The 115,343-nt window shown below is 41.6% G+C and carries 94 protein-coding genes and 1 tRNA gene (1 of these 95 running past the window's edge); 47 read left to right on the forward strand and 48 right to left on the reverse strand.

Translation table 11 applies throughout. The features are described 5' to 3' along the window. The first annotated feature begins 160 nt into the window (after positions 1–160). On the forward strand, positions 161–1,549 hold the full coding sequence (gene mnmE, locus Q0590_RS21730) for a tRNA uridine-5-carboxymethylaminomethyl(34) synthesis GTPase MnmE (RefSeq protein WP_302039716.1): 1,389 nt from the start codon (positions 161–163) through the stop codon (positions 1,547–1,549). 109 nt (positions 1,550–1,658) lie between these two features. Here the strand turns inward: mnmE and Q0590_RS21735 are convergent, their stop codons facing one another. Then, positions 1,659–2,780 carry a glycosyltransferase family 4 protein gene (locus tag Q0590_RS21735; protein ID WP_302039717.1) on the reverse strand — a complete coding sequence of 374 codons (1,122 nt, stop codon included), beginning with the start codon at positions 2,778–2,780 and terminating at the stop codon, positions 1,659–1,661. Positions 2,781–3,103: 323 nt separating this feature from the next. Between Q0590_RS21735 and Q0590_RS21740 the strand changes: the two genes are divergently transcribed. Then, the gene (locus Q0590_RS21740; RefSeq protein ID WP_302039718.1) at positions 3,104–4,393 is read left to right on the forward strand and encodes a citrate synthase; all 1,290 of its coding nucleotides are present in this window, start codon (positions 3,104–3,106) and stop codon (positions 4,391–4,393) included. Between the two features lie 82 nt (positions 4,394–4,475). Here the strand turns inward: Q0590_RS21740 and Q0590_RS21745 are convergent, their stop codons facing one another. Continuing rightward, positions 4,476–5,843 carry an NAD(P)/FAD-dependent oxidoreductase gene (locus Q0590_RS21745; protein ID WP_302039719.1) on the reverse strand — a complete coding sequence of 456 codons (1,368 nt, stop codon included), beginning with the start codon at positions 5,841–5,843 and terminating at the stop codon, positions 4,476–4,478. Positions 5,844–6,507: 664 nt separating this feature from the next. Here Q0590_RS21745 and Q0590_RS21750 point away from each other — a divergent pair. The 5 genes from Q0590_RS21750 to Q0590_RS21770 all read left to right on the forward strand — a co-directional run bounded on the left by Q0590_RS21750 (position 6,508) and on the right by Q0590_RS21770 (position 12,333). Continuing rightward, positions 6,508–6,834, forward strand: coding sequence for a hypothetical protein (locus Q0590_RS21750; protein ID WP_302039720.1), 327 nt, complete (start codon positions 6,508–6,510; stop codon positions 6,832–6,834). A gap of 165 nt (positions 6,835–6,999) precedes the next feature. Then, positions 7,000–7,647, forward strand: coding sequence for a DUF2238 domain-containing protein (locus tag Q0590_RS21755; protein ID WP_302039721.1), 648 nt, complete (start codon positions 7,000–7,002; stop codon positions 7,645–7,647). A gap of 73 nt (positions 7,648–7,720) precedes the next feature. Continuing rightward, positions 7,721–10,966, forward strand: a complete 3,246-nt coding sequence (locus Q0590_RS21760; protein ID WP_302039722.1) for a sensor histidine kinase — start codon at positions 7,721–7,723, stop codon at positions 10,964–10,966. Positions 10,967–11,031: 65 nt separating this feature from the next. Beyond that, positions 11,032–11,664, forward strand: coding sequence for a response regulator transcription factor (locus Q0590_RS21765; protein ID WP_302039723.1), 633 nt, complete (start codon positions 11,032–11,034; stop codon positions 11,662–11,664). Between the two features lie 171 nt (positions 11,665–11,835). Further along, a complete protein-coding gene (locus tag Q0590_RS21770; RefSeq protein ID WP_302039724.1) occupies positions 11,836–12,333 on the forward strand; it encodes a hypothetical protein in 498 nt (165 codons plus the stop codon). 139 nt (positions 12,334–12,472) lie between these two features. Here Q0590_RS21770 and glgP read toward each other — a convergent pair whose 3' ends face one another. Continuing rightward, a complete protein-coding gene (gene glgP / locus Q0590_RS21775; RefSeq protein WP_302039725.1) occupies positions 12,473–14,125 on the reverse strand; it encodes an alpha-glucan family phosphorylase in 1,653 nt (550 codons plus the stop codon). A 543-nt stretch (positions 14,126–14,668) separates the two neighbouring features. Between glgP and Q0590_RS21780 the strand changes: the two genes are divergently transcribed. Further along, a complete protein-coding gene (locus Q0590_RS21780) occupies positions 14,669–15,307 on the forward strand; it encodes a CAP domain-containing protein (RefSeq protein ID WP_302039726.1) in 639 nt (212 codons plus the stop codon). Between the two features lie 58 nt (positions 15,308–15,365). On the opposite strand, the gene Q0590_RS21785 is transcribed toward Q0590_RS21780, so the two are convergent. Then, on the reverse strand, positions 15,366–18,485 hold the full coding sequence (locus Q0590_RS21785) for a class I tRNA ligase family protein (RefSeq protein WP_302039727.1): 3,120 nt from the start codon (positions 18,483–18,485) through the stop codon (positions 15,366–15,368). Between the two features lie 174 nt (positions 18,486–18,659). After that, a complete protein-coding gene (locus Q0590_RS21790) occupies positions 18,660–19,367 on the reverse strand; it encodes a Nif3-like dinuclear metal center hexameric protein (RefSeq protein WP_302039728.1) in 708 nt (235 codons plus the stop codon). 126 nt (positions 19,368–19,493) lie between these two features. Between Q0590_RS21790 and Q0590_RS21795 the strand changes: the two genes are divergently transcribed. Then, positions 19,494–19,577, forward strand: a tRNA-Leu gene (locus Q0590_RS21795). A 115-nt stretch (positions 19,578–19,692) separates the two neighbouring features. Further along, complete coding sequence (locus Q0590_RS21800) at positions 19,693–20,472, forward strand: Cthe_2314 family HEPN domain-containing protein (protein ID WP_302039729.1); 780 nt, start codon at positions 19,693–19,695, stop codon at positions 20,470–20,472. A 231-nt stretch (positions 20,473–20,703) separates the two neighbouring features. Here Q0590_RS21800 and Q0590_RS21805 read toward each other — a convergent pair whose 3' ends face one another. Both Q0590_RS21805 and Q0590_RS21810 read right to left on the reverse strand, forming a co-directional pair. Next, positions 20,704–20,901 (reverse strand): hypothetical protein, encoded by a 198-nt coding sequence (locus tag Q0590_RS21805; RefSeq protein WP_302039730.1) that lies wholly within the window; start codon positions 20,899–20,901, stop codon positions 20,704–20,706. A 1,052-nt stretch (positions 20,902–21,953) separates the two neighbouring features. Continuing rightward, entirely contained in the window at positions 21,954–22,211 is a 258-nt protein-coding gene (locus Q0590_RS21810) for a hypothetical protein (protein ID WP_302039731.1), read from the reverse strand. Between the two features lie 1,636 nt (positions 22,212–23,847). On the opposite strand from Q0590_RS21810, the gene Q0590_RS21815 reads away from it, so the two are divergent. Then, on the forward strand, positions 23,848–24,453 hold the full coding sequence (locus tag Q0590_RS21815; RefSeq protein ID WP_302039732.1) for a hypothetical protein: 606 nt from the start codon (positions 23,848–23,850) through the stop codon (positions 24,451–24,453). A gap of 85 nt (positions 24,454–24,538) precedes the next feature. On the opposite strand, the gene Q0590_RS21820 is transcribed toward Q0590_RS21815, so the two are convergent. The 4 genes from Q0590_RS21820 to Q0590_RS21835 all read right to left on the reverse strand — a co-directional run bounded on the left by Q0590_RS21820 (position 24,539) and on the right by Q0590_RS21835 (position 28,038). Continuing rightward, entirely contained in the window at positions 24,539–26,248 is a 1,710-nt protein-coding gene (locus Q0590_RS21820; protein ID WP_302039733.1) for a flavin monoamine oxidase family protein, read from the reverse strand. A 208-nt stretch (positions 26,249–26,456) separates the two neighbouring features. Continuing rightward, positions 26,457–26,666, reverse strand: coding sequence for a hypothetical protein (locus Q0590_RS21825; RefSeq protein ID WP_302039734.1), 210 nt, complete (start codon positions 26,664–26,666; stop codon positions 26,457–26,459). 189 nt (positions 26,667–26,855) lie between these two features. Further along, positions 26,856–27,074: a hypothetical protein gene (locus tag Q0590_RS21830; RefSeq protein WP_302039735.1), complete on the reverse strand. Its 219-nt coding sequence runs from the start codon at positions 27,072–27,074 to the stop codon at positions 26,856–26,858. 115 nt (positions 27,075–27,189) lie between these two features. Beyond that, on the reverse strand, positions 27,190–28,038 hold the full coding sequence (locus tag Q0590_RS21835; protein WP_302039736.1) for a universal stress protein: 849 nt from the start codon (positions 28,036–28,038) through the stop codon (positions 27,190–27,192). Between the two features lie 96 nt (positions 28,039–28,134). On the opposite strand from Q0590_RS21835, the gene Q0590_RS21840 reads away from it, so the two are divergent. Beyond that, positions 28,135–28,413: an Rdx family protein gene (locus tag Q0590_RS21840; protein WP_302039737.1), complete on the forward strand. Its 279-nt coding sequence runs from the start codon at positions 28,135–28,137 to the stop codon at positions 28,411–28,413. 114 nt (positions 28,414–28,527) lie between these two features. Here the strand turns inward: Q0590_RS21840 and Q0590_RS21845 are convergent, their stop codons facing one another. The 3 genes from Q0590_RS21845 to Q0590_RS21855 all read right to left on the reverse strand — a co-directional run bounded on the left by Q0590_RS21845 (position 28,528) and on the right by Q0590_RS21855 (position 31,221). Next, positions 28,528–29,556, reverse strand: a complete 1,029-nt coding sequence (locus tag Q0590_RS21845) for an MlaD family protein (RefSeq protein WP_302039738.1) — start codon at positions 29,554–29,556, stop codon at positions 28,528–28,530. Next, the gene (locus tag Q0590_RS21850; RefSeq protein ID WP_302039739.1) at positions 29,557–30,330 is read right to left on the reverse strand and encodes an ABC transporter ATP-binding protein; all 774 of its coding nucleotides are present in this window, start codon (positions 30,328–30,330) and stop codon (positions 29,557–29,559) included. A gap of 75 nt (positions 30,331–30,405) precedes the next feature. Continuing rightward, positions 30,406–31,221, reverse strand: coding sequence for an MlaE family ABC transporter permease (locus tag Q0590_RS21855; protein WP_302039740.1), 816 nt, complete (start codon positions 31,219–31,221; stop codon positions 30,406–30,408). A 736-nt stretch (positions 31,222–31,957) separates the two neighbouring features. Here Q0590_RS21855 and Q0590_RS21860 point away from each other — a divergent pair. After that, positions 31,958–32,350, forward strand: a complete 393-nt coding sequence (locus Q0590_RS21860) for a TerB family tellurite resistance protein (RefSeq protein WP_302039741.1) — start codon at positions 31,958–31,960, stop codon at positions 32,348–32,350. Between the two features lie 79 nt (positions 32,351–32,429). Here Q0590_RS21860 and Q0590_RS21865 read toward each other — a convergent pair whose 3' ends face one another. Then, complete coding sequence (locus Q0590_RS21865) at positions 32,430–32,780, reverse strand: hypothetical protein (RefSeq protein ID WP_302039742.1); 351 nt, start codon at positions 32,778–32,780, stop codon at positions 32,430–32,432. Between the two features lie 104 nt (positions 32,781–32,884). After that, positions 32,885–33,637 carry a ParA family protein gene (locus tag Q0590_RS21870; RefSeq protein ID WP_302039743.1) on the reverse strand — a complete coding sequence of 251 codons (753 nt, stop codon included), beginning with the start codon at positions 33,635–33,637 and terminating at the stop codon, positions 32,885–32,887. A gap of 302 nt (positions 33,638–33,939) precedes the next feature. On the opposite strand from Q0590_RS21870, the gene Q0590_RS21875 reads away from it, so the two are divergent. From Q0590_RS21875 to Q0590_RS21890, 4 genes are all read left to right on the forward strand, one after another. Continuing rightward, on the forward strand, positions 33,940–34,176 hold the full coding sequence (locus tag Q0590_RS21875; protein ID WP_302039744.1) for a hypothetical protein: 237 nt from the start codon (positions 33,940–33,942) through the stop codon (positions 34,174–34,176). Positions 34,177–34,553: 377 nt separating this feature from the next. Next, complete coding sequence (locus Q0590_RS21880; protein WP_302039745.1) at positions 34,554–35,975, forward strand: Gfo/Idh/MocA family protein; 1,422 nt, start codon at positions 34,554–34,556, stop codon at positions 35,973–35,975. A gap of 142 nt (positions 35,976–36,117) precedes the next feature. Next, the gene (locus Q0590_RS21885; RefSeq protein ID WP_302039746.1) at positions 36,118–37,650 is read left to right on the forward strand and encodes a sensor histidine kinase; all 1,533 of its coding nucleotides are present in this window, start codon (positions 36,118–36,120) and stop codon (positions 37,648–37,650) included. A gap of 29 nt (positions 37,651–37,679) precedes the next feature. Next, positions 37,680–38,357, forward strand: a complete 678-nt coding sequence (locus Q0590_RS21890) for a LytR/AlgR family response regulator transcription factor (RefSeq protein ID WP_302039747.1) — start codon at positions 37,680–37,682, stop codon at positions 38,355–38,357. A 769-nt stretch (positions 38,358–39,126) separates the two neighbouring features. On the opposite strand, the gene Q0590_RS21895 is transcribed toward Q0590_RS21890, so the two are convergent. Beyond that, positions 39,127–39,339 (reverse strand): hypothetical protein, encoded by a 213-nt coding sequence (locus Q0590_RS21895; protein ID WP_302039748.1) that lies wholly within the window; start codon positions 39,337–39,339, stop codon positions 39,127–39,129. A 420-nt stretch (positions 39,340–39,759) separates the two neighbouring features. Here Q0590_RS21895 and Q0590_RS21900 point away from each other — a divergent pair, with 420 nt between their 5' ends. Continuing rightward, positions 39,760–41,013, forward strand: coding sequence for a cytochrome-c peroxidase (locus tag Q0590_RS21900; RefSeq protein ID WP_302039749.1), 1,254 nt, complete (start codon positions 39,760–39,762; stop codon positions 41,011–41,013). A 240-nt stretch (positions 41,014–41,253) separates the two neighbouring features. Further along, positions 41,254–44,139 (forward strand): PVC-type heme-binding CxxCH protein, encoded by a 2,886-nt coding sequence (locus Q0590_RS21905; protein ID WP_302039750.1) that lies wholly within the window; start codon positions 41,254–41,256, stop codon positions 44,137–44,139. 105 nt (positions 44,140–44,244) lie between these two features. On the opposite strand, the gene Q0590_RS21910 is transcribed toward Q0590_RS21905, so the two are convergent. The 3 genes from Q0590_RS21910 to Q0590_RS21920 all read right to left on the reverse strand — a co-directional run bounded on the left by Q0590_RS21910 (position 44,245) and on the right by Q0590_RS21920 (position 46,640). Then, on the reverse strand, positions 44,245–45,270 hold the full coding sequence (locus Q0590_RS21910; RefSeq protein ID WP_302039751.1) for a glycosyl hydrolase family 18 protein: 1,026 nt from the start codon (positions 45,268–45,270) through the stop codon (positions 44,245–44,247). 96 nt (positions 45,271–45,366) lie between these two features. Continuing rightward, positions 45,367–45,681, reverse strand: a complete 315-nt coding sequence (locus tag Q0590_RS21915) for a Dabb family protein (RefSeq protein WP_302039752.1) — start codon at positions 45,679–45,681, stop codon at positions 45,367–45,369. Between the two features lie 80 nt (positions 45,682–45,761). Then, positions 45,762–46,640, reverse strand: coding sequence for a sugar phosphate isomerase/epimerase family protein (locus Q0590_RS21920; RefSeq protein ID WP_302039753.1), 879 nt, complete (start codon positions 46,638–46,640; stop codon positions 45,762–45,764). A 229-nt stretch (positions 46,641–46,869) separates the two neighbouring features. On the opposite strand from Q0590_RS21920, the gene Q0590_RS21925 reads away from it, so the two are divergent. From Q0590_RS21925 to Q0590_RS21935, 3 genes are all read left to right on the forward strand, one after another. Continuing rightward, the gene (locus Q0590_RS21925) at positions 46,870–48,864 is read left to right on the forward strand and encodes a tetratricopeptide repeat protein (protein ID WP_302039754.1); all 1,995 of its coding nucleotides are present in this window, start codon (positions 46,870–46,872) and stop codon (positions 48,862–48,864) included. 1 nt (position 48,865) lies between these two features. Further along, a complete protein-coding gene (locus Q0590_RS21930; RefSeq protein ID WP_302039755.1) occupies positions 48,866–49,615 on the forward strand; it encodes a LytR/AlgR family response regulator transcription factor in 750 nt (249 codons plus the stop codon). A 244-nt stretch (positions 49,616–49,859) separates the two neighbouring features. Further along, complete coding sequence (locus Q0590_RS21935; protein ID WP_302039756.1) at positions 49,860–50,978, forward strand: hypothetical protein; 1,119 nt, start codon at positions 49,860–49,862, stop codon at positions 50,976–50,978. Positions 50,979–50,993: 15 nt separating this feature from the next. On the opposite strand, the gene Q0590_RS21940 is transcribed toward Q0590_RS21935, so the two are convergent. After that, a complete protein-coding gene (locus tag Q0590_RS21940; protein WP_302039757.1) occupies positions 50,994–52,103 on the reverse strand; it encodes a zinc-binding metallopeptidase family protein in 1,110 nt (369 codons plus the stop codon). Positions 52,104–52,269: 166 nt separating this feature from the next. Between Q0590_RS21940 and Q0590_RS21945 the strand changes: the two genes are divergently transcribed. Then, positions 52,270–52,971: a DUF2243 domain-containing protein gene (locus Q0590_RS21945; RefSeq protein WP_302039758.1), complete on the forward strand. Its 702-nt coding sequence runs from the start codon at positions 52,270–52,272 to the stop codon at positions 52,969–52,971. A 24-nt stretch (positions 52,972–52,995) separates the two neighbouring features. Here the strand turns inward: Q0590_RS21945 and Q0590_RS21950 are convergent, their stop codons facing one another. The 5 genes from Q0590_RS21950 to Q0590_RS21970 form a co-directional block, all read right to left on the reverse strand. Continuing rightward, positions 52,996–53,700, reverse strand: a complete 705-nt coding sequence (locus Q0590_RS21950; RefSeq protein ID WP_302039759.1) for a hypothetical protein — start codon at positions 53,698–53,700, stop codon at positions 52,996–52,998. Between the two features lie 62 nt (positions 53,701–53,762). Then, on the reverse strand, positions 53,763–53,918 hold the full coding sequence (locus Q0590_RS21955) for a hypothetical protein (RefSeq protein WP_302039760.1): 156 nt from the start codon (positions 53,916–53,918) through the stop codon (positions 53,763–53,765). 62 nt (positions 53,919–53,980) lie between these two features. Continuing rightward, positions 53,981–54,358: a SpoIIAA family protein gene (locus Q0590_RS21960; RefSeq protein ID WP_302039761.1), complete on the reverse strand. Its 378-nt coding sequence runs from the start codon at positions 54,356–54,358 to the stop codon at positions 53,981–53,983. Between the two features lie 138 nt (positions 54,359–54,496). After that, on the reverse strand, positions 54,497–54,991 hold the full coding sequence (locus tag Q0590_RS21965; protein WP_302039762.1) for a hypothetical protein: 495 nt from the start codon (positions 54,989–54,991) through the stop codon (positions 54,497–54,499). A gap of 49 nt (positions 54,992–55,040) precedes the next feature. Continuing rightward, positions 55,041–55,922, reverse strand: coding sequence for a DUF3078 domain-containing protein (locus tag Q0590_RS21970; protein ID WP_302039763.1), 882 nt, complete (start codon positions 55,920–55,922; stop codon positions 55,041–55,043). 370 nt (positions 55,923–56,292) lie between these two features. Between Q0590_RS21970 and Q0590_RS21975 the strand changes: the two genes are divergently transcribed. Next, the gene (locus Q0590_RS21975; protein WP_302039764.1) at positions 56,293–56,613 is read left to right on the forward strand and encodes a hypothetical protein; all 321 of its coding nucleotides are present in this window, start codon (positions 56,293–56,295) and stop codon (positions 56,611–56,613) included. Between the two features lie 153 nt (positions 56,614–56,766). Then, positions 56,767–59,049, forward strand: a complete 2,283-nt coding sequence (locus Q0590_RS21980) for a ligand-binding sensor domain-containing protein (protein ID WP_302039765.1) — start codon at positions 56,767–56,769, stop codon at positions 59,047–59,049. A 182-nt stretch (positions 59,050–59,231) separates the two neighbouring features. Here Q0590_RS21980 and Q0590_RS21985 read toward each other — a convergent pair whose 3' ends face one another. Both Q0590_RS21985 and Q0590_RS21990 read right to left on the reverse strand, forming a co-directional pair. Beyond that, positions 59,232–60,731, reverse strand: coding sequence for a sodium:solute symporter family protein (locus Q0590_RS21985; RefSeq protein ID WP_366970488.1), 1,500 nt, complete (start codon positions 60,729–60,731; stop codon positions 59,232–59,234). Between the two features lie 11 nt (positions 60,732–60,742). Then, a complete protein-coding gene (locus tag Q0590_RS21990; protein ID WP_302039766.1) occupies positions 60,743–61,711 on the reverse strand; it encodes a dihydrodipicolinate synthase family protein in 969 nt (322 codons plus the stop codon). A gap of 571 nt (positions 61,712–62,282) precedes the next feature. On the opposite strand from Q0590_RS21990, the gene Q0590_RS21995 reads away from it, so the two are divergent. The 3 genes from Q0590_RS21995 to Q0590_RS22005 all read left to right on the forward strand — a co-directional run bounded on the left by Q0590_RS21995 (position 62,283) and on the right by Q0590_RS22005 (position 65,786). Further along, positions 62,283–62,978 (forward strand): hypothetical protein, encoded by a 696-nt coding sequence (locus Q0590_RS21995; RefSeq protein ID WP_302039767.1) that lies wholly within the window; start codon positions 62,283–62,285, stop codon positions 62,976–62,978. 340 nt (positions 62,979–63,318) lie between these two features. Then, positions 63,319–64,581, forward strand: a complete 1,263-nt coding sequence (locus Q0590_RS22000) for an MFS transporter (RefSeq protein WP_302039768.1) — start codon at positions 63,319–63,321, stop codon at positions 64,579–64,581. A 41-nt stretch (positions 64,582–64,622) separates the two neighbouring features. Next, entirely contained in the window at positions 64,623–65,786 is a 1,164-nt protein-coding gene (locus Q0590_RS22005) for a DNA-binding transcriptional regulator (RefSeq protein ID WP_302039769.1), read from the forward strand. 25 nt (positions 65,787–65,811) lie between these two features. On the opposite strand, the gene Q0590_RS22010 is transcribed toward Q0590_RS22005, so the two are convergent. The 5 genes from Q0590_RS22010 to Q0590_RS22030 form a co-directional block, all read right to left on the reverse strand. Further along, positions 65,812–67,176 carry a sialidase family protein gene (locus Q0590_RS22010; protein WP_302039770.1) on the reverse strand — a complete coding sequence of 455 codons (1,365 nt, stop codon included), beginning with the start codon at positions 67,174–67,176 and terminating at the stop codon, positions 65,812–65,814. A gap of 134 nt (positions 67,177–67,310) precedes the next feature. Next, the gene (locus tag Q0590_RS22015; RefSeq protein ID WP_302039771.1) at positions 67,311–68,993 is read right to left on the reverse strand and encodes a SusD/RagB family nutrient-binding outer membrane lipoprotein; all 1,683 of its coding nucleotides are present in this window, start codon (positions 68,991–68,993) and stop codon (positions 67,311–67,313) included. Positions 68,994–69,032: 39 nt separating this feature from the next. After that, complete coding sequence (locus Q0590_RS22020; protein ID WP_302039772.1) at positions 69,033–72,359, reverse strand: SusC/RagA family TonB-linked outer membrane protein; 3,327 nt, start codon at positions 72,357–72,359, stop codon at positions 69,033–69,035. A gap of 940 nt (positions 72,360–73,299) precedes the next feature. Continuing rightward, entirely contained in the window at positions 73,300–74,778 is a 1,479-nt protein-coding gene (locus Q0590_RS22025) for a SusD/RagB family nutrient-binding outer membrane lipoprotein (protein WP_302039773.1), read from the reverse strand. A 33-nt stretch (positions 74,779–74,811) separates the two neighbouring features. Further along, positions 74,812–78,153, reverse strand: coding sequence for a SusC/RagA family TonB-linked outer membrane protein (locus Q0590_RS22030; protein WP_302039774.1), 3,342 nt, complete (start codon positions 78,151–78,153; stop codon positions 74,812–74,814). A gap of 589 nt (positions 78,154–78,742) precedes the next feature. Between Q0590_RS22030 and Q0590_RS22035 the strand changes: the two genes are divergently transcribed. Further along, positions 78,743–79,318 (forward strand): helix-turn-helix domain-containing protein, encoded by a 576-nt coding sequence (locus Q0590_RS22035; RefSeq protein WP_302039775.1) that lies wholly within the window; start codon positions 78,743–78,745, stop codon positions 79,316–79,318. Between the two features lie 15 nt (positions 79,319–79,333). After that, complete coding sequence (locus tag Q0590_RS22040; RefSeq protein WP_302039776.1) at positions 79,334–79,915, forward strand: phosphonate degradation HD-domain oxygenase; 582 nt, start codon at positions 79,334–79,336, stop codon at positions 79,913–79,915. 68 nt (positions 79,916–79,983) lie between these two features. Here Q0590_RS22040 and Q0590_RS22045 read toward each other — a convergent pair whose 3' ends face one another. From Q0590_RS22045 to Q0590_RS22055, 3 genes are all read right to left on the reverse strand, one after another. Next, positions 79,984–81,153, reverse strand: a complete 1,170-nt coding sequence (locus tag Q0590_RS22045; protein WP_302039777.1) for a TIGR03364 family FAD-dependent oxidoreductase — start codon at positions 81,151–81,153, stop codon at positions 79,984–79,986. Positions 81,154–81,232: 79 nt separating this feature from the next. After that, positions 81,233–82,126: an alkaline phosphatase family protein gene (locus Q0590_RS22050; protein ID WP_302039778.1), complete on the reverse strand. Its 894-nt coding sequence runs from the start codon at positions 82,124–82,126 to the stop codon at positions 81,233–81,235. 170 nt (positions 82,127–82,296) lie between these two features. Then, positions 82,297–82,995 (reverse strand): phosphonatase-like hydrolase, encoded by a 699-nt coding sequence (locus Q0590_RS22055; RefSeq protein ID WP_302039779.1) that lies wholly within the window; start codon positions 82,993–82,995, stop codon positions 82,297–82,299. A gap of 290 nt (positions 82,996–83,285) precedes the next feature. On the opposite strand from Q0590_RS22055, the gene Q0590_RS22060 reads away from it, so the two are divergent. The 4 genes from Q0590_RS22060 to Q0590_RS22075 all read left to right on the forward strand — a co-directional run bounded on the left by Q0590_RS22060 (position 83,286) and on the right by Q0590_RS22075 (position 89,442). Continuing rightward, positions 83,286–84,662, forward strand: coding sequence for a Gfo/Idh/MocA family oxidoreductase (locus Q0590_RS22060; RefSeq protein ID WP_302039780.1), 1,377 nt, complete (start codon positions 83,286–83,288; stop codon positions 84,660–84,662). Positions 84,663–84,796: 134 nt separating this feature from the next. Next, positions 84,797–87,385: a DUF7133 domain-containing protein gene (locus Q0590_RS22065; protein ID WP_302039781.1), complete on the forward strand. Its 2,589-nt coding sequence runs from the start codon at positions 84,797–84,799 to the stop codon at positions 87,383–87,385. 77 nt (positions 87,386–87,462) lie between these two features. Then, entirely contained in the window at positions 87,463–88,521 is a 1,059-nt protein-coding gene (locus Q0590_RS22070; RefSeq protein ID WP_302039782.1) for a sugar phosphate isomerase/epimerase family protein, read from the forward strand. Positions 88,522–88,656: 135 nt separating this feature from the next. Then, positions 88,657–89,442, forward strand: coding sequence for an SDR family NAD(P)-dependent oxidoreductase (locus tag Q0590_RS22075; RefSeq protein ID WP_302039783.1), 786 nt, complete (start codon positions 88,657–88,659; stop codon positions 89,440–89,442). Between the two features lie 74 nt (positions 89,443–89,516). Here Q0590_RS22075 and Q0590_RS22080 read toward each other — a convergent pair whose 3' ends face one another. Both Q0590_RS22080 and araD1 read right to left on the reverse strand, forming a co-directional pair. Continuing rightward, positions 89,517–90,845: a GntP family permease gene (locus tag Q0590_RS22080; protein WP_302039784.1), complete on the reverse strand. Its 1,329-nt coding sequence runs from the start codon at positions 90,843–90,845 to the stop codon at positions 89,517–89,519. Positions 90,846–91,075: 230 nt separating this feature from the next. After that, complete coding sequence (araD1, locus tag Q0590_RS22085) at positions 91,076–92,041, reverse strand: AraD1 family protein (protein WP_302039785.1); 966 nt, start codon at positions 92,039–92,041, stop codon at positions 91,076–91,078. Between the two features lie 227 nt (positions 92,042–92,268). Between araD1 and Q0590_RS22090 the strand changes: the two genes are divergently transcribed. From Q0590_RS22090 to Q0590_RS22110, 5 genes are all read left to right on the forward strand, one after another. Continuing rightward, complete coding sequence (locus Q0590_RS22090) at positions 92,269–92,982, forward strand: orotidine 5'-phosphate decarboxylase / HUMPS family protein (protein WP_302039786.1); 714 nt, start codon at positions 92,269–92,271, stop codon at positions 92,980–92,982. A 138-nt stretch (positions 92,983–93,120) separates the two neighbouring features. Further along, positions 93,121–94,146, forward strand: a complete 1,026-nt coding sequence (locus Q0590_RS22095; RefSeq protein ID WP_302039787.1) for a zinc-binding dehydrogenase — start codon at positions 93,121–93,123, stop codon at positions 94,144–94,146. Positions 94,147–94,149: 3 nt separating this feature from the next. After that, entirely contained in the window at positions 94,150–94,953 is an 804-nt protein-coding gene (locus Q0590_RS22100; RefSeq protein ID WP_302039788.1) for an SDR family NAD(P)-dependent oxidoreductase, read from the forward strand. Positions 94,954–94,987: 34 nt separating this feature from the next. Then, on the forward strand, positions 94,988–95,491 hold the full coding sequence (locus tag Q0590_RS22105; protein ID WP_302039789.1) for a DUF6624 domain-containing protein: 504 nt from the start codon (positions 94,988–94,990) through the stop codon (positions 95,489–95,491). A 261-nt stretch (positions 95,492–95,752) separates the two neighbouring features. Next, positions 95,753–96,640, forward strand: a complete 888-nt coding sequence (locus tag Q0590_RS22110) for a sugar phosphate isomerase/epimerase family protein (RefSeq protein ID WP_302039790.1) — start codon at positions 95,753–95,755, stop codon at positions 96,638–96,640. Positions 96,641–96,681: 41 nt separating this feature from the next. Here the strand turns inward: Q0590_RS22110 and Q0590_RS22115 are convergent, their stop codons facing one another. The 4 genes from Q0590_RS22115 to Q0590_RS22130 all read right to left on the reverse strand — a co-directional run bounded on the left by Q0590_RS22115 (position 96,682) and on the right by Q0590_RS22130 (position 98,387). Further along, positions 96,682–96,972, reverse strand: coding sequence for a hypothetical protein (locus tag Q0590_RS22115; protein WP_302039791.1), 291 nt, complete (start codon positions 96,970–96,972; stop codon positions 96,682–96,684). A 96-nt stretch (positions 96,973–97,068) separates the two neighbouring features. After that, entirely contained in the window at positions 97,069–97,521 is a 453-nt protein-coding gene (locus tag Q0590_RS22120) for an SRPBCC family protein (RefSeq protein WP_302039792.1), read from the reverse strand. Between the two features lie 12 nt (positions 97,522–97,533). Beyond that, positions 97,534–97,959 carry a VOC family protein gene (locus Q0590_RS22125; protein WP_302039793.1) on the reverse strand — a complete coding sequence of 142 codons (426 nt, stop codon included), beginning with the start codon at positions 97,957–97,959 and terminating at the stop codon, positions 97,534–97,536. 26 nt (positions 97,960–97,985) lie between these two features. Beyond that, positions 97,986–98,387, reverse strand: coding sequence for a VOC family protein (locus Q0590_RS22130; protein WP_302039794.1), 402 nt, complete (start codon positions 98,385–98,387; stop codon positions 97,986–97,988). Between the two features lie 234 nt (positions 98,388–98,621). Here Q0590_RS22130 and Q0590_RS22135 point away from each other — a divergent pair, with 234 nt between their 5' ends. Continuing rightward, positions 98,622–99,599, forward strand: a complete 978-nt coding sequence (locus tag Q0590_RS22135) for a GlxA family transcriptional regulator (RefSeq protein ID WP_302039795.1) — start codon at positions 98,622–98,624, stop codon at positions 99,597–99,599. 51 nt (positions 99,600–99,650) lie between these two features. After that, complete coding sequence (locus Q0590_RS22140) at positions 99,651–100,154, forward strand: SixA phosphatase family protein (protein WP_302039796.1); 504 nt, start codon at positions 99,651–99,653, stop codon at positions 100,152–100,154. A gap of 215 nt (positions 100,155–100,369) precedes the next feature. Here the strand turns inward: Q0590_RS22140 and Q0590_RS22145 are convergent, their stop codons facing one another. Continuing rightward, positions 100,370–102,466, reverse strand: coding sequence for a PAS domain S-box protein (locus Q0590_RS22145; RefSeq protein WP_302039797.1), 2,097 nt, complete (start codon positions 102,464–102,466; stop codon positions 100,370–100,372). A gap of 264 nt (positions 102,467–102,730) precedes the next feature. Beyond that, positions 102,731–103,342, reverse strand: a complete 612-nt coding sequence (locus tag Q0590_RS22150; protein WP_302039798.1) for an RNA polymerase sigma factor — start codon at positions 103,340–103,342, stop codon at positions 102,731–102,733. A gap of 358 nt (positions 103,343–103,700) precedes the next feature. Between Q0590_RS22150 and Q0590_RS22155 the strand changes: the two genes are divergently transcribed. The 3 genes from Q0590_RS22155 (at position 103,701) to Q0590_RS22165 (ending at position 106,775) form a co-directional block, all read left to right on the forward strand. Continuing rightward, on the forward strand, positions 103,701–104,999 hold the full coding sequence (locus Q0590_RS22155; RefSeq protein ID WP_302039799.1) for a DUF2851 family protein: 1,299 nt from the start codon (positions 103,701–103,703) through the stop codon (positions 104,997–104,999). Beyond that, positions 104,996–106,288: a hypothetical protein gene (locus tag Q0590_RS22160; RefSeq protein ID WP_302039800.1), complete on the forward strand. Its 1,293-nt coding sequence runs from the start codon at positions 104,996–104,998 to the stop codon at positions 106,286–106,288. Before Q0590_RS22155 ends, Q0590_RS22160 begins: the two co-directional genes overlap by 4 nt. A 151-nt stretch (positions 106,289–106,439) precedes the next feature. Next, positions 106,440–106,775 (forward strand): hypothetical protein, encoded by a 336-nt coding sequence (locus Q0590_RS22165; RefSeq protein WP_302039801.1) that lies wholly within the window; start codon positions 106,440–106,442, stop codon positions 106,773–106,775. Positions 106,776–106,885: 110 nt separating this feature from the next. Here the strand turns inward: Q0590_RS22165 and Q0590_RS22170 are convergent, their stop codons facing one another. The 4 genes from Q0590_RS22170 to Q0590_RS22185 form a co-directional block, all read right to left on the reverse strand. Further along, positions 106,886–109,195 (reverse strand): DUF5682 family protein, encoded by a 2,310-nt coding sequence (locus Q0590_RS22170; protein ID WP_302039802.1) that lies wholly within the window; start codon positions 109,193–109,195, stop codon positions 106,886–106,888. 86 nt (positions 109,196–109,281) lie between these two features. Continuing rightward, positions 109,282–110,364, reverse strand: coding sequence for an ATP-binding protein (locus Q0590_RS22175; RefSeq protein WP_302039803.1), 1,083 nt, complete (start codon positions 110,362–110,364; stop codon positions 109,282–109,284). An 85-nt stretch (positions 110,365–110,449) separates the two neighbouring features. Continuing rightward, complete coding sequence (locus Q0590_RS22180) at positions 110,450–112,036, reverse strand: DUF5691 domain-containing protein (RefSeq protein ID WP_302039804.1); 1,587 nt, start codon at positions 112,034–112,036, stop codon at positions 110,450–110,452. A 65-nt stretch (positions 112,037–112,101) separates the two neighbouring features. Further along, positions 112,102–113,406, reverse strand: a complete 1,305-nt coding sequence (locus Q0590_RS22185) for an SWIM zinc finger family protein (RefSeq protein ID WP_302039805.1) — start codon at positions 113,404–113,406, stop codon at positions 112,102–112,104. Between the two features lie 308 nt (positions 113,407–113,714). Between Q0590_RS22185 and Q0590_RS22190 the strand changes: the two genes are divergently transcribed. The 3 genes from Q0590_RS22190 to Q0590_RS22200 form a co-directional block, all read left to right on the forward strand. Beyond that, positions 113,715–114,356, forward strand: a complete 642-nt coding sequence (locus tag Q0590_RS22190; RefSeq protein ID WP_302039806.1) for a hypothetical protein — start codon at positions 113,715–113,717, stop codon at positions 114,354–114,356. A 153-nt stretch (positions 114,357–114,509) separates the two neighbouring features. Continuing rightward, on the forward strand, positions 114,510–114,809 hold the full coding sequence (locus Q0590_RS22195) for a winged helix-turn-helix domain-containing protein (protein ID WP_302039807.1): 300 nt from the start codon (positions 114,510–114,512) through the stop codon (positions 114,807–114,809). A 55-nt stretch (positions 114,810–114,864) separates the two neighbouring features. Further along, a protein-coding gene (locus Q0590_RS22200; protein ID WP_302039808.1) for a hypothetical protein crosses the window boundary here: on the forward strand, positions 114,865–115,343 show its 5' portion. Its footprint extends 310 nt past the window's final position; the window shows 479 of its 789 coding nt (coding positions 1–479); it begins with the start codon at positions 114,865–114,867; the stop codon falls past the right edge of the window.

The raw sequence follows: 115,343 nt of genomic DNA on the forward strand, positions 1-115,343 counted from the left end.
AAGTACTACTTCTTAACCAGTGCTTCCTTTTTAGATAATAACTTTAAACAGCTTCTATGAATCACCTACGAAAATGGAAAGGAAAAGTAAAGTTTTTCATTATTAATGTTTAATAAATTACAACTCATATTTCAGTAATTTTATGGAGTTACTTATGTATATGGCTGATTCTATTTATATAACTCCTACAGACGATACCATTGTTGCACCTGCCACCACACCTGGTACAAGTGCCATTGCGGTAATACGCATTTCCGGAAAGGAAACGTTTAACATGGTTAATACGCTTTTTAAAGCAAAAGATCTTACAAAACAAGCTACACATACCATCCATTTTGGTACATTACGGGAGGGGAATACAATACTCGATGAAGTACTTGTTTCAATATTCAAAGCTCCAAACTCATTTACTAAAGAAGATGTGATCGAAATATCATGTCATGGCTCAGATTTTATTGTAAGAAAAATAATCCAAGCATTGCTTAAACAAGGAGCACGATTAGCCAGGCCCGGAGAATTTACAAAAAGAGCATTTTTAAATGGGCGGTTTGATTTGACACAAGCAGAAGCAGTTGCAGACTTAATTCACTCAGATTCAGAAGCTTCACATATAGCTGCGATCCATCAAATGCGAGGGGGTATCTCGAATGAAATTAAAAATCTGCGTGAAAAACTAATCCATTTTGCTTCTATGATTGAACTTGAGCTAGACTTTGGTGAAGAAGATGTAGAATTTGCCGATCGTGCTGATCTACAAAAACTGATTACTGAAATTCAAAAAGTATTGAGTTCCTTAATTGAATCTTTTGATGTAGGCAATGCTATAAAAAATGGGGTGCCTACAGTAATTGCCGGTAAACCAAATGCTGGTAAATCGACCTTATTGAATGTATTATTAAATGAAGACAAAGCAATAGTCTCTGCGATACCAGGAACGACACGGGATGCCATAGAAGATGAGGTAATGATTGAGGGAGTCCGTTTCAGAATTATAGATACAGCAGGTTTGCGTGAAACCACCGATACAGTTGAAGCAATAGGTGTATCCCGGACACGAGATAAAATGAAACAAGCCTCACTCATTATCTATCTTTTTGATGCGGCTACTACGAATCCATATGATCTTGAAAAAGAGCTGCAAGAGATAGCTCAATTAAATATACCCTTCATAGTTGTAGCTAATAAAAGCGATCAACTTCTCCCCTCTTCTGCTATTTACCAATGGCCAGAGTCAAGCCAGCTTATCTATATTTCAGCGGCCAATAAATTGAATATAGAAGAGTTAAAATCTAGAATGCTAAAAGAGGTAAAAGCTGAAAAGTTTGTCACAGGAAATACGCTGATCACCAATATCAGACATTATGAAAGCTTACGGCAAACCTACCAGGCGCTGCAAACTGTTTTAACATCCATTAATACAGGGCTCTCAGGTGATCTGCTGGCCTTAGATATCCGGAGTGCTCTATATCATTTAGGAGAAATAACCGGAGAGATTACCACGGATGATCTGCTAGCTACAATTTTCTCTAAATTCTGTATTGGAAAGTAATAGATCATTGAGTTGAATTAGGCCTACCTTTCATTCAAGACTTTTGCTAAGTCTGGCTTAAGAAATTAAAAGCCCGGAAGTCCGGGATTTTAATTTCTTAAGATAACCCCTATACATTATCTTTATATAATGTGATCATGTTTTTGGTAATTGATTCAGGCCTAAAATTTTGTTGATAACACTGCAAAGCATTTTCAGCCACTTGTCTGTATTCTGCAACAGACAAAGTAAACAGATGCTGTAAGCATGAAATAGCTTTAGGAACCGTAGACACGACATAGCCAGCCTTATAAGCCAATACCGTATCTGCAATGGGTATTTTGTCAGAGATAATGATGGGTTTCTTCATAGATAGGGCTTCTACAACACTTAAACCAAAACCTTCAAACCTCGACAACTGAAAATAAGCATACGATTCTTGCAGAATTCTGTATTTTTCCTCCTCTGATACTCGCCCTGTTAAAATTACTTGATTTGTAGTAAGGGTATAATGCTTTAGCAATTGAGTAAACCTCTCTGCTTGATTTGGAGAATAATGTCCTATGAGAACAAATTTCACCTCCGGAAATGTCTTAAGCAATTCAGAGAAAGAAGCTAACATCAGATCTATGCCTTTCTGGTATACATCCATTCTTCCAATAAAGCAAATTTGCTTTTTTAACAAGACAGGCAAGGCGAAAGGATAAGGGGAAACGAAATTAGTAACCAGTTTTATATTGGTATTAGCCGTATATTTTGAAATAGTTAATGCGCCGGAAGGAGTAATCGCGTGTACGGCTCGGGCACCATCCATCACCTGCTTATCAAAAAAAGCCAGGTACAGTTTTTTAAATACGCGTTTACTTACCATACTTTCTTCACTGTACGAATCGTGGGGAGTATGTATATAAGGAATACCCCGTTTCTGAAAATATCTGGCTAAAGCAAAATTAGGCACATAAAATACACTATGCAGGTGAAATAGAAATTCCTGATCTGTTCGCTTCAATTTATTTACCCATTGCTTAAAGCAATATGGTAAATGTAGGCCTAACAACTTGTGTTTAGGAAAATGTAATATTTGTATTCCATTGATTAGTTCTTCTGTATAGCCGGATTCATTTCTATCAAATTGGACAAACACTACATCTACTCCCTCTTTGGTTAACTGATTCGACAATTGGTAGAGATATTCAAGTACACCCAATCCGGAATTAGATTTATAGGCATGGCCGATTTGAAATATCTTCATAAAAAACTAAAATGTGCTATTTCATTAATTAAGTTACTCAAGTAATTGTAAATGAAAACAGAAAAATTAACATTTCCTTAGTGTATTGGTATGGAATGGTCACTATTTCATGCAAATTATTTTATAATTACAATTTGAAACTTAACCCTGGGTATTTAGTTAGAATAATAACCAGGTTCCGGAGAAGGACTTAGTTCAAAATTCTTTGTAGGTATTAGTTTTTTACCTAATTTGGCTTGCCAAAATACAAGTACCAACATGTATTTTGTTTTTTGTATGTATATGTATTCATTCTCAAACAGTAAACCAATATAACCAACCTTATGGCAGATTTTGCAGAATTACATCTAGAAGGTAAAACATATAAGTTGCCTGTAACCATTGGCACTCAAAATGAAAAAGCAATTGATATAAGTGATCTAAGAGACCAGAGTGGATATGTTACCCTTGACAGAGGTTTCAAAAATACAGGCTCAACAAAAAGTGCTATTACCTATCTGGATGGAGAAAATGGCATTCTTCATTACCGGGGTTACCCGATTGAACAACTGGCAGAAAAATCGAATTTCCTTGAAGTGGCCTATTTACTAATTTATGGGGAATTACCTACTCAGCCGCAATTAGATTCGTTTGCCAGAGAAATCTCAATTCATACGTTAGTGAATGAAGATATGCGCAAAATTTTTGATGGCTTCCCTTACAATGGTCATCCGATGGGAATATTATCAGCATTGGTATGTTCCTTAACGGCCTTTTATCCTGAATCGCAAGACCCTAATAAGTATGAGGAAACCCTAGATGCAACCATTATCCGGTTGCTTGCTAAAATGCCGACCATTGCCGCATGGGCTTACAAAAACTCACAAGGCCATCCACTAAATTACCCTAAAAACAATCTGGATTACTGCTCAAACTTCTTATACATGATGTTTGCTTTGCCGGTGGAAGAATACCAGATTGACCCCGTAATTGTGGATGCATTGAACAAGCTGCTGATACTTCATGCAGATCATGAGCAAAATTGCTCCACCTCCACTGTCCGCCTGGTTGGCTCATCCAGAGCAAGCCTGTATTCATCTGTGTCTGCTGGAATTAATGCTTTATGGGGACCTTTACATGGCGGTGCTAATCAGGAAGTTATAGAAATGTTAGAGGCGATTAAAAAAGATGGTGGGGATACAACTAAATTCATCAATAAGGCAAAGGACAAAAATGACAACTTCCGCCTGATGGGTTTTGGTCACCGGGTATATAAGAACTTTGATCCACGGGCGAAAATCATTAAAAAAGCTGCTGACCAGGTTCTTCAACAGTTAGGCATTAATGACCCAGTACTAGAAATAGCTAAAAAATTAGAAGAAGCCGCATTAAGCGATCAATATTTTGTAGAAAGAAGATTATATCCTAATGTAGATTTCTATTCAGGCATTATCTATAGAGCTTTGGGAATTCCTACAAATATGTTTACCGTTATGTTTGCCCTTGGCCGCTTACCTGGTTGGATTGCTCAATGGAAAGAAATGCGTGACCAGAAAGAACCTATCGGAAGACCACGTCAGATTTATACCGGCTATACAGAGAGAAACTATGTTGGTATAAATGAAAGAAAATAGATTCTTATACAAGAACAACAAAAAAGCCATAATCAGATTATGGCTTTTTTTGTTTGCTACGATAATGAAATTAACATAAGTATTATACCGGTGTATCGTATCCGGTAACAATTTTTTCCAGTTCCGGATTTTTAATTACAGGATTGTTTGGTTTTACATATGGCCGTATAATTAACCTGGTATTCTTGTCAAAAGTAAAGTAGCTGTACATCCAGTTCAATAGCACCACAATTTTACTTCGGAAACCGATTAAATACATCAAGTGAATAAGCATCCAGACAACCCAGGCAAAAAGTCCTTTAAAATGTATTTTTCCAGGCATATCAACTACTGCTCTGTTTCTACCCACAGTTGCCATACTTCCTTTATCAACATACTTGAATGGCTTAAGCGACTTCCCTCCTTTTCCAAACATGGTATTTAAATTTCTTGCTAAGTGGCGTCCTTGCTGCATTGCCACAGGAGCAAGCATAGGATGGCCATTAGGGTAATCCTGAGTAGCCATAGATGCGATGTCTCCTATCGCATAAACATTGTCATATCCTACTACTTTGTTAAATTCATCCACTTTAATACGGTTTCCTCGCACAATTGAGTCAGGTTTAAAACCTGGAATCATGTTGCCGGTAACCCCTGCCGCCCATATTAACGTATTAGACGTAATGGTACTCTGATCTTTCAAAAAGACGGTGCGACCATCGTAAGTTTCTACAATCGTGTTTAGCTTGACATTTACCCCAAGTTCCTGTAGATATTTTATCGCATGGTCAGAAGATTTGGTAGACATCCCACCCAGGAGTTTGGAAGATCCTTCGAGTAAATAAATATTCATCTCCTTAAAATTAAGCTCCGGATAATCTCTGGGAAGGATATGATTTTTTAATTCCGCTAAGGCTCCGGCTAACTCCACTCCTGTGGGTCCGCCACCAACAATAACAAAATTCATTAATGCCCTCAGATTTTCCGGTTGATTGACCAGTACTGCTTTTTCAAAATTTTGAAGAATGTTGCTTCGTAAATCTAATGCTTGAGGTATTTGCTTTAGAGGAAAGCACTTCTTCATCAGGTCTTGATTGCCAAAATAATTGGTTTTAGAACCTACACTCACAACCAGTATATCGTAAGATAATTTTCCTATAGAAGTCAGAATCATGTTCTTCTCCGGAATGATTTCATTAACAAGCGCCATTCTGAAATAGAAATTCTTCTTGTTATCAAAAACTTTTCGCAATGGGCTGGCAATAGAGTCTGGCTCTAAAGCGGCCATTGCTACCTGGTATAACAGAGGCTGAAACGTATGATAATTATGCCTGTCAAACATCACCAGCTGTACGTCTTTATCAGATAATGCTTTAGCAAACTCAAGCCCACCAAACCCTCCGCCAATGAGGACTATCCTGGGAAGGTTTGAAGATGGAATTTGGATGGAGAAATCAGTGGATTCTGCCATAATATGAAAATTTAATTTATAAATGATACTTTTTAAACAATGTATTCTTTTAAATGTAGCTAGCTCGGAAGAACGTCACTATTGAACTATTGCTACATAAGGTAAACACCATTAACAAATCGAATGTTCTTTATCTATTGAAAATGCTAGGCAATATTCTTTTATTTAATAAAATTATTGTATAAGACAAAAGGAGATTGCATAGCAAGCCCCTTTTGCAACAATCTATGATACTTTTGAGCATGAAGCTTACCCATAAATTCTAAAGCAATTTTGAAGTACTAAATATCTATACTTTTTAAGACTTAATTCTTAGTGAAAGCAAGTAATGTATTTTAATGGAATAGTAATAATTCTAATTACAGGGCACACGTAAGAATTATACGGTAAAGAACCCGCCATCGTATAGTAAGTTTACCGCATTTCGTGGATTTCTTTAATTATTCCATTTTTAACCCTTTGTCTTTATATATATACACATACCTGCCAACAGAATACACTTGTAGGGCAGTATAAGAAAAAGACAAAGTTTACAAATATATTTTGTCTGCTTACCCCTTCGCTTTTAACTTACACCTCATCAGGTGCATGGCTGGTTTCATTTGTAGCTACTAAAAAATAAAGGGTATATATTCATCTCAACGAAATGTATTGAACAGTATTTATGAAAACAGAATATATACACGCGAACGAACAGGTTATTTTTATTACCAATGATACTTCCATGATGCCTCAATTGATGCCTGGAAGTATGTTATCAGGTCACTATATTGAAACATACTTATGGAGTAAGCAGACTAACGGGGTTTTTGCCATTCTATTGGATGGAGGTATAGTACTGATACGCCGGGTAAAAGAAAATGAGTTAGAGACGAAAGGTATACTAACCCTTTACAGCGATTATAGAAAGAATACCAGCGAAGTAGTAACGGCAGACCAGATTCATAGCATGTATATGATCGATGAAATAATGAAACAAGCAGTGTATTAACAAAAAAAATACACTATCAAAATGAGGGAACGTTGCGATGTTCCCTCATTTTTGATTATACCCCTTTTTATCCTCTCGAGTAATTCCCATTGTTTTTTACACCTACGTATAGTATTTTGAAACAAATTTCGATGAATCTACTTATTAAGTAATAAAAAGTAATTCATGGAAATAGATTCGTCACACGTAAGCAGAACATACTCATTCAAGCAATTCCTTTTACCCGGTTATATTTTCTTATTTTTCTGCATCTGGATATGGACTTTTGTAGAAGCATATGACCTGTATGTATGGATCATGGAAAATATATTGCTTTTCCTAATGGTTGTTGGTGCCGTATTCACCTACAAGAAGTATCCCTTTAGCCATTTAAGCTACAGCTTATTAATAACTTTTTTATTGCTTCATTTATACGGCGCCAGGTACACCTACGAAAATAATCCGCTGGGCTTATGGTTTCAATCAATTGCCGGCACTGAACGAAATTCCTATGACCGGGTAGTGCATTTTTCATTTGGTGCGTTATGGACCTATCCGGTTTATGAACTGATCAGAAAATATGGCAAAATTCCGCTCGTCTTTGCTAGCATAGGTACATTTACCATTCTTACCACATTAGCTTCTTTGTATGAGTTAGTAGAATGGATCGTAGGCGAGGTGTTTTTTCCAGAACAAGGCACCGCCTTTATTGGATTACAAGGAGACGTATGGGATACACAAAAAGATATAGCTCTGGCACTTGTTGGATCACTATTCACCCTAGCACTTATCCTATTTGCAAGAAAACCTACAATTTCCGCTTCAAATGCCTAGAAACTCTGGTACATAATTTCACTCTTAGTAAAGAAAAGTGTAAATTAGTATTTTAAGGTATGATGACGTTTTCATGGTAAACTCACATTGGTATATATTTTTTTTTAGTTTTATACTTTTTTGTAGCGGCCTCACCTGTAACATTAATTCTGTTTTTGCTCAACCTAAAGATATTGCCTTTGACCACATAACCATTGACAAAGGGCTTTCCAGTACCTCTATCTATGCTTTAGCACAAACAGAAGATGGTTTTTTATGGATAGGCACGCAAAATGGGTTAAACCGGTACGATGGATATAGTTTTAAAGTTTTTAACTATATACCAGGTACAAAAACATCTTTATCCAATAACTGGGTCAAGGCTATATGTAAAGATAAGCACGGCCATTTATGGGTTGGCACAAGTTCCGGCCTTAACCGCTTCAACCGCGAAACAGAAGAGTTTACCACCTATTTTAATCACCGGTACCGAAAAAATTCCCTGGCAGACAATAACATTTGGTCCATGTTTGTAGACCGGGAAGGTACCTTATGGATAGGTACCAATAATGGATTGAGCAAATATGACGAGGCTAACGATCAGTTTGTTAACTATTATACCAATAATGGTACTATTGAAGAAACAAGCAGTGCGATCAATACAATCATTGAAGACAATTTCGGTAATCTGTGGGTTGGTACATGGGGAAGCGGTATGTTTTTGTTTAACAAAAAGACTGGCATCTTTACCAATTTTGTTGCCATCACACAGCAACAGCTAGCTGCCAATCAACTAGTTAAAGTGCTTAAATTTGATTCTAAAGGGCTTTTATGGATTGGTACGCAAGATAACGGTTTGCATTGTTATGATAGTACAAGCAGGAAATATACAATTTATAAATATGATAAAAACAACTCACTGAGTATTAACGATAACTCGGTGCTTTCCATCAAGGAAGATAGCCGGAATAACCTTTGGTTTGGAACCTACTCAGGTGGGATCAACTTATATAACCGGAATAAAAAAACCTTCACGCGTTATCAACATGATCTTTTCTCCCCTCAGTCTTTGCAAGGTGAATGGATAACTTCTTTTCTGGAGGATATGGCAGGCAATATCTGGGTTGGCCATGAAAACGGGTTAAGTAAATTCAATCCGCAGGGTCCTAAATTTCTTCACTATAAGCACAATCCGTTCGAGCCAAACAGTATACCGAATAATAATATCAATGTTGTTTTTGAAGATAGAGAAGGTGATGTATGGTTTGGTACCTGGGGAGGCGGGCTTTCGAAATTTAACCTAGAAAAAAATACCTTTACCCATTTTACTCATTCACCGGAAGACCCATCCTCTATTGCTGACAACCGGATCTGGGGAATTACTGAAGATAGTTTTGGTACCCTGTGGATCGCTACCTCCTATGGACTGGATAAAATAGATAAGAAAACAGGCAGGTTTTTACATTTCAATCAATTGAAGGTAGCCAGTAAAATCAACTATATGGCGTTGTCTTCGATGACGGTCGATCAACAAGACAGACTCTGGATTGGTACCTGGGGCAATGGTGTGTATGTGTATGATATCAGAAAGGATACTATTTTTCACCTGTTGCATAATGAAGACGACAACAATTCACTTTCCAACGACAGAATCAAGCATATTTTTGTAGATAGCAGGCAAAACATATGGATTTCAACCTCAGAGGGAGGACTTGACAAAATTACGTTAGATGCAAAGCAAAAGCCTCATTTTCTCCACTACCGGTATGATGTTTCCAAAACACATGGAATCGGTAGTGATAGTCCCTGGATTGTATACGAAGATAGGAAGGGTAAAATCTGGGTAGGAACCGAAGGAGGCGGCCTTAGTTATATGGAACCTTCCGGAAATACCTTCCGGCGTATTCAAACAAAAGGAGCTGTTACTTTTCCCACCAGTATATATGGAATTCTAGAGGATAATGCAGGCAATTTATGGTTAAGCTCCAATAATGGAATCATCCATTACAATCCTGCTACCGGTCAGGTTAAAGGCTATGATGTTACCGACGGCTTGCAAAGCAATGTCTTTTTTTATGGGCACTGCAAAACTAAGAGCGGTGCTATGATTTTTGGAGGCCATAATGGCTTTAACCTTTTTTATCCAGTAAAGATCACAGAAAGCAACTTTACGCCGAAAGTATATTTTGATGAATTACGGGTTTTTAACGAATTGATTGAAGTAGGCAAAACACACAAAAGTGCAAATAGTGGCCAAAAACCCCTTCTTAGCAAACCCTTGTACTTATGTAAAGAAATTAGGTTATCCTACAAAGATTATATTCTTTCTTTTGGTTTTACTTCGCTTGATTTTACCTCTCCAAACAAAAATAAATATGCCTATATGCTGGAGAACTTTGAAGATGAATGGAACTATACGGATGGCAAGAAAAGATATGCTACCTATACTAACCTGCCTCCTGGCGAGTACTTTTTAAAGGTAAAGGGGACCAATAGCGATGGTGTATGGAATACGGAAGCCAATACACTGAAGATTATTATTACGCCACCTTTCTGGCAAACCTGGTGGTTTAAAACACTTGCAGGAAGCATTCTACTACTTATTGCCTATACCATCCACAAAGTATGGGTACAGGTAAAACTGGAAAATCTTTTAGCGCTCGAACGTGTAAAAGCGCAAGAAGCGGAAGCTATCAGAAAAAAAGTGGCCATGGATTTTCATGATGAAATGGGCAACCAATTAGCCAGTATTACAGCTATTATTAACATGATCAACATCCGGCAGAGTAAAAAAGAATTCTATATAGAAGATTTACTTTCCCGATTGAATCAGCATGCACAGACTTTATTTTATGGTACGAAAGACTTTATCTGGTCTATTGACCCTAAAAGTGACAAACTGGAAGTAATACTGCTTAATATAAAAGATTTCGGTGAGGATCTTTTTGATAAAACCGGTATATCGTTTACATTCCAAAATGAATTAGACAATCAGGATTTTATTTTCGCCGGTGGATCTAGCAGGCACATTACACTCATTTGCAAAGAAATTTTTACGAATGTAGTTAAACATGCCCACTGCCAGAATGTACAAGTAAAAGTAACCAGCCCAAATCAACATTTGAATATCTCAATAAAAGATGATGGCTGTGGTTTTGAAATGAAAGGGTCGAAAAAGCATGGGTTTGGACTTGAAAACATGCGTTCCAGGGCTAAGAAAATTAATGGGTATATAGATATTGAATCCAAGCCAGGCCTGGGTACAGAAATCACTTTACGCGTGCTAATCCCGAAAAAGGGGGAGGACAAAAAAAAGATACTTTTGGACATAAGCAATTAATAAAAAAACGATTAAATTTCTGTAGCTGCGTACTTATACCAAAAATAATTTGCTGATTTACCTTTATGAAAAAAGAAACTGGCCTGCGAATCATTATTGTTGAAGATAATATTGTGGTAAAAGAGGCTTTCACAGTATATATTAATGATTTAAGTAACCATTCTGTGGTTAATTCTTATACAAATTGTGAAGATGCTTTAAAAAATCTGTTAGAAGACCATCCAGATATTATCTTAATGGATGTGGATCTTCCTGGGATGAATGGCATACAGGGTATAAAAGAAGCTAGAAAAGTATTACCAACGGTAAATGCCATCGTAATTACTGTACATGATAATACCGAAACTGTATTCGAAGCTCTCTGTGCTGGTGCATCCGGGTATATTACCAAAACGTCAAATCACTTTAAAATTTTGGATGCCATAAATGAAGTTGCTGCCGGTGGAGCACCCATGAGTGGCAATATAGCAAAGATGGTTGTGGAATCGTTTAGAAAAACAACTGAATCTCCCCTAACTAGCAGAGAAACAGAGGTTTTGCATTTGATAGCCAAAGGAAAAAGTTATAAAGATATAGCAGATATCCTATTTGTACACGTTGAAACAATCAAAAGTCATATCAAAAATATATACTTTAAACTTGAGGTAAATAACAAAGCAGCAGCTATAGAAAAAGGCTTAAAAAATAAATTAATTTAGCCAAAGCTCCCTCCTTTTGTCCAAAAATAACATTTAAAAATCCCTATTTCAGGTGATTTACAAAGCTTCAACCTTATAGTATCTTTGTATTGTCGGAATAAAAAAAGATTTTCAACGAGTGCTTGATATCTGATTCTGCCTTTGATAAACATACCCTATAAAGTTGAAATTATGATTCTCCCAAATGCTTCTAAACTAGTTATGCTCTTGTTGAATATTTATTTTAATCTGGCTATGGTGAACCCGTACCTGAATAAAGTGGAGCTATGGAATGTAAAAATGTTAAATTCAGAAGTAGTTGGATTTCCAAGTCAAGCGGGAAATTCTCCGGAAGCTAAAATAGATTTATTGATGCAAGATTATATAAAAAGCCTAACTCAGCTAAAAAATATACAAAATGAAAAAATAGCTTCTTCCATTATGATCTCGACTCGTGAGAGTTTTCTTAAAAGAGCAACAGAAATACAGCCTCAACTTAACATCTGGCTCTCAACGGTAGATGCGAAACAAACCGCTATTTACAAAGAGCAACTATTGATAAAATCGTATTTTAAAATAATCAATGATTTAACAATGGAATGCAGTATAAAACTTAATCTTGAGCAAAATCCTGTTCTAAAAAAGAATTTTAATTCTATGAATGATTTTATGAATGTATTGTATAAGTAAGCAATTATTTACATTTACCAACTATTTACATTATTAATTAATATCTTATATAATATTTACGATAGCATAATACACAAAAGTAAACAACAAAAAGCCTGATGAAATTTCATCAGGCTTTTTGTTGTTTACAATATTAACTTTAAATATATAATTTTGAATAATATTCGTCTACCATTCGATCAGAATCGAACATAGGATAAACATCAAGCATGCTGTTCTTCACCAGTTGCTTCCATCTGTCCGGCTTATTATAATACGTTGGCAGAATTTCATTTTCTAAGATATACATCATGCTGTAAAAATCCTCATTATCCTGCTGATCAATCGGCTGCGTAGGATCAGTAGTTGGAATGACAAAAGCATTTTCACCATGACGGGCGAACTCAATAACCCATCCATCACTAATAGAAAAATTAATTGCCCCATTCATGGCAGCTGTCATCCCACTTGTTCCGGAGGCTTCTCTTGGCCGGCGTGGAGTATTCAACCATATATCCGCACCTTTTTTAAGTAGGGCTGATAAGGCAAGTTCATAACCAACTAATACTGCGCAATTCTTTACTTTTCTGTTGGATGTAACCAAATGGTTGAACACACTTACCGCGTTGGCATCGAGGGGATAGGGTTTTCCTGCCCATATAATTTGTACAGGTCGGTCTTTGTTAGAGATTAATCTGTTAAACCGCATGATATCTCTCTTAATAAGGTCTGGGCGCTTGTATTCAGCAAACCTTCTTGCCCAGACAATGGTCAATACTTCCGGATCAAATATTTTTCCTGTCTGATCACCAACATAGTTCAGTAGGCGTTTTTTCAGGTGCATTTTTCTGTCGAACAACCTTGCATCGTCTCCTTCAGCCAACGATTTATCCAAAATTCCATCTGCCCAATATTTTTTATTTTGCGCATTGGTTATAGCTATAATAGGACATACTCCTTGTTGATCGGCCCACATATCGCGGGAAACTTCGCCATGCAGTTGAGATACACCATTTGCTCGCCGGGAAAGACGTAAACCTACTAGAGTATGGCTGAACATTTCCTCTTCAACCATGGTAATTTTTCTTACTTCTTCCAGAGGAATAGAACTAAAAAAGCCCATATTATCCAGCATTTGAATAGGATGTTCTTCATTTCCGGCTTTCTCTGGCGTGTGCGTAGTAAAACGTACTCTATTTTTTACTTCCTCAACATCACGATTGAACTGGGTGTATAAATGAAAAGCCAGGGGTAAAGCATGACCTTCATTCATATGATAAATATCTGCCCCACCTAAGGCATCCACTACTTTCGCCCCGCCTATGCCCAGAACAATACTTTGTGCGATACGGGTGTAGGTGTTATTATCGTAGAGCTTGTGAGTGATTGTCTGTGCCAGGTGGTCGTTTTCTGCAATATCAGTTGTCAACAGATACATAGGTACTGTACCAAATACCTCAGGACGCAGGTAGTAAGCTTTTACATAAATCTGGTGCTTGTTTACATATACAGGTACAATAATTCCCGGATCTTCTAAAAAATTATAAAACTTTTCAGCAAACAACACATTCATTGTATTGTCACTATTCCTGGTCTGATCATAATATCCATACTTCCACAGTATGCCGATACCGAACAGATTTTGCTTTGTATCATAGGCGCTTCGCATATGTGAACCTGCCAAAAATCCCAGGCCTCCGGAATAAATTTTAAGTGCCGGATGAATGGCAAATTCCATACTAAAATAAGCTACCCGTTTCTTATAGGAGGGGTTATATTCGTAGGGATGTCGTAATGTATGTGGTTGACTCATTGAAAAATAACGTTAGTTTGTTCCAAATATATAGTATTTTTTTTAAAACTGTTTTTTTTTATTAGCGGTTGGTGTTTTCCTTTAAAGTATGATATAAATTAATAAAACAGTTGTATTGCTAGTATGGCTATAAGCTAAGCAGACAGTAGTTAAGAAAATCTGCGGTTACCTTTCCTTACATTGAAATTAAAGTAACTTTCAGAGTATGAGGGCATAAACCAATTATTTGATATAATTTTGCGCTACAATATCTGTTTTTGTAGGTGATTTATTACAGATGCAATTTTATGCATCAATAACCTAATTTTCTCTTTTAATTAGGTTATTTGATTCTAATGGGCAGGAATTAGCTTGTTATATTTACAGATCAAATTGCATTTTACCAATACAGCGATTGCAGTATGTTTGTCCTTTTAAGGAAACTTTAGTTTTTGGCATGACGTTTTCAGAATATATTTTTTCGCCCATGATAGTATGAAAAGCATTAAATTAACATGTATATTCCTTATTTTTTTTACAGTCATCTTAGCATCATTTGTCGAGTTGAAGAATACACAATTTCCGGATTCACAATACGCCCAGTATTCCTATGAAAGTTTTGCTAAGCTACCAGCTGCCAATGAAGAAATTGATATAGCTGCTATAGATTATGATTTGCTCAATGCTTCCATCTTTTATGCTACTAATAAACAAAGAAAAAAGTTTAACAAACCGGTTTTCACCTTCTATCCCCTATTGCGGGATGCAGCCGTTGTACAATCTTCCCAAATGGTTAAGTTTAATTTCTTTGATCATGTGAATGAGAAAAACGCAAAACTTAAAACTCTAAAAGATAGACTGGAAAGTGTGGGAGGTTCTGGCAACTATGTTGCCGCAGGAGAGAATATTTCTGAGTATTTCTTAATGGACTATCAGCCAAAAGAATATTTCCGGGTTGAAAAAGTAGGCAACAGAAATGTTTATTATAATAGTAAGACTAATAAACAAATTAAACCTCATACGTATCGTACCTTTGGAGAAGCAATAGTTGAAGATTGGATGACTTCCCCTGGCCATCGAGCAAATATCCTGGATGACCGGTTTACGCATCTTGGTTGTGGCACATTATATAGTACCAAGCCCAATGAATTTCCAAAAGCTAAAGCCACGCAGGTTTTTGGTAAACTAAGACCGAGCAAGTAAAAACAACAAAGGGCCGTAAACTCACGGCCCTTTGTTGTTTTTACTTCATCTTCGTATGTTATATCACTACGTTGACAATTTTCTTTGGCACAACAATAATTTTCTTAGGTGCTTTACCATCCAGCCATTTTTGGACCTGCTCAGAAGATAAAACGGTCTTTTCAATATCTGAAGGCGTTGTATCCAAAGAGAAAGACATTTTAGCCCGTAATTTTCCATTCACTGAAATTGGATATTCAAACACATCTTCCACCAGATATTCGGCATTAAAGGCCGGATAGGCGGCTTTAAAAATGCTTTCATTCTGACCAAGTATATGCCATAATTCTTCTGCTATATGAGGAGCATACGGCGCAAGTACGATTACCAGATCTTGTAAGATGGATCTTTTATTGCATTTTAGTGCCGAAAGTTCATTCACACAGATCATAAAGGTACTTACAGAGGTATTAAATGAAAACCGGTTAATGTCTTCCTCCACTTTTTTTATGGTTTTGTGCAGAGACTTAAGCTCTTCTTTCGTAGGTAAATCATCGGATAATTTAATATTACCTGCTTCATCATGGAACAAACGCCACAACTTTTTCAGAAAATTATGCACTCCGCTAATGCCATTCGTATTCCAGGGTTTAGATTGCTCCAGCGGCCCTAAAAACATTTCATATAACCGCAAGGTATCTGCACCATATTTTTCCACCACATCATCAGGGTTTACCACATTGCCAAACCGTTTCGACATTTTTTCTACTTCAGCTCCGCATATGTATTTCCCATCTTCCAGCAAGAAAGTAGCTTCTGCAAAATCCGGCCGCTGTTTCCGTAAAGCATCTATGTCTAAAATATCATTTTCAACAATATTTACATCTACATGCAAGGGGGTTACCGGTGTAGAGCGAATTAGATTTTTGGAAACGAATAATGAACCGATAGCTATCTTTTCTTCGAAAGCAGGACTTGCGATTTTACCTTGCAACGCATCTTTAATTTTCTCTACAACACTATCCGTGTGAAGAATCGCTTCTTCATGCGACACAAGCAACATGTGATAATTGCTTTGTTTTAAGTATTGATTATTAGCTTCATAAAACTCTTTCAGCAATTTATGAGGCTTTATTTCTATCACCAGTCTTTTAGCAACAGACAAGAAATCGAATTTATGTTTACCATCGGAACATTTCTGGGTAAACTCCTCCCCTAGCTGTTTGTCCTTGATTTTTTCCCAAATCAATTCCTCCGCATACCCTTCCAGATCATTTAACCGGTAAACGAAATTGGAACGGCCTTGTATCATGCCCTGATTAATGAGTTTTTTGAAAGGTTCCTGAACGGTTACATAGCCCAGGTCATAGAGGAATTTAGTCCAGAAACGTGAATACAACAAATGCCCGGTGGCATGTTCAGACCCTCCAATATATAAATCTACATTTTCCCAATAAGCCTGTGCTTCTTTGCTACAAAATGCATCCGGGTTGTGAGCATCCATATACCGGAAAAAATACCAGCTTGAACCCGCCCATCCTGGCATTGTACTCAGTTCGTATTCGTACCTGCCTTGATACTTCCAGTTAGCTGCACGTCCTAAAGGGGGTTCACCCGTTTCAGTGGGTAAATAGGCATCTATTTCAGGCAATACTAAAGGAAGGTCTTGTTCACTGATCAGATAGGGCATGTGAGTGGCTTCATCACCTGTAACCGGCTTAAAATATACAGGTACAGGTTCTCCCCAATACCGCTGGCGGCTGAAAATGGCATCCCGCATCCGGTAATTGATCTTGCCTTTGCCTACGCCTATTTCTTCCAGTTTTTTTATGGCAGCAGGCAGCGCTTCGTATACTGGCAATCCGTTCAAGAAATCTGAATTAATCATCGTGCCTGCTTTGGGATCAAAATTCTCAGACAAAATATCACTGTGCTCGCCTTCCATTACCGGAATAATGGGAAGATGGAAATGTGTAGCAAACCGATAATCGCGTTCATCGTTGGAAGGTACGCCCATGACGGCTCCTGTTCCATAACCGGCTAACACATAATCTGCCGTCCATATAGGAATCTGTACTTGGTTAATTGGATTAACTGCATAGGCTCCTGTAAACACGCCAGATACTCTTTTTACATCTGTCATACGATCGCGTTCTGATCGGTTGCGGGCCTCGTTTACATATGTATCAACAATGGATTTTTGTTCAGGCGTAGTTAATGCAGCCACTAGATCTGACTCTGGGGCAATTACTAAAAAGCTTACTCCAAAAATAGTATCAGGCCTGGTAGTGAATACTTTGATAGAAATATCATGGTTTACAACAGTAAAATCTACTTCTGCTCCAAGCGATTTGCCAATCCAGTTGCGTTGCATTTCTTTTAATGGATCCGGCCAGTCAATCTCATCTAACCCCTGCAACAATCGCTCTGCATAGGCAGAAATTCGCATACTCCATTGTTGCATTTTTTTTCGTACCACCGGATATCCCCCTCTTTCCGAAAGACCATCTTTCACTTCTTCATTTGCCAACACGGTACCTAGCTGCGGACACCAGTTTACAACAGTATCAGCTAAATAAGTCAGGCGGTATTTCAGCAGAACTTCTAATTTTTGTATTTCAGAGTAGGAATGCCATTCTACAGATGTAAATGAATGAGTATCTTCATCACATACCGCATTTACATCTGTATTGCCCGATTTTTCAAATGTCTTGATTAATATCTCTATTGATTCTGCTTTATCCAAATCCTTATTGTACCAGTAATTAAACAAGTGCATAAAGATCCATTGGGTCCATTTGTAGTAATCCGGAGATGAAGTACGTACTTCTTTACTCCAATCGTAAGCAAATCCAATATTTTTTAACTGCGCTATATACCGGCTAATGTTTTGCTCTGTTGTGATGGCAGGGTGTTGTCCCGTCTGAATAGCATATTGTTCTGCTGGCAGGCCGAAAGAATCGAATCCCATTGGGTGAAGTACATTATAACCGGCAAGCCATTTGTAGCGGGCTACAATATCGGATGCTATGTAACCAAGTGGATGCCCCACATGTAAGCCTGCTCCGGATGGGTACGGAAACATATCCAACACGTAATATTTTGGTTTATCAGGTATAACCTCTGCCTGATATACCTTTGTTTCTTCCCAAAATTGCTGCCATTTTTTCTCGATTTCTCTGAAATTGTACTGACCCATACGAAGCTATTTTTCTCTTATACTGGATGATGAATGCTGTAGAATAAACCTAATAATTCTGCAAAGGTAATAAATTTGTGGTATTGTTTGACCACCTATTCATATCCCAAATGAGCAATAGATTCTACCGGTTGCCCTGAGTAAGTTTGGCCCATTATATTACCCTCATCGATTTCAGATAGCTGGTATTCTTGGAATAATTGTTAACTCCGGCCACTTAGTGGACAGCAAATCGGCTAGCAGACTCAGGCCAAAAAGTTCGCTCCGCTTATGTCCGACCGCTACTATGCTCATGCTTGTAGCCAAGGCTGCACGTCTAGCAGGTTCTCTGAATTGGCCGGTACAATATAGTTCTACCCCTTGGTTGGCTGCATTTTCTATCAATTGTGCGGTCATGGCGCCAACAAAAGCTACCTTGTGTATAGTCTTTCCGGTGAGTTGAAAGGAACTTTCTAAACCTTGAAATAACTCATCAAGAATTTTGCAAAAGGCTGCATCCATTTGTACAGGGATAGTGCCAGACATTCCTACCGGTCTCCCCTCCTTTGTACCTAATACCTTTATGTCCGTCAGTTTTAGCCTGTTGGCAAGAATTCTATTAAACCCTACTGTTAATTGTTCATCGAAAGGTAAATGCGAGGAAAAGAATGTGATATCATCAGGAACAGGATATGTAGCTAATTTCCAAGGCCTATGCAAAAACACGGCATCCATTGCTTCTTGTTTAATCCATTCTGCCAGATATGAATCTGGCTCCAATGCTAAGCCTAGCCGTTTGATTGGCCTTGGGGATTCTTTCCATATAGCAGGTATTTCCTCTGGATACAAATGCCTGGAGAGCACACTATCCAGGAAGGTAGCAATTTCTATACAAGTGAGCATATGGGAATTTAACCATGAAATAAGATCTTCAACTATTTTAAGAATAGCATTAGCGGTCTATTTGTTTTTATTTTTTTGATTTGTAAGTTTGTAAACCTTATAAATACCTAGGTATTTCTATCCTCAGGCCACGTGGTGAAACTGGTAGACACGCCATCTTGAGGGGGTGGTGCCTTCACTGGCATGGGAGTTCGAGTCTCCCCGTGGTCACATAAATTAGCTTAAAAAGCCTTTAATTTAAACAATTAGGGGCTTTTTTCTTAATAGGGCAAGTTATAGGGCAAGTGTATAGACTTTCATTTAAACAACCTTAAATTAATCAAGTATGCAAGAAGACTCAAGACATGATTTGATTAGGAATTATAACAAAGAAATTATTAAGATCTATCAAGAGGAGAATCTTAATAATTTAGCTGGTCTTCAAGGCAATTTTGAATTAAATGGAAGAGATATTTTGTCATGGTACTTCGATACAATTAGAAAAGGTCAAATAAAATTCAATGATTTTGATTTTAACAAACTATTTGATGATCTGTTATTTTGTTCTGATGAAATTATTTATACTGTAGCACATCTCTTTCTTTATAGACCTTATATAAATAATCCATTAACTACCGGATCTTTTTTTTATGGAAATGAAGTTTTCGCTAACTATCAAAATCTTGAAGGAAAAAGGTACGATATGTACTTAGATATAGTTTCTCAACAATTTTATAATTATTGGGATAGAATAGGTGATCTATTAGCTGTTTATTTTCCAAACATATTCCTGAAAAAGAAAATATATTTTTCCACTACTATTGAAAGCATTCCAAGTCTTTTCCATGGTTCTGAAAATTACAAATGGTTGAAGGAATTTGCAGATAACCAATACAAAGCCTTAAATAGAATACGCAAAGACATAGTTCACTATGTCACTTCAAGCACCAATTTTAAATGGACTCACTTGCAACATGCACATGATAGATCCGAAATGGAAAATTGGTTTAATAACCGTATAGGATTAGCTGACTTTTATAAAAAGCATAATGTGTATACTTTAGAAGGATTTGAGAAAACAATATTGCTTATTGAGGAAATTACAGCTCTTAAAAGATATTCCTGATTTACCTCAATCCAACACTTGAGTATCAAACTATAGTTAATTGAGTTGGTTTCATTTTTTTTTACATCTTTACAAGAAACCGAATCAAGGTACATGAAATGGCTAAAAATGCACCCCTCAGAATATCATTCGGTCATACAGTTACAGTACTTTTTTTCTTGATGGATTTAGCAGAATAAATAATACCTAGGGATTATTAAATTCTTCACAACAAAGCAATATACCTTTCCTTTAGTCTTCCATTTCGTTAATTTCTTTTCCTGTTTGAAATAACTCATCTAGTAATACGGCTCTTTTCTGAGCAGACAAATACTGCCCTTCGCAGTAGTCATTAAGAATGGTTGCGCATTGATTGTACTTCTTTTTAAGTTTAACCAATGTCCGGCCATCGGTAGCCAGTATTTCTCTAAGCGGGACAAACTGTTTCATAACAAGCAAAAATGACTAATTTCTGAACACTGCCTCAGTCAGAAATAATTAGAAAATAATTTTACACCTTGCCATACTTACGATTCAGATATTAATCCAGTTTTTTTTAACCTCAAAAACATGCATATTTTTATTACCTCGTTTAATGAGAGCATTATTAAGCTTTCATTTAGAATATAACCTCCTGTTTTTAAAGTATTTTGACTCTAGTAACAATACAAGATCATCTTACAGTAAAAATGGGAAAGCTTAGTTTTACAGAAGATACTGAACAGAGCAAAATCAGTTCTCAGTGAATTCATTGAATGACCTACTGTCAAAAGCATTGATAGTTCGTGTTTCAGGTATTTAACCTGATTCAGGATACCATAATTTTTAATGTTCTCAGGTAGTGTTACAACTTTGCTGCTTATTGGATCTAATGATATGGAATGGAATACTATACACCCTTCAAATTATCATCCAATCATTCAAGTAATCATAGGCATCGTTGCCATAAGTCTGGCTATGTGGTTACATCAGTGGGTATGGGAAAAGAAAACGGAATACTGGAGAGGATACAAGTATAAGAAAATTAAAAAGCGCAGAATACCCAAATAAAAAATCTATTTACCCTTTGAGTTTTGTATATACAAAAGTGTATCTGCTATAAAAAATGTTCTTTTACCCACCTGATTATCTTAAAATTACTTTTTCCGTATTTCCGCTATTAAGAAGTAACTCTTAGATCTTATTATTATGATCCTAATCTTACTTCTGACATTCGTAGGCATGTTTATTTTAGGGGTGTATGAATTGAAAAAAAACCTTAGCGACGTCAAATCCTTTGTGGAAAAGACAAACCAAATTCCTACACATGGAATTCAAAAAGATGTTCAAAAGAATAGGTATAGTGAAAATGTCTCTCCAAAAAATAAAATCAAACTGAAGAAACGTAAAGAGATAAGCTCACCAAGAATGCTACATAAGCATAATCAATAACGCATCCTCAGGTTAGCTTTATTTTGGATGCTTCTCTTACTAAGGCTTTCGACTATGCCTGTAGCATTCTGCTAGCCGTCAAGTTTTTCTACTGTGAAGCCTGCATTTTTAATCCTGTCCTTAATTTCCTTATAATTCAGATTACTTCCAGTTACGGTTAATAGATGATCTTCTTTCAGGATATCTACGTGCCAGTATTGAATATTGTCGTCATCATCTAAAAGTTGGCGGATTTTAGCTACCGAATCACTGCTATCTATATTACTCTTAAAAGTTACCGTTTCCATATCCAATTCTTTATACCCCACATACGAGACTTCAACAACCATGTTTCATTACATGCACGTTTGTTTGGAAAAAACAAATTCAGCAGATGAAACAATTGATCAATCGACCCATCAGAAGCAATCAACTTCTATACTAATCAAAATTTCAACTTACCTCTGGTAGAAATAGCGAATAAATAAGAAAAACATTACATCCTATGCACTCAGTTGAATACTTCTCTTTAGGCTATGTCTTATTAGGAATCGCTTTTTTACTGTTTGGCAGGAAAACAGAAAACCAGTTCTCATCTAATCAGAAAAAAAATAGTTAAGCACACCAACAAAGGGTATACTATTTCCTGTATGAGCCGGCATACTGTTTATGATGTTTGTAAAGTATGGCATTTTTTGGCTTCCGGCATCCAACACCTCCATGTTCATTTACTGTAATACAGGAACTCAGCCAAATACTAATACAAAAAATGATTACACAGATTAGTTTATTCATGGTGATTTGTGACATGGGATTATGTGTATACAATTTAAAATACTTCCTTTAATTTAATCAATGGAAACTGTAGGATGTAATTCCTATACCTTTACTTCTAAACAAGCTTAATCCGGTAGACTTTATCAATAGAACCTAAACAATTACTTCATATTTTATTTTCACTGCATTTTAATTTACTGGCTGTAGGAAATTTCAGGTTAGTTCATAAAATTTTAACAAAAATGAACCCTACAAAGTTTTTTAGAACAGATACCTGGTCAATAAATAAATTTTTAAGTTACTTATTTTGGGTAATATTATTCGGGCTGATGTAGTTCTATCCACTGGTGTTTTATTGGAATTTACCCTTTTTTACAGCAATCATCCTTAATGAAAGTAATTTTTTTAGCTTTTTACAAATCATGGGTGTATCCCATAATAGAATCCATACTGGAGTGTCTCAAAAAGATTTCTCCGCTAAAAGCTCATCAACTATGTATTTTCTTTTGTGGATATAATTCAGGTAATATTGTTTGCATATAACAATTTCACCTAATTCTTCCCTCTATTACCTTTGTAATGTAGACTTTTTCTTCATGAATAAGTTTTGGTTTAGGTTTAGGTTTAAAAGGTAAAGAAAGGATGTGATGCATCCTTTTTTTATTTCTATATATTGCTTCTAATTGATAATTTATCCCTCATATCATCACTTCCTCTCGCTTCGATTCTTTCAGGTTTTAGAAGCATGTTTATCCTAGTTCCCTGTTCAAATTTCCTACTGAAGAGAATTCTGTTTTTATCTAGTAAAAATCAATTCACTTTGATCAGGTTAAACAATTTAGGATAAAATTAGTAATACTATTAATACCAAGTAAGATTAATCTTAGTTAGCCAACGTTGGTATGGGTTTAGGTTCAACTTATAATCAATACAGTATGTATAAATGATAGGATACTACAAGCATAATACGGGCATAGTATGGTATTTTTGATAATTTCCTATCCATTGCATCCAAGTTGTATATATAGGACTTTATTTAGTTATAAGTGTACAGTAGTGATAGGATGAGATACGCATTGCTTTTTCCATCCCATAAAAACGTTGGCATAGGAAAGTCGCTTGGATGGAAATTAACGTTTTGCATACTTTTAATGAAGGGTAAAAATGAAAAGGATACGTGTACACCTAATTTTAACCATTTTGATAGCTATGAGCATGCATTCTTTTGCTCAAGAGTTAGATAAAGAATGGTTTAGTGGGAAAATTTATTTAGTAAATGGCGGGATGATTGAAGGGTTATTGCAGGTTGATTTGCAAAAAGACTTTATCCTTGTGAAAAAAGCTAACCGGTTACAAACATTTAATGCTCAACAAGTGGAGTACGTTGACTACGTAGATCATGTGGAGAGCCGCATTCGCTCGTATTATTCGTTAATTCATCGAGTGAAGCACCGGGAGAAACATATGTTTTTTGAGTTGTTAAAGCAGGGTGATGTATCATTACTCTCCAGAGAAAAATACGTAACAGACTATGGAAATTTAAACAGATCGTTCTATTCTTCAAGCCGTTCCAGAAATGAACCGGTACCTAAGGAAGAATATTATATCCTTGATAAAAATAATAGACTACAGCTATTCACCGGTGAAAAAAATCAATTGCTGACTATAATGCAAGACAACCACAAAGCCATGGAAAAATTCATCAGCTCGGAAAAACTACAAATGGATAGGCGTGTGGACTTACTAAAAATATTCTATTACTACCACCATTTAAAAGAGCTTCAGGTCAAGGAAGCAGATTCAGAAGAATCTTAACTGTACTTTCTAAATAGGTTAATTATTAATCTCAAGAATTCCTTGGTCCTCTTACCTTCATTAAGAGAACCAAGGAATTTGTTTTTTATGCAACTAATGACGGCGCAGAATGAGTTACTTTCATTGCCAGTTTTTTACCTCCAATGGTTGTTATAATCTCTTCTGCTACCTTTTTTCCTGTTTCGGCTGCTCCGTTCATATACCCCTGAAAGTTAATGCTGCAATGTTCTCCTGCAAAAAATAACCCGTCTACAGGTTTTCGTTCAGCGCCTGCAATAGTAGTATATTGCCCTACTTTATAACAAGCATAACTAGCCTGGGTGTATGGTTGGCTTGGCCAATGCATCCGGGCAACTAAAGATGGTTTAAAACTATCCTTCATACCTGGCCAAATAGTATTCAGGTGAGGTAAATAAGCAACCGCTTGTGTTAATGAAGTACCCTGGCCTAAGTCTACGCCTGCTTTTCCTCCTAAATAAACGGTGTATCCGCCGCTTGTTCCTTGTTGTAGTTGAGTATTATCCCAACCGGTTTGCACGCCATTATCTGTAAATAAATACCCGGTATATCCTTTTGTACGCCAGATTTTTGTATGAAATCCAAGCATCAATTTAGCATTTGTGCCATACCCCAGATTGTTAATGGCATTTAGTTTCCAGCCGGGTAACGGCACATGTATTTTCACGTTCCGTAACATAGTAAAAGGCAAGGTAAGGACAACCATATTGGCAAACACGTCGGCGGTGGCGCCATTTGAGCTCTCAAAACTTAACTTATAGCCTTTTTCGTGAGAAGTGATAGCTACAAGTTTACGGTCAACGATTACCTGGTTTTGTACTTGTTTATAGAGAGCATCTGTAAGTTGAGAATTGCCACCTTTGATCTTATACCGCTCATCGCTATCACCAAAAATATCAAATCCCCCTTTAGAGGTATCCGGTGAAAAAAGCCAAAGAAAATTGATACAACTTTGCTCATGCACTTCTAATCCATATTCCGTCAAATAGGCTACTTCCAATAATTTTCTGATCCATCCATGCATACCTATATAATCAAAGTACGCTGCAATTGACATTTGGTCATAAAATGTGGCCTTGCCAGGATTGTTATAGGTAATGACACTCGGCAAAGAATTGATATCAGCCGCGATTTTTACGGCATATGGGGCAAATGCTTCAATCACTTGTTTCACTGAATAATGCTGCCCGTTAAAAAAATAATCGTCTTTAATTAGAGTTAGCTCACTTGGTGCAAACATATCAAGCAATGTGAGACCAAATTCTTTGACCAGGGTTAACATGTCTTTATGCCCACTATCAATAAATTCTCCTCCCAGCTCTGTTGTATACCCCAGCCCCATAATATTATTTGCTGTATAAATCCGCCCACCTGTACGGGCACTGGCTTCATATACAGTTGATGTCAGCCCAGCTTTTTTCAACTGATATGCACAATTTAGTCCTGCTATGCCTCCACCGACTATAGCAATACTAGGACCGGCCGCTTTTCTTGCACGGGCATCTTCCTTTGCCGGGACAATGGGAATCACCTTTTCTTTTTGGCAAGCAGCCAATACCGAACCGGCTCCGGTAATAATACCTGCCTGTCCAAGCATACGCAGAAAATAGCGGCGGCTATAGAGACTTTTGTCCTCAAGTATCTGGCTTATCTCATCTGCTGGCAAAGAACCAGAAACCGTAGATAACAGAGCTGTTCTAAAGGCTTTTTGTAATGAACGAAGCAAGGGAGTCCGGGCACTCCGCATAGCAAATGCAAAGGGAAGTTTAGATTTCATGATAGGGAGTTAAATTTGGATTGTTTTCGTATGAAATATACAAAACTTCAGAATTCTACATCCACCGGGTAGTGTAAAAAATTTGTGTCGCTGATAAAAAATTCACCCTCATCTACTAGTATGCCTATATTATCTATGTACATATTATGAATGTAGTACATGAGTAACATCACAAACATTGGTAACCCATTGTGGTAAGTATTACTACTTAATCTACTGGCTTTAGATTTTGCTTGAGTTGTTCTTGTAATTGGTATAATGCTGCTAATTCTTCAATTAGTTCTGCTTCCGTATTCTGGTAGATGGTTTTTGTTTCCAGGCATGAAGCGGTTTCTATAAAATATTGAGTATCGGCTATTTTGCGTTCCAAAATCACTATTTGATCACTTAACCTGGCCAATGTAATTTGCTTTGTCATGTTCTACGGACTTTAAAATAACATAACTTTTTATAGGGAACTTAATGTATTTCATTGCATGAAAAAAGCAACATTTTTTGCAATTAAGAATAGAATGATTAATTGCGATAAAGCATTCATTTAGTGTTAATAGCCTTTTTCACTGACAGAAATACCGATATGTGGTAAGCCAACCACTAACTTAATTCCTTAAACAGTACATGATTGCTGTAATTCTACTTGTAGAATATGTATTCTTATCTTTTTACCAAATGTGATTGTGCCGTATTCACCGTAAATCAAAACAATAAACATAATGGCTAACACTAACGCAACAGTAAAAAAAGCTAGTACTCCAGCTAAAAAAGTAGAACATCCTGCAGCTAAGCCAAAAGCTACTCCTGCTAAACCTGCTAAGAAGTAGTACAACCTTCATCTTTTTATGAAAAAGCCGGCCTCAAAAGCCGGCTTTTTTCATTAGTACTTGGTTAACCTAGTATTTCTTAACAACACTTTCATAAAATGGCTGATATAATTTACTAGGTCAATCCGTTTTGTAATCCAGGTGACTAGTTGTACTGGCAGGGATAGCAAGCAAAGGGATAGACGACTGGAAAGCAAGTTTACGGGTATTACTTTTATTCAAGGCAATATCCCAAAAGTCGTGTTGCTGCGGAAGCATTACCAGCAGATCAGGGGTATAATCCGTTATCGCTTGTTTGATGCCTGCAGCTATGTCTTTATGCGTATAAAATACATATTCTCGGCTACAATTGGGTAACAGATTTTCTAATTCAGCAGTCAAACTCTCAGCAGGCGAAGTCTTTTCTAGCGAAGACTCAGCTATATGGAGCAATTGAACATGCCCTTGATAAGCTTGCGCTAGTTGACCTATCAAGGCAAGCGATTTAATTTTGTGCAATTGTAGATCAGTAGCTACCAAAATTTTAGATAAGGGAGAATACGGTCTATTTTCTGGCACGACAATTACCGGAAAGGCTGCTTCATTAATCACTGATGAGGTTGTGCTCCCAAATAGCCATTGATCAAGTTTACTTAGTTCCCGCATACCCATTACCACCAGGCTTGCCTTAGTCTGGTAAAAAGTTGTTAATAAAAAATCGGAGGCTGGCATTGGTCCGGTTATATGGGTAACTTCTATACCATAATTTTTAATTATTTCATCGGCTAGTTTTCTCAATCTGGCTATATTCTCCGCTTTTAACTCATTTTCTCCCGGAAGTTCCTTTGGTACCTCCATATGGGTAACCATCATGTAATACGCATGGCATAGGACTAGCCTGGCTTTTAAATGCCTGGCTAAGTTAGCAGCATAGGCTATTGCATTTGTAGCTGCGGCTGAATAGTCTGTAGCAACAAGTATTGTTTCCATAGTATAGTGATTATAAGTCTTTACTTAGCGCTAGTTGAATTTACAGAAATAATTGATAGATTGAAATGCGCTTACTAGTTTTAATCTGTAGTTATTATGGCTCCAAGAATAGAAATCACCTATTGTACCCAATGCAGATGGCTTCTCCGGGCTGCCTGGATGGCACAGGAATTACTGACAACTTTTGAAAAAGAAATTGGTGAAGTTGCTTTAATCCCGGCAACTGGTGGAAAATTAGACATCCGGGTAGACGGCAACCTTATTTTCTCCCGGAAAGACGAAGGAAGATTTCCTGAGATGAAAGAATTAAAACAGCTTATCCGGGATCGCATTGCTCCGGACAAACTTCTTGGGCATAGTGACAGAAAAGACTGATAGTTATCCTATAAATAAAGCTCCCCATAGAAGCAGGTATTATTTGAAAATACAAAACTCTATCCTTTCACTTAGCAGGATAGAGTTTTATAAGTATGTGTTCAGGTTAATTAACTAACGAGGCTCAGGAGACTGTTGTACTTGTTCTACCTCTTGTTTGTTGGCATCCCGTTCTTTGGCTTCCGCTTTTGCCCTTCTTCTGAAATATCCCCGGAAAAGGAAATTATGTTGCAGGGCTTCCATATTCTCATCGAGTTTTTCTGAGCCTGTTTGAAGGTTTTCCATAGTTTTTTTCACATTCGTTGCCAGCTCCTGGTCATTCATCAAGGCTCCCAGAGTATTGTTACTTGAATTAAGCTGGCTACTTACTTCTTTAAAATTGTTTGCCATTTCTGCAGCCGAATTAGCTGTTTGTTGCAACTGAGATACAGAAGATTTTAGGTTACTAAAAACCACCGTATCTGTAAGTAATTCATTTGCCAAACCACCCTCCGTGTTGAATTTTGCAGATAAGCGGGCTAAATCTTTAGAAACTTTCACTGAGTTGGAAGAAGCATTTTGTAAACTGGCCAGAATCGTTTTAAAATTATCTGCCAGAGTAGTATCTGTAAGAATTGCTCCTGCCATTCCTTCTCCATTTGCCAGCTTTGTGCTCAGCACTTTCATATTATTGGTAATATCTACCAGATTTTTGTTGTTCTCCTGCAGGGTAGTCATTAAATCATCTGTACTCAGGGCTGTGGCTGTAACCAGACGATCACCATTTTGAACTTCAGGCGCTTGTTCTGTGCCACCAAATATCTCAATCAATTTGCTGCCTATTAAACTTTCAGCCCCAATGCGTGCTTTGGAATTTTTACGGATATATTTTTGTGCATCCTGCTCAATGTTCATGATAATTTGCACCTGTGAGTCGCCATAAAATTTCATCTCTTTAACTGTGCCAATTTTCACGCCGGAAAACCAAACATTATTCCCTACCCGTAAGCCCGCCACATTGTCGAATACGGCATTCACCCGGATGGTTTTTTCAAATCTTTTCTGCTGTCCACCGAGTATGAAAACCCCGGCTACAAATATTACAATACCCAGAAATACAAATATTCCTACGGTTACTTTCCGTTTATTATCAGTTGTGCTCATTTAATCTATAAAGTTATAATCGTAAAATGACTTTACCCGTTCATCCAGAGAACTAAACACTTCATCGAAGGTTCCCTGGTATTGAAATTGACCATCCAATAACATAACTATCCGGTCGCCTGTTGCTTTTGCACAGGTAAGGTCGTGTGTAATGATAATGGAAGATGTATTGAATTTTACCTGAACTTCGTTAATCAGGTTATTTATGTCCATACTCGTGATCGGATCGAGTCCGGCTGTTGGTTCATCATACAGCATAATATCCGGGTTCAGAATTAAGGTTCTGGCTATCCCAATCCGTTTGCGTTGACCGCCAGATAACTGTGAGGGCATTTGATTTATCGTCTGTGATAAGCCAACAGCTTCCAGCACAGTACGTACCCGTTCATCGACTTCTTGCTGACTTAGATTTTCCACATGTCTGACCAGCGGAAACTCTAAGTTTTCCCCTACCGTCATGCTATCATACAAGGCACTGTTCTGAAAAGAGAACCCAATCTTCAGCCGGAGTGCATCCAGTTCTCTGGGCGATATATGATTCATTTCTTTGCCCAGTACGTTCACACTTCCGGAATCTGGTTTTAATAACCCAGCAATTATTTTTATAAGCACCGATTTACCAGTACCCGAACGGCCCAACACCACCAGGTTTTCTCCTTGGAACAATTGCATATCTACCCCACGCAGAACATGAAAATCATCAAAAGACTTACGCAATCCCTTTATGGAAATTACACATTTTGTTCTGTCAATATTAGGAGACTGGTGTTTCATTGTTTACTCTTTTCAACTGAATAGTTTATTCGATAATGTATGCTAAACTTATAACTCAATCAGAACAGCTATTTGTTACCCTGCCCGTAAGGCATTGATAATTTGTAAAGCCAATAACTCTTCAATAAATACAAGAAACATGGAAGTAACTACCGAAGCATTAGCCGCTTTGCCTACCCCCTCGGTTCCTTTCGAAGCATTATACCCCTTGTAACAGCCTACCATGCCAATCGTAAATCCGAACAATATTGATTTGATTAAAGAAGAAAATATATCCAGAAAAGAGGTAGCATCAAAAACCTGTTGAAAGTAACTAGTAAAACTAGTCAGTTCATTTGCATGAATGTTTACAAAGCCTCCCATAAGGGCAACAAAGATGGTATAACACATAAGTGTAGGAATCATTAGTGTGGTGGCAATTACCCGTGTCACGACTAAGTAATTAAAGGGGTTAATGGCCGAAACTTCCATGGCATCTATCTGCTCAGTAACTTTCATCGAACTAATTTCAGCGCCAATGTTAGACCCTACTCTACCGGCTGTAATCAAAGCGGTAACCAAAGGAGCCAATGCCCGCACGATTGCCACAGATATTAAAGCAGGCAATAAGGCCGTGGCGCCAAGTTCTGAAAGTGAGGGACGCGATTGGTTGGTGAACACTATACCCATAATAAAACCGGTTAAGGATATTAAGGGGAGTGAACGGTACCCTATCTCATAGCATTGCCGGATAATTTCCTTGAATTCATAGGGCGGCACAAATACTTCCTTAAAAAATCTAAGTAAAAAAGAATATATATTATACAAGTCGATAAATATCGTATCCAATTTTCTGGATAACACATGTTTACGTGTACTTGATGCCTCTTCCTTTTTATTATTAGAAATCATTTGCCGTAAAATAGGGGCTTTTGTGCCGGTTTAGGTTTACTATTCAATAATTTATATACTCCGATATTATACTCGCATGCGTAATAAATGTTTCAACGGTATTTGCGCTGAAACAGACAATATTTATCCGGCAATAAAAGAGTTTCAATGGTTAAAATCTACTTTCTTTCAAATAAATTCTCCGGCTGTTCAATTAACCTGTATTGATATAAGCTAATGCAAGCACCATTGCCAGTCTTAAAGTTGTACGTCGGGCGTGGTTCATCCAGGGATATATAATTAATCTATTAAAAAAGAGACTCTTATAGAGAAATTTTGTCAATTAGTCGAAATGTTAGCTGGAATTACAGAAGATGCGTTAACTTAGATTAAGTTAAAAGTTTGAACATATTATAAAGGGCCTTTCCACTGGGAAGGCTTTTTATTTTCAACGAAACTTCAACTTTAAAAAACACAGGTATAAAACAAAAGCCTGGTGAGTAACCAGGCTTTGTTATATCATAGCTGTTTGTAAAGATCCAAATACGGAGCTACTTCCTTTTCAAAAGAGAAGTAACGGGCATTTATTTTCCTTTACAACGGAAAGAACAGGATTAGTGTTTCCCATTCAGCTTACTTTTTAAAAAACTGCTTTCCTCTGTGCTTGTACCGTTGCTAAATGTTTAACAATTTTACAGTTGGTGAACAGTTTACATCATATTTGTTTTACATTTCGTACAGACTTAATTTTAATCGCATGTTAGAACCTAATTCAATAGATAAAGTACTGGATACTCAGCAAAAAAAGCTCGCATTTTTTCAAAACCTGTTATTGATCGCTGCAGCCGATGGCAGACTGGATGCCAACGAAAGTGATTTTATTTTGCTGATTGGCAACAAACTCGGGCTTTCCAGCAAAGATGTAATGCCACTGGCAGATAATTTAAGCTTGTTGAGTTTTATTATTCCTGAATCAGGCCTGCAAAAAACACTTGAGTTGCAAACCCTTGTTCAGTTAATGGTGCAAGATGGACAAGTACATGATAAAGAATATGTACTTTGCCTGGAATATGCACACAGGATTGGCTACACAAAAGACATTCTCGACAACATGATCGGACAGTTCTCAGACGATACTTCAAATCAGTAAATACATGGTGCACTAAGCAAAAAACTTATCTCTTAGCTGAAATAAGTTTTTTGCTTATACCCATATTTGGCCCCATCCCTTATTTACTTCTTCCTCTTTTTATCTGAAGTTTAAACTTATTCTCAGCCTCTCTTTCGGTATGCGGACGGGGAGGTAGTTTTCCTATTTTTTTCTTCAACAAATCAATGGCTTCATGCAATGCTTCTTTTTGAGTGAACCTGAAATCTCCTTTCACTTTTCTGCTATACACATAGTCTTTCAACCATTCCAGGTAGTCCTCACCCATTACCAGCGTAGTGCGGATATCTGCACTCGTTGAGGCAAGGGTTGCACTATCGGGTTCGCCATTTTTTCGGGTATTATCTGTCTGTGGTTCTTCGGTGCGTTTAATCAGGGTGCTTATGCCTCCTTTGAAATCTTTTTTAGCCATACATTTGAAGTAGAGTAATACACTTAATTTTAGTCAGAATAGTAAAAAGTATACAATATAAGTAATGTTACCAGTATTTACTAATGTTACCTATATTCAGTTGGTTACTTTTGTTTCCGGGTTTTCCTATGTTTTTTAATTATCTCAGTAACTAAGGCCATATAGTCTTCTGCACCCTTGCTTCGGGCAGAATAATCGTAGATATGCCGCTGAGAGATGGGTGCTTCCGCCAGGGATACATTTTCTCGGATAATAGATTTGAACACCTCCTGAGGAAATTGATCTTTTACTCCTTCTAAAATATTCCGGTTCAATACCCGGCGGCTATCAAATTGGGTTAAAAAAATACCGCCTATTTTTAACCCAGGATTAAGTTCTGACCTGATCAATTCCATTATTTCCATCATTTTACTCAATCCGGATAAAGCTAAATATTCTGCCTGAAGAGGAATAAAAATTTCGTCGGAGGCTGTAAATGCATTAATGGTAAGTATACCCAGAGAAGGCGGACAATCGATCAGAATATAGTCATACTTATCTTTATGGGGGGTTAATAATTTTTTTAAGACAGATTCTCTGGCAATTTTACTGGCCAGTTCAGATTCTATAGCGGCCAGATCAATTGAAGAAGGCACTACATCTACAGTAGCAGGAACAACCGGAAGCTGATCCCCCTTCATCGCATGATAGATCGTTTTGCCGGCATTCTGAACACCTAATGACTGGGTTAAATTAGCCTGTGGATCGAGGTCTATTAATAAAACTTTTTTTCCTTCATTTTTTAAACCAACACCAATATTAATGGCACTTGTGGTTTTTCCTACGCCTCCTTTGTGGTTTGAAATGGAAATGATCATACGGTTTTTAGGATTTACAAATAATGGGTTTCAGATAATGGAAGTTAATCGTTTAAGGTAAGGTTACAACTAATGTTACTTGGATTATTAAGGTTCATAAGACTACGCTGATAACGATATATTACCAGGTTACAAGTATAATAATTTTATCAGCCAAAAAGGGAGTAACGAATTAGTAAATAATCTTACGTTTTAAAAAAATTCGCATAAATCACAGCCTCTCAGATACTTGTAGAGTATGTTTTTTATATGTAGTTTTATTTACATTCAATTATTGCTGCTTCTCCGGTAAATTTTATTTTATGAAAAACCTTCTCTATTCTCTGATTAGCAAATGTATTGGATTATTAATCTTAACATTTGTAGCTTTTGTCTGGGTATTATATGCATGGAAGCAGCTTGTAAACCGTGTTTTTTCTAAACGAACGAAGCCCCAAGTCACGATCAGCAAGCAACAGCAAGTAGACATTAAGGTAAAGCAACCTATGGTGCTGACAAAAGAGGAAAATCTGTCTCAGGAACAAAAAAATATGCTGTAAAAAGAGGAAAATACTTACATTTATTTGCACTCCTATCTCTTACTTTTCTGATAACACCCTACAAAAGCTTTCCTGCCGAAAGCTTTTATTTTTTCCTTTTGATTTCATTTACCTAACCCAAAAAAGTAAAGAGTAATTATCTCAACCAGCCATAAACGGTTCCCATACAGCAGGCTACTAGCATGTTCTTATTTTGCTATTTTCATCTGAGAAGTATAATTGTCACAAGATATAATCGATTTATTCATTTCAACAAGATAACCTTCAATTGCCAAGTGAAGGAAATATTTGCTTGCCCCCAGATGTATTTTATCCGGAGATTTTTCTATATTGTCTTTTTAACACGGCCATTTTTTTACTCATAGTTAATTTTATCAATGGAGCCTCTGCACAACAAACCCAGCCAATTATCCAGAAGAGATTTTATCAAGAATTCCGCCTTATCAGCAGCCGGCTTTTTAATTGTTCCCAGGCATGTGTTGGGGGGTAAGGGTTATATTGCCCCTAGTGATAAAGTAACGATTGGCATCATCGGAGCTGGAGGGAAAGGAAAAGAAAACACAGCTGCCCTGATGAAGTTGAATGATGTTCAGGTAGCCGCCATTGCCGATCCTGCGCCTTACTGGAATCTTCAGCGGTTTTACTATAAAACAGAAGCAGGACGGGGTCCTGTAAAAAAAATGATTGAAGACCAGAATAAAGCGCAATCTTCTTCAGTGAAACTTACCGAATATGAAGATTTCCGTACTATGCTCGATAAGCAGAAAGACCTGGATGCCGTGGTATGTTCCACTCCAGATCACACCCATGCTTATGTAACCTTACTAGCTTTGCGGGCTGGCAAACATGTTTATTGTGAGAAACCATTGACACATAATATATGGGAAGCCCGAAAAGTGCAGCAACTTGCTAGGGAAACTAAGCTAGCTACACAGATGGGGAATAATGGGCATAGCACGGAAGGCATTCGCCAAACAGTTGAATATTTACGGGCAGGTGCAATAGGTAAAGTGCAGGAGATCCACTGCTGGGTACCTGCTACCAGATGGAGTCCACAGTTGAAGGGCGTACCCACCGATAGTACACCTTTACCCAAAGGACTGAACTGGGATTTGTGGTTGGGACCCAGAGAGCCCCGGCCCTTTCATGAAACGTATGCACCGGTAACCTGGCGTGACTATTGGACCTTTGGTTGTGGAGCCTTAGGTGATTTTGGATGCCACGATATGGATGCTGCAACCTGGGCATTCGACCTGCAAGCACCTGAAAGTGTAGAAATTCTTCCGGCCGGTTTTAGTGATGAAAATATAATACCGTATGGTGAAATTGGTTTTTATCAGTTTCCAGCCCGCGGCAACCAACCCGCAATTAAGCTAACCTGGTACTCTGGAGGCTTACGCCCGCAATCTCCGGAAATACTTCCCGGGAATGTTTCTTTACCCAGAAGAGGAACAATGTTTGTCGGAGAAAAAGGCGTTCTGGTGAACGATGGCGGAGAACGTATGCCCAAACTATATCCTGAAAGTTTACAAACTTCTTTTACTCCTCCCAGCCCTTCACTACCCCGGTCTAACGGCCATTACCGGGATTGGGTAGATGCTATTAAAGGTGGGCAAGCCGCCAGCTCTAATTTTGAGTATGGAGCCAGACTCACTGAAATTACCTTACTTGGCGTACTTTCTTTACGGCTTGGTGGAAAAAAAATACTGTGGGATAGTGAAACGATGAAAGTAACAGGTATGCCAGAAGCAGATGAATATATTCAGGAACCAGTACGCAAAGGGTGGGAAATGGTGTAGCAATTTTAGCGATAGTCAACAGCGAACTACACAACGCTACCTGACCTAGAGTTCTTAATTCGTCACTATTTCTTGTAGTTTCATCACTTTTATTATATTCCCTACTTGCTTTAAATTATCATTGTGTACTTAATCCTATACAATGAAAGACCTGATAAAAAAGCCGGAATCGTTGAGTAAACTCGAATTCTGGGCTGCCACCACGATATATGTATTTTCTGTATTTTTATTGATTACACCCGCCGTAAACAACGAACATTCGGTGGTTTTTACACCCAATAAACCGTTGTTTGATGAGGCAAACATCTATTTCAATTATTATAAAAACTATTTTATTCCCCAGCTCATCCAGTATACAACCTTTTACCTGGCATTCATGGCTTTAAATTTTTCGATTATGCCCATGTTTCTTAGTAAAAAAGAATTAGCAAAAAATATTCTCTTTGTTGTTTTCGTATTTTTGATTTGCAGCATCATCCTGGGAACTACGGATACCTACCTGAAAAATTATCTTTTTGCCCAATACGAAACCGAACAGGATACCTATGTAGCTTTGTTTCAGCAAAATTTTTTGTATACGTTCTGGCTGCTGCTGCTTTTTGGGTTTTATACATTTATTAAATACACCGGAGTTTATCTTCTGGCACATTCCGAAGCCATCCAGTCACAATACAAAATTATTACACAGGATGCCCTGGCCGCTTTTGTGCTTTGGATGGTAAGCATGTTCCTGTTGATGATCGGCGATGCAGAAGTTGAATTTATCATAACCTGGGGAATACTTATTCCCTTAGCTATCTTGCTCTATTGCTACTCGATTTATTCTCTTATACCCTCCTCCCTTACCGCCAAAAAACCTTTTGTAAGCTATGTCAAAAAGAGCATATTTGCCTTGATTCTTAGTTTAATCCCGGTATTTTTATCGGCTTTACTATTAACTAAAAGCCTTGATGGAGCACTTATAATTAGTCTTATTAATATTCCATTCCAACTTCTAATTACGGTTCCTTTTTCGTGGTATTTGTTTAAGCGGCAGATGAAAGGCAAGGAAGATGTGTATGTATTACAAAAAGAACTCGGCCAGTCTAATGCTAATTTTGATTTTCTCCGCTCGCAGATTAATCCTCACTTTCTGTTCAATGCATTAAATACCATTTATGGTACGGCTATTCAGGAAAAAGCGGAAAGGACTTGCGAAGGCATTGAAAAACTCGGTGATATGATGCGTTTTATGCTTCAGGAAAATATGCAGGAAAAGATATCATTGTCACGGGAGGTAGATTATTTAAACAACTATATCAGCCTTCAGAAATTACGTACAGATCCTAATCCGATAGTTAAAATTGATTCCAGAATTGAGCCGCAAGGCAACGGCGTACAGATTCCGCCTATGTTACTTATTCCGTTTGTCGAGAATGCGTTTAAACACGGAATCAGTTTCCGGGAGCCATCACACATTAAAATAAGCCTGGAAGTAAGAGAGCATACCTTGTATTTTGATGTTAATAATAGCAAGCATCTGAAGCAGGAAAACGACCCGGAAAAAACGAAAAACGGAATTGGGCTGAGCAATGTAAAGCAACGGCTTCAGTTGCTGTATCCTGCCAAACACGACCTGATCATTCATGAAACGGGAAAAGAGTTTTTTGTACACCTCACCATGCAGCTTTCCTAAGTTGTGTATTTTTTATCAAATGTCCTTCAATGAAAGCAATCGCAATAGATGATGAACCTATAGCCTTAGACATCGTAAAGTCGCATGCATCTAAGGTTCCCTTTCTGGAATTAAAGGCAGAATTTACCGATGCATTCAAAGCCCTGGATTATCTGCAAAGAGAAAGCATCGACTTGATTTTCCTCGATATTAAAATGCCTGATATTTCCGGTATTGATTTTTTTAACAGCTTACCTAAAAAGCCATTGCTCATATTTACTACTGCCTACACAGAGCATGCCGTTACCAGTTTCGAAATGGATGCAGTAGATTATTTGTTGAAGCCATTTTCGCTTTCGAGGTTCATCAAAGGCTGTAATAAGGCGTATGAGTTGTACAATGCCAGAAATGCCAGTCAGTCCTTAGACCATATCTATATCAAAACCGGCTACGAGCAGGTAAAGGTGTTGTATGAAGATATACTTTTTCTGGAGGCAACCGGAAATTATGTAACATTTGTGCTAAAAGACAAGAAAATACTTTCGCGAAGTACGTTTATTGAAGCCATAAATCTGGTTCCTACCGATAAATTTGTACGCGTTCATCGTTCCTACCTAGTCGCATTAAATAAAATTGATAAAGTAGAAAGGCATCAGCTAACGGTTCAATCAAGTAAAGTTCCTCTGAGTGAAGCCTACCGCCAGAATCTAACAGCCTTTTTAAGTTAACGATCCTCTTGCTTAGTAACGGAATTGAGATACACATAATTAGCAAGGATTAATCTCTCTTGCGTTGAATAACGCCATCTTACACATTTGAGTAGGCAGCAAACACTTGTCAGCATTTTCCTCCCGGTAAATTTTGCAAATCCCCTGTGCTCACCAAATGGCATTTTTGACGAACGTACTTTTGCTGGATAACTGGTCTGACAGTATCCCGCTTAACATATTGCCAAGGCCAGGCACTGAGTAAACCCATCAGGAAAAAACTATATAGAATCCAGAGTTTCATAGGATGACAAATTTTAGGTTGGTTAATAAAGTTTGAAACAGAACTGTTCCCCCGATATAAACTTCATGTCTATGAAAGGCAAGCTATCAGTAGAAGTAGACTGTATGGAGGAATACCATCAAGTGTATTATTCTTTTGTAAGAATAGTCAACATTTTACAGGGAATAAATTAAATGGGATGAATGACGGGAAAAAAGTGATCAATTAAGGAAGCGTACTATGAACCTAAAAAACCATGATAAAAATGGTATCTACCCGAATATTTTTCTACAAGAATTCTATTCAAAATAGCCATTAGCAGATCTTAAAGTTGCATAAAATTATCTGACCATACTTTCGTTATAGTATTGAAAAGTATTTTACTTTTTGTTTTTGTATAAAGGTATACATAAAAAAGCCCGGGTTTTGCCCGGGCTTTTTTTTAATGGTAGAATCAAGAATTCAGAAACCCACCTATAGAAGTATAGGTAGAGTTGCCTATAAATATTAATTCAGGTTTTGCTGCTTAGTGAGCAGAGTAATTTTTTTCCGGTTACCAGGATCAGCCTGAAAATTTGAACCAATCTTTACCAGCATCTGCCGGATATGATCATCAGTAAGTAAGTCTACTTCAATATTTCGTTTCCTGGGAGTAGTTAAAATTTGCTTTTCCTGAGATTCAGTCAATGCTATACGTTGGGATGTTTGTTGTAAATTCATTCTGCAAAAATACTTCACCTTCACCTAGCCATAAGCAAGGAAATTATACACTATCCTACCCATGTAAGAACTTCAGCTAATAACTCAGGTAAAATGAGCCTCTTTACTGGTTACCTCATTGCTTTCTCAGCAGACGGGCCAGAACAATCATTGACCTCCCTTCAAGTTCAACCAACATAGTTCCCTTCTTACTACGGATGCATTTTCCGTTTTTTCGTATAGCCCGGCAAAGTTTACCTTTCCAAGCCGTATCTGTCAGCTTATCTCCCAGATAAATATACATCGTATCCATTTGCTGCAAAATATACTATAGAGTGACTTAGTAAAAATGAAATAAAGGACAGTTCAAAACCAAGGGTTGTTGTCTATCTTCAAAATTCCCATGTAGAGTTGAGTTATTTTTCGTAAATTACTTATTTCATGACTATTCGCAGAGCATACTTCCAGTATGTCTCTGGCATTAACATTAAATGCTTTATGAAAGTGACAGCCTATTTTTTTGCTTCACTTCTGATATATCTGGCAGCTATTGTACTAATGGCTTGCCACCGGGAAAAAGAACAGAGTAAATCAACAGTTTCTACCCGCGATGAGCCGATCAGAGAAGAAGTAGGCGCGCTGCCTGAAACGTATATTTCTCCGGTAGACAACCCCAGTACTGCGGATAAAATAGCATTAGGACGGTTATTGTTCTATGATCCTATTTTGTCGGGCGGCAAGGATGTTGCCTGCGCTTCCTGCCATCATCCGGATTATGGGTATGCCGAGAGCCAGGAACTTTCCATTGGCGTAAATGGAACTGGTTTAGGAGAAATGCGGAAATTTAATCATCCCAACTCGATCCCATTTGCCAGGCGGAATGCCCATTCCCTGTTAAATACCGCCTATAATGGAATAGATGTGGAGGGAAACTATACGCCTGAAAAAGCGCCAATGTTCTGGGATTTGAGGGTTGAAAGCCTGGAGAAACAAGCCTTAGAACCTATAATTAATTTTGAAGAAATGCGTGGCCCATCGTATGAGACAGAGGTTACTTTAGACAGTATAGTTAACCGGATACAACAGATACCTGCGTATGAACTGTATTTTGCAAAGGTTTTTGGAGATTCCTCATCTATCAATGCAGTAAACATAGCAAAAGCCCTGGCTACGTTTCAACGGTCACTTACTGCCAATAATTCCCGTTTCGACCAATACATGCGGGGTGATCATAAAGCTATATCGTCGCTGGAAAAGGAAGGGTTTGCAGCCTTTATCCGGTCGGGGTGTGCCAAATGCCACAATGGTCCTATGTTCTCTGATTTTAAACTGCATGTGTTAGGGGTTGCCGATAACGAAAAGTTAACAATACCCGATACTGGCCCCAAGAACAGCTATGCTTTCCGTACACCCACCCTACGTAATTTACGGTATACCGACCCGTATATGCACAATGGTAAATTCAAAACCCTGCGCAGGGTGATGGAATTTTATGAGGATATGGCCAGTAAAGAGCCAGAAAATCCACAAGTCAGCCGCAAGCAACTAGATCCGCTTGCCAAACAGATGAAATTAAAATTTAAAGATTTTCAAGCCATAGAAGCCTTTCTCAATACATTGAATGACGATCAGTTTGACAGGACAATCCCAGAAAGTGTTCCCAGTGGCCTGCCTGTTGGAGGTAATATACATTAATTGAGAAAGGTGCATCTTATGAAGTTGATTAAGTACATTTACCTGTTCATTACCAACTGCCCCATTTTTTTACCTGTTTACCAACAAGAGTGAGGGTATTCATTTCAAATTTTACCTATTGGACTTTAACTTTATATTTTTTTCTTATTTTTATATATTCAAGAAGTGCTTTTTTACACAAAATCTATATACCCATACTCAACAACTCTCAGGAATTGAACCTCCTAATTTGAAACATTTATGAATTTTCCACGACTACTTATTTTATCCGCCATTGCCCTTGCGTTATATCAACCTGCCAACAGTTCCGTACCTGGCCCTGGCAAAGAGGTTGTACAATCGATGAAAGTAGCTCCTTTCGACCGTGACTACACATTGCAAGCAACCATGCTAGGTTACTTTGGTGAAGATGGCAAACGAAATCCGGTACTGAAAGCGAACAAAGGAGATCTGGTACGCATTAAAATTGTCAATGGCGAAACCATGACGCATGATATTGTCCTAGAGAAACTGGGTGTAAAAAGTAAAGTACTCGTACAAAAGGGAGATACGGCCAGTATCGTTTTTAAAGCTGCCCAGAATGATACGTACTTTTGTTCCATTCCAGGACATAGGGCTGCCGGCATGGTGGGTAAATTTGAGGTGGTAGAGGGTAACATTACCGAGGAAGCAGCTATTGTGGGTATACAACCCAAAAAGGCAGGCAAGCAACTGAACCTAGGATTTGAAACGGCTACCTTATCAGACTGGACAGCCACTGGCGATGCCTTTACTGATCCGCTGGTATCTGCTGACCCCTCGCCTATTCATGAAAAAGACATGCAGATTGGTTTTTCAGGCAAACAATTTGTAAGCAGCGGTGGCACTAAGAATTACAAAAAAACAGGCACCCTCACATCAGTACCCTTTCCTGTAACGCATCCTTTCTCCTCATTCAAAGTATCCGGTGGAGCCTTGCAAGACACACGGGTTGAACTGGTACGGGCTGATAATAATGAGGTGTTTTTTCAGATTACTGGTTCAGGACGGGCTACGCTTCAGCCTGTTGTGGTAGATGTAGCTGACTTACTCAACAAAGAAATGTTCATTCGGATAGTGGATAATGAAACCGGCATATCCCAGATACCTTATATTGGAGACGATACCTGGGCTCACATTAATTTTGATGATTTTCAGTTTCATGCAGAACGCCCCAATTTTCCAAACGAACTCAAGCAAAGTGATATTATCATTCTTCCGCCATTAGATCCCATTGTGCATTCAGGCTTGTCAGCTGAAGAAGCAGCCAAAAGCATGACTATGGAAAAAGGTTTCTCCGTGAGACTGGCGGCGGCAGAACCGGATGTTGTCCGTCCGATCAGCTTTACGATAGATGCCCGCGGTAGATTATGGGTTGCCGAAGCACATACCTATCCGGTGCGGGCGCCGGAAGGCCAGGGAAAAGACCGTATCTTAATTTTTGAAGATACGAATGGCGATGGAAAACTAGACAAACGGATTGTATTTACCGAAGGATTAAACCTGATTAGTGCAATTGAAGTGGGCATGGGTGGTGTCTGGCTGGGTTCAGCTCCTCACCTGCTGTTTATTCCAATTGACAAGTCTGGCGACAAACCTGCAGGTCCTCCGCAAATTCTGCTGGATGGTTGGGGATATGAAGATACGCATGAAATGCTGAATAACTTCCGCTGGGGACCAGATGGCTGGCTATATGGAACACATGGCGTTTTTACTCATTCAAACGTGGGCAAGCCAGGTACCCCGGACAATCAGCGGACTAAGCTGAATGCCGGTGTTTGGCGGTATCATCCCACTACCAAGAAATTTGAATTGTTTGCTGAAGGCACCAGCAATCCATGGGGTATCGATTTTAATGATTATGGACATCCGTTTATTACCGTATGTGTTATTCCGCATATGTTTCATGTGATTCAGGGAGCCAGATACCTGCGGCAGGCAGGGAATCATTTTAACCCCTATACCTACGAAGACATCAAAGAGATAGGCGACCATGTACATTGGGTAGGCGAACGCGGACCGCATGCCGGGAACTTCCGGTCTAACGCTAAAGGTGGCGGCCACGCACATGCCGGTGCCATGATTTATTTAGGCAGCGAAAAATGGCCGCAGCAATACCGCAATAGCATTTTTATGAACAATATTCATGGCAGCCGGGTAAATGTAGATTTGCTCACAAGAAAAGGCTCCGGCTACACAGCCAGCCATGATAAAGATTTTCTCTTAACGAATGACACCTGGTCGCAGTGGTTAAATTTCAGATACGACCCCAGTGGTTCTGTGTTTGCCATTGACTGGTACGATAAAAATCAGTGTCATAGTTCTAACCCAGATGTTCATCAGAAAACCATGGGCCGAATTTTTAAGATAAGCCACGAAACTGATCAGTGGGTGCAGGTAGATCTCCGCAAGGCGTCTGACATAGATTTAGTAAACTATCAGTTGCATAAAAATGAATGGTATGTGCGCAATGCCAGATTGATTTTGCAGGAACGTGGGCCAAACAAGAAAGTACATAAAGCGTTGAGAAATATCCTTACTACCAATCCGGATGTTTCCCGCAAGCTGCGTGCTTTATGGACATTACATGTTACAAAAGGATTAACTGAAAAAGACCTGCTCCCCTTACTGGATCACGAAAATGAGTATATGCGTAGCTGGGCTATCCAACTGCTGGCAGAAGATAAAAACCCTTCTGAAGCTGCCCTGGCCCGTTTTGCTCAGATGGCTAAAAATGACACCTCGACTATGGTACGCTTGTATTTAACTTCAGCCATACAGCGGATCTCTCCGGAGAAAAGATGGGCTACTGTAGAAGCCCTGCTTCAGCGCGAAGAAGATAAAGCAGATCACAATTTACCGCTGATGCTATGGTATGCCTTTGAACCAGCTGTCCCTACAGATATGCAACGGGCTGTAGACCTGGCTTTGTCAGCCAAAGTGCCCCACGTTTTACCTTTTACTATTCAACGGGTAGCAGCGGTAAATAATGCTGAATCTCAGAAAATTTTGCAAGTGCTGCAACAGCGGTTAGATAAAATGGATCATACAACGCAAAACCATGAACTTGCCGCTTTGCTAAAAAAAGTACTGGAGCCCAAACAGTAAACAAACAATAATAGGATAGCTAAAAAGTTTCGTATGTTCTTATAAATCAAAAAGCTTGTGTTTCTACTCACAGGCTTTTTGTTTGTAGGTACGCACGTGTTTTTATCACTTGTTTTCTGCAGCTACTTTATTGATATAATTCAGCAACGAATATTCTCCTTCCGCATCTCCCATCAGTTGCCAGATCATAATGCCAGAGGCCTGTTTTTTTGCTAACTGTACTTTTTTCTTTATAGTCTCCAACCCATTGTAATATAACATTTTTCCATCTGGCATTTTTAGCTCATCGGCCAGGTGAGATCCGGGATACGTTTGTGTAATTTCTTTAAAATTCATACTGATGGCAGCAGCTTTTCCGGAAAGATCATACCCATACCCATAAAAAGGCACACCCAAGGTCATTTTTTGTTTCGAAAGTTGCCTCTCCTTTCCAAAATAGGTCAAATCTTCCAGGGCATGTTCATAGGTGGCATGCGGACCGGGTTTATCCGGCCGCCAGGGCCCGGTCCGGTCATAACTCATCACATTGACAAAATCATAGGTGGCCAGGGCTTTATCTGATAATTGGTCTTTATAATAAACGGCAATAGCGGCAGTGATCAGCTTATTAGTAGTTCGCAGGGCAGCTGCCAGCTCTACAACAAAGGGTTCATAGTTTTCATCAATATCACTTCCTTCCAGATCAACGTCTACTCCATCTACGCCTTCCCGATTGGCCAAAGACACCAGGCTCTGAATAAAACTACTTCGTTTTTCGGGTTGCAACAATTGATGATACTGTGCTTGCTTGCTTCCTCCGCCAATTGAAAATAACACCTTTACCTCTCTAGCATGCGCTGCATCAATAAATGATCGAAGTCCTGTGAACTCTTGTGTAAAGTTGCCAAGCGAATCCGGATTGACAAACCAAAGATTAATGTGTGTCAGTTTATCAAACGGTACTTTCGTCAGATCAGCCGTTAATGCTGCTTTCAACGGATAATACCCCACAATTTTAAATCGGTCTTTGGCTGACTTTGTTTTTGTCTGAGCACTGGTTCTGTCAGAAAGGCTCATAAATACTAGCAGTAACAACCCTACCAGAAACCAAAACCCGGATACGCTACTTTGATAATTATTAGTTTTCTTCATCGGTACCTCACGTATTTTCTGTTAATAAATTATATGTTGTAAAAGCCTTTTTCCTTTCCTCTAGCCCACATTTCGGACTGTTCTGCAGAAATTTTATCATGGGATTACCTGATAGTCTATTTCCATAAATTCTGCTACCTCCACTAGCCACCTTTCCTTTACAAATGCCTGATGGCTGGGATGATTAGTATAGGCTTGGTAGCTGTGCTCATCAGCAAATTCCATAGATAAACCGAAGTCAAAAGCATTCTTTGGACTAATTTGTTTCAGGCATTCAAATTTCTCCACCCCCGGTATGGCTGCAAGCTTTTTTGCAGCGGTTAGAAAATCTTGTTCTTCTGCTGAATTTTTGGGATGTTTCACGGAAAAAACAACCGTATGCCGAATCTTAGCGTTATCTGATGAAACCATGAAATAGAGGTAGTTTTAGATTAAAAATAAACCGGATAGTTGTAAAAAGGTTGAAGCTGGCAAGAAGTACATCTATATTTCTATTGCAACCGGCCTAGCTGGGCATTATAATACTCGATGGTTTGCATCACAGAAGGCAGATTACTTGGTTGGTCTTCAGCATCGCGTTCTAGATAAATATGTCCGTTGAACTGCTGATTTTTTAACTCCTCAAATATGGCTGGAAAATCCACTACGCCAGTACCTACGGGCACATCTTTTAACTCAGGATTATTGAAGGCAGCTATATCTTTCAGATGCACGCTAATAATATGGCCTTTTAGTTTTTTTACTGCCTCCAGCGGATTAATTCCACTCTTTGGCCAATGGCCCAGGTCGGCACAGGCACCAAAATTCGGATGGTCTTTAATGGCTGCCAGCACTGAATCCGGATGCCAGTATTGGCTTACACCTTTCCAATGCTCATGAATGGCCACTTTCATTCCATATACACCAGCAAGGCTATCAATGCTATCCCACATAGAAGTTGGCGGCTCGGCTGTTACAAATTTTGCTCCTAACCCCTTGGCAATATCAAACTGTTTTTTCCAGGAGTTAACGGTAGAATCGCCAACGATGTAAACCGATTCAGCTTTCATGCCTTTTTGCCCGATGAGGTTCTTTAGTTTTTCGATGCCTGCCGGTGAAAGTTGTAGGATAAGTGAATCTTTTAACTCCGGGCCGGTTTTATGAAATGTATTCGGTTCAATATAAGTTAAACCGGCGCTATCTACTTTGGCTAACGCATCGGGGAAGTTAAAGGTGTGAAATGTCCACAAAGCTACACCAAATTTCCAGTCGTTGGTAACATTTGCTGAGGTGGCAGTTGTATCTGTTTGGTTGTCGGCATTATTTTTTTTGCTCTCACAGGCGGCCAATGCTGCCAGAAAAGTCAGGAATAGAAATACACGTTTTTTCATAATACAGGGCTGTAGGTTTAGTTACTAAACAATCAATATTGTATATTTTTTTGAGTAATCCATGATCCCTACCCAATAAAAATCCGCTCCTATAAGCGTTGCATTTTATCTTTTTAACTCAATACTGGTTGACAAGCAGGTGCTTTTAGAATAAACCTCTACAAATTTCATTTATACAACACGTAAAATGAGTAAATTAAGCTAACAAACCGGACATCCCTCAGAGCGTATGATAAGCAAAACTGGTTTTTGTACATGCTTCATTATCCTGCTGTTTCAGGGGATAGGCTATCCATGTTTTGCCCAGCATTCAACCGATAGCCTACTCACCGTACTGCAAGCCTATCCTCCGGATTCAACCCGGATTGATCTCTACATTGCTTTGCATAAAAACCTACTGGCAAATGATACCACGCAGGCTACCAGATATCTCAGCAAAGCCATTTCGATGAGTGAACAGATGAATGATAAGAAAAGAATCGCCCGTTCATATTTGCAATTAGCCCGTTATTTCGACAGGAAAGGCTTATTACCTGATGCCCAGAATTCCCTGGCAAAAGTGGCGCAACAACTGGTTTATGTGCACGATACGTCCATTGAAGCTCCTTTCTACATGATGCGGGGAATCATCAATTATTATGAAGGCGATTACAAAAAGGCGGTTAACGATTTGTGGGCGGCTCGCAGCCGCTATGAGCAATTAGGCGACTCGGCTACCGTTGCTTCTTGTTATCTGATTATTGGCGTGGCCTATCAGGAGTTAGAAAAGCTTGACAAAGCACTGGAATATTTTGAGAAGAGCCTGGAAATCTACAAGCAGGTGGGCGACAAAAAAGGCATAGCCATGGCATCTGGGAATATGGGGGTTGTGTTTAAGAAAAAGAAACAGTACGATAAAGCCCTTGAATACTATAATCAATCGTTGCGGGTACACCAAAAGTATGGCTATAGGGAAGAAGCCAGAATTGACCTGAGCAATATTGGAAATATTTATCTGGCCCAGAAAAAGTATGACGAAGCATTCGAAAATTATAAGATGGCTAAAGAAATAGCGGAAGATTTAGGTTCACAAATTGATATATTAAGCACAGCGTTTGACCTTGCCCTACTGGAATCCAAAGTTGGTAACTATCAGCAATCGGTACTTGCTTTTGAGCAGATTATTAAACAAGCTACTGACTTACAGTATAAGTATCTTATTAAAGAATCATATCTGGCTTTATCCGAAGTGTATCAGGAAAGTGGCAACTTTTCACAGGCGCTGAATTCCAGAAAGCATTATGAAGTCTGGAAAGACAGCTTGCTTAACGAAAATCATCTGAATGAAGTAAAAGAACTGGAATTAAAGTACCAGACCGCTGAAAAAGACAAGCAGATCAGTTTGCTGGCCAAAGAAAAGCAACTTCAGGAAAACGAGGCCCAGCGGCAGGCTACCCTGAAAAAAGCTTCCATCGGGGCAGGTATATTACTCTTTTTATTTGCTGGGGTACTGGTATATGCCTTAAAACAACGGTATAAGAACCGTCAGCTACTAACGGAAAAAGATGCCCAAATAAAAGAAATAACCTATAAACGGCAGATGAGTGAACTGGAAATGAAAGCACTCCAGGCGCAGATCAATCCGCATTTCTTCTTCAACTGCATGAACTCTATCAACCGCATGATCTTGCAAGGCGATACGGAAAATGCTTCTTTATACCTGGGTAAATTTTCCAGACTGGTGCGGCTGATCCTGGAAAATGCGGAAAGCTCCAAAGTAACGCTGCACAATGAACTAGCCTTACTGGAGTCATATATACAACTCGAAAGTTTGCGTTTCAAAGGCCGGATTTCATATAAAATCCACGTAGATGCGTCCATTGATCCTGATGACACCTATTTGCCTTCCATGATTTTGCAACCCTTTGTAGAGAATGCAATCTGGCATGGTTTGTTGCACAAGCCTGCTGAAGACCAGCAAGGGGTCATAGATATCTCAGTAAAAGAAGAAAACAACCGTTTGTATTGTATTATTGAAGATAATGGCATTGGCCGGGAAAAAGCCCGGGAACTGGATGAACAATCTGTTTTTAAAACCAAATCCCTGGGCATGAAAATTACCGAAGAACGGCTCCGGCTCCTCAGTAGACAACAGGTAGAGCACCTGATCAGCATTACCGACCTGAAAGACACGTTTAACCATGCCCTGGGAACCAGGGTAGAAATTAACATACCTGTAAGTTAACATGCTCCGCGTACTCATTATCGACGATGAAGCCGACGGCCGCAATGCCCTCCGGCTGGCATTGGAAAAATATTTTCCGGAAGTAACAGTACTAGGTATCTGTGAAACTCCTGAACAAGGGTTAGAAACGCTTAAACATAGCCAGCCGGATATTGTTTTTCTGGATGTACAGATGCCTCATATGTCGGGTTTTGACCTGCTTAAAGCTGTATCTCCTTTCCAGTTTGAAGTTATTTTTGTAACCGCTCACGACCGGTATGCCATCAAAGCTATCCGTTTCAGTGCCCTGGACTATCTGTTAAAACCAGTAGATATTGACGAGTTAAGGGTAGCGATTGAAAAAGCTAAATTCCGCCTGGAACAGAAAAATACGCACCATCAGTACCAGTCTGTGCTGCACAATATGGGCCATAAAGCTGGCAAAATTGAACGCTTAGCTATTCCTACCCAGGAAGGGATCGAATTCTATAATACGCAGGATATTATTTATTGCCAGGCAGATGGTAGTTATACCAGGCTCATCCTTACTCACAAGCAAAGCCAGCTGGTTTCCCGCAACCTGAAAGAGTTCGAAAGTTTGTTACAAGAATCTGGCTTTTGCCGGGTGCATCATGCCTACCTGATCAATTTGCAGCATGTACAGAAATACATCCGGGGAGAAGGCGGCTATGTTCTCATGACAGAACAACATTCGGTAGATGTTTCCCGGCGAAAAAAAGAAGAGTTTTTGCAGCTACTCCATACACTTTAGCACCCCTTCAGCAGACCTCCCAGCTGCCTCACCAGATATTTTCTTTCCCCAGCCAGTTGTAAACCCACCCCAGCCAGCGATACATCCGGCATAGCTATTTGTCTACTCCTCCCCTATCTTTTCTCAGGAATCTAGCAAGGTAGTTCATCGGAATTAACTCCCTATCCTCTAGCATGATTTACCACACGGGTACAGTTCCAGTAAACAAAACCAAAAGCCATTTCCCTATCCCTATTTTATTGCTATGAAAACAGTAAATTTTCTTACTAACCTCTTTTTTATCAGTTTATTAGCCGTGCTTTCTTTATCACGTTGTTCTTCACCTGAAGATACGGAACCCATAAAAGATACCACCCAGCAAGGCCATAAAGAGCCAACGGCATTGCAGGAAATATTAAAATTTGATAAGGCAACTAAAGTTTCCGGTGCTTTACCTGCGGTTGCCAATATATCTTTACTAAAAACAAATACACAAGATACTATATTTGCCCTGCCAGGAATAAAAATGCCCATCCGTATCTCTCATCCCAAGTCAACCATCTTAAAAGGCATCTATATAGCTGTGAAGCAAGGAACCTTTTATTATGACATCCCCATAGAAAGAGAAGAAGAAAGCGACACTGTATCGGTAATTTTACTGGAAGTTGATCCTGAAAAAGAAGACCAGACCTACCATATTCCGGCAGATATCATCCCCTATGACGATACCAAAACACCCCTGGATAAAATTGAGCGGATTATTACGGTAGAACCTGCTGCTGGAAATACTTGTGGGATATTAGTTGATAAGCCTACTACTCTGGGTGACACCAGTGGACTCTGGACGCCGGAATGGTTCTGGTTTGCCACCATGGTTTTTGGCCCCACCAACGAAATCAGCTTTTTAAATGCACCAGGGAATAATTTCATTACCAATACAACCTACGAAGGCTGCTGCGATCCCAACCGGCCTCAAGGGAAATGCCATCCGCTTAGCACAACCTTGAATGCTACGGCCCGGGCTACCATTGCTTATACCATAGAAAGTGAAACTTTCACCTTTTTTACCAACGGTACCTTCGCTAGGCAAACCCATGAGCGGAAACAAAATTTCAACCCGGAAACCACAGACTGGTGTAGTGGCACGGCTGGGTATACCTTAGATGATATAGTAGTTTCGTATTTCGGACAGCATGATTACCTGCCTGGTGATAAAACTATCTCCTATGGCACTACCTATGCTAGTTGCGATTTGTGTGGCTATGGTTCCAGAGGAGGTGATCTCAAGCACACATGCCACCTGTTGATTATTTCCCGCCAAACAGAAGCTTCCAAAGAAATAAGAATATATGTACGGAACCCTGTTAGTATATGGTATGAGTAAATTTTGGTTAAACCTTTATATGGTATACCTGCTCAGTATTGGTTTAGCCAACATAAATCTGGCTTTCCGGATCAACCGGTGAATATACTTAAGCTTTTCTAAAACAGGTTGGGTAAATATTTCTGGTAGAATATCCATTAGTCCCATTGCCCGGTTCACTTCATTTACTTTAATTCCTATCTGCAAATAGTTAGCTATCATGGTATCAAAGTTTTTGCTGCCTTGCTCTTCCGAGTCGTAGGTTAACAGGTAGGCATTCTCAGCGGTGTTCAGCACACTGACCATATCCAGATAGGCTCCCCATGTTTCGGCAAAGTCCTCCCAGGGATGCATGGTGGCATAAGCACTTATATACTGCTCCCACCAGGCAGGCTTAGGGCCATTTTTATAATATTGATTCAAGGCTTCGCTATAGGTGGGGTTTTTATGGTCGCCAAAAAGTGAGATAAATGCTTCTTCGTCTCTATTCTGTACCAGCAACTGCCAGTAATAATGGCCTATTTCGTGCCGGAAATGGCCAATCAGTGTACGGTGCGTCTCGCCCATATTTACCCGAAGCTTTTCACGTTCTACGGAATCTGCTTCCCGGATATTTATGGTTATTTTTCCGTTGGCATGTCCGGTATATACTTTTTCTCCTCCCCCTGTATTACGCCATGCTCTGCTGGAAGGCTCTATATCTGCTTTAAAATCAAAAGACAAGGGCAATTCAAACCCTTCTGCTTTAGTTCCATACGGTAGTTTAAGCAAATCAAGCGTAAACAATAAACGCCGTTTGGCTACTTCCAGCTGGTACCATTTCGCCAGGTTTCCTTCCACCGAAAGGTCTGGAATCGTTTCATTAAAGCGGCAATAGTCGCATAATTTATCATGGGTAGCAATTGTTTGTTCTGCCTGTTGAACGGCGATCATCCGGTTGCATACATCGTGTACAGCATAATTATGGCATTTCATCAGATGTGCCTGGCAGTCACTGTTGGCGCAGGTATAGGTACCATCTCCATGCGGTAGCAAAGCATGGATTCCTTTACAAACCGGGCACCAGCCCACTTCCCGCAGGCAAACCAGGCACTGGGAGTTCTCAAAGAACAAGGTGTTTCCACAGAAACAGGTATAGATATTCATTGGGTTATTTATCAGAAAAAGGCATGGAACAATTTGAGTACAAATCCGGTAAACAAACGGTAAGCAACAGATTTTGTTTAGTTTAAGTTGCTATAGCCGGGCTACTGTTACTGAAAGATAACATACTTTTGCCTGCACGCGTATGCGCCGTATACCTACCTTCAGCATGAAAAAGCTATTACTCCTTCTGATCGGCCTATGTTTCCATTTGCCGGGCATCGCCTGCGTTACCTGTAACAAACAGATTCAGGAAACTATTTTCGACAGCACGTTTTATCCAAATTTAGTTACTATGCTATCGGCGTTCATCGTGCTGGGCTTGCTAGTGGCCTTACTGGCCTTTGTCTCTACTCGCAGGCACCGGCTGCAGGTAGCCGCAAATCCCTCCGGAAATATTCTTAATCCTGTACCTTTAACCTCGGCTGCCACCGTGCTCGGGATTGGCCTGGGCGGGTTTATAGATGGAATAGTGCTGCACCAGATTTTGCAATGGCACGAAATGCTCTCCAACAAACTGCCACCCACTACGCTTGTTACTAAAAGTGTAAATATGTTCTGGGATGGTATATTTCATGCATTCACGTTGCTGGTGGTAGGGGTTGGCATTGTGCTGCTCTGGCGGCTTTTGTTCAGGAAAGATATCAGCCGTTCGGGTAACTTGCTCGCTGGTGGAATACTTCTGGGTTGGGGATTGTTCAATATTGTAGAAGGCATTATTGACCATCACCTGCTGAAACTTCACAATGTGCGGGAAATTACCGAAAACACAGCTGCCTGGAATTATGGATTTCTTGGCTTATCCCTTCTGCTGATAATAGCAGGATTGGCTTTGACAGGTAGGGAAAGAAAGGTAGAGAGCCTTGGTTGATAAGTTGATCTATTGGAGAAAAATCTACTCTTCCAAAATACCAAAAAGTTGGTTTTCTGTTAAAGTCACTACTTGCGTGTTTTCTTCGCCGACTTCCAAAGTCAAACTATTGTTTGAATTCCAATTCACTGCTTTACAAAATGCATAGTCATTATCTAGTTTAGCTAGAAACGAACCTAAGTTTTTTGTGTGTAAAGGCACTATTTCAGGATTTGTTAAATCAGCGATTGTAACAGTAGGGCAATTCATCATATCTTGTCCATTGATAAATAAAAGGTTATTTGACCGATTGTATTGCATACCCGAGATATACCAGAACTCACTAATACATTCTTGTTTGTCTATTATGCATTTATCAGCAAATGTATGAGCTTTGTTTTTTGTGATGTTAAAAATGGTAAACTGTAGTAAATCAGCACCACACATTAAATATTCACTGGAATTGGAATGGCAGAAATAATAATGGAAGGGATTTCCGAATACATTTTTATACTGATATAATATTTTATCCCAGCGGTTTAGTACAATAATCAACTGACAGCTAACAGAGCAACCCACTTTTTCCGATATGGTATAGGTATGATTGAAATAATCTATGACAACCTTATAATTTCCCGATAAAGCGATTAATTCTTGATGAGTGAAAAATGCTTTACTAAATATGTAATCGAATTGGCTTACATATTTCATGTAAGCTATACTATTTGCAATATTTACTCTTTCAGGCATATAGTAAACATCTTCATTCAACTTATTATAAACTCAGGGATACATTCTTCAAAAGAAACCAATTACCTCAAAATAAAATACAAAGCCACCAGGAAAACCACCAGCAACATAGCTACCCGTTCAATGTCGGCCCAGGCCGTTTTTTCCTGTTTATAAACTACACGGTAATAGGCCCAGTACGTAAATAGGATAATTGAGGCAATAATGGCAAGAATCATAGAGAGTGGAGAAGTTACCCTTAACGGGTACTAAATGTACTAACGTTGGCCTGACCTGAAAATTATCCTTCCATGGTACGCAGAGAACCATGTTGTACCCACTCTACCGCTTCCATACGTTCGTGCACATCAAAATACCGGACTTCTCCCCGTTTTACAATGTCTGCCAGTTTAGTAATCCAGGCCTGCCAGGATTTTTCGCCTACCATGGCAACTTTGCTGTAACGGTTTGCAAAGGCAATATCAAAAAGGGCATTGTCCAGGAAGCTATCCAGCTGCCAGCCATCAAAAGACAGCATTTCAAAGTACACCCGCACGTCCCCATACTGCTCAACTACTTCCCGGACCATGGCTTTGAACTGGGCAGTTTCTTCGGTAGTAAGTGTATCTGTTACCCGCAAAGCTATTAAATTATCCCGAGTCATTGGGAGCAGTTGCATGTTTGTCATTCCTGTGTACAATTGTTGAAGTATGTCTATTGTACGGATGAACAGCCGGTAAGTTGGTAGAAAAGGCTGGAAAAAACAGGTACGCGAAAGATAGTATTCAGCCCTTTTCCTGAAACCTTCCTCACACAATTATTGGCATGGGGTCTCCTTCAAAACCATGTTATCAGAAAAAGTTATCGCTTTTTTATTCGTAAACACCATTTTCCCGTTTTGCTCTTTTACATCTCCATAGCCTTCCACTAAGGTATTTTGCCGTTTCAGCATGGCAATTTCCCTGACAGACGTACTACCCTCCGACTGAAAGGTATAATCGGCATACAGCGTATCGCCACTCATTTGCCCTTCGAAGGTGCCGGTGTTGTTATCTTTCTCAAACAGGCTGTAAACCAGCTGTCCCTTTACCTGGGTGCCAGTGGTGGTTAGCTGGATGCGTACACTATCTTTCCCGCTTACATATTTGTAGCAGGTCGTCTGGCCGGAAGTATTATCCACCGGTTCAGGAGCAGTAGTCACGGAGGTAGTATCTTCGTTTATCTGGCTGCCAGAAGTAGGTTGAGAATCACATCCCACACAAAACAGGCTGAGCATGAGAAAATAGAAAAAAGATTTCAGAATTGCGTTCATTGTTTATAAGATTAAGAAAGGAATACCTGTACTATACAGCTGTTATAGTTTATTTGGGATCGGTAAAGTTTTGCACCGTATATAAAATACCTAAGCCCAGTCCCTGACTAAGCTGTACCTTCGTGTCCTGATCCCGGTCGTAAAGCAAAATACCTGTCAGATTCACACTAATATACCTGCCAACTTTTGCCGTTATAGTCGTGCTTAGCCGGTGATCTATCGCATTCAGGGCCAGTGTTTGGTAGTTGGCATAGAGCTGATAATTGGCTTTCAGGTTAAGATTTTCAGATAAATCCCGCTCTAGATCTGCCTGCACCATGGCCGCCAGCCATTCGGTACGCACGCTTTCTCCCACTGGTACGCCATACCGCTGGTTAACGCCTACGGCATCGTCGAAAAGGAAAGTAAAACGGGGTGCAAACGGGCTCAGACGTAAAGAGAACCAAGGTTCTGGTTTGTATTCAAAGCCAATGGCAAAGGTGAGAAAAGCCGGCGCCATCAGATTAGAGATCAGGGAGTCGCTGCCTGCTGCATCTGTATCATAAATATAGCCTGGTGCGAACTGTGTTATAAAATTTCCGGAAAAAAAGCCATTCCAGTGGCCGCTGAGCTTATAGCCTACTTTGGAGTCCAGAAAAATACGGTCGAGGCTTTTACGCATGCCTTGCCCGGCATTCTTAATCATGCCGTATTGCAGTTCGGTGGTATTATCCCAGGAAGTTCTGTCGCGCAGATAATTGGCTTTGGCATTTAAAAAAAGGCTTAAAGCAATGGAATTAACCCCTCCGGCCTTCCAGTTGCTGCTAAACGATGATTGATTAATATTGGCACCAGTAGATAAGGATTTGCGCCAGTAAGTCGTATCTGTTTGAGCGCTAACTGTACTCAGCCAACAAATACCTAGGCATAGTAATAAAAATGATCTGATCATACGTTTGAAAGTTTAGTATAACAATGCTTGAAGGTGACGAAATTCAATAAAGGTAGTAACTGCCAGTAAAGGGATAAATATGTATGGATATTATGCAAGCCAGGCGGCTGAATATTATCTGTTTGTTGAGTTAGCAGGGAAATTCAGCACGAAATATAATCCTGCCAGTATTCATTTACAATGTTTTCCTTAATTATTTCGCGTAGCGCAGTAATTGCCCCAAAGCCACCAGAAAAGGATTTTTTCAGCTAATCATCCTGTATAACCAACTAGCACCTGTATTGTTCGTATAGTTTATTGGTTTCTTACATATAGCCACGTAACTTTCGTAAAATTTCATTTTTTCATGCAACAGGTAACTAATCTCATCTTGTCAGCATCTTTATTTGGTACACAGGAAATGTTCAGAGCCCAGCTAGATGCCTATACCTCAAAGCTGAAGGTGTCACCCTTTGCTAAACTAGACAATTGCAGGCAGGGAGGAGATAATTGCCTGCGGGCTGATCTGTTTGTGGCAGCGTTTACCGACTTGGATCTACGGGCATTTATTGAATTCTTTTTATCGCTGCACTATGCCTATCAGGGACAAGACCAGAAAAAGACCCTGCAAGTATTTATTAAACGTCCGAAAGATGAGTTTTTTTTAGTATTCACTCAGGAGACTATAGCCGAATGGGACTTTACAGCCTAATATAGATAGGAAGAGACTGTTACACATGGCTAAGTAAAATTCGCAAAGTGCGTATACGAATACGGAAAATCGCCTGTTAGCGTAAGGCATTTTTGCTATTCTTACCAAACAGCTATGCGGCTGTACACTGTTCTGTATTTTCACTCTCTTCTTATGAAATCACTCGTTCACGGAGCTATAGTTTGCCTTTGCATCTGTTTTTTTTCCTGCACCACCAATGCCCCCAACCAGCAGGTCACGCATGTGCAGCCGGTGCATCAGGATACGCTCTATTCCCAGGACTTTAGTATTCAATACAATCTAACAGAGGAAGCTACACTGAAAAAAGTGCTTTGCGACCGCAATGGCCGGATTTCAATTTTATCAACGGCAGGTTTACGTACAACCCATGCTGGCGCTTTTCTCTATCCTGGTTCGCTGGTGCCGGAGGTTTCCTACAGGCCGCTACAAGACAGAAAGATTACCGGGCTTACGCTGTATGAAGAGCAACTGGTGTATTTGGATGATAAAGCCCTGTTGAGTAATGCCTGGGCAGGAAAGCTTTATATCAACCATAGCCTTCCCGGTGCTACGTTAGTTGCACCCGGAGAAGATTTTTCTTTTCTCCTATCAGATGGTCATACTGTTCAGTACCTTACCCAGAAGCAGGTACTCTGGCAGGGCAACATTCCCGGACCTGTAATAGATATAGTATTCGACAAAACCCGGAATACTTTCTGGCTGTTAACAGAAAAATCACTTGTTACTTTTTCTGTGGCCAAACAAACCCTGGACACAGTTTTTGAAGGAGAAGACTTTACCTGTTTCACCCTGGCTACAGCCACCCATGAAATAATTGTTGGCTCAAGCAATGGGTTTCTACGAATTGATGCTTCATCCTATCAGCAGAAAGGTGAAAAGCAAACAAAGCTTCCCTGGACACACATTACCTCCGTACAGGAAATAGACAACCTCCTCTGGTTTGGCTCTGAGAAAGGTGCCTTTCAGCTTCTACCGGACGGAAAATATAGCTACTATGCTTCAAAACGCTGGCTTCCCTCCGATAAAGTCATCCATATTGCCAAGGGTCACCAGGGAAGTGTACTCATACTAACAGATAAAGGCCTGGGAGAAATACACTTCCGCGATATGACATTACACGATAAGGCTCTTTATTTTGAACAACAGGTACGTAAACGCCATATCCGCAATGGATTTAACGCCACCATCGCAGGGATGACACCTGGTAATGTAAGCACAGGTTATCTGGAAGATTCCGATAACGATGGGTTATGGACAGCGATGTATCTGGGTTCGCAGGTTTTCAGGTATGCTGTGACTAAGTCCGAAGACGCCTTGCAGAATTGCCGTGAATCATTGGATGCTATGGAGCGGCTCTACACCATAAATCCGGTGGCAGGGTTTCCTTCCAGGTCGTTTGAGAGGCGGGGGTATGCCCTGCATGATAAAGCCAGATGGCGGCCGGCAGACGATCCTCAATGGGACTGGAAATCTACGACAAGTAGCGACGAAGCCATCGGGCATGTTTTTGCTTTAAGCGCCATGGCCGAACTCTTAGAAGATCAGGAGTTAAGAAGGAAGGCCATTACCTTACTAGATACCCTGATGCAACATGTGGTTTCTCATGATTTTTACCTCATTGACTGGGATGGCAAACCTACGCAGTGGGGAAAATGGCACCCGGATTATGTAAATGCCCGGCCCAAAATGGTGGGAGACCGCAAACTGAACTCATCCAATATTATTGCTATGCTCCAAACGGCCTATCATTTCACCAGAAAAGAGATATACAAAGAAAAAGCCTTTGAACTTATGCATGAGCATGGCTACCTGGACAACCTGAAGCGGCCAATCAAAGAAATTGGTATGGCTCCCGAATCTGCCGATGAGTTAAGTAAAAATCTATCGGAAGCCTGGAATCACTCCGACGATGAAATGTATTTTTTGGGTTATTGGGGCCTTTACCGCTATGCATTTAACGATTCACTGAAAATGATGTATAAAGAGGCAATTTTAGATCACTGGGAAGCGGAACGGCCAGAAAAAGAAGGTGCCTGGAATATATTCACCGCCATTACTGGTGTATCAAATTTTGACCTGAATGAAGCCGTCTGGTATTTGCAGCAGTATCCCCTGGATATGAGAACCTGGCAAATAACCAACAGCCAGCGGAAAGATATTGACTTACTTGCTCCCAATTTTCGACAGCAAACCACCCAAGAAGTACTCCCGCCGGACGAATTACCTATTAACCGCCACAATGCTAACCGCTTCCAACTAGATGGAGGTGACCAGGGTACAGCCGAATACAGTGCCGGAGATATATGGCTTCTGCCCTACTGGATGGGAAGATATCTGGGCGTTATCAGCGCCCCTAAGGCTTCGGAAAGTGCTACTGAAAATTTAAAAGACAAAGAATTGCTTTCTGATTTGTAAAAACTCAAGCTTATTTGGCAGTATAAGTACTATCTATGCGAGCGTATTTTTATATAGTTATTATTCCAAAGAGTTCTAATACAAGGTGATACCTGAAAACATCATTTTATATTTGCTACAGCACATCAGCGACCATCAAAAAGGGATGATTGACAAATGGGGAACTTCTTAGTAAACGCAGTTTATACTTCTACCTGTTTTTCCTTGCCTTTATTGGCCAGAACAGAAGCCAGAAAACCAACCACAAAAATGATCAGGGTACCAAGTACAATGGTCAGGTAGCCGTGAAATGGGCTTGCAAATTGCTTAAGAGGCTCCTCAGTAAAAATAACCGGAGAAAGGCTTAGCCAAAGAATTGCCACGATTCCAGCGACCATACCTGCAATTGCCCCTTTCTGGGAAATTTGCTTAACAAATGCTGCCAGTAAAAATAAACCCAGCATGCCGCCACTGAACACCGAAGCAAGTTTCCACCAGGCATCCAGGGCACTTTTTACATTGATCAGCGCAATGCCAATTACAATCCCTAACAGGCTGACTACTACAGAAGTCAGATACAATACACGGATGGCTTGCTGGTCGGTAACCTTGCTTTTTTTATACCGCTTATAATAATCTGTCAGCACCACAGTAGCTGAACTATTGATGCTGGTAGAAATGGTACTCATGCCTGCCGCAAAAATAGAAGCGATCAAGAGCCCGGTAAACCCGGCAGGTAGTTTGTGTACGATGAAATACGGAAAAACCCGGTCGCTCATAGCTTTATTGCGCAGGTCGGCAGGTAATTGCTCCGGCAAGGCTGTATAATAGGCATACAAAGCCGTTCCGATTATAAAAAAAAGCAGGGAGACCGGTATGTATAATAAACCACCCCAGAAAGCAGACCGTTTAGCCTCTCCTTCCGTGCGGGAAGCCATGTAGCGCTGCACATAATTCTGGTCTATGCCATAGTTCTGCAGGTTGATAAATATCCCATAGATCAGCACCACCCAAAACGTAGATTCAGACACATGCAAACTAAAACTTCCGAGACTGAATTTATCCTGTTGGGAGGCAATCTCAAACACAGCAGATGGCCCACCTGGAATGGTTACCAGAATATAAGCCAGGCAGAACAAAGCCCCAGAAATCAACACAATCCCTTGAATGGCATCCGTCCAGATTACCCCTTGAATACCTCCAAGCAAGGAATATACCATTACCAACAGGCCAGTAATACAAATGATAGTCATAATATCCCATCCGAACATACTGTTCACCGGGAGGGCAAGCAGATACAAGATGGTACCCATCCGCATTACCTGAGTAAGCAGGTAGCAGGCGGATACATAAATACGAGCCCATGGCCCGAAACGGTATTCCAGAAACGTATAGGCTGATGGACTATTTACTTTCCGGTAGAGTGGTACAAAAAACTTTACGGCGATGTAGGAGGCCACAGGCAGCGACAAACTGAACACAAAAGCATTCCAGTTGCTTTGAAAAGCATTTCCTGGCAGGGCAATAAAACTGATGCTGCTGACAAACGTAGCAAAAATGGACATGCCGACTACCCATGTTGGAAAATTGTTTGTGCCCAGTGTAAAGGCTTCAGAAGATTTATTTTTGCTGTAAAACGAACTCCCAAACAGGGTGATTCCCAGCATATATCCCAGAAAAACAACTAAATCCAGTGTATTCAACCGTATACTTATTATAGATTATGGATGGATGACTTTGGGTTAAGCACTAAATTTATCGTGTGCCTACTAGCCAGTGTGTGGAACATATCAAATAAGGCATCAAACCGGAGTTTATCTGCCTGAGTCATGGATTCAGTTGGAATACGGGAATTAGCAGCAATTCGCAAGCCTCTTTTTTGCAGGAAAAGCTTGGCTGAATACGGATAAAAAGTATGCACCAGCTTATCCATCACCAATAACATGGAGTAAAGTTGATTTAACTCGGGAGTTCTGCCAGAATGTTGGAAGCGCTTTAGCAGGTATGTAAAAAGCTCCGGATAAAAATTAGCTGAAATGGGAGAAACTCCCCGGGCACCAGCTTCCAGCGAATCCAGGGCAGTAGGGGTATCGGCATTGTACAAACCAAAGCTGCTTCCTTGGGTTGCTTGTATTTTTTTTTGCAGCGAACCTATATGACAGCTGGTATCTTTATGATAAACAAAGCGGCCTGTATCTGCCAGCCACTTCATCAGTTCAGCGCTTACCAGTCGTTTATACGGCATAGGGCATTCGTACAACCCTAAGGGAATACCTTCCGTTCTGGAAATAATTTCTTCAATCCGGCTTTTCAGCACATCTTCCTCTTCGTCATTTCTGGCTAAAATGCCGGTAATCAGCACAACAGCCGAAGCTCCGGTATCGTAAATCCGTTTGATAAAATCTATATTGGCTGGCATGTACTCGCTGAAGGTTCCGGTACTCACCACAGGCACCCTTCCATTACTTTGCTTCGCCACGGTTCGTGTAATGGTCAGCCGCTCTTCGGCCGTTAGCTGGTACATTTCACTGGACAAACAATTGGTAAATAAGCCATTGGCTCCCGCTTCCAGATAAAAATCAGTCAATTCCTGCAAGCCTCTCAAATCTAGTTCATTGGTTTCCTTTAACGGAGTAAGCATCACAGGCCATAGTCCTGGTGGTAATAAGTTAATTGTTTCCATAGGTTGCAAAGCCATTTAATAAAATAAAAAACAGGTTGGTAGCCATACAAGTTAAGACTTAATTAGCAGGAAAAAACCTCTTTTACGTAAATATTTCCTCAAAATACGTAGTCTAAAGCAAGGCTAAAAAGTACACCTTCATAAATAAATAGAAGCTGATAACTATCCATTAAAGCTATTATTTCCACCTCTATGTATGAACGTATCTAACAACTTAAATAATTGATTATCAAATTATAGGATGCTATGACACTAATTTTCTGCCATCTATCAGTCTAGTAAACTTTCTGAAGTAATTGTCCGTACCTTAGTAATAATACTTATCTACATCTTTCATTATACTTAAATAAAAACCAGCATGCAAGTGTCATGGTAACGACTTTTACTAAAGGCCCCAGGAAAATGAGTGATCAATAGAACTACGTAGATCTATCGGCTCCTGATTGGCAATCTGCCCGGAGTAAAAGTTATAGGTAATGAAAATGGAAGAAGATATTATTCGAAGAAATTTTATGGCAGAGATGCGAAGTTAATGCTGATCTACCTGACTAATTCATTTAACACCGTTCCTATGAAAAAACATGTATTAATTAGTTTGGCTGCCTGCTTGTTGAGTCTGTTCAGTTGCAAGGAAACAGAAGAGGTAATACCTGATCCGGTGGAAGATCTGGAGATCTATGATGTGGTAAGTTTTAATAAAGTAGTTGCCGGTACCTTGCTATCTGCTGTCACCAGTGATAGTGGGTTAGTCATTCCCATGACCAGTTTTAATTCCATTTCTCCTGATAAACCAGTAGCCGCTATGGTATTTAATTCCAGCCTTCCTCATTGGGAAGATGTAGACCTGGGTACCCCTAATCAAAAATTTGGCGGCAAAGGTAAAGGCAAAGGAGGCGAAAGCGGAAATTTTATAAACAATACCGCTTTGGGAAACATAGTCGTTCTTCAAAACTTCAAACAATTTGGCACCGTGCCTAACGATGATGATGGGCCGGGGTATATTACTTTCGACTTCAGTCGTGTGAACGGAGGTATTAAGGCTACTTCGTTAACTGTGCTAGACGTTGAGACGGCCAGAGAAAAAGAGACAGGTGACGTTAAGCTATATACTAGGAAAGGAGGTACCCTGTTGTATACGGCTACGTTTCAGGATACAGAAGCAAACGGGGTAGGTATAGTTGATTTAAAAAACACTCCTGGGGTAGGTTACCTGGAGGTAAACATCAATGGTTCTATTGCTATAGACAATTTACGTTTCTATAAGTAAACATCTGTTAATAAGAATCAATAGAGAGCTGAGTTTTTGCTGTATACGGTAGTTTTAGGAATAAGCCGGTTTCGTTCTAGGAATCGGCAAGCAAAACTTCATGGGTAGGCTTCTGTTGTCCAAAAAGATTTTTCTATGTGTTAGTACATCTTCATCTATGCTATTTTTTTTGATATAACAAAGCCTTTTTGCTTAACCAGATGAGTACTTATTTATTCGTCCAATAAAAGCGTATTCACTTTCGTATTTCATTCTCCTTGCGTATATTGAGGGAGCCTGTACGCCAAATGCGTAAGCGTAAAACCAACTCGTACACAGTTTAGCCTACACTACCTGAGTTATGAAGCGCAATGTACTGATCGTCTTTTTGATATTTTTTATCTTCTTCGTTATTTCCTTTCTAACCAATATTCTGGGCCCGATCATTCCCGATATTATTGACAGCTTTGATCTGAGTATTGGGCTAGCCGGATTTTTACCCTTTTCTTTTTTCATTGCCTACGGCATTATGTCTATTCCTTCGGGCATTCTTATGGAAAAATATTCAGCTAAACCTGTGCTACTTTGGGCATTTTTTATGGCCTTTGCTGGAGCCTTGCTGTTTGCTTTGTTTCCTACGTTTGAGATAGCTATGGTTTCTTTGTTCTCCATCGGAATTGGCATGGCTATGTTGCAGGTAGTCATTAACCCGCTTCTCAGGCAAGCTGGCGGTGAGGAACATTTTGCGTTTAATTCGGTAATGGCCCAGCTGTTTTTTGGGGCTGCCTCTTTTCTCAGCCCTTTGTTATACAGTTATCTGGTGCAGAACCTGCATAGCCAAAATACCAATCCGGTTATCTCCCTTTTTAACTCCCTGGTAGCCGCAGACCTTAAATGGGTATCTTTATACTGGGTTTTTGCCGTAACAGCACTCGTGGTTGCTATTATTATTAAACTGGTAAAGTTTCCGGCAGTAGAGTTGAAGGAAGACGAAAAGATAGACACAGGTAAAGCATTTAAAGAACTGTTAGGCAACCGGTATGTGATCTTATTTTTTGTAGGTATCTTTTGCTATGTTGGCACCGAACAAGGCATTGCCAACTGGACATCCAAATTTTTGCAGACCTACCATGGCGTAGATCCGGCAACGACTGGTGCTACCATAATATCCTATTTCTGGGGGCTGCTTACCATAGGTTGCCTTCTGGGACTTGTATTTCTGAAGTTATTTGATAGCCGTACGGTGCTCATTGTCTTTAGTTCGGGTGCTATTATTTCGTTAGCCCTGGCACTTTTCGGTTCTGTAGATATAGCCTTAATTGCATTTCCCCTTACAGGTTTTTTTGCCTCCGTTATGTGGTCAGTTATTGTTTCGCTGGCGCTTAATTCTGTCGGCCATCATCATGGCACGTTCTCCGGCATTTTATGTACCGGAATTGCCGGAGGGGCGGTAGTGCCATTAATTATCGGGGGTTTAGGTGAATTGCTGGGCTTGCAGCTGGCTATGGCCTGTATGTTTCTTACCCTGGGCTATATTCTAAGCATTGGCTTGTGGGCCCGGCCATTGGTTAAGAACGCCACCATTAAACACTGGAGTGATTTATTTAAACTCAGTCAGGCGTAGGTTCAAGACAAATCTGTCAATAAACGAATTCTTCGAATGCTATGATCAAGCTTATTTTACTCAGCGATTTTGCAGAAGAGTATTTCAAAAGTCTGCTGCGGGGCATTACCCGGTATTCGGTAGATCATGGGCCCTGGGCTTTCTGCCGGATGCCTCAGTTTTACCGGGAAACTATTGGAATAGAAGGCATACTGGAATGGGCAAAAGACTGGGGGGCAAATGGGATTATCGGGCAGTTCTACAATCATTGTGAAGTCGGAAAATTTACACAGGCTGGCATTGCTGTTATAGCCCAGGATCTGCAAGAACGTTTTGAAGAAATTCCCAATATCACCGGAGCCTATCACGAAACCGGTCAAATGGGTGCTGACTACTTTTTGAAAAAAGGATTCAACCATTTTGCTTTTTATGGCTTTCAGAATATTGTATGGTCCAGAGAACGGGCTGAAGGTTTTGAGGCTAGGGTGAAAGAAGCAGGCTACCGGGTACATTATTTTGAGCCGGAGGAATCGAATGCTATTGCCTTGTGGTATTATAAACCTTCCGCCTTAAGCAGGTGGCTGAAATCCTTACCCAAACCCATTGCCCTCATGGCATGCGACGATAACCAGGCTCACCACATCAGTGAAGCCTGCCGCCATGCTGGTATCCGCATTCCCGAGGAAGTAGCCGTACTAGGGGTAGATAATGACGAAATGCTGTGCTGTATAGCTGATCCTCCCCTCTCCAGCATCAGCCAGGGAGCAGAAAAAGGCGGCTATGAAGCTGCCAGGCTGATTGAATATATGATCAATACACAAGATTTTAATCCGTATAATATTGTCGTAAAACCAACCCAGTTGATCACCCGGCAGTCTACCGATATATATGCGACCAATGACAAATACATTGTAAGTGCCTTGAAATATATTCACCAAAACGTAGACAAGAATCTGAAAGTAGAACAAGTGCTGAAAGAAGTACCTTTGTCCAGGCGGTCATTGGAGAAGCGTTTTTTTCAGATTACCGGGTACCCAGTGTATGAGTACATTTATAACCTGCGCATCGAAAAGTTTACCCAGAAACTTTTGGAGACCGACATGACTATTTTTGAAATAGCTCTGGATCTGGGCCTGAACGACAGCAAGAACATAGCCCGGCAGTTCAAACAATTGAAAGGCCTCACCCCGGTTGAATACCGGAAAAATCACCTGATCAGCAAGTAAATTCCTGATACTGTTTGAGGTAATATTACTTTTCTGCTACCGGCTGATCTTTTATCCATTCTGGCGGGAAACTGGAGTATTTTATGGTTTTGTGCGGTTGGCCTTCCCGGTCGTTATAATGATAGCTATAGACGATATGTATCTTGCCATCTGCTCCCTGGATAATGGCCGGATAATGGCTGGCTGTGGCTTGTTTGCCACGGGTATCGTTTTCCAGACTTTTGCGCCATTGCCAGGTTTTTCCATCATCTGTGGAAAGGGCTACTTCCAGGTTGTATCTACCTTCTTCGGTATGGTTATATACCATTAGCCAGTTGCCATCTTGTAAGGTGACCATATCAAAACCTGCACCAGGATTCGGCAGTTGATCGTCTTTAGCAATGGTCCAGGTTAGTCCTTTGTCTCTGGATTCCGTTCGCTGCATTCGCTGGGGAGGCGGGCCATTGTCCCGCAGATAGGCTACTAATAGACTGTCTTTCGTAAGGGCAATTGTTGGTTGAATACCAGCACCTCCCATAACTGGATTGCTAAACTGCCAGGTCTTGCCCCAATTGTCCGAAATGGCAAATAGTGAACAATCCAAGCCATCAGAATACAAAGGAACAATAAGGCGGTTTTGCAGAATAAAAGGTTTATTTTTTGTTTGCCAGCCCATTCTGGTGGAAAGCGGATAGCCAAGCTCCTTCGTAGTTGTTTGCCCGTTTTCTACGATACGTCCGCTGCGCATCATATTCTTTCCTTTGGCCAGGCTATCCATTTTCGTTTTATACGTTTGCCATTCTACCTGCATGCTCGCTTGCATACTGTCAGGAAGTTGGGGAAGTAACGTTTCAGTGAAGTATGTTTCATACGTAATTAATTGATGTTGTACAGCTTTTACAAAGCGGTCATTCGGTTGGATGCCACGTTCGTTTTTATCACCTGGTTTTACAAACAGCACATCCTGCCAGGTCCATTCGGGAGCACCTGCTGAGGTATACTTTGTACTGATCCGGTACATCGGTATAGAGGTTTCCCACTGATTGGCCAATACAGGATACCACATGAGCCATAAACGTTCCTGGGTATCCATAAACAACATGGGATTAATGTCTGGAAAATCCGCTACATCAGCCATCAGAAACGGGGCAGACCAGGTGGTATCTCCTTTACACAGCCTGGCTCCCATAATGCGTACATCATCCGCCCAGCGTTCACCAGATCCCTGAAACCATGCGGAAAGCAGATCGCCGTTGGGTAATTCCACAATGGTTGGCCCATGTACGTGCTCACGTTGTAATGGGAAAATAATATTGGCTTGAAAAGAGTCTGAAGCCTGTTTGTTTTCTTTCGGAGGCTGACAGCCAACAGTTAACAGCAGAAGTAATGTCAGGATTAATGTATATCTCATGTTAACTAAACAATTTACTACTAAGTACAAAAACTTGAAGTAAAAATAGTATGAACACAAACTGTATAAGTTAAGAAGACCTGTCAGTTTTTGAAAACCTAACAGGTCTGGTTAATGGTAGGTAACTTACCTATCTACCAAGGTTTATTTGTACCTGCGATAATCCATGGTTTAGACCACTGACTATTTTTTCCACGTAAGCCGGAATGTGGCGTTACCTGCAATTTATCTATGGCATTTTTAGAGTTGTTGGCATTCAACAGAATTTCATTATCTCCATAAATAAAGCGCACTGGCAAAACGGGTTCAGGCGAAGCAGGACCAGCTTGTAATTCAGGATAACCCGTTCTTCTGAAATCGAACCAGGCTTCTGTGACAGCTGTCCAACTGGCGATCCATTTCTGCTCCATAATTTGAGCTAGACTACCGGTATACGATACGCCTTCCTGTGCAATATATGTACTAAATTCACCGGCCACGCCCCATGCGTCCAGAGAGCTTTCGATACCGGCTTTATAATGCTCTTCTGCACTACCCACAGACCATCCTTTTAACGCCGCTTCCGCTAATATAAAATGCGTTTCTGCAGCAGAAGCCAATCTGGCTTTTAACAGATCACCACTTCCCTTCCTGTAAATATCGGCTAGTTGCGAGACATGCTGATTCTGTAATACCTGGCCTGGGGTAGGGTTTCCATTATAGGCATCTGGCAGCAGGATACCAACCGGCATACCTACGTATTCGCCGGTATCTAGGGTTCCGTTATATAGCGCCGGATTAAAATGACGGGTATAATTCCCCGGTGTTTTCTGGAATTGTTCATCCATAATGGAGGTTACTCCTTCCTGAATTACGCCGTCTTTCCGGATAAACGCATCGACAGCGGTAGGCAAGGTTGGATCGGCTATCCAGCGGACACGAACTGGTGCAAACCAAACACTCATTCTGGGGTCCTGGTAAGCCATCAACTTGCTAAGTAGAGGTATGGCCGGTTTACGGTTCCGCACATCAGAGCCATCGCCACCGACGGTACCTGGCCAGGCATTATCAGTGCTTGCTCCAATATAACTCATGGTGGCATCATCACCCGCTTCATTAATATAGATGCCTGAACTATAAATGCTTTCAATACCTGCTTTGGCTACGTCTGGCATTTTATCGGAAATGCGCAGGTAGTACCGCAATAGTAACGTATTTGCGAATTTCTGCCATTTAGAAGCATCCCCTTTATAGTATACATCATAGTTGGTAAGAACACCCGTTACATCACCCGAAGCAAAAAGTTCAGAAGCCGACTTCAGGTCATTAATAATTCCTGCATAAATTACCTCCTGGCTATCGAAGGCTGGCAGATTAAATTCTGTTGATCCCAGATTACCTTTTACAGCATTGGTATAGGGAGCATCTCCCCAAAGATCTGTAATGACTCCGAAGATAAAAGATTTCATAGTTAAGGCTACTCCCTGATGGAATTTGAGGTTCATGTCTACTGCCCGCTCAAACATCAAGTTGTTGCTGCGCAAGAGTCCATACCAGCCAGCCCAATCCTGAGGTGTCCAGTCATAGGTGTTATGTCCACTATACCAGCCGGATTTCTGGGTGTGCTGCATTACGCCAGCAATATCTCCAAAGCCCAGCTCCAGATAACTTTTGGCAGCTCCTGTCATTACGGTAGGCATTAGCAGATTGGGGTTAGCGGTAGCCGGATCTATTCCATTCGGGTTTTCGTTCATTTCCGTTAGCTGATCCTTACAGGAGGATACAATCACCAGCAGCAGAATGAGTGCAGATTTATTGATAATTCTAAAGAAGTTCATGGATAAAAAGTTAAAATGAAAATACAGGACATGATGAATTTACAGGCTGAAGTTCAGCTTGAACCCGAAAGGAATAGTCCAGGGCATCACATTTTGGAGCTCTATCCCCTGCCTAAATGCATTCGCTGTGTTTCCTTGGGCGCCACCAGTGATCTGGAAAGCCCTTTCCGGATCAATACCTATTTTGGCAGCGGTCCAGAGCATGATGTTGCGGCTGAAAACAGAGATATTGGCATTGCGTAAACCCAGGAACTTAGGCAGATCGTAGCTCAGGGAGATTTCACGTAATTTAATAAAGGAAGCATCGAAGGTAATTTGTTTGTTATAACTCCAGGGATACATATTAGATATGGGGTAGATATTTGTATTGGGTCCGCCCAAGTGTTCTTCATATACCCCGTCGGATGTCTCGATCACCCCAGGAATAAAAGCTCCATCATAGGCATCATCTACCGGATAGCCACCGGTTTCTTGTGTATGTCCTCCTACTCTGGGGAAGTTTCCATTCTGGGGAATGATGTATTTGTGAGGGTCTGATTTTAATAAAGCGATCAGCTCTTGTTCTGAATAAAGCCCCCCGGCAATCAGGTTTTCTAGCTGCCGTTCTGACTTCCAGTCAGACTCTCCGTAGCGGTAGGTGTAGGACTGAAATTCACCGCCTGCCCGCCAGTCTAAGCTGGCACTCAGAGTAAATCGTTTGTAGGAGAGTGAGGCTTGCATCCCCATTAGAAAGTCTGGGTTAAAATTTCCTACTTTTTCTCTGGCATCACGGTCATTTACAGAAATCCATTCGCCATTTTTATCCAGGATTGGCCATTTGTAATAGGGAGAATTGGGATCTTTCACATACGCATATCCCCGGCTATACAAGTTGCCTATTTCTTCACCAACTCTGGTAAAGGAACCTCCGCCATTATCATCCCATAAGGTAATAAATTCCAACCCATCAGCAAGTTCTTCTACCGTGGTCCGGTTTCTGGTGAAGTTCACAGTCAGGTCCAGGTTCCAGTCACTGCTACGGATAGGTGTACCCCCCAGGCTGAGTTCCCAGCCCCGGCTGGCTAATAAACCTGCATTTACCATGCGGCTGGTATACCCGGAGGATGACGGGGAAGAAATACTCAGTATCTGGTTTTCGTTGGCAACATAATAGTAGGTTCCTTCGAACCGTATCCGGTTGTTAAATAAGTTCAAGTCCATGCCCACCTCGGTAGAAGTAGCTATTTCGGGTTTAAGCTGCGCATTCAACAAAGAAGCCGGAACACCGGTTGTGATCAGATTACCCCATGATCCAGTTTGCAGAGTGTTTTGTAGTTGATAAGGTTGCGTATCATTACCCACTTGCGCCCATCCGGCCCGGAACTTGAGTAATGAAATAGCCTGCGGTAGTCCAAACGTATAATTTGCCAGCCAGCTTAGAGAAGCAGAAGGATAAAAATAAGAGCGGTTAGCGGCAGGCAACGTACTCGACCAGTCGTTACGGGCAGTTAAATCCAGATACAGCATATCTTTGAAACCAAAGGATGCCATGCCATAGAGGCTATAAATGGCTTTTTCTGACGTAAAGTTATTGGTTAGCAACTTGTCTGCGGGAATATTAGATAAGCGGTACAATCCTGGTACGATTAATACCTGATTACTATTCTGGCTGCCGGTATACATATCTCGGTAGTTTTGTTTCATGTAGTTCCCACCCCCGGAAATACTCAAATCAAAACTATTCAAGGTTTTCTTATACGTCAGCAGAAAGTCGGCATTGGTTTCGTTACGGGCTATATCCTGTAAATGGTACCCTCCTCCCCTAACCCGGCTATAACTTTGCGGGATTTTGGTTTCCCGGTTTTCAATAAAATAATCGTGCGATAGTCTGGCAAAAGCAGTAAGGTCGGGGGTGATGTTCCAGTCGAGTTTCAGGTTACCGAAGGCCCTGTCACGCACAAAGCCATTAGTCAGCTGATAGGCCAGGAAATACGGATTATCGAAAGAGGGATGCGGCGAACGTTGCTGAATTTGTTCAGCGCCTGGCATCCAGTAGTCTTTCAGATCAGATACATTTACCTGAGGCCAGAAGTAAACGGCTTCTACCGGATTGGCTCCCCGGTTCCCGGTAGATGGACGGCTGTTGGAATTAGAACGGGACAAGTTGATGTTGGCATTCAACCGTACATTTTTGCTGATATCATAGGTTGTGCTGGTAGAAATGGCATTCCGGTACAGATCAGAATTAGGAATCAGGCCTTTGTTTACCATGTTGTTGAGAGAAATCCGGAACGTAGCTTTATCTCCGGAACCTGATAGGGCAATATTGTTGGTCGAGGTAAAGCCTGTTTGAAGGAAGTTCTTCATATTATCCTTGTAAGACCTGAGTTCGGTTGGTACTTTATTTCCATTGGCATCCACCGGACTATTCCATTGAGGTGCCAGGTTGCCAGCATCCAGTTGGGGACCTGCCCAGTATGCTGATCCTTCATCAAAGGTATTGTTCCGCTCGCCATTCCCATACCGGTAGTGAAAATCAAGGTATTCCACAGGTTTTTCGAACACATTGCTTGATGAAAAAGAGATTCCTAGGGGCTGTCCTTTTTTACCGGCTTTGGTAGTGATCAGGATTACGCCATTGCCTGCTCTGGAACCATACAACGCCGCTGCACTGGGTCCTTTTAAGACGGAAACACTGGCAATATCATCCGGATTGAGGTCAGTAATGGCATTGCCATAATCTACTTCATTGCGGTCGCCCATAACCCGGAAATTATTGAGTCCATTGGCTACCGGCACTCCATCAATTACAAATAGAGGCTGGTTGTCACTGGATAAAGATTTTGCTCCACGGATTACAACACTTACTGAAGAACCTACTCCACTCGTCTGGTTGATGGTAACTCCGGGAATTTTAGCAGCTATGCCATTTAACACGTTTTCCTGCGCCACATTAGTTATGGAAGCTCCCTCTACTTTGCCTACCGAATAGCCTAGTGACTTTTGCTCCCTTTGGATGCCTAAGGCCGTTACCACTACCTCACTGAGGTTACCTAAGCTTGGTTCCAGCGAAACATTGATAGTAGTCCGGTTATTAACCGCCTGTTCTAGGGTATTATACCCTACATACGAATAAACCAGGACCGCATTAGTAGCAGGTACCAGAATAGAATATTCGCCGTTGACACCTGTGATCGTACCATTGTTGGTACCTTTCAACAGTACATTGACCCCCGGTAGTACTTCCCCACCTTCGGAAGACGTGATGCGCCCGGAAACCGTAATATCCGCAACCTGTGCCAGGCTATTTCCGGCCAGCAGAACGGCCATTATCAGCAAGCACAGATACCTGCGCAGAACTTTTTTCTGGTAATCGTTTACATTCATGGTTTTAGTAGTTAGTGTGTACTAGGAATGATTTGCAAAATCTGAGTTGAGCTACGCTTGTATAATTACTTCAGGAAATTTGGGGCTGGTTCTTTCTCATGCCGGGTGGTTATTGGTTGGATAAGGCTTTTTGCTTGCACGAGCCGATTTTGTAACTGTATGCAGAAGGAGGTTCTTTCCTCTGGCTTCTCCCTGTTGACTTCTTCTACTTTATTTTTCAGCTTACTTATTTTGGCTCAGTATGCAGGCTATGGATGTTAATCTGGTGTCTTCGTTTGTGAGATACCTGGAAGCCTATAAAACCTGGCTACTTAGTAATAAGCTACCTACAAACTCAGCAGATTATCTGGCATGTAGAAGACAACAATCAGTTCACAAACTTGTAGGCAGTAGTAGCCGTGTATGGCTTAGTTAAAACAGCAGTAAAGTTCCAGTGTGTAGTTATTCGCTTGCGTTTTTGCCTGTCCCTGGTTTTCCTTTACTGCTGTCCGGTAGCATGATTAGAGAATGCATTCAAAAAATTACTTGACTTTATTTCCCGGTTATCAGTCCTAAAACCGGGAGCGATTCATGCAAAAGTGTATATTACCAGAAATATATCAGTAGTATGGCTATTCTTTTTATACGTCCGCTCAATAAGATATCTAAATGTAGGGATTCTATGGTGGCTATTATACGCTTTTTGCGTTAACCTATACAGATTTTGCGTACAGCTCATTCATATATTCAGTGTTCTACTTATCTAATCATCATCGCACTCGGGTTAAGACGAATGTTTTAGTACAGGTAATAGTTGTTTTTACAACAGTTTTATGGGGCTTTAACAATTGCCCGAAAATACAAGGTACAATTCCGTCCAGGGTATATAAAAAAAGCGTAGAGTCTATCTACGCTTTTTGAATTTTTAGGTATGTTAAATAGGCTGCTATATCATCATTACTTACTGGTCCCACCAAACTTTGGTGTTTATGTCATTGGGTCCCTGCCTGGCTACTGCTGCTTCTACGTTTTCTTTGTTGAGAGAAAATTCCGAAGCAGGATAAATAAAACGCACAGGAATACGGTTTCCATTTACATTGGATATACCAGGAGTAAGTTCCGGATAATTGGTTCTTCGCCAGTCAAACCATGCTTCGAGTCCGGAATAAAACAGGGCAATCCATTTTTGTGTGCCAATCTGCTGCAAAGCGGTTGCCGGTGAAAAAGCAACGCCAGGCTGAGCCAGATATCCGGCCGGAAGGTCCTGTTTAAAATACTCAAAAGATGCCTGTATCCCCTGCTCGTAATATTCTTTAGCTGTACCGGAAGTAACAAGCCCTTTCTGCGCGGCTTCTGCCAGGATAAACTGGAGTTCTGCATAGGTCATAATAATACCTCTGGCAATTTCCCGCTGTTCCTGCGTAGGGGTACCAAAGCCATCTATATAATAAGGATTACCAATCCGGGACATAAAATTAGCACCCCCATTATACTGAAGTGCAGCATTATCATCGAGTCCATTCGGAACGCCAACATATTCAGGGGTAGCCGTACCGGTAGAAGCTGGTGTTGGGCGGGCAAATACCTGTAGGCGGGGGTCATTGTATTCTTTCAACTTATCGGCCATAGTTTTACTCAGCCGGAACTCATTAAACGAACCAATTCTGGAAGTATATAAAGGAAACTGATTGGGTACGGTTGGCAGATACAGCAAAGCAGCATTGTCGTCGTTCTCTTCAAAAATGGGTGAAGTCGCCGGGTCATTCAGAATTGCCTGCATATCTGGTCCAACATTCCGCTTGTTAGAAACCCGCATTAAATACCGCAAACGGAGAGAGTTAGCTAATTTTTTCCACTTCTCTACATCGCCTCCATACAAAATATCTCCCTGCACGTTTTCAGCCGTTGACCCAAACAGCTCATTTGCCCGTGACAAGTCTGAGAGAATGCCGTTGTAGATCGTTTCCTGGGTATCATATTTGGGGAAATAGACACTGCTTTTTCCCTGCGTTGCTTCCGTATAGGGTACATCGCCGTAGGAATCGGTTACCAGAGACATCATCCAGGATTTCATGACCAAAGCTATACCCATATAGTTGCTTTGTCCTGCTTTTTCGGCAATCGTATACACATTGTTTACATTCCGCATATTGGTATACATGGTATTCCAAATGCCATTCTGCTCTCCCCACTGGTAGCGGTCTTCGTTCACAAACTGAATTTTGGCTGTCTGCTGGATGACAATATTGCCTATACCCCAGGACATCCCCATGACTTCATTCACCGTTGAGCGGATAATATTAGGCAACAAAAGGTCTGGCGTTACGGTATTGGGCACATTGGGGTTGGTGTTGATCTCTTCAAAATCTTTATCACAGGCATTGAGCAGCAGTAAGCCCAGTGCCATAAAAATGATTTTCAGGTTTCTATATCTTTTCATACGTGTCGTTAGTAGTCGGTGATAGAAAATAATTTACAAGCGGAAGCCTAAGTTGAAGCCGATGTTGCGGGTAGATGGGATAGCCACTGACTCTGCCCCGGGAATAACGGTACTTCCAGCAACCGAGGAAGTCTCCGGGTCAATGTGGGGTACTTTTGTCCATAAAGCCAGGTTGCGGCCAACGATGGAAAAGTTAACACCCCGGATAGGCAGCTTTCCTAACACTTTATCAGGAATGGTATAGCCAAATTTTACTTCCCGGAGTTTTGCAAAGGTAGCATCAAAAATAGCCCCTTCCAGTACACTTCGGCCCAAAGTAAAAGCGGTATGCCATTCACGGGCACTTAATTCGCGGTCCGTTGGCTGGCTGCCATTCACATGAAAGGAGTTAGATCCGTCTGAATTTTTAGTCAGAATAACACCTGGCGAATAAACCCCATTGCCCTCTACAGACAAGTCGTATCCGTTGGCGCGGCCTTCCAGGGTTTCTATTAACTGTCCGCCTTCGCGGCCAACTACATAACTATGTGAATATACCTGGCCACCATACCGGATGTCGAATAAGAAGCCAAGGTTAAAGTTTTTGTAAGAGAAGGTGTTGTAGATACCGCCAAGCCAGTCAGGATTGTAGTTCCCTAGTTTTACCGTATTGCCGGTACGCAGCGGACGGCCATTTTCATTGATGATCTGTCCTACATATTGCCCACTTGGGTCGTAATATGGACTGGCTGGATCATTGCTTACCCGCTGATAGGCAAATCCGTACATATCTCCCATGCGTTCTCCTACGCGTGCTTCCACAGAGAAATACCGGTCGGCCAACTGGTATCTCTGGATGCCAGCTGCCAGTTCTTTCACTTCGCTCCGGTTGCGCGACCAGTTAATGTCTATATTCCAACGGAAACCATTGTTTTCTGCTTGTACCGGCACCAGGTTCAACATCACTTCCCAGCCTTGATTCCGGATCAGACCGGCATTCTGCACAACAGTTCCATAGCCTGTGGTGTTAGACAAGGGCACGAAGATGATCTGGTTCCGGCTGTCGTTACGGTAGTAGGTTACATCCAGCCCAATGCGATTGTTGAGGAAGCGAAGGTCTACGCCATATTCCTGGGAAGCACTAATCTCTGGTTTCAGGTTCAGGTTGGGTATCTGCGAAACTTCCCCAAAGGTAGGCGTGGTGCCCCACGGAGTAGCCGGATTGAATGGCTGGGCAAACTGATAGGGTTCGGTATCATTTCCCACCTGGGCAATTCCCGCCCGTAGTTTAGCAAATGATATAAATGCAGGCAACACAAAAATATCACTCACCACGGCACTTAAGGAAGCAGAGGGATAAAAGTACGAATTATCGGCTGTTCCTTCTACGCCATTCGGTAAGGTAAGTGTACTGGCCCAGTCGTTCCGGGCAGTCAGGTCCAGGAACAGAAAGTTGCGGAAACCTACTTGTGCCTGGGCAAACAGGCTGTTCACTTTTCGTTTAGTCATCGTAGACCCATATTCCAGAGGCACTCTCGCGTTGTTGATGCTGTACACCCCTGGAACCGTTAATTGGGAAGCAAATACATCCAGGTAATCAAACGTATTTACCCGCTGGTTTCCCCCTAAGGTAGCATTGAGAGTAAAGTCTTCGCCAAAACTTTTATTTGCTTGCAGCAATAAATCTGAGTTCCTTTCGATGGTTTCGACTGTTTCGCGGCGGAAGGAGCCGAACGGATAGCGCTGTGTGCTAAACGCCCTCCTGCGTGAACGTAACTCATCTGCGTAATCTACCTGGGTACGGGCTTGCACACTCAGCCAATCGGTAAGCAAATAACTTAACGTAATATTTCCAATGATGCGGTCTACATTTTGTCCATTGGTGTTTTCATAGACATTAAAATAGGGATTGTCGTGGTAGTTATAATTGAAGTTGAACTGCTGAATATCTTCCAGACCTGGCTGCCAGTAATTGCGTAAAGCCTTGGTATCAATCTGGCGGCCATACCAGCAGTTGAACAAGTACATAATGTTTTCTGTACCATAACTCAGGTTGGGCCGGTTGTCGCTGTTGCTGCGGATATAGTTTACATTGGCTCTGGCAGTAAATTTTTTTGTTAGCTTGTAGCCCCCATTGAAAGCAAAAGTATTGCGCTTTAAGTCAGTATTAGGCACTATCCCTTTCTGATCCAGATTGGTATACGACAAGCGGAAATCACCGAATTCGTTGCTGCCAGTAAGGGCTATGTTGTTGGTAAACGTCTGCCCGACCTCAAAAAAATCTTTAATATTATCAGGATGTGGACTAAAAGGCGTAGCAGTTGCATTTCCTGGTCCACCTGGCACCTCTGTATCACCAGCCCGTAAGCCTTTATTGGTAGGTGAATCATGCTGCACAATCAGTTGTCCTTCCATTTTAGGTCCCCAGTTTTCGTCTACGCCATCTTGTAAGCCCCCGCCAGAACCATCTTTGAAACTAAACTCGCCGCCTAAGCCTTGGCCATACACATTCTGGTAATCTGGCAGGCGCAGCGGGGTATCAAAGGTAACATTGGAATTGACAGATATGCCTAACCCTTTGGTATTTTTGCCACTTTTGGTGGTTATTACCACTACCCCGTTGGCTGCTCTGGAACCGTATAACGCTGAAGCATTGGCTCCTTTTAACACCGTCATAGATTCAATATCATCCGGATTAATAAACCCTGCTCCATTTCCATAATCTGCTTCCTGATTGTTACGGCCAGACGATCCTACAAAGTTATTGCTTATGGGCATGCCGTCGATAACAAACAGCGGTTGGTTCGCATTGATATTCAGCGAGCGTTCACCCCGGATGGTAACTCTGGAAGAACCACCAATCCCAGAAGGGCTGCTTACAACCGTTACACCGGCAATTTTTCCGGCAAGCTGATTCACAACATTGGTTTCCCGTGCCTGAATGAGGCTTTCTGAGCTAATTTTTTGAGTTACGTACCCTAGTTCCCGCTGCTGTTTTTCAATACCCAGAGCCGTTACTACCACTTCAGAAAGCGAAGTAACATCTGTTTCCAGCTGCACATTGATTTCGGACCGGTTGGCAATCGGAATTTCCTGAGAAGCATACCCGATAAACGAAAAAACAAGCGTAGTTGCATCTTCCGGGACACTAAGGCTATACCGGCCATCTGCATCAGTCGTAGCGCCGGTAGTTGTTCCCTTAACCAGAATGGTTACACCAGGCAATGCAGACGATTCAGAGGCTGAGGTTACCCTGCCCGACACTTGTTTTCCTTGTGCCTGGCTTGTTCCAATGGTTGCTATGGATAGCAGAAACAGGCATACCCATAGCTGAACCAAGGTAGGTAAAGGCCGTTTTCTTTTCGGCCAACGCTTAGAATGTAGCGTATTTTTCATAGATTTGTACGTTTTAATAAAGGTTTAGGATTTTGTTAAGACATAATAAGGCCACTCTACTGCCAGGCAGTAGTTATTTTGCGGTAACTGGTGCGAAAAGGAGTAGAAAACAGGTATTATTGGGCCGGGACTGTTGCCGCAGTTCCGGCTTTTTGCTTTTTCCTACTCAGCAACTTATGCTTTTTTTTTGTACATAGGCATCTGGTTTACAGGTCAGGAAATTAGACAGGTTTATGTGAACGAGTAGCAGGTATTCCAGGTATTTTATACATTACATCCGGTACAGAAGCAAACTACCAGATGTGGTAAACAATCAATTATTCAACTTCTATGTGCTTTTAACACGTCAAATATAAAAATGTAAAGTTTACTTATATTAAACAGTTCTTTAATTATTTGTTAATTTATAAAAATTTTTCTTTCATTTGTTTAATATAAATAAACAATAATATTTAAGTAACTTTAAGTAAACCTGAGTATTGTATATTTCCCGCGGCAACTCCTGCTATGGAAATACTTTACACCTGTTAAGCCTGTTTACACTTTACATATCTTGAAGCAAAACAGCGACATAACTAGCTACCCTTTTATGAATGGTCAGATAATACTCAGGATTGGAAAAAAGATCAGAGAAATACGCCAGAGGCAACAAGTAAAATTACACGAACTCGCCGAAGAGGCCCAGATCAGCAAAGGCTTATTGTCGAAAATTGAAAATGGCCGCACCATTCCTTCTTTGCCTGTACTACTTTCCTTAATACAGGTGCTGAAGATAGAAATGAGTGAGTTTTTCAATGGCATTGAGTTAAATGGAGGCGGTAGTTATATCCACAAAAAAAAGGAAGAATATATTCCTCTGGAAAAAGAAGAAGCCATCGGTTTTTTGTATCAGTTGATCGTAAGTCAGAATATATTAAACATGGCATTTGAAGCAGTCATCCTTCAACTGGAACCAGACTCGAAGCGGGAGAAAGTAGTGACGGATGGCTATGAATTTAAATTTGTGTTGAGCGGAGAAGTAGACTATCACCTGGGTGAAGAGATCGTAGAACTGAAAGCCGGAGATTCGCTTTTCTTCAATGGAAAAATACCCCATGTTCCGGTAAACAAAAGCCAGCATGCGGTTTCTATGCTGGTAATCTATCTGCTGGTACCTACTGAATAACTATTGACAAAGTTTATGGACTTACAAGAAAAACATAAGGCAGTAACTGCAGAAATATTTGCGCTCTATGAAAAGCACGGAGCAGAAGATTATATTGGCGAGCCTGTATCCCAACTGGAGCATATGGCGCAGAGTGCCCAGCTTGCGGCCAAACAAGGATTTGATGAAGAAGTAATTCTGGCGGCCTTTTTCCACGATATCGGCCATTTTCTGTCTTCCGACCAAACGCAGCAAATGGATGGCTATGGCGTGATGAGCCATGAAAAATTGGGAGCTAACTTTTTACGAAGCAAAGGGTTTCCAGAACGGGTAGCCAAGCTGGTCGAAAGCCATGTACAAGCCAAACGGTATCTGACGTTTAAACACCCTGACTATTATACTCAACTCTCAGAAGCCAGCAAACGGACATTGGAATTTCAGGGAGGCCGCATGAGTGCATCAGAAGCGGCTGACTTTGAAAAAGATGAATTGTTTGAGTTAAGTATCCGGATGCGGAAATGGGATGAACTAGCCAAGGAAGAACATGTTCCCCTACCCGATCTGGCCATCTACAAACAAATGTGCTTGAATTGCCTGAATAAAGCTGAGAATTCCTGATCAGGTAGGCACTTTCCCAAATTGAATACCCAATGTAAATCAAGCAATTAGTCATTATTCATTACTCCCTAGCCTCCCACCTGCCAGCTGGCAGTAATAGCATTTGCTTGCAGAACTTCTTCAGCCAGGCCAAAAGAGAGGGTCATGCCGGCGCCACTGAGGCCATTTACAATGGTTACTCCTTTTTCCGGCTGTGCAATGAATTCGGTTTGTCCGGGAAGTTTTGGGTAAATGCCATGCCAGCGTTGGGCAATATGGGTGTCCGGGAAATGAGCAAATGTATGCAGGTAGTTTAGAATAATCTGGTCTATCTCATCTTTATCGAAAGGATCTGGTGTAAGGTCATATTCATGCGAATCGCCAATGGTAAGTTCGCCAAGCCGGGTTTGAGAGAGCAACACATGAATGCCCCATTTTTCAACTTCTGGCGATTCTGCTAATACTCGTTTATCCAAAGCAGCCAGGCTGGTACAATGCCTGAACGAAGCATAATGACGTAAGGTAAGACCGGCACATAAGGCAGGTCCCAGCTGCCATCCTCCAGGCTGAGAACCGGTACGCATCATCTGTAGTTTACATTTGGTTAAGCCACTGCCCGCAAAAACAGACGGGTATAAAGTTTCAAAATCCGCCCCACTGCATACATATACATGATCTGTTTGCCACCGTTCCACAGCTGTGTCTACATACGGCATGGTGATAGAAGTAACAGCCGTGCCAAACCTGAATTGCACACTATACTGCGATTCCAAAAAAGCCGGCAACTGACTGATTACTTCCCTCGGATCAACGGTTAGTTCAGTTGTACTCCATAAACCTGCCAGCAATCCATGAGTTTTTGCCGCACTACTTTTCTGGCTTACTTCCTCTGGTGTCAGCAATTGGCACTGGTAGCCATGCCCTGGTGCCGTAGTCATAAATTCTTCCAGTACCGCCAGTTCATCCTGGTTATATACCAGATGCAAACAACCAGTTTGTGCTGCATATAAATCTGCTTTATTTACCAGTTCCTGCCATACCTTGCGGCTGTTCAGCGCCCGTTCATACGCTTTCCCAGGCGCCTGGCCAATAGGCCATATCAGTCCAAAATTACGGATAGAAGCACCTATGGCTTTAGTGTTTCTTTCAAAGACTATTACTTTCAGTCCTTTTTTGGCGGCTGTATAGGCAATCGCCAAACCCATAATTCCAGCACCTACTACAGCTATATCCGCGGTTTTATTATTCTTCAGTATCATACGTTGGTCAATGAAAGTCAATTCTCTATTACTCAACTAAGCGGTGCAGCATGAAAAAAGCTAATCAGTTTTTTTTCCCTTATTCAAAAGCAGCTTTCACTGGCTTTCCAATCCAGCAGGCGGGAGGCACATACCCCAGCACATACGCCAGGGTGGCGGCTGTATCATAGGTATTAATAAATTCCTGTATTCGATAGCCTTTCTTCACCCCAGGCCCGGCAATGATCCAGGGAATATCCCGTTCTTCCGGCGTGTCTCCGCCATGGCCTTTGCCTTTGCCTCCATGATCGGCAGTGACCAGAATAAGAGTTTGATTATAGATATTGGCTTGTTTTAAGCTTGTCAGAATTTCCCCGATCAACCGGTCAGCTTTTTCTACGGAAGAATAATAGTTGGCTGTACCGTGTCCGAAATCATGTCCGGCGTGGTCTACATGATCCAGATGTACAAACGTAAAAAAGGGCTTATTTGCCTTAATGTATGTGGCCGCTTCCCTGGCTGTTCTATCTTCTCCTCTGGCATCGGCAATAAGTGTAGGGACACCAGGTTCGACCAGCCGGCCAAACCCATCCCAGTCATAAAAACAGGCAATATCTGCTTCTGACTTGTTGCTGCGGATCACTTTGAAAATAGTAGGAAAGGTTTCTCCCTCCTTTCCTTCACAATAGGCCTTGTTTCGGATATCCGTCCGTTCCCAGTCATTGGAGGTAATTTCATGCTCTTTTGGGGAAGCCCCCATGATCATGGATGCCCAGTTGGGACTGCTACTGGATGGCATCACCGCTTGAGCCTTGAAGGAATGCGCCCCTTGTTTAACCAGGTCATCCAGGTTTGGTGTTTTCGCTTTCATTATTCCATCAGGACTTAATCCATCCACCCCAATTACTACAATATGTTTCACATTTGTAAACTGCTGTGCATAAGATAGTGAGCTTAGCAGTAAGCCAAGGTACAAAATCAGGAAAGCTTTCATAAAGTAATTTATGGATACACGGTTGAAAATCAACAGTAAGAAAGCGGAAAGCTACTAAATTTCTTTATCCGCTAGCAAGAAAGGCAGTTAAATAATCTTAACGAAAAGTTTACTTACAGGCAACAAAACAGATCTTCGTCAGCAAGGGCACCCGTTTAAACAGACCTGTTTTATTCAGCCGCAACAGACGCTATATTCATCAGAGGGAGCAACTCAGATAATTGACTGATAATATGTGTATGCGGCTCTTTAACGAGTGCTTCTTTGGTAAACGCACCGGTGGTTACTCCTACTACAAAGCGGCACCCAGCGGCTGTTCCTTGCTGCAAATCTGAAGCGGTATCGCCTACTTTAGCAACCTGCTTGGCATCAGTAACACCAGTCAGTTCCATAGCCCGGAATATCATATCAGGATACGGACGTCCTCTGGCTACTTCATCGCTGGTAATGCTTACATCTAGCAAGCCTTTTTCCTGCCACCCGAGCCGCTTCAGGATGGTGTCGGCAATGCGGCGGTCGAATCCAGTATCAATGGCTACTTTTATCCGGTTTTTACGCAGTACATCAAATAACTGACTTACTCCTTCGATCTCCCGTACTTCCGGCGCATGCTGATAGTAGTTTACCATCTCATTCTGGAAGTTTCTGAATACCTGTTGAATAAAAGCTTCCTCCGGGTTTGCATGGCCTCTCAGTTTGAGCAGTTCATAAATAGCTACAGGTTTAGGATAGCCCATTACGTCGTTGGCTTCGTTCCGGCTAACGGATATGCCTTCCATAGCAAAGGCTTTTTGCAAAGCAGCATGTACATTATCGTTATCTTTTACAGTAGTACCTGCCATATCAAAAACTACAAGTTGGATGGTCATGAAATATATAGTTAGGTGTGAAGAACACTGGAACAGGCTTGGCAAATAAAAGACTTCAGCAAACAGCTGCCATTCGTTGCCAATATATAACACTTGTGCTTTCCATCAGTCAGGATGGGGTGTTATTTTTTTGTTACCTATTTTTTGAAGAATAAAAGCAATTTCACCTTGATAGATAATATATTGCTTTTTTATAAAAAACTTGTAACATTCGTAGATAAACGATGGATCATTTACTAAATTCACGATTTATACTTTTTCACGTACATAAACCTTAACCCTTTACTTAGTTGAATACGTTTACTCTCAACCGCCGTCAGTTCCTGAAAGGAGCTTCCGCATCCCTTGCCCTTACTACCTTTGGTGCTGGGGATTTCCAACTTTTTAATCCAGCTAAACCCCTGCGAGTGGGTTTAATAGGAACAGGCTGGTATGGCAAAAGTGATCTGTTCCGCCTCATACAGGTTGCACCTGTAGAAGTAGTAGCCCTCTGCGATGTAGATAAAAAATTACTTGAGCAGGCGGCCACCATGGTTAGCCAGCGGCAACAATCTAAAAAGAAACCCAAGCAGTATGGCGACTACCGGAAAATGCTATCCGACAACAAAATGGATATTGTTTTAATCGGTACCCCAGACCACTGGCATGCCTTGCAAACCATAGATGCCCTGAAAGCAGGTGCCCATGTGTATGTGCAAAAACCGATTAGTGTAGATGTGATGGAAGGCGAAGCCATGGTGGCTGCCGCCCGTAAATACAATAAGGTAGTACAGGTAGGCACCCAACGGAAAAGCACCCCCCATTTAATAGATGCTAAAAAGAATATAGTAGATGCCGGTTTGCTGGGCAACATAAAACATGTAGATATGTGCTGCTACTTCCATATGCGGGCCAATGGCAACCCTCCAACAGAGCCGGTACCAGATTTCCTGGATTATGAAATGTGGACTGGCCCTGCTCCGCTGCGGCCCTACGATGGCTTACCGCATATCCGCTGGTGGCGCACTTTTAATGAATATGGCAATGGCATTATGGGCGATATGTGTGTGCACATGCTGGATACTGTCCGCTGGATGCTCAAACTGGGATGGCCCAAAAAGATTAGCTCTACCGGTGGAATTTATGTGCAGAAAGACGGCAAGTCAAATATTCCGGATACGCAAACGGCTGTGTTTGAATACGAAGGGTTAAATGCTGTATGGCAGCACCGTTCCTGGGGAACCCCTGCTAATCCGGATTATCCCTGGTCATTTACCCTGTACGGCGATAAAGGTACTTTATGGGCAAGCACGATGGCCTACGACTTTATTCCATATGGCGAAGAAAACAAGGACAAAAAAGTACATAAAGATGTCGTGTATGAGAAAGAGAAATATCCCGAAGACCTCAATGAAGAAAGAATCGAATTAAATGCAGCCCCTGCTACCAGGTTACATATGCTTGATTTTCTAAAAGCTATTGAGACCAATGGTAGACCGATAGCCGATATTGAGGAAGGGCATATCTCAACGGCAAGTTGCATTATGGCAAACATATCTATGAAAGTAGGCCGCCCTATCGTATATGACCCTGCCAAGCGTCAAATTGTAGGTGACCAGGAAGCAAATGCCTTACTTTCCCGGCCATACCGCCAGCCCTGGCAACATCCGGACCCAGGCACTGTATAATAAATAAAAGAATAATGAACAGCTGAACAAGGAAGGGCGAATGTTGAAGTATTCTCTTCTTTATTCCTACTTCCTTGTTCGGTTTTCGATAGTTAGTTAATATAATAAACCAATCTCCTTTCTGCTCTTGTCTCATGTGGAAGCATGTGTATTCTAGTTGCTTGATTATTGCTTGCCTGGCAGGTCTGTGGAGTTGCACCCCCAAGCCAGCCACAACACCTTCCGATGTAGGGCAGGTTTCCGCCCGTGCTGATGAGGGCCCTTCTCCGGCGCGTACGCCAGCGGAAGAGCTTGCTTCCTTTCAGCTTCAACCAGGCTTGAAAATTCAATTAGCCGCTTCCGAACCCATGGTGCAAGACCCGGTAGTCATTACCTTTGATGAAGATGGCCGCTTGTGGGTGGTAGAAATGAGAGGCTTTATGAACACCATTGATGCAGCTGGGGAAAATGAACCCACCGGGCGCATTTCTGTTTTGGAAGATACCAATGGCGATGGCCAGATGGATAAAAGCACCATCTACCTGGATAGCCTGATTATGCCCCGGGCTTTAGCCTTAGTACCTGGGGGAGCACTGGTTGCCGAAAATCAGGCATTATGGCTAACGCAAGACAAAAACGGAGACCTGAAAGCAGATACCAAAACCCTGATCGACAAAGAGTACGCTGGCAGTGCCCTACCTGAACATTCTGGAAACGGCCTCTGGCGTGGCCTGGACAACTGGTATTATAATGCCAAATCACGGCTCCGCTACCGGTTTATTAATGGTGAATGGCAGCGGGACAGCACCGAGTTCCGGGGTCAGTGGGGCATTAGCCATGATGATAAGGGGAGATTAATTTACAACTACAACTGGTCTCAGCTTCATGCCGACCTGGTGCCGCCAACTTACTTCTCCCGTAATAAAAACCACACCTCCACTACTGGCATCGATCATGGCCTGACCACCGACCGAAGAATCTACCCTATCCGCCCCAATCCTGCCGTTAACCGGGGATATATTCCCGGCACCCTGGATGAAGAGGGTAAATTACTCGAATTTACAGCAGCCTGTTCTCCGCTATTTTACCGGGGCACTTCCTTATCCAAGGAATTTTATGGCAATGTATTCGTCTGCGAGCCTTCCGGCAATCTGATAAAACGGAATGTAGTGAAGGAAAATGGCTTGCTGCTTTCTGCCTATGACCCCACACCAGGAAAGGAATTTCTGGCCTCTACCGATGAACGGTTCCGTCCGGTACACATGGCATCCGGGCCTGATGGCGCATTATATGTGGCGGATATGTACCGTGGTCTGGTTCAGCATGGAGCTTATATTACTCCCTACCTCAAGGAACAAACCTTGCTTCGTAACCTGGTGCTGCCAGTACACCGGGGACGCATCTGGCGTATTGTTCCGCAGGAATGGAAACCTACCAAACCTGAAAAGCTTTCTTCACTTTCATCAACCGGCCTTATAAGCAAGCTTGGGCATTCTGACGGATGGTACCGGGATATGGCGCAACGGCTGTTAGTGGAACGGAAGGATAGCAGTATAAGAAAGACATTAATTGATTTTGCCTTAGCAGGAAAAGATGATCTTGGCGGCTTACATGCACTGTGGACGTTGGAAGGAATGAATATGTCAGATCCAGACCTGCTGCTGACTTTACTTTCCGATCAGAATACGCTTGCATGGACTGCTGCCCTGCGTTTGCTGGAACCTCTGGCAAAGGAAGATCAACAGGTACGGGTAAAGCTGGAAGAAACATTATTAAAAGCATATCCGCAGGCACCCATTGAACACATTCTTCAAATAGCCTTATCTGCTCCGGTGCTGAGTGAAAAAACGGCTCATGCAGTATTAGCCGGAATTATAACGAAACACGATACTTCTGCCCTAATCCGGGATGCGGTCATGAGCAGTTTATATAATCAGGAATATACTTTTCTACAACACCTCTGGCAATCGCCAGCCTGGCAAACAGCCCAGCCCTCCAAAGAGATTTTTCTGGAAATGCTGGCCACCGCCATTATCCGGAAAAGAGATGCCGCAGAGCTTACCCAGCTATTAGCTTTACTAAATACCAATAAAGGAACCCTAGGATGGAAAGAGAAAGCCATTGTTACCGGTTTGTCTATTGGGGGAAGCAACAGCAAACTTGAACCCATAAAGCTTACAACGGCTCCAGGTTTGCTGACCCGTTCAGATCATGGCCTTGATCCTTCCCGTCTATCTGCTCTCAAAGATTTATTTGTTTGGCCAGGGCATGAATCTGCCAAAAGCCATCAAGCGCAGAAAAATCCACTTACGGCAGAAGACCAGAAACTTTTTGCCCTGGGCAGGCAACAGTACCTGACTACCTGTGCCGGGTGTCATGGCACGGATGGAGCTGGGCTCAACCGTTTTGCTCCGCCTTTGGCTAATTCCCAATGGGTAACCGGTGATGAGAAACGGCTGGCCCTGATTGTGTTGCACGGCATGGAAGGCCCGGTTGAGGTAAATGGGAAAATTTATACCACGCCAGATATTCTTCCGGTAATGCCAGCACATACCACTATGGATGATGGAGCCATTACAGCAATTCTGACCTATATCCGCAATGAGTGGGGAAATGAAGCCGGCCCGGTGAGCCGTCGCACTGTCGGCACTACCAGGAATACCTCTCAAGGAAGGGTTATGCCCTGGACTGCTACCGAACTGGACAAATACATACAGGTGACCAAAGAAACTACCGGAAAGTAAAGTTCTAATCTGGAAAGTAAAACAAGATAAATATAAGTCAGACACCCATACTTTTTCACCTATCAATCCTATACGCTATGCACAGAAGAGATTTTTTACAGAAAAGCGCGTTAGCCTCCTTTGCCTTATCCTTCCCGGCCATGCCTTCGCTTTTTAAAGATATGCACATGGGTGTAGTAGTGCATTCCTATGCCAGCCGATGGAATCCCAAAGAATCTAGCCAGAAATACCCTGCTTTTACTGATGCTATTCAACTCATAGAACATTGCCACCAGATTGGGGCCGGCGGGGTGCAAGTTGGGGTAAATAAATGGACAACTGACTTTGCTAAAAAAGTACGCGACAAACGGGAGAAGCTGGGAATGTACCTGGAAGGATCTATTGCCTTACCAAAAAAACCTGAAGATGTTTCCCTTTTTAAACAAGAAGTAAAAAATGCACAGGAAGCCGGAGTACAGATTTTACGCACGGTAAGCCTGGGAGGACGGCGGTATGAAACGTTCCAATCCAAAGATGCCTACAACAAATATAAGCAGAATGCCATTGCTGCCTTGCAACTGGCCGAACCGGTGCTGAAAAAACACAAACTTAAACTGGGCGTAGAAAACCATAAAGACTGGTTTGCCGAAGAACTGGTGCAAGTACTCAAACAAATTAACAGCGAATATATAGGAGTAACACTGGATTTTGGCAATAGTATAGCTCTCCTGGAAGACCCTATGCATGTAGTAGAAACCCTGGTGCCTTATACCTTTACTACGCATGTAAAAGATATGGCCGTAGAAGAGTACCCGGATGGATTTCTGTTATCGGAAGTACCACTGGGGAAAGGTTTTCTTGATTTACCCAAAATAGTAGAATTGTGTAAAAAACACAACCCAGCCGTTACTTTTAATCTGGAAATGATCACCCGCGACCCGCTAGAAATCCCTTGCCTGAAAGATGAATACTGGGCTACTTTTGACCAGATGAATGGCAAGGAACTGGCCAGAATTCTACGAATGGTCAGGAAGCACAAACAGGCAGAAGGCCTCCCCAGGTTCTCTCAGCTAAGTACCGATGAGCGGCTGGCAGCAGAAGAAGTAAATATACAGCAGTGTCTTGCCTACAGTAAAACTACACTAGGAATTAAGTAAAATTGGTGGCAGATACCGGTTATCTATATTTATGTATTTTAAGATAAAAGCTAATGTTTTACTCTATTCTGTGGCCACTGTTTATAAAAGGTATCTCTAAAAAATTCATTATATAATCATATCACTAAAATACGAATGAGCAACGAAACACTCCCAGGAATAAAACAATTTGATTTAAGCGGAAAATCTGCCATAGTTACCGGAGGGTCTAAAGGACTGGGCTTCGCTATGGCCGCTGCCCTGGCTTCGGCCGGAGCCAATATTATGCTGGTGAACCGAAATGCAGCAGAGGGTGAAAGTGCCGCACAGGTCCTTCAACACGATTTTGGTACACAAGTAATCTCCTTTGCGGCAGATATCACCAATATCGGCCAAACCGAAGCGATGGTAGACAAAGCTATGGATACCTTTGGAAAAATAGACATCCTGATCAACAGTGCTGGCATTAATATTCGGGGGGCCATTGATGAAGTGACACCGGAAGATTTTAATAAAGTGATGGACGTGAATGTAAATGGCACCTGGCTTTGTTGCAGAGCCGTAACCCCACCTATGAAAAAAAATGGCAGCGGAAAAATCATCAATCTGGCCAGTACCCTGGGAGTTGTGGGCCTGGCTAACCGCACCCCCTACACCGCCAGCAAAGGAGCGGTTGTGCAAATGACCAGAGCCCTTGCTTTGGAACTGGCTCCTTTCAATATCAATGTGAATGCCATTTGTCCTGGTCCTTTTTTAACAGAAATGAATTTGCCGATTGCCCATACCGAAGAAGCGAAGAAGTTTGTAGTAGGTGCCACGGCAATGGGACGCTGGGCCGAACTCCGGGAGATCCAAGGTGCTGCTATTTTTCTTGCCAGTGATGCTGCCAGCTATATGGTTGGCTCTTTGCTGATGGTGGATGGCGGCTGGACAGCAAAATAAAGTATGTTTCCTTAACATACAAAAACCGGCCTGGACTCAATTCAGGCCGGTTTTTGTATTTTGGTTGTTGTATCTTAGACCAAGTAGGAAAATATGTAGAGTAGAATAAAAGCTGTACAGGCTAATATTAATGTCCCCAGGCTATGTGTCTGGTTTCCTTGCTTAATATTCATTCCGGAAAGCTGGGTCATGGCCCAGAAAAAACTATCGTTTGCATGTGAAATAGCAATTGCTCCGGCACCAATGGCAAGTACTGTAAAAACTTTTAAAAGTTCTGTATCCAATCCTAAAGTGGGCATCAGCGGAGAAATAATAGACGCAGTTGTAATTAAGGCTACTGTTGATGAGCCTTGTGCTGTTTTCAGAGCCAGTGACATTAAAAAAGGCAGTAATAATCCTACGCTTATACTGCTTAAATTAGAACTTACCAGGTCGGCAATTCCAGAGTTCTGAAGCATTTTGCCAAAAACACCACCTGCTCCGGTAATTAAAATGACTGGTGCCGCCGCCAGCAATGAATCGCCAATCCATCCGGTAGATGACAACAGCTTTCTATCAAACTTTTCGGGCAAAGCAAAGGACAGAAAAGTTCCTAACAACAAGGCAATTACCGGGCTTCCCACAAACATTAACACAGCCGATAAGGCATTTTCTCCGAACGGATGGGTCGGATAACTGGCTACAGAGGCTAATACAATGAGTAACAATGGAATTATAATTGGCAAGGCAGATTTGCCCAAAGAAGGATATTTTGTTACAACTGTGTTTTTTTCTACTTCAGCAAAACGTGGCTCCAGGTGGACTTTACTCACATAATACTTCACAAAAAAGAAGCATGGAATTAATGATAACAAGCTGACGATTATCCCCCAGAAAATAACCATTCCCAGGTCGGCTCCTAAGATACCTGCTGCAGCTATTGGCCCTGGGGTGGGCGGCACCAACGAATGGCTGGCGGAAACCCCAAGAGTTAAGGCCACTGTTGTAGCAGCATAGGGCAGTTTCCCTTTAAAAGACAACGATTTGTTAATGGGGTTCATCATGATAAAGGCACTGTCGCCAAATACGGGAATTGATAAGATCCATCCGGTTATCATCATGGCCAGCATCACAGATTTTTCTCCGATAACCGAAAGGACTTTCTGCGCTATTACAAAGGCGCCACCTGTCTTTTCAAGAAATGTACCGATCATTACGCCTAACAGAATAACCAGTCCTATTTTACCTAACACCCCGCCAAAGCCCTCTTCCACAGACTGGAGAATGAGTTTGGGAGGCATGCCAGCAAGTAAACCGTAAAGAATAGCTCCTACAAAAAGTGCCAAAAACGGGTGAATATCAAATTTAATAATGGCAAGAATAATCAGGGCAAGGGCAAACAGAATGGTCAGCAGGAGAAGCATGCTTTGTAAGGGGAGTTTATTGTGATAGAAAAATATTACTATTTACATAATCATTTGGACTTTGTAAGATATAGGTTTAGCTACGGAATTACAAATGATCTACCCCAATAATATTTTTACAGTGAAAGGTACCTACTATAAAGTGCAGCATAGGCTGGTACATTATTCCAGTACCCTAATAGAACTCATTGTTTAACAGGCTGGAATGGTTACATTTTACATATAAAGAGTTACTGTACAACTGACAATGTATTACGTAAAGGTTTTCCAAAACCATCGGCCTCAATTTCAAATACATCTCCTGGCTGTGTTTTAATGTTATCTCCAAAACTCAGAACAGACGTGCCAAAAAAATGTACATGCACATCTCCTGGCTGACGGAACAGGGTATACTTAAAATGATGATATTCCAGGTTTGCCAGGTTATGACTCATATTGGCTTCCCCGGTTAAAAATTCCTTTTCCCATAGTACTTTTTTATCCCGGATTATGCGGCTTTTGCCTGTAATGTGGCTGGGCAAGTCTCCCAGGAGCAATTCCGGTCCGTAAGAACATGGCCTGAGCTTGGAATGGGCCAGGTATAAATAATTCATTCGTTCCGTCTGGTGGTCGGAAAACTCATTCCCTAATGCAAAGCCCACCCGTACCGGATTTCCGGATTTATCAATTATATACAGGCCCACTATTTCTGGCTCCTCTCCCCCATCCAAAGCAAATGGCGGAGAAACCAACGCTTTGCCTGGTGCTACCGCCATTAAGCCATTTCCCTTATAAAACCACTCCGGCTGTGAAGCAGGCACGCCGTCTTTCATTTTACCATTTTCCTTGCCCATCTGGAACATCTTCATCGAATCGGTAAGTTCCTGGGCAGGAAGTGCATTCAGCTTTTCATGCATGGCATTTCTGGAAGCAGCGCTTCCCAGATGTGTAAGCCCGGTTCCGGTTATCCAGGTATGATAGGGGTCTGGGTGATCAAAAGGCAATTGTACTTTTCCCTCTGCAAGGAGCTGGTCATATTTTTCATAATGGCCGGATACTAACTGCTGAATGGTTTCCTCTACCGGCAACTCTCTGCTAATAAGGTCTTCGAACAGCTGATAGGTAGAGTTAATTCCTCGAAGCACCTGTATTATGTCGTTTTCCACGATTCCTACACGGCTTTCGTTCCGTTCATTCAAAAACTGTATGATTCTCATAAATTTCTCTGGCGTTAAACTACTCTCTTATTTATAAATCTATGTATGTTCTATAAAATCAGGCTGCCAAGTTATACCTAAAGAGACCCAGAGGTCAGCTTATAAGAATACGTTGGCCTAATTTCCTTTCATGGATTTGTACTTGGCAACATAAGGGTATAAATTTATTCGATTAAAATATAACTATAGTCGTATTTTTTTTAACTTTCTCGCGTTAACTTTTTCTCATGAAACCTATCGTCCAAATCTCCCTTGATCTTACCAACATTGATGAAGCCCTGGAAACTGCCGCATTGGCCATGCGGGCCGGCGTAGACTGGCTGGAGGCAGGTACACCGCTCATACTGGCTGAAGGCTTACATGGCGTACGCAAACTGCGGGAAGCTTTTCCCGGGGTGCCTATTGTAGCAGATCTGAAAACCATGGATGGCGGCTACCTGGAAGTAGAGATGATGGCTAAAGCAGGGGCTACGCATGTGGTGGTTATGGCCAGGGCGCATGAAGAAACCATAAAATGTGTGGTACAGGCCGGCCGTGATTTTGGTGTACATGTGATGGGCGATAATATGGTTTGCCCGGATATGGTGGCTGGAGCAAAATGGCTGGAAGACCTAGGCTGCGACTATGTTATTCACCATATTGGCTACGATGAACGCCGGGGGATTGCTGCCCAGGGTAAACGGATGCCAAGTCCTTTAGATCAGTTGCGGGAGGTTGTGAAGGCGGTGAATATTCCTGTGCAGGCGGTGGGTGGACTTTCGCTGGAACAAGCCATCCGTTGCCCGGAATATGGTGCGCCGCTGGTTGTACTAGGGGCTCCGCTAACCATAGATGCAGATTCATTTAAAACGGCCAAAGGAGACCTGGAAAGCTCGCTGCGCCTGATCTGCGAAAGAATACATGCCTATGGAGATGTCCTGGTAGGGAAAAAAAACACTTAGAACACACCTGTTACGTTTTCAAAACCTAACAGGTGTATACCTTAAAGTATATTTCTATAATGGATGTGCAATAGCTTCATCCCTTTCAAATTTTCTAATCTTTACATTTCCATATTTCCACACTTTCAAATTCTTCGTATGAAATCCCTTGCTGTTGTAAATTATGCCCCGGAAAAAGGCTCCGTTGAAATACGCGAAATAGAAAAACCCACCATTGGGGACGATGATGTATTGCTAGAAGTGGCCAATGTAGGTGTCTGCGGAAGCGACCTTCACCAGTGGACTTCCGATCACAGCTGGCCTGTAAATTACCCGGTAGTATTGGGCCACGAGTTTGGCGGCTATGTGGCTGAAGTAGGCAGCCGGGTTTCCTGCTGGAAAGAAGGTGACCGGGTGGTAAGTGAAACTGCTGCGGTTATAGACCCAGACAACCCCATGTGCCGCCGGGGGCTGTATAATCTGGACCCTACCCGCAAAGGATTTGGCTATGGTGTAAATGGAGCCATGACTAAATATGTACGGGTTCCGGCCCGTTGTCTGCATTATGTACCGGAAGGTTTGCCCTTTGAACAAGCTTGTCTCACAGAACCTTGCAGCGTAGCATATAATGCTGTCGTTGAAAACTCACGCATCAAACCAGGCGACCGCGTCATTGTGTTAGGCCCTGGGACTATTGGTATTTTATGTGCAGCTGTTGCCCGGCTGTGTGGGGCAGAAGTAGCCTTGGTAGGGCTGGAAGGAGATAAACAACGGCTGGAAATTGCCCGTCAGTATGGCTGTGAAGGTATTGTGGGAGATGCTACTGAATGGGCCCTCAAACGGGATGGCCTGGGTGCCGACTGTGTGATAGATGCTGCTGGCGTAAGCATTACCCTAAAAACAGCATTGCAATTGGTCCGCCCGAGTGGACATATCACCAAGGTAGGCTGGGGACCTCAACCCCTTAACTTTTCTATTGACCCACTGGTGCAAAAAAATGTAACCTTGCAAGGAAGTTTCAGCCATAACTGGCCGGTATGGGAACGGGTACTGGCCTTGCTTGCCAGCGGACAACTGAATGTAAAACCCATCATTGGTGGGGTGTGGCCGGTTACTGAGTGGCATGAAGCCTTTGAAAAAATGCATAAAGGCGACGTAGTAAAGAGTGTTCTTAAACCAGTATAATTCATGCGGCTGGAAAACAAAGTAGTAATTATTACCGGAAGTTGCACCGGAATTGGCAAAGCCATAGCCGAACGGTGTGTGGACGAAGGTGCCAAAGTGTTGATACATGGCCTGGAGCATGACCAGGGAGTAGCACTGGCTGCGAGGCTTGGAGAAGAAAATGCTGCGTTACATATAGAAGATATAACCCTTCCCGGAGCACCAGAACGACTGGTCGAAAAAGCAAAAAATACCTTTGGGCACCTGGATGCTATCGTCAATAATGCAGCGATGGTAACTTCTTCCAATATCCACAGCACAGATCTTGCGTTTTTTCGGCGTATCCTGGAAGTGAATACACTGGCTCCTTTTGCCTTAATTAAAGCTGCCTTACCCTATCTGCGGGAAAGACATGGCTGTGTGCTTAATATTGGCTCGGTGAATGCCTGGAGTGGCGAACCAAATCTATTTGCCTACAGTGTATCTAAAGGCGCTTTAATGACCCTCACCCGTAATCTGGGGGATACACTTCACCGGGAAGACGGGGTGCGGGTTAATCAGATCAACCCGGGTTGGGTGCTCACCGAAAAAGAAATAGACCGTAAACGGGCCCATGGCCTGGCCGACGACTGGTATAAAGCCCTTCCCAATGTATTTGCGCCGGCAGGCCGCATCTTATGGCCGGCAGAAATTGCCGCTGCAGCCATCTACTGGCTTGCCGATGAAAGTGGCCCCATTAGCGGTCAGGTGGTAGATTTGGAGCAACACCCCTTTATTGGCCGTAATCCCCCGAAAGACACCAGTACTATTGCTCAATCTGGCAAATAATTAAAATGTCCTTCTTTTAACCTAACCTAAGCGAATGAAATACCTGCTAATTGTTGCTTTCCTATGGAATATACCATTAATTGACTTGCTAGCACAAGAGTATACTACTCCACTGCAAACAGAGCTCTTGCAAATACTGGAAACAGATCAGAAATACCGCATGCGGATGGATAGTGTCAGCAAAGCTTATGGATTTAAGTCTAATCAAATGAAAGAGCTTTGGCAGGTTATGCGTAAACAGGACAGCATCAACCTGATAAAAGTAAAAGCTATTGTAACGGAACACGGGTGGATGGGACCAGACAAAATAGGTTCCAGACCTTATATGGCTCTGTTTTTAGTGATTCAACATTCCGATCAACAAACAAAAGAAGAATTTCTCCCCATGATACGGGTGGCTGCAAAAAGAGGCGATGCGCTGGCGAGTGATCTTGCTCTGCTGGAAGACCGGGTAGCCTTAGGACAAGGAAGAAAACAGCTTTATGGAAGCCAGATTGGACAGGATGAAAAATCCGGTAAAATGTATGTGCTCCGCTAGAAGATCCGGATAACGTGGATAAACGCAGACAATCAGTTGGCTTACCTCCTATGGCTGAGTATGTACACTATTTTGGAATTACTTGGAATCTGGAGGAATACAAAAAACAACAAGCATCAGACAAAACCCAGTGACCAGTCCTAATCCGTGCTTACAAGATTTAACTTTTTTAAATTTAAAAAGCACTTTTTTTGCATGTAGCATCTTACAACTACTTCATTTCCAAATTATCAAATTTTCATATTTCCAAATTCTTATTCTATGCCCAAATTAGCTGCCTTTCCCAAAGCTTTTATGCAAGCCCTCTGCAAGGATGGCACCATGCGAGTATCAGAGTGGATACAACTGGCTTCAAAATTAGATATTGACGGCCTGGAATGGTATGCCGGTTTTCTGGAAATGGCTGATGAAGCTAATTGGACCCGTTTTCGGCAAGAAGTAGAAAATTACGGCAAAGTAATTCCAATGATGTGCTGCTCTCCCGATTTTACTCATCCGGATCAAGCCTTCCGCAACAAAGAAATAGCCAAACAGAAACGCTGGATTGATATGACTCATGCCTTGGGCGGCTCCTATTGCCGGGTCCTCTCCGGGCAGCGGCGGCCGGAATTAACGATAGAGGAAGGCATTAAGCTGGCAGCTGATTGTATAAATGCTTGTTTGCCTTATGCCCAAGAGCGGGGAATTATCCTTATAATAGAAAACCATTACAAAGATGATTTCTGGGAATATCCGGAATTTGCCCAGAAAATGGATGTATTCTGTAAACTGGTAGATCAAATTCATCATCCTAACTTTGGCGTGAACTATGACCCGAGTAATACTTATATCGCCGGAGAAGATCCTTTGGACCTATTATACAAAGTATCCGGCCGGGTAGTCACCATGCATGCCAGCGACCGCTACCTGATTGAAGGAACCATTGAAGATCTGCGGCGGGAAGAAGGTGGCTCAACTGGCTATGTAAAACGCTTACGTCATGGAGAAATCGGCAAAGGCTTAAATAACTATGATGCTATTTTTACTGAACTTAAACGGGTAAATTTTAACGGGTGGATCAGCATTGAAGATGGTGTAGAGGGCATGGATCAACTGGAACGAAGTGTAGGATTTCTCAGAAATAAAATGGCTCACTACTGGCCAGACTAATGTCTGGCTTAAACCACATCTAGCCATACGTGTTAGTTGGCTTACGTATGGCTAAATGGGTATACTTTAAAAATATCGTTATGGAAGATGATTATCCCCTCGACGAGGGGATAATCATCCGGAAGTACCTGGGCTTCAAAACCATATTCCTCTAATAAACTTACGATTTTCTGCGGTTGAACCGGTTCATCCATGGCCTGAACACGCAGGATCTTATCACAATCTTCCAGGTCAAAATTGGCCGTATAGGAAGCAAAATTATTATGTATCTGATCTATAAGCCAGCTAGCTTCCAGATTGTGGGTTACATTGGTTTTAAAAACTTCTACCATTAGTTGGTTTGTTAAGTATTGCGGTTTGTTTTCAAGAATAGATAAGCTGCTTTTACCAAACCTGTCAGGTTTTAAAAACCTGACAGGCTAAAGGGTTTAAGGCTTTTCTGACAGTTCTTTTACTTTAAGTAAAGCCCTTTCCCAGGAAGCAGACATAGATTCAAAATGTTCTTGAGCCATGTCAAACTCTATAGATACCTGTGTGCCACCCTCCTTTTCTGTGAGGATATAGGTTTCACGGGCTCCTTTTACTTGATGGGCATCTGCACTCTCATAGTCCTCTTTTCCATCTGTGAATACACCCTCAAATTCAATAGAGAGTTTTTCGTAGAGCTTATTGGTAATAATTCTGCCTACCATACCAAAGCCGCTTTTATCTCTAAATACAGCTTTACTTCCCGGTTGCCAGTCAGTTTGGGCATAGGTACCTTCGCTAAATTCTGCATACCAGATGCGGGTATACTTGTCGTTGAACAGGACTTCCCACACTTTTTCTCTGGGTGCCTGAATGTCAATTGATTTTCTGATGGTTTGCTGTGCGGTGTTCATAGGTGTTGGGTTTTATGATTGAGAATAGGTATAACTTATCATCCATTGTATGCCGAATTTATCGGTCAGCATACCAAAATAATCGCCCCAGAAAACTTTTTCCATAGGCATAGTCACTTTACCGCCTTGGGAAAGGCTTTCGAATATCCGGTTGGCTTCTTTTTCACTTTCTGTACCAACGGCTATGGAAAAATTGGTGCCGAAGGTTACCTTATCCATAGGCTCCAGTACATCGGTTCCCATAATCAGGTTGCCTGGGCCAATAGGTAAGGCTACATGCATAATTTTCTCCTTGTCGGCAGGAGGTAAATTGCCGGCATGTGGAGTTTCCCCAAAGCGTTGCAAAGCTGCAAATTCTCCGCCGAATACAGATTTGTAGAAAGTAAAGGCTTCTTCTGTATTCCCGTTAAAATTCAAATACGGATTGATCGTTGCCATTTGAGTAGGTGTTTGGTTTGTTAATCTTACTGTATAGTGGTTGGGTCCATGTACACGAGTTCCCAAAGATGTCCGTCCAGGTCCTGGAAACCCCAGCTGTACATAAATCCCTGGTCTTGTTTAGTTACAGGCGTTGTAGCACCGGCAGCAATCGCTTTGTTTACCAGTTCATCTATACTTTCTTTGTTATCGGCCGACAGAGCAATAATTACTTCCGCACTTTTGGTGGCATCGGCTATATCTTTTTTGATAAAAGACTTAAAAAAGGGCTCTACTAACAGCATCACGAAAATATTCTCTCCTACGATCATGCAGGTAGCCTTTTCATCTGTAAATTGGGCATTGAACGTGTAGCCAAGCTTAGTAAAAAATTCAACGGACCGCTTGAGGTCTTTTACGGGTAGGTTTACAAAAATTTGAGTTGCCATAAATTTGGGTTTATATAATACTGGATTAGTAGTTTTAAAATTTTACTTAGTCGCTATGTAATTTATACTGCTCAACACTTGACTTTTGAATTAGCAATTTGCAACTTGCCATACAACTATTTTTGTGTATACAATTTAATTTGCATATACAAATGTAAAATAGATAAGCTGATTTAAGAGGGGGTAAATGCGGCAAATTCCAGGTTGATTGCGACATTTTTTTATCATATTCCTATGAAACATATAGCTATTCTTGTTCCTAAAGGTGCCATACTGGGCAGTGTGGAAGGCCCCAGGCAGGTGCTCACAGAAGTAAATAAATTCTTCAAAAATACAGGCAGAGATCCTGTATTTGATGTTCAACTCACGGGACTCACCAAGGAAGTACAGGTGGCTGGTGGTAAGTATACGGTAAACACCGATGTGCTCACAACCGATTTACCTAAAACAGACCTGATTATTATCCCAGCGTTGGATGGTAATATGCCTGTAACCCTGGAACAAAACCGTGATTATATACCCTGGATTGTAGAGCAATATGGACAAGGCGCAGAAGTAGCCAGCCTTTGTGTCGGAGCTTTTCTGCTGGCATCAACCGGCCTTGTTACCGGCCGCAAATGTGCTACTCACTGGATGGCAGCCAACGATTTCCGGCGTATGTTTCCTGAAGTGAATCTGGTGGAAGATAAAATTATTACCGATGAATATGGCATTTACTCCAGTGGCGGTGCCTTCTCTTACCTTAACCTTATATTATATCTTGTTGAAAAATATGCCGGCCGGGATACCGCTGTGTTTATGTCCAAGGCCTTTCAGATAGATATTGAACGGCACAGCCAATCGCCATTCGCCATATTTAAAGGGCAGAAAGAACATGAGGATGAAGTAATTAAAAAAACGCAGCTTTATATTGAAAACAACTACCAGGAAAAAATTACGGTGGAAGAACTTGCTTCTATGTTTGCTGTAAGCCGGCGGAACCTGGAACGCCGCTTTAAAAAAGCTACATCCAACTCTATTGTAGAATACTTGCAACGGGTACGGATTGAAGCAGCTAAAATGTGCCTGGAATCGTCCAGAGATTCTATTACGGAAGTAATGTTCAAAGTAGGCTATAGTGATAGCAAAGCTTTCCGCGATATTTTCAAACGGATCACCGGGCTATCGCCTCTGCAATACAGTCACAAGTATAACCGGGAAATGGCGGCTTAATGCTTGTTCCCATCTAATTTTATTTTCTCTCACAAACCAACCTTTCCTTCTATGAAAAAACTCTTTTTGATCAGGCATGCCAAGTCCAGCTGGGACGATGCCTCACTTCCAGATGAAGAACGGCCACTCAACAAACGTGGAAAAAAGGACGCCCCCCTCATGGGTTCTTTGCTTCGTAAACAAGGCATAACGCCAGATTTAATCATATCCAGTCCGGCCAAAAGAGCCTTTAGTACGGCAAAAAAAATGGCAAAGGAGCTCGCCTATCCCAAAGACCATATTCTGACGTTTGATAAATTATACCTAAGTAGTCCGGCTGCATTGCTGGAAGTAATTAAGTCTCAACCTGCTGAAGTACGCACCCTGCTGGTGTTTGGTCATAATCCTGAACTTACTCAGCTTGTTCCCCTGCTGTGTGATCATCCCATAGATTCTATCCCTACCAGTGGCGTGGTAAGCATCACTTTCCAGACGGACACCTGGCAAAAAATAGAGAAAATGAATGGCCGGTTTGATTTTTTTGATTATCCGAAAATGCATAAAGAGCCTTTATAGGTCCGCTCGTTTGGAAACCTGGTTTAGCCCTATTAATTACAAGAGAACACAAGTAACCTGTTACAAAATTCACTAGCTGTTGCCCATATCCACGTAAGACATGTTTTTTCAGTGAGACAGAATTTTATAAAAGAAGATTAGAAAACAACTTTAACCGTGATTGAACAACTTTCCATCATGCAGACAGTCTAGTGGCAAATTTACATTCATGTTTTTTATACCTGTAGGTTTGCCAAAACAAGTTTAAATGTTGTCCCCTTGCCACATTCACTTTTCACGGAAATACTGCCCCCTAACTTTTCAATGGTTTGTTTAACAACATACAAGCCCAGCCCTGCCCCTTCTGACTTATCGGTAGCTTTAAAAAACATGTTAAATACTTTAGGTAAATATTTTTTCTCTATACCCATGCCATTATCTTCCAGCGTGATCAGTGCTTTAGTTTGGGTTACGGCAATCTGAATATGGAGATAGCTTTCCTCCGCATAGGGATTAAAAAACTTGAGGCTATTGGAGATGAGTTGCTTGAAAACAATGGCAATCCGGGTTGCATCCTGGTAAAAGACATGACCGGCATTTACAGTTAACGTGGTTTTTACTTTTGCATGGCCCGGAACATATCCCAGCTCATCCAGGCAAGTATAGACAATGTGCGAAAAATTAATTTTGGCAATCTGTGCAGGGGTATGAAGCGCATTGGAATGATTAAGAATTGTTTTAATAAAGTTATCCAGCTTATATACGCTCTTTTCAATCAGTTCCAGGTAATGAGTGTTCATTTGTTGATTATTCTCCGTTTTCATTAAACTGATCAATCCCTCAATGGTGCAGAGTGGCGCCCGTAGATCGTGAGAAACTTTATAAAAATAATTATCCAGTTCATGGTTTCTCCATTTCAATTCTTCTAAGGTAGTGCGTAACTCTTCTTCTGTGGTTCGCTGAGCCGTTATTTCCTGTGCGAAAATAATAATGCCAGTTGTATCTCCTCTTTCATCGTAATAAGGTATCTTATTAGTTTGCAGCCATTTAGTTTGTCCGCTGGGAAGCAGAATTTTTTCAATGATGTTTAGCTTGGCAATGCCTGAGGTAATTATTTCAATATCTTCTTTATGGTATTTGGCAGCAAACAGGGGGTTAAGTTCGTAGAGTGTTCTGCCTTCGATTTCGCCTTTAGATAAACCATAAAATGAAGCGGCCGTGCGGTTAGCCCGCAAAATCCGGTTGTAGGTATCTTTAAAAGTGATCAGCGCTGGTACGGAATCAAAAATAATCTGCTGCTCCTGCTGCTGCCTCCTCAATTTACTTTCGGCCTCCTTCAGGGAAGTAATCTCATGCAGATTTACTACATATCCCTGGATATCAGGTCCATGCAACTGATCGCTGATGGTGCAGTCAAAATGTACCCATTGCCCATTCGTGTGTTTACAACGGGCCGCCGTCTTTTGTATCTCTTTAGGTATAGGAGTTGCGTTAAGCAAGGAATTTATAGCTTCCTGATCTTCGGGATGAACCAACTCAAGAAAGGGTGTTCCGATGGTAGTTGCCGCTGAATATCCCAGTACCCGCTGCACAGAGGGACTTGCAAAAGCCGTAATTCCCAGATGGTTTACCACCAAAATAATATCCGAGGCATGTTCAATCAGGGCATGGAAATACTTTTCACTGATGTTGAGTTGCTGAAGCGTTTGCTGCTGGGCAATCCGCTGCCTTACCTGATAGACACTATAGGCCAGATCTTCCGTTAATTCAATCAGTAGGGCTACTTCTTCGGCTTCAAAGGTATGGGCCCCTTTTCCATAAAGCGTAAGTACCCCCAGGATCTGGTTAGTGTATAGCAAAGGAATGGAAATCAGCGAAGAGAGCTTATGGCTGGAAGCTTTCTCCTGCCATTGTTGCGAAAAGCCAGGCGAAAATAGATCCTGTACAATTTGTGGGTGCTGGGTCCGTAACGCTTTTTCGGTCTGTTTGAGCGGGCTATGCCGCCATATATCTTTTACTGTGGCAGGGTGCCCTGCTTGAAACTGCATGTGGTGAATACGCCTGGCTTTTTTGTTTTCTTCCAGGACAGCCGAACCGACCCAGGCCATCTGATAGCATTCATTTTCTGTTAAAATCCGGCAGATAGCCTCCAATAACTGTTTTTCCTCCACTGCCCGTATCAGCTGTTGCCTACATTGATTTATAGTTTGAAGAATGGATACCATCCGGTTTGTTGGTAGACCCGCTGAAAGGGCAGCAGCAGCAACAGCCGTATCAGTGCTGTTCAACGAAATAGCTGTTCGGGCATCTACAGCCTGGACCTTTTTAATCATGTTAGGGTTAAAGGGATTTTATGAGCCTGAAAAATAAAAGAGGGCATTGCCTGCCCTACCTATTCAACTCTTTACAAAATTATGCCATTATGGCTTGCATTAAGCAGTTTTGGAACAATTTTCATAGTTGATATTTACCCGTTTATCGAAAAAATCTATCTATCCAGCGTATACTGTAGTAGTGGTCAACACAATTTTATTGCATACATTCAAAACAGGCTAAAATTACCAGCACAAACAATCAGGATACTAGCCTGTAAACCATTAAACAAAACAGAAAATTAAAGGTACGAAAGGTATATATTCGATCAGTGCCTCACGTTTCCGGCGCAACGCCTGAATAGCCTGATGAATATAATTTCTGACAGATTGATAGTTGAGGGAGGTGAGTTCGGTAATTTCGTGGTAGCTCAGGTTTTGGTAAAACTTTAAGTACACCACTTCCTTCTGCCGCGGAGAGAGCTTATTTAGGGCGTCCTGCAAATGGACTTGTTGCTCCAGGCAAGACTGGCTCCGAATAAGATCCCGCTCGTAAGAAGAAACCATCTCATCCTGGTAGTTCTCCAGCAGATAACTTTTATCAACGTGTTTGGTAGTAGCAGTTAAGGTCCGGATGACATGCCTTCTAAAAGATTTGAGTAAATAAAACTTAATAGAAACGGTATCGCCGAGCCGGCTGCGGCTTTCCCATAGAATGATAAACAACTCCTGAATACTATCTTTAATCAGGTCTTTGTCAGAAGTCAATTTAGATCCATAATTATACAAGAAGCTGTAATATTTGTGAAAAATATAGGAAAAAGTTTGCTCACATCCTCCTTTGAATTTCTTCCATAATTCCTGATCTGTGCAATTCGAAATGTCTCTGAGTACCATTCGTTGAGTTGAAGGAAATCTATAATTATTTTGTGAAAATGTTTTGTTCTGCCGTATTAATCCCTAGTAATTTATATAATATAATTTAAAAATACAATGATAATTTATGCTATCTACCTTCTGTTTCTCCTTATTTTCTTCTGTAATCTGCTGCCGATGTTGGATTATTCTGGGAGGAATGGGCAGTTTAAAACGTTTAAGTTATTAACAAAAGATGTTTTCAGCAGCTAAGAATATTTGTAAGAAATAGTTAAAAAATTTCTGGTTACTATTTAAAAACAACTATTCCCGGCGTTTTTTTAGAGCCAACAGAACTAGCCCAGCGTGGCAGAACTAGAAAAGGGTATATTTGGGATACATGATGCAGGAAGCTTTTCTTCATTTTTTATGGCAGTTTGGCTATTTTAATCGCAGTCAGTTAACTACTACTGGTGGGGAAGCAATACAAATTTTACACCCAGGATACCCAAATGCAGATGCAGGTCCCGATTTTAGTCAGGCCCGTTTACGGATTGGCCCGATAGAATGGGTAGGAAATGTAGAAATTCATATTCATTCCTCTGACTGGCACACCCACCATCATCAGGAGGATGATGCCTACGACCAGGTAATTTTACATGTGGTATGGCTACATGACCAAGATGTTTACAGGAAAGATCATTCCCTGATTCCTACCCTGCTATTAGCCAATAGAATTGACCATGATCTGCTGACAAAATACCAGTACTTTACCAGCAATACGGAAGATATTCCCTGTGCATCTCAATTTGGGAAGGTTAACGCTGTGTATAAAATTCAAGCTCTGGAAAATGCCCTGATGCACCGGCTTTCCCAAAAGGCAGACTTAGTTACTACCTTGCTTGCGCGCAACCATTACGACTGGGAGGAAACGACCTATCAGCTACTTGCCCGCAATTTGGGTTTCAAGTTAAATAATGACCCTTTTTTACAACTCTCCCAGGCAGTTCCCCTAAAGTTGCTCCACAAACACAGCGATCAATTGATGCCTATGGAAGCCTTGCTTTTTGGCCAGGCAGGCTTGCTGGATACCCCTTTAGAAGATACCTATTATAGGCAATTGCAAAAGGAGTATAGCTTTTTATCGCATAAATATAGCCTGAGGCCCAGTAAACTTGACGCACACGCCTGGAAGTTTTTCAGGTTGCGACCGGCTAATTTTCCTACCTTACGTATAGCGTACCTGGCTGCTTTACTGCAGAAACATAAAAATTTATTTTCCTTATTTATTCATCTGGCATCAGTTAAGGATTTTCTGGAACTGTTTCATTTACAGCCTTCCCCTTATTGGCAGCAGCATTATACCTTTGGTAAAACTTCGCCCTCTGTTGCCCATTTTGGGAAAGAGAGTAAAGAAAATATATTGATCAACACAGTGGTTCCCTTACTGGTTTGTTACTCGAAAGTAAAAGGCAAGCAACTGTATACTGACCGGGCCATTGAGTTGCTAGAGGCGCTGCCAGCGGAAAACAACCGCATCACCAGGTTCTGGAAACATATGGATTTGCCAATCGATCATGCATTAGATGGACAAGGATCTATCGAACTATATAATCATTTTTGTATGCAGAAAAAGTGTCTTTCTTGCCCGGTAGGTATATCTTTACTGAAACCGGCAAGAACCCCAGTAATCCATTGATAGCATTTCTTATACATATTCCCTTTCTTTTCCTGCTCAGTTGGCTCCTTTACAGGCGCAGTGTCGGCCAACCCCTCCTTCCGTTTTTCTGGTGGGGTTTACCGGCAAAATTCCTGGCGGGTATAGGCATCGGCTGCCTGTATCTCTACTATTATCCTTACCAGGGCGACACCTTTGCTTATTTTGAAGATGCAGTAAGGCTTGCTTCTTTTGCCAGGCAAAATCCATGGAAGTATGTAAACGCTTTATTTTTTTCTGAATCCGGAGCTGAATCTTTTCTGTCGACCTTGCCCTTGTGGGAACAACCACGGGCATTTTTTATGGTTAAACTCGTGAGTATACTTTGCCTGTTCACCTTATCAAATTACTGGCTCTGCGGATTGTATTTATCCTTATTTTGTTTTTACGCACTCTGGAAACTAGCTAACCTATTGGCAAATCTTTTTCCTGCATCGCGTATATCTGCGGCTATTGCTTTTCTTTTGCTGCCATCGGTAGTATTCTGGAGCGCCGGACTGACCAAAGAAAGCATTGCCGTAGCCTGCATTGCCTGTATAGTTAGCCAGTTTATTCAATACAAATTCGCCGCTGCGCTCCCAGGTAAATTGCCCTCTCTGTTATCCTGGCTGCTATTCCCAATATATGTGCTCTTGCTTTGGAAACTAAAATATTATTACCTGGCTGCCCTGCTGCCTGCAATGCTAGCCTATCTGCTTACGGATTTTCTGGCTAAACATGGGTTAAGAGACAAAAGTATTGGTCTGAAAGCAGGGACGCTTGTTTGTATTTTCGCTGCTATTTTGCTTGTCGCAAGTTTCCTTCATCCAGGTTTGCATCTCTCCCAGTTCCTGGATTCACTGGTAACTAACCATGACCTTACCGTTCAGGTATCTGCACCTGAAAGTATAATTTATTTTCATGGATTGAAAGCCACTCCAGGTAGTGTAGCAGAGCACTTACCCAAAGCTTTATTTTCTGGGCTGTACCGGCCCCTGGCATGGGAGGCTAATTCCCTATTTCAGCTTTATATTGGCCTCGAAAATGCAGGATTACTTATCCTGTCCTTAGTTGTAATTATTTACCGGATAAAACATTTTACAACACTCTCCCCTACCTTTAGTTTGCTAGCCGTAGCGGCTTTTTTGTATAGTGTATTACTTGCTGCTTTACTGGCTTTGTCATCCCCAAATTTTGGTGCGTTAAGCAGGTATAAAGTCGCGTTTATGCCTTTTTTTGCATACTTGCTGTTATCTGCAGTGTTAGCTGGAAAAACAGGAAGAAGAACTTAGGTGAGAATACAGTCTATTTTAAAAAAATAGAAACCCATCTAGTTCTTATCCGTTTAATCATAATGTTTTCTGTAAATAGCATTTATTTTTTCTTGAAGACATCATTAACATAGGTTTAACTAATTTAAACAACCTCTAAAACAAAATTATTATGGATAACTCTCAAAACGCAAGTGCACAAGTCAGACCTCATGAAATATCAAAAACTTTCGAAAATGCCTTACATTTATATAGAGGAGATCATGAAAAATTGCCTGAATTGCTGAAAGATGCAGGTGCCTTGTTACTACGGTTCAGCCGCAAACTAAGCACCCCGCAACTGATTTTAGCGGTAGGTATAGTAGCTTGCGGAGTGGCACTGGTGGCTGTAAATATTGCCAAGCAACAAGAAGAGATGGATAGAGAAGCAGGTGGCTATACGAACAACAATCCAGGAAACAACCCAAACTATAAAGCAAATTCTGGCAATCAAGGTTCTACAACCTAGATTTTTTTAGGGAGTAAAGAATAAAAACCCGGCCTGTTGAAGGCCGGGTTTTTTCGTAGAGGGGTACTAACCTTTGAAGGATGTATTTAAAGTACAAATGTTACCGATGATCACATACCTAAAAGCATTTTTACCACTGGAAGAGCCTGTTCTGCCCTTGATGCATCAAACCCGGGAGTATGTTTATAGGCAAAACCTGTTGACTGTCCGGCAGGGAGACCTTTGGCTTTTTCGCCCATTTTTCTGCGTTCAACCGGAGAAAAGGTAGAGAAGGTTCTCCGCAGCAGTGGTAATAAATTTTTAAATACTTCTCCGTCCAGGGTGGCTACCCATTGATATAATATATTCCAGAGCACATCATCCAGAAGCAGGATCATGCCGCTGCTTTTGAGAAACCCTTCCAGCCAGGCAGCAGAATATCCTGGCTCATTCGCAGTAGACAAAGCCAGACTGAACCGGGAAGCCATTTCTTCGGTGGGCAACGCTTTGCCATCAAACAATATCCGGCAGGCACAACCTGAGATCAGTCCATGTATGTGTTCTTTGGCGCTTAGTTCCAGTAAGGTATGATGCCAGAGGTCAAGCTGTGCGTCTTGCTGCAACAGGTTAATCGCATTATTTACTTCACTTATGTGGGCAAACATACTGGCCGACGCATCTTCATCCAGTGAGTAACAGGCATTCGGTAGGCCTACGCAAATCCGGACGATTAAACTGTCTACCAGGGCACTCAGCATAGCCAGGTCTGTTTTACGCACATTTCCGTAGCGGCTTACATATGCCAGGGGTGGTAAGGCCTGCATCAACTGCACAATATCCCCTGCCATGGATGCCAGCTCATTGATCCGGTTCATTACTGCATCTACTGCCCCGGGTAGTTCAGCTGGTATGGTTCGTTCCAGTAGCCTGGCTACCTTAGACAGTTCCTGAACTTCTTTGCTTTGGTGGGCTATAAACTGGTTAGTTGCTTCTTCAATGGTATTTCCCCAGACTCCCATTTCTATTACCTTAATCAAGAGTTCAGGCTGCCACCTCAGCCGCCATTGTTCTTTAAAGGTACCCTTCCCGGATACATTCTCTTGCCTTCCCCATTTAATATCCAGTAAAGACAAGCGGTGCAACAGCTTACTGCGGTCCAGGTCGGTTGGCTGGCGCAGGTCTAAGACATATACTTTATCATCGGCTTTTGGCTGCAAGCGGCATTTACTTTGCTGTTTTTCAAAATCGTGTTGGAGAGGTACTTTGGGTGCATTGCCAGGAACCTGCCCTAGTTTGTTGCTCACAATAAGTTCATCGCGGATGAGTTGCAATAAAACTTCATCACCAAAACAAATTACCGATTGGGTTGCTTCATTTAACTCATGCAAGCCAGGCCGGGGGTAATTCCGCAGCAAGGCAAGCATGTCTGCCAGTCGCACCGCTTCAATAACATGCGCAACCGACGTATCCATATTTTTCTGGCGGAACAATGCCGCAACTTTTGCCAGCCAGGAAACAGCCGTATCTTGTGGAAAATCCCACAAATGTTGATACCAGCCTGGCGAATGAATACCTGCTCCGTAGCCACTATCAAAGGTAAGGCGGCTGTAAGTCCAGGGAATCCAGGTGAAATCCACTTTGGTTTTGGGGAGTTTCTTAAGCAACTCTTCGTCTGCTTTTTTGGTATCCAGATTCGTTAGTGCCGGAGCATGCCAGGCTCCACAGATAACGGCTATGTTTAGAAATCCTTCTTTCTGAGCACTGCGGATTATTTTCCGCATATAGGCTTCCCGGAGTGGTTCTTTCTTATTTTTAGTTTCAGGCAAAGCCTCCCGCAGGGCTTGCATAGATTCCATAATGGCAGCGAAACTTTCTTCCGTATTCTGCCTTTGTTCAAACGTATGTTCCCACCAAAGTTCACTTTCCTGATACCCGGCCGCTTCTGCCAGATATTTTAACGGGTCGCGGTGAATATGTTCCACAGGTGTATCTATTAACCCGGTTTCCAGTTCCTCCTTTGCTGAGAAATCTTCATGGCTTATTTCTGTCTCTGCTTGGCTGGGTAGAATTTCTTCTATATCCGCTGGCTGATCAACTAATGGCGTATCTTTTTCTCCCTTATCCATTGCCATGCTGTGGGTAAGTGGCAAATCCATAAACCGTACAGGAATGGCGGCTTGCTGTGCATACGCGATGGCCTGCCACTCCGGGGAGAATTGAGCAAATGGATAAAACACAGCCTGTTGCGGATCATCCGGCATATAGGCTAGTAAGGCCACAGGTGGCTCCATACCCTCTTGCCCGATATAATGAAGCATAACATCAGCATCAGGTGGGCCTTCTACCAGAATAATATCAGGTTGAAGCTGTTGCAGCGCTTTTTTTACACTTCTGGCTGATCCAGGTCCGTGGTGGCGAATTCCCAATATATGTATACTCATGTATGGTGCACTTGGCTGTGCTTCTTAAAGAAGCGGTTATCTTAACTGGGTTAGTGAATTTTCTATACACACCCATGAATTACCCATCAAACGACAATATCGCGGCAGGCCCGGTAAATATCTTTCCATCCTTCGCGGCTTTTTACAACCGTTTCCAGGTATTCCAGCCAGACTACCCGGTCTTGCACCGGATCTTTCACTACCGAACCAACCAAACCGGCAGCTACATCTTCTGCTTTTAACTGACCATCGCCAAAATGAGCAGCCAGCGCCACGCCACTGTTTACTACCGAAATAGCTTCGGCAGTACTCATGGTGCCTGTTGGTGATTTTATTTTTGTTTTGCCATCCAATGTCACACCAGCCCGGAGTTCGCGGAAAATGGTAACGATACGCTTAATTTCTTGCAAAGCAGGAGGTTCTGCTGGCAATTCCAGTACTTTGCCCAGGCTTTCCACCCGGCGTTTCACTATGTCAATCTCTTCTTGCATGGTTTCGGGAACAGGTAGAATAACGGTGTTAAAACGTCTTTTCAACGCACCCGAAAGCTCATTTACTCCTTTATCCCGGTTATTGGCTGTAGCAATCACATTGAAGCCTTTCGTGGCCTGCACCTCGGTATCTAACTCCGGAATAGGCATCGTCTTTTCGGATAAAACCGTAATTAAGGTATCCTGCACATCGGAAGTGATCCGGGTAAGTTCCTCGATACGGGCTATTTTGCCATCTCTCATGGCACGCATCATAGGTGTAATAACCAAAGCGGCCACCGTCGGACCTTCCGCCAGGAGTCTGGCATAATTCCATCCATACCGCACGGCTTCTTCACCAGTTCCGGCAGTTCCCTGAATGAGCAGTGTAGAATCACCAGATACCGCTGCAGCAATATGTTCCGAAACCCAGGATTTGGCTGTTCCCGGAAGTCCATACAAGAGCAATGCCCGGTCTGTGGTCAAGGTAGCTACGGCAATTTCTATCAGACGGCGGCTTCCAATGTACTTTGGGCTCACCTCATATCCGCTTTTAAGCTTGCCTCCCATCAGGTAGGTAACTACTGCCCAGGGTGATAACTGCCAGTTGGGCGGACGTTGATAGGTATCTACTTTTTTAATCTCTTCTATTTCTTCTGCAAATTGATGTTCGGCATGTGCCCGTAAAATGGTTGACATATAAAGCTTATAAATTAATGTATGTATCTCACCTGTTTTGCCTACACAGGTTTAGTAAAATCTGTATGGGACTTTGTATGAATTGTTAACTAAAGACGTCGTTAACCCGTTTCTTTAAATCCAGAGAGTTCAGCAGCAAAGCGGTAGCCTGTTGCCATCGGGCCTTGCCGATTTCGCCAGAAGGCTCCAGGGATGGCCATTCCCGCAATACCTGTACCGGCAGGTAATGGCTAAGTTTCTGCACTTGCCTGGCATCATAGTAATAGTAGTAATATTGGTTAGAACTACATTTTTCTGCAATCTTTTTCAAGGCTTTTATGGCCACAGGCATAGGCCATTCATAATCAAATATCTGTAGATAGCTGTAAAACAAATAATTGTCGTTATCTAATAAATTCAGTAAATCTTCAAGATACGTTTGTTTATCGGGCAATATGTTGATCAACTCGTATTTTAATCCCACTACTTCTGCATCGGCCTTGGCCGGTTTAAACAACTTGCTTATGTCAGCAAAAACTTTTAAGAGCACGTTGGCAAAAGGTATGTCTTTGTGCAGCAAACTGGCTCCAAAAAGGGCAGGCAAAAATTTAGAGTAATCGTTATTGAGCAAAAAACCGACAAAAGTAGCCGTATCTATCTTGAGTTGCTCCGGCCACCAGGAAGGAGGAATAACAGACATTACCTGATATATCCATATTTCCGTTTCCGTACAGCCATTGACTGCCCACTTCTGTATGGGATTTCTGGAAGTAAATTCTTTTAGAAACTTATCGCGGTTTGGTTCGATGCCACTATGTATAAGGATATCTGGCAAAGGTTTAGGGATGTGCAATTCGAGTCGGGTTTTTTTGCTGAGTAAGGAACCGGATTTTTTCAGCACCACCCAGGATTTAGTCTCTTCCCATACCCGGCTGATCAACCTGGAACCAGCTAACTGGTAGAGTAATTTACTTGCCACCTCCCGTACTTTTTGGCTTTTGTCCGTCAACATCTCTTCCAGCATCGGTTCATCGGCCATAGAAAGATTATTGACAAACACTTGTAGTAAGGCGGCTTTAGTATTGGCGTTCTCTGTTTTCCACACCTCCTGTATCCATTCCCTGGCTTTGGCTGGATCTTGCCTGCGTATTTTTTCTAATACTTCCTTGCGTTCCTCCAACTTGCCGGTATGCCAGGCATCTTCTGTAAATATGGACGAAAGATATGCCCAATCCGGATTAAGATCAGCTAACCATTCTCCCCGCTTGCCAATGACTTTTAGTAGGACAGGTTTTAGTTCCGGATGTTCTTTCCCAGTTTCTAATAACTCTGGGATTAGCTCTTCGGATATCCGCTGATTATTTCTGGCAAGCTCTTGTAAGAACAACTCCAGCAAATCGTCTTGTTTATCGTAGATAATCCGCCTGAGTACTTCGGTTGCTTCTCTGGAACATAGCGCCAAGGTTTCAGGCTCACTGGGTTTGGGCAGGCTAGCTTGAATCTGTGGAAATTCTTTCCCGGCATTGGCATAATTCATTACCAGCGCAGCTATTTTCAGAAAGTTCTCTTCCTTATCAGTACTCTCCCACTCTCCTAGGGATTGCTTGATAGCAGCAGGTAACGGCAGTTCGGCAATGGTATGTCTTGCGGTACCTAAGAGAGATGCTTTCGTTATTTGCTCCCAGAATTCCATGTAATGCTTAGCAAAAGTGTATGTGATAATTAATAAATGACAGAAGTAAACAAGGCCTTGATGCTTTATAAAACCAGATACCGTTGCTTAAACCACAGGCCCAGAGGCAAAAAACAATCATCTTCCCGTACAAATGACATTGTCAGAGGATGACCTCCGCTGTAGGCAAGCAATTTCCAAAGTTTATCAAATTTTTTATCAAGCATTGCTACCCGGTTGCCCGAATCTTTCAGTAGCCATTGTTTCTCCTGCGGAAATACCGTTATATTTTCCACGATGACTGGCCATTGATGAATCCAGGGGGATAGAGTACATTGCGTAGCATAGACTTGAGATACAGCTTGCCAATCGGCAAACCCGGCTGTTTCCGGAAACTCAACGGTTCGGATGCGTTCTTTCAACAAAGCCCGTAAGGGTATACTGCCCGGATAAAAAACCAGTTCTGCTTCCATAGCCGTACCGGGTACCAGGCTCAAATCAACCGTCTGGGTACGGTAAGCAAAATTTAGTATGAGGGCAAATTGCTGATTTTTTACTCCGTATAGCCAGTTCCGCTGCACAGTTATATCACCTTCCTGTTCGGTTTGCCTGCCTAGTACCAGCCAATGGTCATGCAACCCATCAGCTGTTTTCAGTTCCTCTGCCTTCTGGGTCCAGCCAATCATGGAGCGGATATCGGCTTGTAAAGCCTCTGGTAAAGTATCTATGCGTTTAAATCCCTGCACAGCCAGGTATAATTTTGTTAGTTGCTGTAAAGCCAGGGATTGCCAGTTGTCGCTGAAATAATTAAGCTCACCCAGGCTTCTGATCATATTTGCCAGGCCAGGGGCCTGAGCATCTACCATGCGTGAAGCGGCCGTTTGCCAGAATTTTGGACTTTTATCTGGGGCAGTAATCAGGCCATTGCGGATTAAATCTTTTATCCAGAGTTCTATCTCCTCTACGCCAGCTTCTACTTTGGCTTTCCGGGCTTCTATCCGTTTCGCCTGCGCTTTGGTATCTGGTATGTCCTCTGTTTTGGTTTCTACCTTTTTCTGAAGTTTATCTCCCCGCTTATCTATCCATTCCTTTACCCAGTCAGCTTCCTCCACTTGCTTAAACACTACCGGTTGATGCACATATAAAAGAAATAAGCCCAAACCATGTTTACAGGGAAATTTGCGGCTCGGGCAAGTACATTTAAAGGCGGTGTCCCGTAGATCAATCTGGGTACGGTAAGGCAAGGACCCACTACCCTGGCACTCTCCCCACAAAGCTCTTCCACTAACCCCGGCGGTTACCCATTTGGTAGGTTTAGCCAGATCTTTCCCGGATTTGGTAGAGGAAGCATCCGGCGATAATGCTAGTATCTGTTCTTCAGTCCAGGTCATGTATACAACTAACTACGCTACAAATAATGTTCAATATATAGATTTCTATTTAGACCGAAATTCAAAATTAACAATTTTAAAAAGCTTTGGAGCCAATGTCAGCGTTTATTTAGTAACGTATTGAGATACAGCTGGATAATTTTAAGAGAAATGTATGGATGTTTTTTAGCTGAACTTTGATTCAATCCAGTGCTTGGAACAGTACGTTGAAGTTTGTTTCGCTTGAAGCCAGGTAAAAATATATTTAGCACTCCTGTTTGGAAGTCTCCGGGAAACTTATTTACTTTGAAACACAAAGTACTTTATTTATGGATTCAACAAAAGAGCATTTAGACACCCTTCAGGAGATCCGGAATTTGATGGAGAAGTCTTCCCGTTTTATTTCGCTCAGTGGGCTTTCAGGGGTGTTTGCGGGATTATATGCACTGGCTGGTGCTGCCGCTGCCTACTATTATCTGGACCTTGGTTTACTGGAACCTTCGTATTATGAGTACTTATACACCGGAGGTAAAGTAAATACCGATTTTATCGTATTCTTTCTGGCAGATGCATTAGCTGTGTTGTGTGCCGCCCTGGCTACCGGTATCTTTTTAACTACGCGGAATGCTAAAAAACAAGGCTTGCCTATCTGGAGTAATACCTCTAAACGGCTGGTCATAAGTATGGCTATTCCGCTTGTGGCCGGAGGCTTGTTTTGCCTGGCAATGTTGTACCAACACATGTTTGTTATGCTTGCCCCAGCCACTTTACTATTTTATGGACTTGCTCTAATCAATGGTAGCAAATATACCTTGCGGGATGTGTATTACCTGGGTTTGTGTGAACTGGCTTTAGGCATTGCCGGTTCATTTTTGCTGGGATATGGCTTACTGATCTGGGCCATTGGATTTGGCGTGTTACATATTATTTATGGCACTGTGATGTATTATAAATACGAAAGAGTATCGTAGCTTTGGAAACAGGAGAATCTAGATAAATTTCCCCTCCTATGCACTTTACGTACCTTTTAAAGAAACATAGTTTTACTTTCACTCATACCTGAATTGAAACAAAAGACGAAGAACAGAATAAGAAACACAGCCCCGAGGATTGTCGACTGACGTATGAAAGAACTGTTACTGAACATAAATAAAGCATTTGAAAGCAAAGCCAGGCTGGGAATTATGTCGGTGCTGATGGTGAATGAGCAGCTGGATTTCAACTCCCTGAAAGAATTGTTAGACCTGACAGATGGCAACTTAGCCAGCCACCTGAAAGCCCTGGAAGAAGGAGAATACATTGCCGTAAATAAACAATTTGTCGGCCGTAAACCCAATACCACCTACCGGGCCACCGACATAGGGAAAAAAGCTTTTGAAGCCCATTTGCATGCCCTGGAAATGCTGATCAAAGGAAACCGCTAATTTTTTTGTCTTTTTACTTTGAAATACAAAGTACTTTTAAATTCTATATAACAATATGAATTCACTCAAAACAACACTTATCTGGCTTACCCTTTTTAGCATAGCCATGGGCTATCTGGAAACATCAGTTGTAGTTTACCTGCGGGAACTGTATTATCCGGATGGATTTGATTTCCCTTTAACTCCTATCCAACCCAGTATCGCCATCACTGAATTCTGGCGTGAGGTAGCTACACTAGTGATGCTATGGGGAATCGGTACACTAACAGGCAGAAATAAAACGGAAAAATTCGCTTTCTTCCTCTACAGTTTTGCTGTATGGGATATATTTTATTATGTTTTTCTGAAGGTGCTTCTCGGATGGCCGGCATCTCTGTTTACATGGGATATTCTATTTCTAATACCTGTTCCCTGGGTAGGCCCAGTGCTGGCTCCTTGTCTGGTATCTTTCACAATGATTCTGCTAACGGTGGCTGTAGTTTACCTGCATGAAAAAGGCTACCGGACTCAAATTACCTGGAAAGAATGGAGCTT

Source organism: Rhodocytophaga aerolata (assembly GCF_030503435.1).
Lineage (GTDB): Bacteria > Bacteroidota > Bacteroidia > Cytophagales > 172606-1 > Rhodocytophaga > Rhodocytophaga aerolata.

What these genes read in the sequence shown, in the direction of transcription:
- mnmE (WP_302039716.1), top strand. Translation starts at nt 161, where the DNA reads ATGGCTGATTCTATTTATATAACTCCTACAGACGATACCATTGTTGCA.
- Q0590_RS21735 (WP_302039717.1), bottom strand. Translation starts at nt 2,780, where the DNA reads ATGAAGATATTTCAAATCGGCCATGCCTATAAATCTAATTCCGGATTG.
- Q0590_RS21740 (WP_302039718.1), top strand. Translation starts at nt 3,104, where the DNA reads ATGGCAGATTTTGCAGAATTACATCTAGAAGGTAAAACATATAAGTTG.
- Q0590_RS21745 (WP_302039719.1), bottom strand. Translation starts at nt 5,843, where the DNA reads ATGGCAGAATCCACTGATTTCTCCATCCAAATTCCATCTTCAAACCTT.
- Q0590_RS21750 (WP_302039720.1), top strand. Translation starts at nt 6,508, where the DNA reads ATGAAAACAGAATATATACACGCGAACGAACAGGTTATTTTTATTACC.
- Q0590_RS21755 (WP_302039721.1), top strand. Translation starts at nt 7,000, where the DNA reads ATGGAAATAGATTCGTCACACGTAAGCAGAACATACTCATTCAAGCAA.
- Q0590_RS21760 (WP_302039722.1), top strand. Translation starts at nt 7,721, where the DNA reads ATGGTAAACTCACATTGGTATATATTTTTTTTTAGTTTTATACTTTTT.
- Q0590_RS21765 (WP_302039723.1), top strand. Translation starts at nt 11,032, where the DNA reads ATGAAAAAAGAAACTGGCCTGCGAATCATTATTGTTGAAGATAATATT.
- Q0590_RS21770 (WP_302039724.1), top strand. Translation starts at nt 11,836, where the DNA reads ATGATTCTCCCAAATGCTTCTAAACTAGTTATGCTCTTGTTGAATATT.
- glgP (WP_302039725.1), bottom strand. Translation starts at nt 14,125, where the DNA reads ATGAGTCAACCACATACATTACGACATCCCTACGAATATAACCCCTCC.
- Q0590_RS21785 (WP_302039727.1), bottom strand. Translation starts at nt 18,485, where the DNA reads ATGGGTCAGTACAATTTCAGAGAAATCGAGAAAAAATGGCAGCAATTT.
- Q0590_RS21790 (WP_302039728.1), bottom strand. Translation starts at nt 19,367, where the DNA reads ATGCTCACTTGTATAGAAATTGCTACCTTCCTGGATAGTGTGCTCTCC.
- Q0590_RS21800 (WP_302039729.1), top strand. Translation starts at nt 19,693, where the DNA reads ATGCAAGAAGACTCAAGACATGATTTGATTAGGAATTATAACAAAGAA.
- Q0590_RS21805 (WP_302039730.1), bottom strand. Translation starts at nt 20,901, where the DNA reads ATGAAACAGTTTGTCCCGCTTAGAGAAATACTGGCTACCGATGGCCGG.
- Q0590_RS21810 (WP_302039731.1), bottom strand. Translation starts at nt 22,211, where the DNA reads ATGGTTGTTGAAGTCTCGTATGTGGGGTATAAAGAATTGGATATGGAA.
- Q0590_RS21815 (WP_302039732.1), top strand. Translation starts at nt 23,848, where the DNA reads ATGAGCATGCATTCTTTTGCTCAAGAGTTAGATAAAGAATGGTTTAGT.
- Q0590_RS21820 (WP_302039733.1), bottom strand. Translation starts at nt 26,248, where the DNA reads ATGAAATCTAAACTTCCCTTTGCATTTGCTATGCGGAGTGCCCGGACT.
- Q0590_RS21825 (WP_302039734.1), bottom strand. Translation starts at nt 26,666, where the DNA reads ATGACAAAGCAAATTACATTGGCCAGGTTAAGTGATCAAATAGTGATT.
- Q0590_RS21835 (WP_302039736.1), bottom strand. Translation starts at nt 28,038, where the DNA reads ATGGAAACAATACTTGTTGCTACAGACTATTCAGCCGCAGCTACAAAT.
- Q0590_RS21840 (WP_302039737.1), top strand. Translation starts at nt 28,135, where the DNA reads ATGGCTCCAAGAATAGAAATCACCTATTGTACCCAATGCAGATGGCTT.
- Q0590_RS21845 (WP_302039738.1), bottom strand. Translation starts at nt 29,556, where the DNA reads ATGAGCACAACTGATAATAAACGGAAAGTAACCGTAGGAATATTTGTA.
- Q0590_RS21850 (WP_302039739.1), bottom strand. Translation starts at nt 30,330, where the DNA reads ATGAAACACCAGTCTCCTAATATTGACAGAACAAAATGTGTAATTTCC.
- Q0590_RS21855 (WP_302039740.1), bottom strand. Translation starts at nt 31,221, where the DNA reads ATGATTTCTAATAATAAAAAGGAAGAGGCATCAAGTACACGTAAACAT.
- Q0590_RS21860 (WP_302039741.1), top strand. Translation starts at nt 31,958, where the DNA reads ATGTTAGAACCTAATTCAATAGATAAAGTACTGGATACTCAGCAAAAA.
- Q0590_RS21865 (WP_302039742.1), bottom strand. Translation starts at nt 32,780, where the DNA reads ATGGCTAAAAAAGATTTCAAAGGAGGCATAAGCACCCTGATTAAACGC.
- Q0590_RS21870 (WP_302039743.1), bottom strand. Translation starts at nt 33,637, where the DNA reads ATGATCATTTCCATTTCAAACCACAAAGGAGGCGTAGGAAAAACCACA.
- Q0590_RS21875 (WP_302039744.1), top strand. Translation starts at nt 33,940, where the DNA reads ATGAAAAACCTTCTCTATTCTCTGATTAGCAAATGTATTGGATTATTA.
- Q0590_RS21880 (WP_302039745.1), top strand. Translation starts at nt 34,554, where the DNA reads ATGGAGCCTCTGCACAACAAACCCAGCCAATTATCCAGAAGAGATTTT.
- Q0590_RS21885 (WP_302039746.1), top strand. Translation starts at nt 36,118, where the DNA reads ATGAAAGACCTGATAAAAAAGCCGGAATCGTTGAGTAAACTCGAATTC.
- Q0590_RS21890 (WP_302039747.1), top strand. Translation starts at nt 37,680, where the DNA reads ATGAAAGCAATCGCAATAGATGATGAACCTATAGCCTTAGACATCGTA.
- Q0590_RS21895 (WP_302039748.1), bottom strand. Translation starts at nt 39,339, where the DNA reads ATGAATTTACAACAAACATCCCAACGTATAGCATTGACTGAATCTCAG.
- Q0590_RS21900 (WP_302039749.1), top strand. Translation starts at nt 39,760, where the DNA reads ATGACTATTCGCAGAGCATACTTCCAGTATGTCTCTGGCATTAACATT.
- Q0590_RS21905 (WP_302039750.1), top strand. Translation starts at nt 41,254, where the DNA reads ATGAATTTTCCACGACTACTTATTTTATCCGCCATTGCCCTTGCGTTA.
- Q0590_RS21910 (WP_302039751.1), bottom strand. Translation starts at nt 45,270, where the DNA reads ATGAAGAAAACTAATAATTATCAAAGTAGCGTATCCGGGTTTTGGTTT.
- Q0590_RS21915 (WP_302039752.1), bottom strand. Translation starts at nt 45,681, where the DNA reads ATGGTTTCATCAGATAACGCTAAGATTCGGCATACGGTTGTTTTTTCC.
- Q0590_RS21920 (WP_302039753.1), bottom strand. Translation starts at nt 46,640, where the DNA reads ATGAAAAAACGTGTATTTCTATTCCTGACTTTTCTGGCAGCATTGGCC.
- Q0590_RS21925 (WP_302039754.1), top strand. Translation starts at nt 46,870, where the DNA reads ATGATAAGCAAAACTGGTTTTTGTACATGCTTCATTATCCTGCTGTTT.
- Q0590_RS21930 (WP_302039755.1), top strand. Translation starts at nt 48,866, where the DNA reads ATGCTCCGCGTACTCATTATCGACGATGAAGCCGACGGCCGCAATGCC.
- Q0590_RS21935 (WP_302039756.1), top strand. Translation starts at nt 49,860, where the DNA reads ATGAAAACAGTAAATTTTCTTACTAACCTCTTTTTTATCAGTTTATTA.
- Q0590_RS21940 (WP_302039757.1), bottom strand. Translation starts at nt 52,103, where the DNA reads ATGAATATCTATACCTGTTTCTGTGGAAACACCTTGTTCTTTGAGAAC.
- Q0590_RS21945 (WP_302039758.1), top strand. Translation starts at nt 52,270, where the DNA reads ATGAAAAAGCTATTACTCCTTCTGATCGGCCTATGTTTCCATTTGCCG.
- Q0590_RS21950 (WP_302039759.1), bottom strand. Translation starts at nt 53,700, where the DNA reads ATGCCTGAAAGAGTAAATATTGCAAATAGTATAGCTTACATGAAATAT.
- Q0590_RS21955 (WP_302039760.1), bottom strand. Translation starts at nt 53,918, where the DNA reads ATGATTCTTGCCATTATTGCCTCAATTATCCTATTTACGTACTGGGCC.
- Q0590_RS21960 (WP_302039761.1), bottom strand. Translation starts at nt 54,358, where the DNA reads ATGCAACTGCTCCCAATGACTCGGGATAATTTAATAGCTTTGCGGGTA.
- Q0590_RS21965 (WP_302039762.1), bottom strand. Translation starts at nt 54,991, where the DNA reads ATGAACGCAATTCTGAAATCTTTTTTCTATTTTCTCATGCTCAGCCTG.
- Q0590_RS21970 (WP_302039763.1), bottom strand. Translation starts at nt 55,922, where the DNA reads ATGATCAGATCATTTTTATTACTATGCCTAGGTATTTGTTGGCTGAGT.
- Q0590_RS21980 (WP_302039765.1), top strand. Translation starts at nt 56,767, where the DNA reads ATGAAATCACTCGTTCACGGAGCTATAGTTTGCCTTTGCATCTGTTTT.
- Q0590_RS21990 (WP_302039766.1), bottom strand. Translation starts at nt 61,711, where the DNA reads ATGGAAACAATTAACTTATTACCACCAGGACTATGGCCTGTGATGCTT.
- Q0590_RS21995 (WP_302039767.1), top strand. Translation starts at nt 62,283, where the DNA reads ATGAAAAAACATGTATTAATTAGTTTGGCTGCCTGCTTGTTGAGTCTG.
- Q0590_RS22000 (WP_302039768.1), top strand. Translation starts at nt 63,319, where the DNA reads ATGAAGCGCAATGTACTGATCGTCTTTTTGATATTTTTTATCTTCTTC.
- Q0590_RS22005 (WP_302039769.1), top strand. Translation starts at nt 64,623, where the DNA reads ATGATCAAGCTTATTTTACTCAGCGATTTTGCAGAAGAGTATTTCAAA.
- Q0590_RS22010 (WP_302039770.1), bottom strand. Translation starts at nt 67,176, where the DNA reads ATGAGATATACATTAATCCTGACATTACTTCTGCTGTTAACTGTTGGC.
- Q0590_RS22015 (WP_302039771.1), bottom strand. Translation starts at nt 68,993, where the DNA reads ATGAACTTCTTTAGAATTATCAATAAATCTGCACTCATTCTGCTGCTG.
- Q0590_RS22020 (WP_302039772.1), bottom strand. Translation starts at nt 72,359, where the DNA reads ATGAATGTAAACGATTACCAGAAAAAAGTTCTGCGCAGGTATCTGTGC.
- Q0590_RS22025 (WP_302039773.1), bottom strand. Translation starts at nt 74,778, where the DNA reads ATGAAAAGATATAGAAACCTGAAAATCATTTTTATGGCACTGGGCTTA.
- Q0590_RS22030 (WP_302039774.1), bottom strand. Translation starts at nt 78,153, where the DNA reads ATGAAAAATACGCTACATTCTAAGCGTTGGCCGAAAAGAAAACGGCCT.
- Q0590_RS22035 (WP_302039775.1), top strand. Translation starts at nt 78,743, where the DNA reads ATGAATGGTCAGATAATACTCAGGATTGGAAAAAAGATCAGAGAAATA.
- Q0590_RS22040 (WP_302039776.1), top strand. Translation starts at nt 79,334, where the DNA reads ATGGACTTACAAGAAAAACATAAGGCAGTAACTGCAGAAATATTTGCG.
- Q0590_RS22045 (WP_302039777.1), bottom strand. Translation starts at nt 81,153, where the DNA reads ATGATACTGAAGAATAATAAAACCGCGGATATAGCTGTAGTAGGTGCT.
- Q0590_RS22050 (WP_302039778.1), bottom strand. Translation starts at nt 82,126, where the DNA reads ATGAAAGCTTTCCTGATTTTGTACCTTGGCTTACTGCTAAGCTCACTA.
- Q0590_RS22055 (WP_302039779.1), bottom strand. Translation starts at nt 82,995, where the DNA reads ATGACCATCCAACTTGTAGTTTTTGATATGGCAGGTACTACTGTAAAA.
- Q0590_RS22065 (WP_302039781.1), top strand. Translation starts at nt 84,797, where the DNA reads ATGTGGAAGCATGTGTATTCTAGTTGCTTGATTATTGCTTGCCTGGCA.
- Q0590_RS22070 (WP_302039782.1), top strand. Translation starts at nt 87,463, where the DNA reads ATGCACAGAAGAGATTTTTTACAGAAAAGCGCGTTAGCCTCCTTTGCC.
- Q0590_RS22075 (WP_302039783.1), top strand. Translation starts at nt 88,657, where the DNA reads ATGAGCAACGAAACACTCCCAGGAATAAAACAATTTGATTTAAGCGGA.
- Q0590_RS22080 (WP_302039784.1), bottom strand. Translation starts at nt 90,845, where the DNA reads ATGCTTCTCCTGCTGACCATTCTGTTTGCCCTTGCCCTGATTATTCTT.
- araD1 (WP_302039785.1), bottom strand. Translation starts at nt 92,041, where the DNA reads ATGAGAATCATACAGTTTTTGAATGAACGGAACGAAAGCCGTGTAGGA.
- Q0590_RS22090 (WP_302039786.1), top strand. Translation starts at nt 92,269, where the DNA reads ATGAAACCTATCGTCCAAATCTCCCTTGATCTTACCAACATTGATGAA.
- Q0590_RS22095 (WP_302039787.1), top strand. Translation starts at nt 93,121, where the DNA reads ATGAAATCCCTTGCTGTTGTAAATTATGCCCCGGAAAAAGGCTCCGTT.
- Q0590_RS22100 (WP_302039788.1), top strand. Translation starts at nt 94,150, where the DNA reads ATGCGGCTGGAAAACAAAGTAGTAATTATTACCGGAAGTTGCACCGGA.
- Q0590_RS22105 (WP_302039789.1), top strand. Translation starts at nt 94,988, where the DNA reads ATGAAATACCTGCTAATTGTTGCTTTCCTATGGAATATACCATTAATT.
- Q0590_RS22110 (WP_302039790.1), top strand. Translation starts at nt 95,753, where the DNA reads ATGCCCAAATTAGCTGCCTTTCCCAAAGCTTTTATGCAAGCCCTCTGC.
- Q0590_RS22115 (WP_302039791.1), bottom strand. Translation starts at nt 96,972, where the DNA reads ATGGTAGAAGTTTTTAAAACCAATGTAACCCACAATCTGGAAGCTAGC.
- Q0590_RS22120 (WP_302039792.1), bottom strand. Translation starts at nt 97,521, where the DNA reads ATGAACACCGCACAGCAAACCATCAGAAAATCAATTGACATTCAGGCA.
- Q0590_RS22125 (WP_302039793.1), bottom strand. Translation starts at nt 97,959, where the DNA reads ATGGCAACGATCAATCCGTATTTGAATTTTAACGGGAATACAGAAGAA.
- Q0590_RS22130 (WP_302039794.1), bottom strand. Translation starts at nt 98,387, where the DNA reads ATGGCAACTCAAATTTTTGTAAACCTACCCGTAAAAGACCTCAAGCGG.
- Q0590_RS22135 (WP_302039795.1), top strand. Translation starts at nt 98,622, where the DNA reads ATGAAACATATAGCTATTCTTGTTCCTAAAGGTGCCATACTGGGCAGT.
- Q0590_RS22140 (WP_302039796.1), top strand. Translation starts at nt 99,651, where the DNA reads ATGAAAAAACTCTTTTTGATCAGGCATGCCAAGTCCAGCTGGGACGAT.
- Q0590_RS22145 (WP_302039797.1), bottom strand. Translation starts at nt 102,466, where the DNA reads ATGATTAAAAAGGTCCAGGCTGTAGATGCCCGAACAGCTATTTCGTTG.
- Q0590_RS22150 (WP_302039798.1), bottom strand. Translation starts at nt 103,342, where the DNA reads ATGGTACTCAGAGACATTTCGAATTGCACAGATCAGGAATTATGGAAG.
- Q0590_RS22155 (WP_302039799.1), top strand. Translation starts at nt 103,701, where the DNA reads ATGATGCAGGAAGCTTTTCTTCATTTTTTATGGCAGTTTGGCTATTTT.
- Q0590_RS22165 (WP_302039801.1), top strand. Translation starts at nt 106,440, where the DNA reads ATGGATAACTCTCAAAACGCAAGTGCACAAGTCAGACCTCATGAAATA.
- Q0590_RS22170 (WP_302039802.1), bottom strand. Translation starts at nt 109,195, where the DNA reads ATGAGTATACATATATTGGGAATTCGCCACCACGGACCTGGATCAGCC.
- Q0590_RS22175 (WP_302039803.1), bottom strand. Translation starts at nt 110,364, where the DNA reads ATGTCAACCATTTTACGGGCACATGCCGAACATCAATTTGCAGAAGAA.
- Q0590_RS22180 (WP_302039804.1), bottom strand. Translation starts at nt 112,036, where the DNA reads ATGGAATTCTGGGAGCAAATAACGAAAGCATCTCTCTTAGGTACCGCA.
- Q0590_RS22185 (WP_302039805.1), bottom strand. Translation starts at nt 113,406, where the DNA reads ATGACCTGGACTGAAGAACAGATACTAGCATTATCGCCGGATGCTTCC.
- Q0590_RS22190 (WP_302039806.1), top strand. Translation starts at nt 113,715, where the DNA reads ATGGATTCAACAAAAGAGCATTTAGACACCCTTCAGGAGATCCGGAAT.
- Q0590_RS22195 (WP_302039807.1), top strand. Translation starts at nt 114,510, where the DNA reads ATGAAAGAACTGTTACTGAACATAAATAAAGCATTTGAAAGCAAAGCC.